We start from the raw sequence: 115,343 nt of genomic DNA, 5'->3' as shown, positions 1-115,343 counted from the left end.
GCTCCTGATGACATTGATTATGAGGTAGCTAATTTAAAATTAAAAGCTATGGATATTGAAATTGATACTTTATCTGAGCGCCAAAAAGAGTACATGTGCAGCTGGAAAGAAGGAACTTAAGTTTTCTTCTTATTTTTTTCTTTTTTTATAGATAATATGTCTTATTTCAGATATGTTGATAATGGTGAAGGTCCAACTAAGTTATTTATTGGTGGAGTTCACGGTAATGAAGGCAAAACTTCTTTAAAATTTCTTAAACGTTTGAATGCTGATGATTTTTCAGAAGGTCAGTTTTATTTTTATAATTTTGATAAAACTCCATATATTTCCACAATTAAAAAGGAATATTATAAATCAGAAATCGGATTGAAGATTTTGGATCTGATTGAGTATTTTGAACCTGATTTTTATACAGAACTTCACTGTTATGATTTAGCACATTTTGACAGGTTAACTTCTATGGAACGTTACACCAAAACAGGAATTCCTCCATTAATAGATTTGGGAAATCATGTGCTGGTAAGTTCTGTTTCTCCATTGATTCGAATGACCTATTTTTCAACAGACACTGTTTGTAAAACACTGGAATTTCCATGTGTTGAGAAGTTATCCTGTAAAAAAGAAGAAAAATATAATTTCAATAAAAAATTAGCTGTTGAAACCTATGAAAAGCTTCTTAATTTAATTATTAAGGCACCTGATAGGAAATATTTTGAAAAGGAAATGCTGAAAAATTACTATAATCAGGTTGCATTGGCTGTTGATTATGCCAAAAAAGTATTTGGTCCGGAGTTTCCTCCTTATTAGAACCAGTCTTCAAGGTTTTTCTGGCTTGAATTTAAATTTTTTAATTTGTCGCAGGCTTTTGAAACTCTGTCCTGTGAAAAACCGTGTTCTTCACATAAAAAGTCAATAATATCATTTTTAGCAGGCTTTTTCCATCTGATTTTATAGTCCTTATTTACATTATGATTTAGGAATATTTCTCTGACTTCAGATATGTCATGTGATGACTCTTCCTGAAGTTTGGCTAATTTATTTTCAAGTTCTCCTTTTTTAGCCAGTTTAAGAGCTGTTTTTGCACCTACTCCTTTTAAGCCTTCACTAAAATCAGTTCCAATCAGTATTCCCATATCAATAAGCTGTTCTCTATTTATGCCCAGTTCATCTAAAACTCTTTTTAAATTGTAATATTCCAGATCTCCCAAGTTGGAATTGATAGCCAGATTTCTTACAACCCTTTTGGCTCCGAATAACAGACAGTCATAATCCTGTGAAGCTACTGCCCACGCATCTCCATTTTCAACAAGGTATGCTGCCTGGGCTTCTCCTTCACCATATGCTTCAATGTATGGTATTCCCATCATTGTCAGCAGCTTTTTGGAGGATTCTATAATGTAGGGAGATAATTTGGAAGATCTCATTGCATATTTTCTGGCTTCCTGTGTGTCCTGTTTAGCCAGTGCTTCCTTCCATTTTTTTTCAGATTCTTCTCTTATCTGTCTTCTCTGGTCAATGGTTTCCTGTTTAAGGTAAGATGGGGTTCCGTCAAACACATAAATCGGTTTTATGTCTTTTTCAATCATTGAAGAGTTTCTATATAAAATTCCACTTAAATGGGAAGTTATATTTCCATTGCTGTCACTTAAGGGTCTTCCATCTCTTTGTCTGATTGTAGACAAAAACTGATAAAGGGTATTAAATGCATCTATAGAGATTGCTCTTCCTTTCAAATCTTTAAAATTAATCGGTTCTGGCTGGATTATGTCTTTTAATTTAACACCCATTTTATCACCCGTTTAAATGTTTGTAAATTTGCTGACTGGGAATACTTCTTTAATCCACATCAATACATTGTTTTTATGGATAATTACATATTCTCTGGCAAGCATATCTTCTTTTGTGTTAAATAAATCTTTTAACCTTTCATTAGGTTTTTCAATATAGATTTTATTTACTTCTCTTCTTGATTCAATCTGGTAATTTTTTAAAATTCTGCCTATCGGTATATCTGCTCTAACCAAATCACAACAGATTTCATCAGTAAGGCGTTCCAATGGGATGTATGACAGTGCATAAATCAGGTTTTCATCGTCTTTATGCATTATAACTTCCCTGTAATTGATTTGTGCCCCTTCATTAACATTGATTAATTTGCTGATTTCACAGTCTGCCTTGTCAAAGTGCTGTTCTAAGGTACTTAATGTAATTTTACCGTACAGCACATCTAAAATAGCTGTAATTGAGCCGTCTGTTGTCAGCAGAATTTTTTGAGTATTTGAAAAGTTTTTTGTATAATTTTCTTCTACTTTGTTTATTTTTTCAATTAGGCGTTTATTTGCCTCATTTTTTTCGATAGTCATTTTTTTCACTATAAATCTTTAGGATTTGTAATAACTCCTTCAATAGCTGAAGCAGCAACAACCTTTGAATTAGCCAGATATACTGAAGATTTAGGGTCTCCCATTCTTCCTTTGAAATTTCTGTTTGTTGTAGATACGCAGGTTTCACCTTCAGATAAAACTCCCATATGTCCTCCAAGACAAGGTCCGCATCCTGGATTGCAGATAATGGCTCCAGCATCTATAAATGTATCAATGTATCCTTTATGTATTGCCTGTTTGTAAATTTCAGCTGATGCTGGAAGAATCAGTAATCTGGTATTATTATTAATTTCATTATCTTTTAAGATTTCATAAGCATCTTTCAAATCAGATAATCTGCCGTTTGTACAGGAACCTATTAAACATTGGTCAACAGCTGTCCCTTCAACTTTGGAGATGTCTTTAACATTATCTACATCATTAGGGCAGGCTATTTGAGGTTCCATATCATTTATATCAAAGTGCATTTCTTCTGAATACTGTGCATCTTTATCAGATTTAACAATGTTCAATTCACTTTCTTTTTTTCCAGTTCTCTGGGAAACGTATTGGATAACTTCTTTATTAGGTTCCATTATTCCGTTTTTAGCTCCCATTTCAATAGCCATATTACATATTGTAGCTCTGCCTTCCACTCCCATTTTTTCGATGGTTTCTCCGCAGAATTCTGCAGTTTTATAAGTAGCTCCTGCTATTCCCACTTCTCCTATGATTTTTAAAATAATGTCTTTTGGAGCAGTATAGGAATTCAGCTCTCCGGTAACTTCCATTTTAATAGCTTCAGGAACCATAAACCATGTTTTACCTGTAGCATAGACCATAGCTAAATCAGTAGCACCCATTCCTGTGGAAAATGCTCCATATGCACCATAAGTACATGTGTGTGAGTCTGCTCCTACAATAACTTTTCCAGGTTCTACCAGTCCTTTTTCAGGAAGTACCTGGTGGCATATTCCGTCACCGTGTATGTAGTTTTTAGCAATGCCCTGTTTTTTTATAAAATCTCTGCATACTTTCTGAAATTCTGCAGATCCTATGGTATTTGCAGGAACGTTATGGTCAAATACAATTGCAATTTTTTCATTGTCCCAGACTTTGGCGGCTACTTTTTCAAAGGTTTTTATAGCTGGTGGTGATGTTCCGTCATGAGACATAGCTAAATCAACTGGAATTTCAATGATTTCTCCAGGTGTAACTTCTTTTTTTGCTTTAGCTGATAATATTTTTTCTGTAATATTCAAAACTGTCACCTATTCTTTTTTATAATTACAACTTTTTACGATCTGTTTGAATACATCATCATTAATGTAGGTTCCTTCTTCTCTGCTTTTTTTAACTTTTTTAACAATTTCAATAAGTGTATCATCACTTACATCCAGGTCACATTCATTTAATTTGGCTCTAACTGCTCTGCAGCCTGAATGTTTACCTAATACCAATTGTCTTTTTTGCCCTACTAATTCTGGAATATACGGTTCATAACATAATGGTTCTTCAATAACTGCATCAACATGGATTCCGGATTCATGTCTGAATACATTATTTCCTACAACAGGCTTGTTGTAAGGAATTGGCAGTCCGCTGGCTTTTGATACAAGTTCGGATAATTCTTTAATATGTTTGGTTTTGAATCCTAAGTCTTTACCATATAATAATTTAAGAGACATAATTAGCTCTTCAAGAGACGCATTTCCGGCACGTTCTCCAATACCGTTTACTGTTGTGGAAATTCCATTAGCTCCAGCCAATACACCGGATATGGAATTTATAACCGCCAAACCAAAATCATTGTGACAGTGTAGAGCGATATCTATGTTTACATCTTTTTTAAGTTCTTTTACTAAATAAGTAATTCCTTGTGGGGTTATAGCACCAGTAGTATCTGCTATATGTACCCTATCTGCTCCGTAGCTTTCAGCTTTGTTATATATTCTTTTTAGGAAATCCAAATCAGTTCTGGTTGCATCTTCTGCAGAAAATGCCACAAATAATCCATGATCTTTAGCATATTCAATAGCATTCATACATGTGTTCAGTGCTTCCTGACGTCCGATGTGCATTTTGTGTTCTAAATGGATGTCTGAAGTCCCCATAAATGTAATAACACCATCAACATCACAGTCAAGAGCAGCATCAATGTCTTCTTTTTTGGTTCTAGCTAAAGAAAGAATCTGTGCATTAAGGCCTTCAGAAGTGATAGATTTTACTGATTCTTGTTCTTTTTTAGATACTATTGGAAAACCTGCTTCAATCTGTTTAATTTTAATTTCATCTAATTTTTTAGCAATTTCTAACTTTTCTTCAGGACTGAAACAAACTCCGGGGGTTTGTTCACCGTCCCTTAAAGTTGTATCATAAATTGTAATTTCATCGGGGAAATTTAATTCAGGTTCTTTATTATAATGACTAATATAATATTGCAAATAATCACTTCTCATTTATATTTAATAATTATTAATTGTAGTATGTTATATTATAAATTTTCTAAAAGTTCCAGATAGGAAGTTCTTTCAAAACCATCTGTAATGCCAAGCTGTTCAAATACTTCAAAAATACTGTCTTGGGATTGTTGGTAATCATTTCCATCTTCAAGACCTATTTCAATTTCCATATATGGACTTAAACCTTCAACATCATCTAAACTTATTTCAAAGTTTTTATAAGTATAATATTCACGATTTTTACGGACAGTTCTGACTTTTTTAAATCCTATATGTTCAAATGTTTTTGCACATTTTTCACTGTCTTCAATTCCAAATTCTATTTCTTCACGTGTTTTACTTTTAGAATCAATTTTAGCTCCTTTATATGTTATGAAAATGTGTTTTTCGTTGTTTTGTTCTGTTGTTCTTATTCTTAGGGCTTCATCGGTTTTAGCAAAATCTACAATGGGGCTATTGAAATAAATATCTTCCTGAAATTCTTCTTTAGTTTTAACAGCCCCTAGATTATTTAATTTTTCCCTCATATCTTCAAAATTATCAATTTTAGCTTTTACTTCAACTTCTATCATTTCTATCAGACCTTAATAATACTTTTAAAAAATATGTTTATACTATATTTTTGATTTTAGTTTATAAATAAACATAAGTTTATATACTATTTAAATAAAATATTTAATTAGTAAAAATTTAATGATTTTAAATCTTTACTGATACTCATTTTAATAATTAATTGGAGGTTTTAAATTGACCGATGTTGATATAAAAATAGAAAACATTGTGGCTTCTGCAAGCATAGGAAAAGATATAGTTTTAACTGAAGTTTCCAAAGCTTTAGAAGGGGTTAATTTTAATCGTGAACAGTTTCCAGGATTAGTTTTTAAACTTAAAGATCCTAAAACAGCAGCATTAATTTTCAGCTCTGGTAAGCTTGTTTGTACTGGGGCAAAGTCTATAGATGACTCAAAGTTAGCTATTAAAAAGACTGTTGATTTAATGAGGACTGTTGATACTGAAATTCCTCATGAATTCGAAATTAAAATTCAAAACATTGTGGCTTCTGCAAACTTAGAATCCACATTAAACTTAGAAGCAGTAGCTTTAGAGCTTGAAGATACTGAATACGAACCTGAACAATTTCCGGGTTTAGTATACAGGTTATCTGACCCTAAAGTTGTTTTATTATTATTTGGTTCTGGTAAAGTTGTTTGTACTGGAGCTAAAACACGTAGCGACGCTAAATTAGGTGTCGAAAGAGCTTACGATAGATTAAGTGAGCTAGATTTAATATAATTGGTGGTATGATTGATTAAACTTGTAGTATTTGACTTAGATAACGTTATTATTGATGGAGAAGCAATTGATGAGATAGGGAAATTAGCAAATGTTGAAGATGAAATAGCTGAAATCACTGAAAAAGCTATGCAAGGAGAAATCGACTTTGAAACTTCTATTAAAGATAGAGTTAAACTTCTTGAAGGAACTTCTGTTGAAGATATTCAAAAAGTTGCTGATGAACTTCCATTAATGAATGGTGCTGAAGATACCATCGCACGTTTAAAAGAAGAAGGATTAGATGTAGCTATTATTAGTGGTAGTTTTGATATTGTTGCACAAACCGTAAAAGACAAACTCGGTATTGAAAATGCATACACTAATAGTTTCACTGTTGAAGACGGTAAATTGACTGGTGAAGTAACTGGACCTTTAGTATCTGGTTCTAAATTAGATATATTAAAAGAACATATTGAAGGTAATGACACTTCTTTAGAAGAAGTTGTTGCAGTTGGGGATGGAGCTAACGACATTTCCATGATCGAATCAGCAGGTATTGGAATTGCTTTCAATGCAAAAGATTCTGTTAAAGAAAAAGCTGATGTTGTAGTAGATGAAAAAGACTTAACCAAAGTCTTAGATGAAATTATTAATCAATTATCCACTGACGTTGTTGAAGATGACGAAACTGAACAAGTAGAAGAAGCAGAAGAAAAAGCTGAAGAATCTACTGAAGAAGCTGAAAAACCTAAAAAAGACGGTCTTCCTGAATCTGATTTTGTTTTAGCTGACACCATGGAAGGTGTAAGAAAACAAAAAGATGAAAAAGAAGCTGAAATAGCTAAAGTTACTGAAGAAAGAGAAGAATTCAACAGAATAGCTAAAGAACAACGTAAAATCCGTGATGAATTAAATGCATCATTAAAAGAAAACTTAAACAAAGCTATTGAATTCAGAAATGAACGTAACGAAATCAACAAACAAGTTGAAGAAGCTAAAAAAGCACGTAATGAAGCTAATAATAAAATTAGAAACTTAGAATGGTCTTCTGGTAAACGTGACAAAATTAAAATAGAAAATGAGATTAAAAAGATTGATAAAATCATTGAAACTCGTGTTTTAGATATTAAAAAAGAAAATCAGCTTGTTAAAAATGCAAATGATTTAAGAAAACAGTTAATGGAAATTCATGAAGATGAATCTGTTAAAGGTGAAGCACAAGATCTTAAAAAATTATCTGAAGAAGAACACGAAAAAGTTATTGAATTCTCTGAAAAAGCTCAAGCAGCTCATGAAGAAATGCTTAAATACTTCAGAAAAACTGATGATATCAGAACTGCAGCTGATGAAGCTCACAAAAAATTCATTGAAGCTCGTAAAAATGCTTCTGCAAAACACGAAGAATTCAAATCCATTTTAAGCGATATTCATGTTATCAATAAAAAATTAGGTTCTAACAGACCTAGAAAAAGAAGATCCAGCAGTAACAAATCTTCTTCATCTAACGGTAACAAAAATCGTGAAGAAAAAGAAAGGGCTGAAGAAATATTTGATAAATTCAAACATGGTGGAAAATTATCTACTGAAGAGCTCTTACTTTTACAAAAATACAATATTAATTAGGTAATTTGCTGGAATTACTTTAATTTTTATTTATTTTTTTTTTTAAGGTAATATCATGTCTGATGAAGAAAAAATTGAAACTTGTTTTTTATGCGGTAAGAAATTTGACATGAATAAGTCTGAACTTGCTTACTATCGTTATGATAAATATCCGATTTGTGATTACTGTGCTGAATTTTACAGTTTTTACAGAGAAGATTTATAATTATTTTTAATTTTCATATTTTTACACTGATTTTATCTTATTTTTAAAACTACTTCATATAGACTGAATTATTTCAATAGAAATATTTTTATAGGATTAATTATTTTAAATATTAAATCAGTAATTTACAAATTTTTATAATTTAAAAATTTAAAAACGGTACAGGTACAATGAATGAAGTAATAATTTGCGAAAAACCAAAATCTGCAGAAAAAATAGCTAAAGCGTTGTCTTCTAAAGCTAAAAAGAACATATATAATAAAAAAGTTAAATATTGGACATTAGAAAGAGAAGGTAAGGATATAACAGTATTGTCTGCTGTGGGACATTTATATTCTTTAACTCCCGATAATCCAAAAGAAAAAGTCTATTTTGATTTGCATTGGGCACCATTATTTGAAATTGATAAAAAAACTAAGAATTATACTAAAGATTATGTAAGAGCTATTAAAAAACATGCCAAAGGTGCTGACAGCTATATTCATGCATGCGATTATGATATTGAAGGGACTTTAATCGGATATCATGCATTGAAGTATGGATGTGGTGATGATGCTATAGCAAAATCTTCAAGAATGAAATTTTCCACTTTAACTAAAAAAGATATTGTAGAAGCATATGAAAACAGAATACCTATTGACCAGCATCAGGTAGACAGCGGTATAGCCAGACATATTTTGGACTTTTACTTTGGTGTAAACATATCAAAAGCTTTAATGAAATCTGTAAGTGCAGCTAAAAAAAGATTTTTAAAGTTATCTGCAGGAAGAGTTCAGACTCCAACTTTGTCTATTTTAGTAGACCGTGAAAAAGAGATTAAAAAATTTGTACCGGAACCTTATTGGTTAATCAAAGCTTTACTTGACGGTGAAATTGAAGCAGATCATGTAGACGGAAAAATATTTGATAAAAAAAGAGCTGAGGAAATTTTTGCAAACTGTGAAAATAAAGATGCGTCTGTTGATAAAATCAAATATTCCAATTCCACTACAAAACCACCAGTTCCATTTAATTTAGGCGGTTTGCAATCTGAAGCTTATAATGTCTTTGGATTTTCTCCGAAAAAAACTCAGACTATTGCTCAAAGCCTTTATACTGCAGGATATACTTCTTATCCACGTACTTCATCTCAAAAGTTACCTGAAAGCTTGGATTTTAAAAGCATATTTTTACAATTATCTAAAAATTCTGAGTTTAGAACACATATTTCAGCTCTTCCGGCTAAGTTAAAGCCTAATGAAGGTAAAAAAGAAGATGCTGCTCACCCTGCTATTCATCCAACGGGTATTTTACCAGATAAGTTAGATAAGGATGAATTAAAAATTTATGAACTGATTGTTTACAGATTCATTTCAGTATTTTTCGAGGCAGCTACCTTTGAAACTATGAGTACCACTTTAGATATCGGTGGGGAGAAATTCAAATTCAGACGCAGAAGAGTTACTCATAAAGGATGGCTGGAACATTATCCATTTAAAAAAATAGATAATGAAAAATTCCCGGAGGTTAAAGAAGGGGACTCTATTGTTGTTAATGAAATTGTTTCAGAAGAAAAAGAAACTAAACCTCCTGCAAGATATAATCAAGCTTCTTTAATTAAGGAGCTCGAAAAAAGGGAACTTGGAACTAAAGCTACCCGTGCAGATATTATTGATAAGTTATATGACAGAAAATACATATCTGGAAATAAAATTGAGGTTAATCAGCTTGGTGAAAACATAATTGATACTTTAAGTGAGTACTGTTCTAATTTAACAAGTGAAGAGTTAACTCGTGACTTTGAAAATAAACTTGAGGGTATAGATAATGATAAAGCTACTCGTGAAAGTGTTGTAGCTGAAGGTGAAAAAGAAGTTAAGGTTATTTTAGGTGACATTGATAAAAACAAAGTTAAAATCGGTTCTCAGATTTATGATGCTTATCAGGAAAGTAATATTGTCGGCAAATGTAAATGTGGCGGAAATTTAGTTAAAAAATACTCTCCTAAAAATAAAAGTAATTTTGTAGGGTGCTCTAATTATCCTGACTGTAAAGTAACCTATTCCATTCCTAAAGGAGTAAATTTCTTAAAGAAAACTTGTAAAACATGCGGTTTGCCTATGATTTCCTTTGATAAGCCACGTCAACATGCATGTCTTGACCCTAATTGCGGTAAAGAGAATACTAAGCCTCGTGAGATGAAAGTAGTTGGTGTGTGTCCTAGCTGTGGTAAAGAACTGATTAAAAGGTCTGGAAGGTATGGGGAATTTGTTGGTTGCAGAGGATTTCCAAAATGTCGCTTTACCTGTTCTTTAGATGAGTTAAAAGATAAAGTCCAATAGACTTTATTTTTTCTAATTTTTTTTTAAATGCATAATATTTAATAATGTTAAAAATAATAGATATAAATTAATAAAAGTATTGATGGTTTTGCCTAAAATATTTTTATTTCTTTAACATTCTTATAAATTTAAATAAGTTTTTTAAATAATAAATTCAGTTGATGTAATTGTTTTTATGTTAATTGAATAATATCGAGGATTTTGATGAATAAAAAAACAATATTAACAATAAGTAAATCAGTAATCATTATTTTGATTCTGTTAGCTGTTGTTTTTGCATTAAGAGCTCCTGCAGCGGATCTTAATATTTTGCCTACTGGTGATTTAAAGGCAGAATACGAAGATGCTTCAGGTCTTCCTTATTTTAGTGAAATGGATTCATATTATAACTTAAGGTTGACTGAAAACTTTGTTGATCATGGTGATGTGGGAGATGAAGTAGTCAATGGTTCAAGTTGGGATATGCATAGGAATTCCCCTGATGGAAATGAAATTAATTATGAGTTAGCTATTGTATGGGTAACATCGTTCTTCTACAATATAGCAAACCAATTCTTTGGTGATTATACTGTTCAGGAAGTTGCATTCTGGACAGGTGCTATTGTAGCATCTCTTGCAGTTGTTCCTGCGTTTATCTTTGCTAGACGTTTGACTAATGATTTGGGTGCAATAACAGCTACATTAATAATAGTGCTTGCACCAAACTATTTTGCACACACATTCCCTGGATTTTTTGATACAGATATGTTCTACTATATCTTTTCATTATTCTTCATACTGTTCTTTATGGAGAGTTTGAGGTCTAAGAATCTTATTGCAAAAGTTGTATTTGCAATATTGTCTATTGTATCTATAGGTCTTTTCTCCCAGTCATGGACAGGATACATCTTTTATGTAGGTCTTATGGGTATCTTTTCAGTTGTGTACTTAATATTATGTTATGTATTTAACATTGGTGATAGTGAAAGAGAATTGTACCCAAGTAAATTTGCTTGGTTTGTACATCAAAAAGATTTAATATCTATTGTTATTTTAGGTATTGTAGGATTTATAGGTCTTGCAGCATTTAAAGGTGTAGATGGTGTAATTGGAATATTTGGTAGTTTAACCAGTTTATTATCCTTGCAATCAACTTCAACAGTTGTCGGCGGATTCCCTAATGTACTTATTTCTGTTGCGGAATTGCAAATGCCAAGTATGCTTGGTGCAGGTATGGATTCATTCTTACTTGCTAATTCTAATGGTGTAATAAACGGTATTGGTGGAATTTTCGTATTCTTTGCTGGTTTAACTGTATTATTTATCTTTGCAAAAAGGATATATGATTCTAGAAATATTAAACCGGCTGGTGACACAACTAAAAAACCACCTAAATCCCAAAGATTATCATCTTCTAAAAAAATTGATAATGACCGTAAGTTTAAAATATCTTTAGGTAGTGTAAGTAAATTTGCTAAAGATAATGAAGTAACTGAAGCTAAACGTTTGAACTTAATGTTTGCTACTTTATTTATAGTATGGGTAGTAATTACAGCACTTGCAGTAAGTAGGGGTTCAAGGTTCATTACCACTATTGTATTACCGTTTGGTTTAATGGCAGGTATATTTGTAGGATATGCTTCCGATTATGTTAAAACTAAACTTGATAATGACAAAATGTTAATGGCAGTTATACTAGTAACAGGATTCTTTGCATCATACCCATTAGCAGCAGTTACAGCACCTATGTTTGGTATTATATTATTCCTATTAATTGCTATAGCTGGTGGAATAACTATTTACGGATTAAAATCCAGTAAGTCTGCATCTACTAAAGTACCTATTAAGAAGTATGTTGCTATTATAGCAATTGCTCTTGCATTGATAACACCTACTGTTTGCGGTGCTTATCAAACTGCTAATCAAGTAGTGCCTGGTACTAGTGATGCTATGTGGGATTCCATGTTATGGATTAATGAGCATACTGCTGACAATACTGTTGTTGCATCCTGGTGGGACTTCGGTTACCTCTTTGAGATTGCTGCTGATAGACAAGTAGTCTTCGATGGGGGTAGTCAAACTGGTAACAGTAGGGCATTCTGGCTAGGTCAGGCGATGACGACGGATAATATGGATTTATCTGCAGGAATATTTAGAATGTTAGGAACTTCTGGTGAAAACGCTACTAATACATTAACAGACTATACTGGCAGTCCTGGTAAAGCAACTGATATTTTAATCAATATCCTGCCGAAAAATGCACAGGATGCTAAAAATACATTAATTAATACATATGGTTTAACTACTGAGCAGGCCAATACTATTATTCCGCTTACTCACCCAGATAATCCAAGACCGGTTATCTTTGTAGCAAGTTCAGATATGCTGCAGAAAGCTGGTTGGTGGAGTTACTTTGGAGCATGGGACTTTGATAAGCAGAATTCCACAAACTTCAATTATTATGTGCCTTCCCAACAAGTAACTGTTGAACCGGGATCTACTGGTAGATTAGCTTTAATTAATGAGTCTGGTCTTGAATATGATGCAGTTATTACAAGAGGTACTGGAAACAACACTACTACTGGTCATACTGAAGCAGTATATTCAAATAATGGTTCTTTACTTAAAGTAAACGGATCAGAATTTAATCCATTGAATGTATCCCGTATCATGGTAATTGAGAATAATCAATTAGTGAAAAATGAATCAATAGCTGGAGCTCCAAGTGACTCTAACTATACATTATTCCTGATGGGTGAAAATAATGTCTACACACCTATTATTATGCATAATAAATTAGCTGATTCAATGTTTACTAGATTATATCTGTTAGGTGGTATGGGTCAGAATGTATTCTCCATGGTTCATATGGAAAATGGAGTTTCATTATGGCAAGTAAATTATAACAACACAGCCGCTGGCGGAACTAGTACACCTGCTACATCTAATGCTACTGATGGAAATATTGCTACTACTAGTCCGGACAGGGCTTAATTTTGATTAGGATATTTTAATCCTAATCTCTTTTTTTAATTATAATATGGTGATTTAATGGGAATAGAAGAGAAAATAAAAGATATTGAAGAAGAAATTCAAAAGACACCATATAACAAGGCTACTTCTCACCATATTGGTAAACTTAAAGCTAAACTTTCTAAATTAAAAGAAGAGTCTATTCAAAGAAGTAGTTCTGGAACAAAAGGTCAGGGTTTCCATGTAAAGAAATCTGGAGATGCTACTGTTGTTCTTGTTGGATTTCCTTCTGTTGGTAAATCTACTCTTTTAAATGAACTTACTAATGCTGAAAGTAAGGTGGGAGCTTATCAATTTACTACTTTAGATATTGTTCCTGGAGTTATGGAGTATAAAAATGCTAAAATACAGGTTTTTGATATTCCTGGAATTATTACTGGAGCAAGCAGTGGTAAAGGTAGGGGAAGAGAAATTTTATCTGTAGCCAGGACAGCTGAACTGATTATAGTTGTTTTAGATGTGTTAAATCCACAGCATTTGGATGTTATTTTAAAGGAATTAAGAAATATTGGTATCAGACCAAATGAAAGACCTCCTGATGTAACTGTAAACAGGAGAAGAACTGGTGGTGTCCATGTATCTTCAACAGTTCCTCTTACACATCTTGATGAAAAAACAATCAGATCTATCATAAATGAGTACGGCATGCATAATGCAGACGTACTTTTCAGGGATGATGTAACAATGGATCAATTTATTGATGTTCTTGATAGAAATAAATCATATGTTCCAATGTTGATTCTATTAAATAAGGTGGATCTTGTAGATAAAGCATACCTTGAAGAGATGAAAAAACAGCTTCCTGAATTTATACCGATTTCTGCAGATAAAAAATTAAATATTGATAATCTTAAGGAAACAATCTTTGAAAATTTAAACCTTGTTCGTGTTTATCTTAAACCGCAAGGAAGAAAAGCAGACATGAATGATCCGTTAGTTATTAAAAAAGGTTCAACAGTCATTGATGCCTGTGATAAATTACACAAGGAATTTGTGAAAAACTTCCGTCATGCTAAAATATGGGGAACATCAGTTAAATTCCCAGGTCAGAAAGTCGGACCTGATCATGTTCTGGAAGATGAGGATGTTTTAAGGATTATTCTTAAGAAATAATTGTGAGTAATATGAATCAGGTTATTTTTATAAGTGGAACTCCATGTGTTGGAAAAACTACATTAGCTAGTGAACTTTCTAAAAGATTGGGAGCTAATTTGGTTAGGATTAATGAATTGGCTATTGGCAAAGATTTAATTTTAGGGATTGATAATAAAAAAGGTTATAAAATAATTGATGTGCCTAAATTAGATGTAGCTTTGGGAGAAATTATTGATAATCTTGATTCAGATAAATTACTTATTGTAGAAGGGCATTTGTCTCATTTATGCACAGGTGCTGATAAAGTAATAATTTTAAGAGTTCATCCAAGTATTCTGGAAAAAAGACTGGCTGACAGACAATATTCTGATTCTAAAATCCGTGAAAATCTGGAGGCAGAAGCACTTGATGTATGTGGTGTTGAAGCATATGAATCATATGGCAGTGATGTCTGTGAAATAGATGTAAGTGATTTGTCTATTGATGAGACAATTAACTATGTGGCAGATGTTATTTTTGATAAAAAAGAGTTTCCATTTGGTGAGATTGATTTCATGAATTGGTTAATAAATTGTTAATGTTTAAATTTAAACTGTTTTTTTTTGAACTGTTTATAAGTTACTTATTTTTCAAATATTGTATCTATTAGGGGTAATTTATATAATGGGATACAATCTGTTTTCTATTTTTATTTTTTTGAAAATTATATCTTTTACTGTTAAATACGGGAGTTTTAAAAAATTTATGAATATTTTAATAAAGTTTTAAATATATTTTATTTAAATTTTTAATATTTTTATTTTTTAATAGGATTATTTTTAAATTTTATTTTAAAAATTAATCAAAATTAAATTTTTATGAAGTTAATGGAAGGTTAAATTTAATGTAGGTTTTTTATAGTTTATCCTATTTTTAGGCTTTAAATTACTTTATTTTTCATTTAAATTTCTATTTTTCTTTAATATTAAAATCGGGGGGGGGGAAAATTATCCTGTTTTTAAATAAGGTGCTGTAGTTTTTTATAAAAATATTTAAATAGTACATGGGGTTAAAAATATAATATGCCTATACATAAACAAGATATTTTAATATAATTTGGTTTATTCTATTTGAAAATAGTGTTGTATGGGATTTAGAGAAGTAGAACTCGTTGTTTAAAATTATTAATAAAATTTAAACATTAAATTACAATTAACACATCAATATATAGTTAGTATTTTTTATTCAACCTTTCTAAACTTCTCTAATTTTATTGATTTAAAACATATTTAGTTTTTTATAAATTATCAAATATTCCCAATTTATTTAGTTTTTAACTGTGATATTGTTCGATATCATATAAACATTCTAAAAAGAAGTATAAATACTTTTTGTTAATATGACTTTAATAAAATTAAATGTGAAACTGAAATTTTTATTTTTGTAAAAAATAGAATAGGATTTATAGAAATCCTTTAAAATAAATAATGTTCTTTTACTAGGTGCACAATTTCTTTTGCTTCTTCAGCTTGGTCTGAAGGTACTTTAAATGATAATGGTTCACTATAAGCTGCTCCGTCTACATTAACAACAGTGTTGTTGGTTACACCTATTTTAATATCTACATCAAAGTCTAAAGTTCCTGCTGTTTCAAATGAAATAGTTTTAATCGTGTCTTTCGGGAAAAATTTAACTTCTACTTTTTTGCCGCTTAATCCTTGAACATCTACTTCATAGATTCCATAATTAGTTAAAATTATCTGATCTCTTATAAACTGATATGACTGAATTACTTCTTCATCTTCAAAAAAGAATTCTGATACATAGTCTTTTTCCATATCTGAACTTACATCGCCGTAACCTATTACTTTATCTAAAAATGCCATATTTGTGACCTCACATTTATATTATTAAAATAATACTATTTATATTATAAGGTAATATTTTTGAAATAGGTTTAAAAAGCTTAAAAATAAAAATAGTCTTTGTTACCACTTTTTAAAAAATAGAATATATCTGAAAATAATAGGCAGCCAGTAAAGACAGCCTATTATTCCGATAGCTTTTGTTGTTTAAAATTTTTATTACAATTAACACAATTTTTATTGCTATCTAATTGTTATTTAGATTTTTATCATTTATATAGTTTTGTACATTTTTTAGTTATTTCGTTATATTTTTAGAGTTTGTATATTTTTTTCTAATTTTTTTATATTATTAAGTATTACTTTCATGTTTTATAGTGTTATTTAATCATTTTTTTTGAACTGTCTTTTTTTTAAAATTATTTTTATGGAAATTTTCATATACTTTAAAGTTAAAAATTATATTGATTTTAATAAAATTTCTTTTTTAACACAACCTTTATAAATATAGAAAAACAAATTTATTCCTAATATTCATATTAACCTAAGGTTATTTTAACTATGGTTTTTGTTTTAATATGCGCAAATCATTTTAATTCAATTTTTGAATATTATATCCTAATTTAATAGTTATTATTATAATTATGAGGAGGATATCTTTGAGTAGAGGAAAAAGACCAAAATGGATGATTGAAATAGCTATTGAACGTATGAATATTCTTTTTGAACGTGCTGAGATGGAATTCGAAAAGCACCCTGAAAGAAGTAATCGTTATGTTATATTAGCTAAGAAGTTATCTACCAAGTATAATACTAAAATTCCCGATAAATGGGCAAGAAGGTATTGTAAAAAGTGTAATAAGTTTCTCTACCCTGGTCACAACGCTACAGTCCGGCTAGTTAACGAAGAAGTTAACATTTTATGTGGCGAGTGTGGGCATGTTATGAAAATTCCTTATCATAAGGAGAAAAAAAATAAAAGGAGAGCTAAATATGAGTCAATCAAAAAAAGAAATGATGAATAGAGCTCTTTCCGCTATGACAATGAATATTGGTAAAGCTGGTGTTAATGACAATGTCATTGAAGAAATCAAACGCCAACTTAAAGCTAATGAAATTGTTAAACTTAAATTTGCAAAAAATATCGCTAAAAATAAAGATGATTATATAGCAGACATTGTCCAGAAAACCAGATCTAAACTTATAGATGTTAGAGGAAATGTCGCTGTCATTTATAAAAAAAAGCCTTAAAAACATTGCTTAAATTTAGAGTTACAGGCCCTATTTTTATTAGGTCTTAAATTTACAGTTGATTATGAGGACAATTATTTAAAATTAAATATTGGAGAATTAATATGACTACTGTATTTGATGTACCTGCAGATTTATTAATTAAAAAAGTCGCAGAAGAATTTAAAAACAATGATAAAATCAATTCCCCTGCATGGTCCAATTTTGTAAAAACCGGTGTTCACAAAGAAAGAAAACCTGAAGATGTCGACTGGTGGTATACCAGATGTGCATCTATCATCAGAAGAGTGTACATGGACGGACCTGTGGGAGTTATGAGCTTAAGAACTTTCTACGGTGGTAAAAAAGACCGTGGAGTAACTCCTGAAGTATTTAGAAAAGGTAGTGGAGCTATCGTAAGAAATGCACTACACCAATTAGAAGATGCAGGATATGTTGAAAAAGTTGTAGGTGGAAGAGTTGTTACTCCAGCAGGAAGATCATTCTTAGATAAAATTTCTGCTGAAATCATTAAGGATATTCCTAATCTTGCAAAATATTAATTAAATTATTTGGAGAGTTTGATATGAGTGATCTTGATGAAATTCGCCGTAAAAGAATGGCGGAATTAGAAGCCAGACAAGCTGCTGCACAAGGTCAAATGCAACAACAAGCACAACAACAAATGCAACAGCAAGAAGCACAAAGACAATTTGAGGAGCAAAAGAAAGCTTTGATAGCTCAAATTTTGACTACTGAAGCACGTTCAAGATTAGCTAACCTTAAATTGACTAAACCAGAGCTTGTTAATCAAATTGAAATTCAATTAATCCAATCTGCTCAAGCTGGCAGCTTAAGAGGTAAAGTAACTGATGAACAGTTAAAAGTACTTTTAAGACAGATAGCTGGTCAGAAAAGAGAAATTAAAATTACAAGGAAATAATATTAATGAAAGCTTGTGTATTATACAGTGGAGGAAAAGACAGCTCTTTTATGGCGGTTATGCTTAAAAGACTTGGTCTTGATGTTGAATTATGTACTGCCAATTTTGGTGTTTATGATTCTTATATTCCAGCAAGCCTTTCAGCCAAATCTCTCGGGTTTAATCACAGAGTTCTTGATTTGGATTTTGAACTTTTAGATAAAACCTGTGATATGATTATGGAAGACGGATTTCCCAATGACGGAATAAAGTTCATTCATGAAAATGTTGTTGAAGAGATTTCTGAAATGTATGATATTATAGCCGATGGAACCAGAAGGGATGATAGAACTCCTAAACTTAATATAAATCAGATTAAAAGTCTTGAAGATAGAAAAGATGTTCAGTATGTTAATTTGGATAGTTTTGGCCATAAAACAATTAAATTAATTACATCTAATTTATTTGAAATATCTCATGAAAAAAGCAATAAGGACAATAGCTCTGATTATGAGGTTGAAATAAGGACTTTAATTGATGAAAAAGGAGGAAATTCATTGGATATTTTCCCTGAGCATTATCAAACTCGTGTTACCGGGTATAAAAAATAATTATTATTATAAGGTGAGAAAATGAGTAGAAATAAACCATTAGCTAAAAAATTAAGAATGGCAAAAGCAAATAAACAAAACAGAAGAATTCCAATCTGGGCTTATGCTAAGACTAACCGTAAACTTAGATACAGACCTAAACCTAGACATTGGAGAAGAAACAGTCTTAAATTATAAGGGGGATTTTTCATGGAAAGAGTTTATACAATTCCACTTAGAAACGTAAAAAAAGTCAAAAGGACTATCAGAGCTCCTAGAGCTATCAGAGAAGTACAAAACTTCTTATTCAAACACATGAAAGCTGAAGAAGTAAAGCTCGATGAATCTATTAATCATGAAATTTGGGCAAGAGGTATTCAAAAAATACCTTCTAAAATTACTGTAAAAGCAGTTAAAGATGATGATGGCGTAGTAGAAGCTACTTTAGCAGAATAGCTATAATACTACTTCAATACTGCGTGAGGTAACAATATGTTAAGAAGAATAAACATTGTAGATAATCCTAATATAGGAGTATTTATTTTAGCAACTGATGATTTGGCTATTGTTCCTTACAATCTTCTTGATGAAAAAGTTAAGTTGATTGAGGAAACATTAGAAGTTGAGGCTGTAAAATCTTCTATTTCCGGATGTAATCTTATCGGATCTTTAGCTGTAGCTAATTCAAACGGTATTGTTGTTTCCCCACATGTATTAGATAGAGAAGTTAAACAGTTTGAGGAATTAGGTTTAAATGTAGCTACAATTCCAGGAAATTATACTGCAGTAGGTAATATTGTTGCAGCTAATGATACCGGAGCTATTGTAAGCCCATTTTTATCTGATGGGGCAGTTAAAGTCATTGAAGATACTTTAGATGTAAATGTTGAATCAACTTCCATGGTTGGAAGCGACATTATCGGTTCACTGATTACAGTTACCAACAAAGGATTTTTAATGGATAAAAATGCCACTGAAACTGAAGTAGACTTTGCTCGTGATGTATTTGGTGTTGAAGGAGATATTGGTACTGTAGGTAGAGGTATTTCTTTAGTTGGGGCATGCTCTCTTGCGAATTCAAGCGGAGCTATTGTAGCTAAAGAAAGTACAGGTCCTGAAATGGCTAGAGTTGAAGAAGCATTAGGCTTTTTAGACGATTTATAAATAATATCCTGAGGAGTTAATATGATAACAAAAATTTACAGAGTTAAAGGTACTTTTGTAATGGGCGATTCATATCATAAATTTACTAAAGAATACAAAGCTACCAATGTAGCTGATTTAGAAGAAAAAATTTATGAACGTTTTGGAAGTAAACATGGTTTAAACAGAAACCAAATTTCTATTAAAGATATTGCTGAAATCGCACCTGAAGATGTTGTAGACCCAATTTTAAAAGAAATTTTATAAGGGTGTTACTATGGAAGATCAGCAAAAATTTAATCAATTACTTAATGAAATAAATGTGTACAAACAGCAAGGAGACTTAATTCAGCAACAAATTGAATTAGTCAGAGCTTCCATTGCTGAAGTTGATGCATTAACCAACACTTTAGATGATTTGGAAGGTAAAGATTCTGTTGAAGCTTTCGTACCTGTAGGTGCTGGTTCTTTCATTAAAGGTGAACTTAAAAACACCGATGAAGTTATTGTAAGTATTGGTTCTGGAATAGCTGTTAAAAAAGATGTTGACGGAGCAAGAGAAACTATTGCAAGACAGAAAAAAGATCTGGAAGACAGTTTGGATAAAATGTTATCTAATATGCAACAGGTGTCTGACATTATCGGATCTTTATCTGCTCAGGCAGAACAGTTAGCTGCTGTTGCTCAAGGAAACATGTCAGCTACCGGATTAAACTAGATATAACTTCCTTTTTTTACTTTTTTTATTTAATTTATTTTTCCATATTTTGCTTATTTTTTAAATATTATAAAAAACATATTATTTTCTAATTAAACCATAAGGTTGTGTAAAATTTGTTTGAATCTTTGAAAAAGAAGTTTTCACGAACTAGTGATAAATTAGAAGAAGAGCTTATTGAAGAAGCACAGGAAGAAAACAATCTTGAAGAGGAATCCGGTAAAAAATTCTCCTTTTTTTCATTTGGCAGGAAAGATAAAAAAGAAGAAGATGATTCTGAAAGTGATGTAGCTGAAATTCCTCAGGAAGTTGAAAGTATTCAAGAAACTGACACTTCAGATAATGAAACCTCTGATGATAAAGATGAAAAATCTGGTTTCTGGAGTTTTGGTAAAAAATCCGGTGATAATAAGAAAGAGTCTCAGGAGGAAGAATCAGCTGAGGAGATTCAAGAGGAAGAAGAACCTAAAAAACCTCATTTCTGGAGCAGAAATAAAGATAAGGATTCTTCTGAAGAAACTGATGAAGATGAAGAACCAAGTGGAATGTTTTCATTTATTACTGCCAAAACCATTTCAGAAAAACACCTTGAAGATATTTTATGGGAACTTGAAATGGGTCTTCTGGAAGGGGACGTGGCTATGGAAGTAGCTAGTGCAGTAGTGGATTCTGTTAAAGATGATCTGGTTGGCCGTAAAATCAAAAGAAGCAATGACATTACTGAATATACCTACAATGCACTAAGAAATGCTGTAGCTGAAATTATTGATATTCCTGGCAAGTCAATGACTGAAATGATTGAAACCAAAAAAGCACAGGGCGAACCTCTTGTTGTAATGTTTGTCGGTATTAACGGAACAGGTAAAACAACAACCATCGGTAAATTAGCTAATTACTATCTTAAAAAAGGTTATACTCCTGTAATAGCTGCTGCAGATACTTTCAGAGCAGGTGCTATTGAACAGGTTAATTACCATGCAGACAAGGTTGGAGTTAAGCTTATCAAACACCAGAAAGGTTCAGATCCTGCAGCTGTTGCATTTGATGCAGTTGAACATGCAAAAGCTCAGGGTAAAGAGCTGGTTTTAATTGATACTGCAGGTAGGATGCAGACCAACACCAATCTTATGGATGAAATGAAAAAGATTAAGAGAGTTGCAAAACCTGATTTGGTTGTCTTTGTAGGGGATGCCCTAACAGGTAATGATGCAACCCAGCAGGCTTCCAAATTTAATGAAGCCATTGACCTTGACGGTGTTATTTTAACTAAAGCAGATGCGGACAGTAAAGGGGGAGCATCATTGTCTATTGGTTATGTTATCAAAAAACCTATTCTCTTTTTGGGAATGGGTCAGGGATATGATGACATTAAGGAATATGATGCTGACTGGATGCTGAATCAGCTCTTTTCTGAAAGCGGAGAAGAGGTAAACATTAATGAAGCTTAAAAAAATAACATTGATTTTAATTGTTATTTTGGCAGTGTTGACTTTGATAGCTGGTGCAGTCACATTTACCAGCAACAATTCGATAATAGAAACACCTAAGGGAAATGCTTCTGTTGTTGTAACTGGTGATGTGATGTTTGCACGTAATATGGCTGGAGTATTAAGTTTGGATGAAAGTCCTTTCAGACATGTGGAAAATGTAACCGGAAGTGCAGATTTATTATTAATCAATTTTGAAAATGCTGCAACAACTTCAGGGTATGCTGTAAAAGGGGATGTTCCGCTTAAATGCGATCCTTCCTATGTTCCATTAGCTAAGGCTAACAACAATACAGTTGCAGCACTGGCTAACAACCATTTATTTGATTACGGCACTGACGGTATGAAAGATACCTTAAAGTCTTTGGATGATGCAGGCATCACTCATATCGGTGCAGGAAATAATGAATCTCAGGCTCGCCAAACTGCAAGCAGTGATATAAATGGGAGAAATATTACTATAATCAATTATATGGATTCAAACAACTTTAAAGAATATAGTACTGATGTAATGCCTCAGGCTAACGGTTCTAATCCCGGTTATTCTGCATATGACAGTGATGTTGCAAAACATCAAATTCAGGATGCAAAGGCAAATGGTTCAGATGTTGTAATTGTTTATTTCCACTTTGGAAATGAATACTCCCGTTCACCAAATCCTGATCATGAAAAGATGGCTCATGAAGTAATAGATTATGGTGCAGATGCTGTTTTAGGTTCACATCCTCATGTAACACAGGGAATTGAAATGTATAAAGGCAAGCCTATATTCTACAGTCTGGGAAACTTCATATTTGACATGTCAAATTCAGCAACTCACATTGCATATATAGTCAAAATGGACTTTGTCAATGATACTGGAGAGTGTACAGTTTATCCTGTGATTATTTCAGGATACCTGCCTTACTTTATGGGACCTGATGAGGGAACCAGTTTACTTAATTCATTGTCTCCTCAATGTGATGATTTGGAAATAACACCGGAAGGTACCGGTAAATTGTATTTTAATTTAACTGATGATAATTATGAATCAAAACAATAAAAGCCAGTGGAACTCTTCTTTTGCATTTTTAATGTCAATGATAGGTGCTGCTGTTGGATTAGGTAATATATGGCGTTTCAGCTATGTACTGTACTCCAATGGTGGAGGATCCTTTTTCATTCCCTATTTTGTAGCTATCGGGCTTCTGGGAATTCCATTTCTTATTTTGGAATATGGTTTGGGGTTCAAATTCAAAACATCCTTTTCAAATCTGCTCCACAAAATAAGACCGAGGTTTGAAGTAATAGGGTGGATTTTAGGTCTTCTTGCATTTGGTGTTGTAACATATTATATGGTTATTCTTGCATGGGATATAGTTTATCTTGGAGCAAGTCCGTTTCTGGCATGGGGAGCTGATCCTGCAGGATTTTTCTCAAATTATGTTGGTGGGGACTCTACAATTTCTGACTGGTCCCATTTGATACTTCCGACAGTAGCGGGACTGGTTATTGTATGGGTAATGATATGGTTTATTTCAAAAAAAGAGCTGAACTCAGGAATAGGCAAAGTATCCAAAGTGCTGATTCCATTATTGTTTGTTATAATGGCAGCTATTGTAGTGTTTTCCCTGACATTGCCGGGTCATAATCTGGGAATTGAAACACTGCTGACTCCGGACTGGTCAGTGCTTTTTGATGTAAACATATGGCTTGCTGCATTTTCACAGATTATATTTTCATTAAGTTTGGGAATGGCTATTGCACTTACATATGCAAGTTATTTGCCTGAAGATTCAAATTTAATCAATAATGTGCTGATTGTAGTTAGTTCAAATTCAGGATTTGAAATATTCACTGCATTTGGAGTCTTTTCCATATTGGGTTTCATGTCAGTAACATCAGGTGTTCCGATTGAAAGCCTAATCAGACAGGGTACAGGTCTTGTATTTATTGTATTTCCGACAATCTTCAATACAATGGGTATAGCAGGTAAGATATTGGGACCTCTGTTTTTCCTGGCTATATTATTTGCAGGAATAACTTCTGCTCTGGGATTTTTGGAGCCGTTACTTAATTCTGTATGTGATAAGTTTGGATTTACCCGTAAAAAATCAGCCAGTATATTATGTGGTGTCGGATTTGTGATTTCAATGTTTTTCACATGCGGAATCTCCAGCTATCTTGTTGAAATAGTGGACGGATTTTTGAACCAGTTCGGAATATTGTTTTTAATCGCATTGCAGTGTATTATATTTGGATGGATTTTAGGAATTGGTGATTTAATTGAAGTTGTAAACAAGAATTCTATAGTGCATGTTGGAAAACTATGGGTTGCAATTATTAAATATATACTGCCATGTGTAATTTTCATAGTTTGGACATTCGGAATTATTGATCTGATTAAAACAGGAGGATTTCTGGAACTGACTGTTGATGTAATCATTACTCTCAGTATTTTAATAGTCAGTGTTATGCTGACAAAATTCGAAGATTATAAATAAGTGTTAATAACAAATAGTAAGGTGTAATATGGTTTTTTTTAAATCATATTGTAATATATCAACAAAAAAATTTATTTTTTTGATTCGTTTAAAACCTTCTCACGTGTTTAAGGGAGTGTTATGCTCCTTAAAACACACTTTTAATAAAGTTTCTTTCTTTTGGAATAGGCTTTCTGTTTCTTTTTTTCCAGACTTTTATAATCTCTGGACTTGTAGGTGTTCTGCTGTCTGTTTGTAGTGGCATTGGGCATTACCGTTACCAAATTTATTGTGTTGTTGTCACAGGCAAAAACAACCTTGATTTCAGAGTATTTCTTAGTTTTCGGAGCCGGAAAAATAACTTCATACTGGTGATTTCCGCTAGGTTCATATCTTAAAGGCTCTTCATTTAATATGGTGTCTACAATATACTCTCTTGAGATTCCGTTGTCATCAAGCCTTTGAACAAAATGAGTGTTTTCAAAGCACCAGTTAATGTTGCTGAGGTTTCCAACAATATATTCGTCAAAAATATCCATACTTTTAATTTCATATTTAGTTGCTTTTATAGCTTGTGTTTTTAATTTGTTTAGAATATTTTTAAAATCAGCTTATTTTGTTTAGAAGAATATAGGTAATTATATTAATTTCCTTTTATAAATTATTATATATTGGAGGTTTTTCATGGTTTCTAGAAAAATTTTGATTTTGGCAATGATTGCTGTTTTAGCTATTGGAATCGGTTCAGTATGTGCTGTGCAGAATGTTGAAGTTGACGGAATGAAGTTTTGCATTCCTGACGGGTATAATGAAGAAACATCTTTAGCTACTGAAGGTGTAACAAATGCAGACGGCTTTAAAATATATAATCGCACATATTTCGACAGTTCCAATAAGATGATACACATATCTGTTTTCCATGGTAAGGATACTGATAAGTTAAGTTTGGATGATTTAAAAGAACCTACTGATGTTAAAAAAACCATAAAAGGTTATGATGGTTTATTGGATCATGATAAAGATGCAGGATTATACTTTTTTACATATATTAAAAATGGAAAAGTCAGTATAGTTACTGTTGAAGATGAAAGTTTACTTGAGAAAGTTATTGTTTAAGTGGGAAGAGATTTTCTCACTTATTATTTTATTTTTGTAGTTGTTTGGTGATTTTACAATTAAAAAAGTTTAAATTTAATTGTGATTAATTAAATAATTTATCATGTGTTTATTTAGTGAACATATTCTGTTCATTTTTAAATTTAAAGTAATTTTATTCTTTTATTTTGTTTTATTCACTTTACATTGGTTTTATTTTTATTTTGTGTAGTTGTTAATTAATATTTTCTTTTTTTATAGGATTAATTTAGTAATCTTTAAATATAATATGATTTAAATTATTATTTAAAAATGAAAACAATTTTTCATAATGGAGACAATTTTTAAATTTAAGTAGGATATAAATCAAGAAATTTTTTGAAGCTTGGTTTTTTAATGGAAAAAATTAATAACGATTTTAATTTCAGTTAAAAGAAGGGTTAGTTAATGCTTTAAATGAATTTGAAAATCAAACATTGTTAATATGGTGAAAACATGGAAAATACAGTATCGTTTCAGGAATATCTTTTAAGCAAAGGATATTTATTTGATCCGAAAATAATTGAAAATTATTTATTGTCTATAAAAGTAAAACCGTTTGTAATATTTACGGGAAATTCAGGAACTGGTAAAACAAAACTTTCTCAATTGTTTGCAGAATATATTTCTGATTCCACCCAAAATTCTGGAAATAATAGTTCTTTAATTAAGGATAATGAATTTTTGTTTGTTAAAGTGCCTGTTAATAAATCATCCTTTGAAAACACTGGATGGACACTTAGTAATAAATATCTTTATGATGTTTTGCCAATTAAAGAATCACAATGTGACTGTGATATATTGGTAGACAATATTCCTGCAAAAGCATATGTTCGTGTGCAAATGCAATTAGAATATGATAAAAATAATGAAAAATTAAAAAATTATTTTAAAAATTTATTTTCTCAAGATTCTGCCAAAATTGTTGATTTAAAAATAAATATTGGGGCATTTAAAGAGATTTATGATCGTAAATCTAATAATGAAGATTTTATAATTTTGGAACAAAATTCAAACAAAACAGCATTTAATGAAAGGCAATGGTTTATGAATAATAATATTTTTAATTATTTGCCATTTAAATCAGGTTATGTTAATTGTAATATTGTAGTTAAAAATATTAAATCTGCTGCCAAAATTAGGCTGATGCCTAGGTTGTATTTTAAGAAAAATGAAGAATTACAAAACTATTTAAAAGAAAATGAAGGCAAAAAAGTTGAAGTAAAAATCAAAACAGACAATTTCAATTTTGAAAATTTCCATCCAATATGGGAAAAAGAAGAAGATTCAACAAACCATAAAAAAGATCCAAATTATAAGATCGTTCCTGTGGGTGCTAATTGGACGGAAAATAGGCATGTTTTGGGATTCTATAATGTAATTACTGGGGAATATCATGAAACACCATCTTATTCTTTAATTAAACTTGCTAAAAATGATATTGATTCACCATATTTTTTAATTTTAGATGAAATGAATTTATCTCATGTTGAAAGGTATTTTGCTGACTTTTTATCAGCTATTGAAAGTTCACAACCAATTCCATTGTATTCCAATGATGATGAAAATTATGAATTAGATATTCCAGATAATTTATTGATAGTAGGTACTGTTAATGTTGATGAAACAACTTATATGTTTTCACCTAAGGTTTTAGATAGGGCAAACACTATTGAATTCCCAACAATGTCTGCTAAAGAATATATGAACTCTGATTTTAAAGAATTTGACTTTAAAAACATAAACTATCTAATGAATCCACTTGAAGATTTGGATGTGAGAAATATGAATGTTCATGATTTAAAAGATATTTTCATGTTTATTAATTGTTCTAGAGGGAATTTGTGGGATGTTTTATCTATTGAGTTAGATTTATTCCAAAGCATTCTTAAAAAAATAAATTTTGACTTTGGTTTTAGGGTTATTAATGAAATTCTCAGGTTCATGTTTGTTTCATGGAGATATGAAGGATCTCCAAAAAATTGGGAAAATTGGGAGAGATATTTTGATGCTCAAGTCAAACAAAAAGTTCTTCCAAAATTGCACGGTTCACAAAAAGCTATTGGTCAAACTATCAATGAATTATTTAATGCATGTTTAATTGAAAGAAAAAATAATGCAGATGCAAGACTTGTTGATTTAACTAAAAAAGATTGCAGGTATTATACTTCTGCAGTTAAACTTCAAAATATGGCTAAAATATTATCTAATCAAAGATATGTATCTTTCATTAATTAAATTTAGATTCAAATGATCGAGCAGAAAGTTAGTATTGAATTGAGAAATAGTATGGGGGGAGTAGGTACTCTTTATATTAGTGCACTGAATTCCCAGATGGCTAATCATTCTAAACATATTATAAATGATTATTTAACATTAGAAAATATTGATTTAGTTGAAACTCCGGATAATTTAACTCCTATTCAATATTGTGTTGATGCATCAACTCATTTTGCAAATTTGATGCTTTTAGAAGAAACTGATTATCAAATTTTATTTGAATCAAAAGATGTAAATTCATCTTATGATATTTTATATTCATTAGTTAAAATGAATAATGATTTTTTTAATGAATTTAGGTTTTCTTTAACTGAATTTGAAAAATATAAAGTTGTTGGAACTCTAAATTTTAGAAGTTATGTTGGTAAATCATTTTTGGATGTTAAAAAGAATGGTTATTTGTCTAATAAGGTTCCAATTGAAGTTAGATCTAAAAAAATAGATTATTTTAATCAATATTCTGCCATGATAGCGGAATTATCTCAATATGCATTAGGTTTGATTTTTGAAAGTGATTCTCCTCTTTATCAGGAATTCGAAATTGATTATAAAAATAAAACAACATATTATGAAGATTTCATGTTTTTGGAATATTTGTTCAGGCCTGAGAACTTGCCGTCTATTTTTGAATACCTGTCTAAGAATTTATATTCTAGGTTGGAAGAATGTGACGATGTGGTTCCAACTTCTTTTGCATCAAATACTGGTGAAAAGGAATTGATTAATATTTTAAACAATCCTGATAAGTTGCAAAAAACAGATTCTGATATGAAATTGGCTAATTATCTTGGAGGGTTTTTACCAATTGAAGTTGAGGAAATAGACTATAATGATTCAATTGATGTTGCTGAAAATAGATTTTTTAAATATTTTTTAGAATTGGTAAGAGATTTGATTGAAAAGTTGTTAGACAATTCAAAAGAGGGTTATATTAAGGATAAATTAACTTTTTTCAATGAAGAAATTGTATATTATCTTTCCAATAAATTATTTGCAGATATTGGTACTTTAGATTACATTCCATTTAATTCACAAGTTTTACAAAAGAGGGAAGGTTATAGGGATATTTTCCAATTCTTTTTAATGTTTGAATTTTCTTTTAAATTAAGTTGGGATGAACTTAACAATCAATTCAAAGGTTTTGAAAAGAAATTAAGTGAATTATATGAATATTGGTGTTATTTCAAAATTTTAAAAGTTTTAAACGAAATGAGTGTTTCTAAAGTGGATTTTGAAGATGTTTTTGAGATTAATAAGGATAACTGGTCAATGGATATTAAAAGAGGACATAAATCAATTAAAAAATTTAAATTAAATTTATTTGATCAGGATATTTTCATTGAATTATTTTATAATAAAACATTTTCAAATAATACAAAATATAGGTCATATTCTTTAGCTTTTAGGCCAGATTACTCATTACTTATTTATTTAAATGGAGAAAGATATTTTATTCATTTTGATGCAAAATATCGCTCTGAATTGGATGTTATTAATTTTTATAACAAAATTCAAGATAAAACATTCTCTGAAGTTGAAAATGAAGTTAATAATAGGGATTCTAATGAAAATAAAGATAGAATTTTTAAAAATGGGGATATTTATAAGATGCATACTTACAAGGATTCCATTTTAAAAACTGAAGGATCATACGTTTTATACCCAGGTAATGTACATAAATTGTTTAGAGAAGATAATGATCTAATTATTCCTTCTGTTGGCGCTTTTCCCTTAGCTCCTGGAAATGGTGGCGAGGAGGAGTATAATCTATCTATTTTTATTAAAAATGTAATAAGAAGTTTAATTGTTAATTAATTAATTTATAAACTGAATTAAGAATATTTAAATACAAAGCAGCCAATATATTCAATTAATATTTTAATTCAGGTGTAAAAAACATGAAACAAATAAAAGTAGTGGCAGCTATTATTAAAAATGAAGATAAAATTTTAGCTACTAAAAGAGGATATGGTGAGTTTATAAACATGTGGGAGTTTCCTGGGGAAAAATCGAACCTGGCGAAACCAAAAAGCAGGCTCTAGTTCGTGAAATTAAAGAAGAATTAAACATTGAAATTAATGTTGATAAATTTGCCTTAGATATTGAGTATCAGTATCCTAACTTTTATTTATTCATGTCCTGTTTTATGTGTTCAATTAAGGAAGGTTCAATCGAACTTTTAGAACACAATGACGGTAAATGGATTACAAAAGAAGAATTAAACACTTTAAATTGGCTGCCGGCGGATATTGACGCAGTCAATTATCTAAAAGAAAACATGTGATTTTTATGGATAATCAGAATGATATTTTAGAAGGAGCTAAAACCGCTTTTATTAATGAAACTTATAATCCTGCAAATGATTTTAAACCTAAATTCCTTTCAAACAATTTTAATCATAAGGTTTTAAATTCCATTAAGGAGGAACTGCAGAATTGTGACGAATTTTTTATAAGCTCTGCTTTTATTACTTTAGGTGGATTAACTCCTCTTTTGCAGGATTTTTTAGAGCTTGAACAAAGGGGAATTAAAGGTAAGATTCTTACAACTGATTATCTTAATTTTACAGATCCTAAAGCTTTAAAAAAGCTTCAGTCTTTAGATAATATTGAAGTTAAGCTGTATGCTCAGGAAAAGAATGGTTTTCACACTAAAGGTTATGTTTTTAGAAAAAATAACATTTACAAAGGTATTGTAGGCAGTTCTAATTTAACTTTAAATGCTTTGACTGTTAACAAGGAGTGGAATGTTGAATTTACCTCTTTACATGACGGTGAAGTGTTGAATAATTTATTGGATGAATTTAACTCATTATGGCAGGAAGCAAGCAATCTTGATGATGTTCTTCCTGCTTATGAGAAATTATATGATTCTCAAAAGAACTTTACAAAGCTAAAAGAAAACTACAAAAAACTTCAGTCTGAAGATTTGGTTCCAAATTCTATGCAGATTGGTTTTATGGAAAGTTTAAGGTCTTTAATTCAAAGTGGTGAATCAAAGGCACTTCTGGTATCAGCAACTGGTACTGGTAAAACTTATGCTTCTGCTTTTGCTGTTCAGGATTTCAATCCTAAAAAGTTTCTTTTTGTAGTTCACAGAGAACAAATCGCCAAACAGGCTATTAATGCTTATAAAAATGTTTTTAAAAATACAAAAGATTTCGGATTGCTGACTGGTAATTCTAAAGATTATGATTCTAATTTTTTATTCTCAACAATTCAAACATTGTCTAAAGATGATGTTTACACTAAATTTGAAAAAGATGAATTTGATTATATTGTGATTGATGAAGTTCATAAAGCAGGTGCTTATTCTTATCAAAAAATCATGGATTATTTTGAACCTGAATTCTGTTTGGGGATGACTGCTTCACCTGAGCGTCCTGACGGTATTGATATTTATGAACTCTTTGACCATAATCTGGCCTGTGAAATCAGACTTAAAGACGCCTTGGAAGAGGATTTGTTGTGTCCTTTTCATTATTTTGGAATATCTGACTTGGAAATTGACGGAGAAACTGTTGATGATTCAACAGAATTCAATCAGTTGGTTTCAGATGACAGGGTAAATTATTTGCTTGAAAAATCAGCCTATTACGGATATTCTGGAGACAGAATTAAAGCTTTGGTATTTTGCAGCAGGAAAAAAGAAGCAAATGAGCTTTCAAAAGCATTTAATAAAAGAGGCCATCCGGCAACTGTCCTGACAGGTGATGATTCACAGCAGACAAGGGAAGATGCAATTTACAGACTGACTAATGATGAGGCTAAAAACAAGTTGGAATACATTTTTACAGTTGATATTTTTAATGAAGGGGTAGATATTCCTGAAATTAATCAGGTTTTACTTGTAAGGCCAACACAATCTCCAATTATATTTATTCAGCAATTGGGAAGAGGCCTTAGGAAATTTAAAAACAAAGACTATGTTGTTATTCTGGATTTTATTGGAAATTATAAAAACAATTTCATGATTCCAATAGCTCTTTCAGGGGACAGATCTTATGATAAGGATAATATTCGCCGTTATCTGATGGAGGGAAATAAAGTGATTCCTGGAGCTTCTTCAATCAGTTTTGATGAAGTTTCTAAAAAGAGAATTTATAATTCTATAAACAACACTTCATTTTCAAGAATAGCTCTTTTTAAGGAAAAATACAATAATCTGAAGTTTAAATTAGGCAGAATTCCAATGCTTTTGGATTTCTATGAAAATGGTGAAATGGATCCTTTATTAATCTTAAATCATACTGCAATGGATTGCTATTATTCATTTTTAAAAAAGGCAGATAAAGATTATGATGAATACCTTTCAGAAGAGGAAATTTCATCTTTAAAATTCATATCCAAAAACTTGGCCAGTGGAAAAAGACCTCATGAGTTGCTGATTTTAAAATCTTTAATTTATAATGGTTATTTCTCAGTTGAATCAATTGAACACTTATTAAAAGCAGAATATGATATTCAAAATGATGTAAAATCAATTGAAAATGCAATTAATGTTTTAAATCTTGAGTTCAGTAAAAAAGATAAGAAAGATTTTTCCGAATTGTCTTTCATGAATGAATTTCTAATCTCAAATGATTTTAAAGAGTATCTGTCTCATGAAACTTACAGAAAACATGTTTTGGATGTAATTGATTATGGATTGCTTAAATACAAAACAGAATACAATGCTCAAGTTGAAGGTGAAAATTTAACACTATACGCCAAGTATTCAAGAAGGGACGTTTGCAGATTACTTAATTGGCCAAATGATGACAGCTCCACATTATACGGATATAGAGTAAAACACAATACCTGCCCTATTTTTGTAACTTATGATAAAAAAGAAGACATTTCAGATAGTACTAAGTATCTAGATGAGTTTGTAAATAAGAATGTTTTCAGCTGGATGACTAGAAGTAGGCTTAAATTAGATAGTAAGGAAGTACTTGCAATTAAAAATTATCAGAAAACTAATTTGAAGATACATTTATTTATTAAGAAAAGTGATGATGAAGGTAAGGATTTCTATTATATGGGTCAGGTTGAACCATTTGATTTTATTCAGACAACTATCAGAAGCAAAGACAAGGACTTGCCGATTGTTAATATTAAATATAATCTCCATATTCCAGTTAAAGATGAGCTGTATGACTATTTTGAAGATAATATGGATTAGCTATTGCCAGTATCTGCATTATAACAATAAAATACTGATAGGTTTAAATGATAAGGAAATTTATTCCCTATCACTTAATAATTCACCAGCTACTCCGATGCTTTCTTTCGGATAAGCTTGAACAAGTACTGTTATTGCTTCTATTGGTAATCCGTAACTGTCAGCTACTATTTCACTTACTTTTTTTACCATTTCTCTTTTATCTTCAACACGGATTGTGTCATTTCCGGCTATTGTTATTACTGGCATAATTTTTTCCTCCCTGTTTTTAAAATTTATTAATCAGATATAATAAACTATCTATTAAGTGATTATTATGCTTGGTGAAAATGAACTTGTTAAACTGTTTCCGGATTTTAAAGATTTGGTTCAGCCTTCAGGAATTGATTTGGCTTTAGATAAAATTTATACTCAGGAAAGTGAAGGTTCCCTGATTGACAATGAAAAAAATCTTCCTGAAATTAAAGAATTGGAAGGCCCTGTTTACACTTTAAAACCCCACACCGCTTATCTTGCTTCAATTGACAGGAAAATCAAAATTCCGAAAGGATACTCTATGTTATACTTGCCGAGATCCACATTACTGAGGTCTTTTGTCTCAGTTCAGACAGCTGTTGGAGATCCCGGTTTTTTCGGAACTTTAATGTTCATGATTTATAATCACGGAGATTATGAATATAAAATCAAAAAAGGAGACAGAATAGCTCAGGGAGTTGTTTTTGAAGTTGAAGGCTCCGGCCAATACAGCGGATCTTATCAGGAAGAGGAATAATAATGAATGTAGCTGCTTATTTAGTTAAAATCCTTGAAGAGGAAGGTCTGGAAAATATTTTCGGACTTCCCGGAGAACAGATATTGCCGTTTTATAAAGCTCTCAAAGATTCCAAAATAAATCATGTTCTGGTAAGGCATGAACAGGCAGCTATGCATGCAGCAGATGCATATTACAAATCATCTCATAAATTAAGTGCATGTGTAGCTACTGCAGCACCGGGAGCACTTAATTTTACAATGGCTCTGGCCGGAGCATACAAAGACAATGTGCCTCTTCTGGTTTTAACAGGAGACAATCCCACTGATTTGAGAAATGAGGATGTTTTCCAGTCACTTCCGACATCAGAAATTTTTAGAAATATTGTTGATGAATCATTCAATCCCTTAAACGGAACTGAAGCAGTATATGCACTAAGGGCAGCTATTTATAAAATTAAACACGATCCCAAAGGTCCTGTTCATATAAATTTGTCAAGTGATGTTCTGTTAAGCGAGGACTTTCAGGACTTTGATTTATGTTATTTGTGTGAAAATGACCTGTCAAATGTTAAAAAAGCTCAGGAATTAATAAACAAATCTAAAAAACCTCTCTTTGTATTGGGTTCAGGAGCAATATCACAAAGGGAAGTTTTAAAACTGATAGCTGAAAGTAATGGAATTCCGGTAACAACTACCTTTAATTCAAAAGGAATCATAGATGAAAACAATCCTTTAAATCTGGGAATGATAGGTTCAAGAGGAACTCCCAGAGCAGATTATGCTCTAAAAAATTCGGACTGTATCATAGCTTTAGGTGCAAGAGCTTCTGAAAGAACATTTACATCATTGGAAGAAATTGAAGACAGATTAATTCATGTAAATATTAATAAAAAGCATCTTAAAGGAGATTATCCGATTCAGGGAAGTGTTGAAGACTTTTTATGTGAAGCTGACTTTAAAAAAGCAGACTGGTTAGATGAAATATTGGAAATTGACAATAAAATAGCTGTTGAAGGATTGGGAGATAAAACACTTCCGTTAAGACCGCAGGTAGCTATTAATGAAATTTTAAAGCAATATATGGATAATATTGTAATCGGTGATGCCGGAAGTCATATTACATGGGTAACACTGCTTAAAAAATCCTCTGACTTTGGCCAGCTGCTGTTCCAGTCAGCACTTGGACCAATGGGTTACGGAATTCCTGGAGCTATTGGAGCAGCAGTTGCAAATCCTGATAAAAAAATAATTGTAATCAACGGAGACGGAGATTTCCAGATGAATATTCAGGAGTTGGCTACAATAAAAGAGTATGGTTTGAATATTTTAATTTTCATAATAAACAACTCACAATATGGCATTATAAGACAGCATGAAGTTAATAAATATGGTATGGAACCCTATCAGACAGATTTAAAAAATCCTGACTTTGTAAAAGTAGCTGAAGCATACGGATTAAAAGCAAAAAGAGTAGAAAAGCTTGAAGATTTCCAGGATGCAGAGGATTATGACATTATGGATGTTGCTGTAAGGTTTGAAGATATTCCTCTTCCTAAATAAGGCATTCTTCAACAAATTTTTTTACAATATCTTCATACCCCTGGCAGTTGCCGTCAAATGAATAGTAATAGTATTCATCATCTGTGTTGTGGATAAATCCGAGGGGTATCAGTTCATAACTGGCTATTTTATCTTTTAAGATAACTGCTTTTGATTTATAGATAAAATAAAAGTTATCCTCTCCAACAGCTATTTTTTTAAAGGTTAGCTCTTCATCCTTTTTGAAGTATTTGTCAAGCTTTTCCTTTTGGTGTTTTGCAAATCCTGAAAAATCATCTTTCATTTTTATCACCTCTAAAAGCCTTAATCAAAATCCTGATTTCTTTTTTGGAAATTAAACTGACAACAGGCAAAATCAGCTTTAAAAGATTAATATCAACATCTAAGCATCCTTTAAAATCAATTACAGGATCTCCAAAAACAGGTTCGGCACTTACTTTAGAAACAGGATATAATGTTTTAATAAATCCGTTAATTGCCCAGATATATCCAATATATTGTGCAGTATCTGCATAGCTGGCCAGTCCAAATTTAAGATGATTTTCTAATTTTGTAACTTTAATGGATTTTGCGGTTTTTTTTAAAAAATCTGTAATGTAAGGCAGAGCATTTTTAAGGGGGTTCATTAAATTTTTAGACCCTTTTTTCTCGTCTGCTTCTTCTTCGGATTCTTTTTCTTTTGAAGAATTATAAACAGTTATTTTTTTAAAAATATTTATTTTAACAATAGCTGAAAGCTTGCTTCCAGTTTTTTCAAAGCTAAGTGATATTCTAAGACCCATATATAAAAAAATAATAATGATTAGAATGATTAAGAGTAAAATCATTCCTAGGATGTATATGGTATTCAAAATATCCCTTTTTTAAAAAATTTATTGGTCTTCTTCTTCGGTAGTTGTAAACTCAGGTTCAATATATTCTGATTCATCGTAGTCGTCTGAAGATTGTGAAAAATAATTTTTAACAAGGTCAGACACAATCAGTCCTAAATCAGACAATGCTTTGTTGGTTTCAGTTCCTTTAGTTAAGTTAACAACTTTAACTCCTTCTCCGCTTTTAGCATTTTTTGGAATAATTACCATGGAAACAGGTTCAACACCAGCACCGGCACCTACAGTATCATTTCCATCATTGCCCAGTATGTTTTCACAGGCTCCAAAACCTACTCCCATTCTCATTACCGGAATTAAAAATTGGTCTCCTGCATCAATAGGTTTTCCAACAACATTTTCAATACTGATAAGTTTACGTAATTCTTCTACACTTGTTTTAATATTTTCAGCCATATTTTGACACATCCATTTTTTTAGTTAATTATAATATTAGCTATCAAATATTAAATATTTTGTTTATTTAAAAAAATTTCAGGCTTAATAATTTAGCTATTATCAAGCCTATTTTATGAATCATTTTTATGTTTTTAGGGAAGTTATTTTGTCTAAAGTGTCTTTAGGCAGTTTTCCTTTTTGAATTAGTGTTGTTATTTCGTTTGTTATTTCTGTTTTGCCTTCTTTTATTCCTTCTTTTATTCCTTCTTTTATTCCTTCTTTTATTCCTTCTTTTATTCCTTCTTTTATTCCTTCTTTTCTGGCTTGGTCGTATAGTGTGTTTCTCATTTTTATTTCCTCCATTATTGGTTGTTGGTGTTCTTTTTTTATTACTTTGGAACATACTGCCTGTTGAATGTACTTGATGTTGTTAAGTTCGTCTATGGTTAATGTTGTTATTTTATTGGTTAATTGAGCAGTTTTCAATGTTATTTCTTCTGTTGTTTCCTTATAGCTTGTAAACGGCATTAATTTCAAAGCAAGTATTTCTGTTGGTGTTAGTTTTTCGTTGTTTTCTATTTTTTTACTTATACTATTTATTTTTTTATTTCCGTCAATGTTTTTTAAGGACATGATGTTAATTTTAAAAACATTGTCTTTACTGTACTGATGGATAATCTGGTCGTTCGGTATTGCTTGAACACAAATGATGTAGGTTTCAACAAAACAGCCGGTGTATTCATGTAGTAATGCGACATAAGCGAAGATTCTTTGCAATTCCTTTTTTGTTGGAAATCTTGCTTGAAATTCTATATGAATATAAATTTTGTCTTTTGTTTTACCTACGTAGTCCAGATGATATCTTTTATTTTTTAATTCGCTGAATTCTGTTTTGGCTGATTCTACAATTTCATAATCGATGTTCATAAATTCTAACAGTTCATTTATTGAGGTATTTGCTATTTCTTTTAATGTTATGTCCAGTATGTGATAGTTGATGATTAAAACCCCCTGTTGTTTTTATTGGATATCCAATATCTCATTGGTTTTTATAGTTTATAAATTGGTCAGTTTTTTCTAAAAACAATTTTACATTCTTAAATCAATAAAATAATGATTTTAATGTAATTTTGAAATCTTGATTTTTATCGAGTATAAAAGAAATTTCTGCTATTTTTTAAAATTTATCGAGTATAGTCGATAAAATTTTCATAGCTGTTGAAAAGTGAAGCAGTTATATTTTGATGATATGCAACTCTAAAAATAAGGATTTGATATAATATCAAATTTAAAAAAAGAAAAAAAGAAGAATCATAAGTATGATTCTGTAATGGATGCTACTCCAGCACCTGCATCTTCAATTGCACCGAGACCTTTTAAAGTCATTCCGATAGCTGCAAAGGTTTGTACTAATTCTTTGTAGGAAATGTTTCCCATATGTCCTATTCTGAATATGTTTCCTTTTAAGTGGTCTTGTCCACCAGCTAATTCTACTCCGTATTTGTCACGGACAGTTCCTCTGAAGTCTGCATCAGTTATGCCTTCAGGCATTTTAACTGCAGTTACAGTAGCTGAGGATACTTTTTCATCTGCGAATAATTCTAAACCTAATGCTTTTACAGCAGCTACACTAGCTTTAGCAGCTTTGTGGTGACGTGCAACTCTGTTTTCTAATCCTTCTTCCATAACCATTTTTAATGCTTCGTTCATAGCATAAGTTAGAGATACAGAAGGAGTGTATGGAGTTTGAGGTGGATTTTTGTCTCCACTTTTTTTAGCAGCTTGCATATCTAAGTAGAAAGTATGGGAGTCTACTTTATCTGCAGCAGCCCAAGCATCATCACTTAATGTAATAGCAGCCATTCCAGGTGGTGCTGCAATACATTTTTGGGATCCGGTAATACATACATCTATTCCGAATTTGTCTACATCAACATAGTCTCCTCCAAGGGAAGATACAGTATCTACAATGTAGAGGGCGTCGTAATCTTTCATTACTTTACCGATTGCTTCAATAGGTGCTGCTACACCAGTTGAAGTTTCATTATGAACAACAGATACAGCTTTAATATCTTCATCAGCATCAAGAGCAGCTTTAATAGCTTCAGGAGTTACTGCAGTTCCCCATTCTACTGCTAATTCTTCGGTGGTAATTCCATGAGCATTAGCTATTTTCATGAAACGTTCTCCGAATTTTCCTCCTACAACATTTAAGACTTTTTCTCCGGAATTTACTACATTACTTATAGCTGCTTCCATTGCTGCAGTTCCAGACCCGGTTAATAAATAGGATTGGTTAGAGGTTTGGAAAACATCAGACATTAATTCGCTGGTTTCAGTTAAGATTTCTCCATATTTAGCTCCTCTATGATTTACAACAGCTTGAGACATAGCATTAAGTACTCTTGGGTGTACTGTTGTTGGACCTGGAAGCATTAATAAAATTTCATCCATTTAAAATTTCCTCCGTATGTAAAAATAAATTTTATGATTTAGCTTATGATAAAGCTATATAAATGTCTTATTTTTATAGTTTTTAAATATTGTGTAGTACATATAGTATAGTATGGATTTTTTTGGAAATGACAGATTAACATTTAAAAGAGTATTTAACTATCTTCTGGGATTGTGGTTTATAACTCTGGGGATAGGTTTTTCAATAAAATCTAATTTAGGAGCAACACCTGTCAGTTCAGTTCCATACACTTTAAATTTGATTTGGGGAATTGAAATAGGTCAGGCTACAATTATATTTCATGCAATTTTAGTTTTAATAGAATTGGTATTGTTAAGAAAGGACTTTAAAGTTAAACACTTCCTGCAGGTCTTTGTTGGAATATTGTTCGGATATTTCACAAGTTTTTCAGTTGGATTAATGGGTTTTATTCCTGATTCAGCCAGTATTCTATTTGAACTGCTGCTGACATGTTTAAGCATATTCAGTGTAGCTTTGGGATTGTTTTTCTATGTTCCTGCAAACATTATTCCGGTATCTGTTGACGGGGTAACACAGGCATTAGCTATTGCATTTAACAAGCCTTTCTCAAAAACCAAGGTTGTTTATGATGTTGGCCTGCTTGTTATTTCTTTAATATTGTGTTTTGTATTTTTGGGAGTAATTGGGGGCAGTATAGGTATTGGAACAATTCTTTCAGCTGTTTTTGTTGGAATTGTATTAAAATACATTCATAAACTTAACAGCTATTTGACCGGAGAAGTAGTGGATTTTAAACAGATGTGATGATTATGAACGGAAATATGATTAAAAGGATTTCATTATATGTCCTGGGACTTTTTGTAATGACTGCAGGTATTGCATTTTCATTCAGGTCTGATTTGGGCTCTTCTCCAGTTAGCTCAATTCCCTATTCCATGATGCATGTATGGGCAATAGAAGTAGGATTTGCAACTATACTGTTTCACATTGCTCTTGTAATACTGCAGTTTTTAATTCTAAGAGAGAATTTTAAAGCTAAAATACTGCTGCAGGTTGTTGCAGGGGTTCTTTTCGGATATTTTACAACTTTGGCAGTGTATCTGGTTTCATTTGTACCGAAACCTCCAGGTCTTATTGGAGACTTTATATTTCTGGGAATCAGTATTGTGGTTCTGGCATTTGGAATATTTTTATACCTTCCGCCTCATATTGTTCAGCTTGCAGGTGAAGGTGTAATGCAGGCAATAGCTATTACATATGATTTGCCTTTTCCAAAGGTTAAAGTAGGATTTGATGCTGCAATGGTAATTATTTCTGTAGTGATGTGCTGGATATTTATTGGAAATCCTTTGGCTAGTGTTGGGATAGGAACAATTGTAGCAGCATTTTTAGTTGGAACAGTGTTGGAATATATTGTTAAAGGATTTAAAAAAATAACAGGTCGTGAAGTTGATTTAAAACAAATGTGAGGTGTTTTAATGTGGATTAAAAGAATTATATTATTTGTTGGTGGATTATTTGTAATGTCACTTGGTGTGGGTCTTTCAATAAAGTCTGGTTTGGGAGTTACGCCAATCAGCTCAATTCCATACTCTTTGACACTGGCTTCAGGTGTAAATATTGGAATTACAACAGTAATTTTCAATGTCCTTTTAGTATTTCTCCAAATACCAATTTTAAAAAAGAGATTCAATCCGAAAAGGCTTTTGCAGTTGATTAATGCATTTATGTTCGGGTATTTTACAGATCTTTCACTGTGGATTTTATCTCCGATGCCGGACCTGCCTTTGGATGTTAACTTTACACTGCTGATTGTAAGTATGTTTTTAATAGCTGCCGGTATTTTAATATACATGCCTGCAAACATTGCACCGCTTCCAGGTGAGGGAGTTGTGGAAGCTGTATCTCTGGCTTATGATAAACGATTTTCCAAAGTCAAAGTATGTTTTGATACATCAATGGTTGTATTATCTTTAATCATTTGCGGACTCTTTACATCAGATATTCTTGGAAGTGTAAATGTAGGTACAATTCTTGCAGCAATATTCATAGGAATTATTATAAGATATCTCACAGAATTGTATGAAAAAATAACAGGAAAGTCAATTACAGTAGTTAATAAAGAAAATTAGGAGCATGAAAGAATTAAAATTACAAATGAGTTAATTAAAAGAATAATATATTATATAATCGGAGTATGCATACTGTCTTTTGCTGTAGGAGTTTCAATCAAATCTGAATTGGGTGTTACTCCAATTAACTCCATTCCCTATGCAATAGCTTTAATTACAAATATCGATGTAGGTTTGTCATCAGTTTTATTTTATCTGGTAGTTATTTTTATACAAAAACCAATTTTGAAAGAGAGATATCATCCGAAAAGACTTCTTCAATTAGTCAGTGCTTTTTTATTCGGATATTTTGTTGATTTTTCATTGTGGGTACTGGCACCGATTCAGAATCTTTCACTAATGGGGAAGTTTCTGATGCTGGCTTTAAGCATAATTCTTATAGCTGTCGGAATTTTAATAATGATGCCTGCAAATATTGCACCGCTTCCTGGAGAAGGTCTTATAGAAGCAATAGCTATAGCTGCTGATAAGAAATTTTCATCAGTTAAAATATGTATTGATTCATCAATGGTGATAATAACAGTTATTTTATGCTGGATATTTTTAGGTGATGTCTTGGGAAGTGTAAGTATAGGTACAGTAATCTCAGCAGCATGTACTGGTTTTGTTGTAAGGCAGTTCCATGATTTGTATAAGTATTTTACAGGTAAGGACATTAGGGTTGTTAATAAAGAATAAAGAATATTAATAATCTGCAACTAAATTAACAATATATAAAAGGTGATTTCAATGAATTTTGGCCTTTGGGAAAATTATTATAAAAAAATATTGGAAGATTTCGGATTTAAAAGAGAAGATGATGAAAAAACTGCTCAGGTATTGGATGACCTTCTTTTTGAACAGGGCTGCTTAACACTGGAAGATTTATATGAAAAAGTAGATTTTTCCACTAAATTCATAATATTTGGAGCAGGACCATCTTTAAAAGACCATATTAAAAAAATAAAAACGGAATATGATTTGTTTGATTATGTTTTAGTAGCTGCAGACGGAGCAACAACAGCTTTAACTGAAGAAAAAATAGTTCCTGATATAATAGCCACTGATCTGGATGGGAAAATAGATGATATTTTATATGCAAATGCATATGGTGCAAATTTAGTTATTCACGGTCATGGAAATAATCTGGAAGCAATTTTAAAATACACTCCATTTTTTGACAATGTTTTAGGAACAACACAAGCTCAGGCACATGGAAATCTCTATAATTTTGGGGGATTTACAGACGGAGATAGAGCAATGTTTTTGGCTGTTGCACTTGGAGCCACTGAATTGATATTGGCTGGAATGGATTTTGGAAATGTTGTAACTAAATACTCAAGACCAAATATTGCAGAAGATACTGCTAAAGCAGATAAAATTAAAACAAAAAAATTGGAGTATGCAGAATTGTTTACAAAGTGGATTGACGATAATGAAGATGTTAAAATTATTAATTTAAAGTCATAATAATTTTTTTATAATAGTTTAAATATAAATGATAAGTATGGGAATTGAAGATATTTTAATGCATGATGAAAGTCTTTTTCAAAATATAAATGCTTTTGATCCGGATTATGTGCCTCCGAATTATAATTATAGGGATAGGCAAATGGAAGCTATGGCAATGGCAATAAGACCTGCTATAAGTGGGGGACAGCCATCAAATTCTGTTGTTTTAGGTTCATGTGCAACTGGAAAAACAACAGCTATTAGAAAAGTATTTGAATTAGTTGAAAAAAGCACAGAAAAAGTCACTTGTGTTTATATAAACTGTCAGCTTCATACAACACGTTTTGGAATATTTTCACAAATTTATAAAAAGCTATTTGGCCATATTCCTCCGGAAACAGGAGTTCCATTTTCAAGAATTTATGACCAAATCATGCATAAACTTCAATCAGATAAAAAAGCATTAATCGTTGCATTGGATGATGTTAATTATTTATTCCAAAGTAAGGCCGCCAATAAAGTATTTTATGATTTGTTAAGAGCATATGAAGAATATCCTGGTGTTAAAACTGGAATTTTTGCAATATTGTCTGATCTGGAATTCAGGTATGCCTTTGATAAAAATGTAAATACTGTTTTTATACCTCAGGACATTACATTTCAGCCATATAATTATTCAGAAATTGAAGATATCTTAAAAGACAGGGTAAATGCAGGTTTTTTTCCCGGTGTAATGGGTGATGAAATCCTTGAATTGGTAGCTATGCATACTTATGATGTCGGAGACTTAAGAGTAGGCATTAATCTTTTAAGGTCTTGCGGCAATATTGCTGAAGCTGAAGCATCTAGAGAAATTACAGAGGAACATTTCCAAAAAGCAGTTGATTCTTTAGTTTCAGTACAAATCTCAGAAACTTTAAAATCATTAAATGATACTGAAAAGGCATTATTAAAAATAATTTCAGATTCAGATAAGATTTTTACAGCCGGAGAGTTATCGGAACTGTTTAAAGAAAAAGAAAATGTAAGTTATGCTACCTTTAACAGAACCCTTGAAAAATTGGAGTTTTTAAGATTAGTTGACACAAAATTCACAGGAAAAGGGTCAAGAGGAAATTCCAGAGAAATTATTTTACGTTTTAACCCTTGTGATTTTAAATTATGAAATTCATTTCCATCTTTTAAGTTGTGGAAATGTTTCATTTAACATTTTTCTAACTGTTTTTTCATCCATGTCTGTATTTTCGACAGTTTTTGGAACACAAAAATCAATCATTTCTTCCATAGATATATCTGCTGTAAATTCACCATTTTCATAGCAGTAAATACAGTAATCTTCGTTTTTACTGCCATCTTTGTTGCTGCCATATAATTCTTCAGTCATTGGCATTGCACAGGACTGACAGAATTTCATATTTGAATCAAATTCCATATTAATCATCCTTATAACATTAGATTTTTGCATGGGTCAACCTGTTTTAATCTAATGCTTTTTCTGCGCCAAGGGTTTGGTAGCATATAATTAGAAAAAACCAATTATACTAAATTGGGATTTTGCGCAGTTACAACAGAGATTATTGATAAAAGCAATACTATCATTATAACAAGTATCACCATGCAAGCTTGAATATCATAGTTACTATATTCTATTTCATCTATTATAGAACTTTTCTTTCTTAAATCAGCTTTTATTGTAGTATCTGAATTTTTCAACATTTCTATCACATCGCTAAATTAATATTGTTTGAAAGTGTAATATAAAGAAAGAGAGACACCCCATTTGAAAAGTAATATTTTAGGAAGAAACTATGAAAAAATTTGAATTTTTTGATGTAACTGCAGATATAGGATTTTATGCTTATGGAAACAACTTAAACGAGGCTTTTGAAAATGCAGGATTGGCATTATTTAATATAATTTCTAAAACAGAATATATAGAACCCATAACTTCCAAATCATTTGAAATAACTTCAGAAGACAAAGTTTCTTTATTGTATGATTTTTTAGAGGAACTTTTATTTTTGCATGAAATAGAATTCATGTTATTTTCACAATTTAAAGTCACGATTAATAAAACAGATGACGGATATCACTTAAATGCAACAATTGAAGGTGAAGGGATTAATTGGGATAAACATTATCGCGGTGATGAAGTTAAAGCTATAACATTTCACAAAATGAATATTATTGAAAAAGATATTGTAAAACTTTCAGCAATTGTGGATTTATGAAAACATATATAATAAATTATATTTAAATAATTAAATATGCAAAGAAGAAAATCAGTTTCAAGAATATTTGAACTAATTGTAGGAGGCTTAGGGGCACTTATAAGTTTAGTTTCTAGTTCATTTATCTTATTGATTGGAAGTTTTGGATTTGGAGCAACCTCCTTTTTAGGACTTATAGCCACTATCGGATCATTTTTAGGTATTTTTGCATCTATTCATGTATTTAAAGATAGTGACGTTGGCGGATTCTTATTTATTGTTTCTGCAATATTGGTTTTATTAGGATCCACTTTCTTTGGTGTTCTTGGAGCAGTATTATTGTTGGTTGCAGGAATGTCTGCATTATTTAGAAAATAAAATTTTTTAAAGTACTTTTTTTAAGTCTTTAATGGATTTTATTTTTCTCAATTTATTAATGAGGTTTATATCCTCATTTAACTTGTTTTTTTCCCAGCTGCAAAAAATAGCGGGGATTTGTATTAATTTATTCTGTTTTTTACCAAAAAATTATTTATTATCCTTTTAATAAATATTATAAAATAGTTTGTGATTTTTATGGGTATTAAAGATAAAATTAAAAAAGTTAGAGATAACGTCTATGAGGTTCCAGGAAGTGTTAATAAAAAAATGAGGGCTTCTGGAAGATTGTATCTTGATGATGAAAGTTTTGAAGCTTTAGAAGATGGAGCTATTGATCAGATTGTAAACATTGCATGTCTTCCAGGTGTTCACAGATATGCAATAGGCTTGCCTGATATTCATTTTGGATATGGATTTCCAATAGGTGGTGTAGCAGCATTCAGTGAAAAAAACGGAATTGTATCTCCTGGAGGAGTAGGTTTTGATATTAACTGTGGAGTCAGGTTAATAAAAACCAATCTTAAACAATCTGACATTGAAGACAAACTTGATGAATTAATTGAAGCATTGTTTAAAAATATTCCGTCTGGTGTAGGAAGCAAAGGAAAAATCAAGCTTAAAGAAAATGAAATAGATGATGTTTTAAATTTTGGAGCAGAGTGGGCTGTAGAAAATGGCTATGGATGGGAAGAAGATCTTGAAGTTTTAGAAGAAAACGGAAGAATCAAAGAAGCTGACTCAACTAAGGTCAGTGACAAAGCTAAAAGAAGAGGAATACCTCAATTAGGTTCTTTAGGTTCTGGAAATCACTTTTTAGAAATTCAGGTTGTTGATGAAATCTATAATGATGAAGTAGCTGGTGTATATGGTCTTGAAAAAGGAATGGTTGTAATTATGATTCACAGCGGCTCAAGAGGTTGCGGACACCAGGTCTGTTCTGATTATTTGAGAGTAATGGATAAAGCTTATAAAAATCACCAAATTGATCTTGCAGACAGACAGTTGGCTTGTGCACCATTCGATTCAAAAGAAGCTCAGGACTATTTGAAAGCTATGTATGCAGCAGCCAATTATGCATGGGCAAACAGACAAATGATGACTCATTGGATAAGGGAAACCTTTGAAGACATTTTAGGAGAATCAGCTAAAGATATGGGAATGGATATTGTTTATGATGTAGCTCACAACATTGCTAAACAGGAAACACACAAATTCAAAGGCAATGACATGAAATTGGTAGTCCACAGAAAAGGAGCTACCCGTGCATTTGGACCGGGAAGTGAAGAGATTCCTGAAAAATACAGGAAAGTTGGTCAGCCTGTGTTAATTCCGGGAACAATGGGAACAGCATCTTATGTATTGCATGGAACACAAACAGCAATGGAAGAAACATTCGGATCCACTGCACATGGTGCCGGAAGGGTTTTATCAAGATCACAGGCTAAAAAAGACTACAAGCCTGAAGAAATCAAAAACAATTTAGCTGCAAATGGTGTTAAAATCAGAGCTACAACTGAAAATGTAATCGCTGAAGAAGCACCGGGCGCATACAAAGATGTGGACAGCGTAGTTAAAATATCTGACAGTACAGGAATAGCTAAACTTGTTGCAAAAGTAAAACCATTAGCTGTTACAAAAGGATAAGATAAGATGATTGGAATTATTGGCGGCAGTGGAGTTTACGAAATAACTCAAAAGGCAGATAATGTTGAAAAAAAAGTAGTTAAAACAGATTATGGGGATGTTGAAGTTTCTGTTTTAGATATATTTAATAAAACAGTAGTTTTTATTCCAAGGCATGCTTCAGGACATAGTATTCCTCCACATAAAATCAATTTCAGAGCTAATATTGATGCACTTAAGAATGTGGGAGTTACACAGATAATAGCTACCAATTCTGTCGGATCTATGAATCTGGAAATGCCTCCGGGGTCATTTGTAATTCCTGATGACTTTTTAGATTTTACCGAAAACAGAGACAAAACCTACTTTGAAGACCATGTTGTTCATGTAGATGTAACTGAACCTTATTGCAGCCGTTTAAGGGATATAATAGCTGATTGCGGTGAAGTTATTACTGGAGGAACATATGTCTGTACACAGGGGCCTAGATTTGAAACACCTGCTGAAATTAAAATGTTCAAACTTCTTGGAGGAGATCTGGTAGGTATGACTGGAGTTCCTGAAGTAACACTTGCCCGTGAAAGGGCAATCTGTTATAACTCAATTTGCATAGTTTCAAATTATGCATCTGGAATTTCACAGGATAATTTAACTATTGATGAAGTATTTGAAATGGTTAAAGCTAAAGAGGAAGATTTGATGGTTTTAATTTATGAAATTATTAAGCATTTGGATGATGATTTTGACTGTCCATGTCAGCATGCTTTAAACGGTGCTGAAGTTTAAATTCTTTTTTCCAAAAGATTTATTATTTGATTAACAAAATTTTATTTAGGTTGATGTTATGGCAAAAGTTATATTATTAAATTCTAGTCCACGAGCTAACAGCAACACTCAGGATGTTCTGGAAGTTTGTGCTGAAGAAATTGAGAAAAATGGTGTTGAAGCTGAAATCATATCTTTAAGAGGAAAACAGATACAGTCCTGTATTGCATGTAACGGATGTGCCGGAACTGGAAACTGTGTTTTAAATGACGGTTTAGAGGAAGTCATTGAAAAAATCAGACATGCTGACGGATTTATTCCTGCAGCACCAGTTTACTTTGGAACTGCAAGAGGAGATATAATGGCTGCTCTTCAAAGGATTGGTAAAGTTTCAAGAGGAAATGACAAATTTTTAGACTGGATGGTTGGAGGTCCGATTGCTGTTGCAAGACGCGGTGGGCAAACTTTAACCTTACAGGAAATGACAATGTTTTTCCCAATTAACAATATGATAATAGCTGGAAGCACTTACTGGAATATGGTATTTGCAGGTCCTGAAGGTACAGCTTTAGATGACAGTGAAGGAATAGACACTATTAAGTTATTTGGGCAAAATGTTGCCAATATAATTAAAAAATTAGTTGATTAAAATGAGAATTGCACTTGCATCTTCTAACGGAGATGCTGTTGATTTGCATTTGGGAAAAGCAGTATCATTAGCTATTTATGATGTAGTTGATGATAAATTTGATTTTGTTGAAACAAGAAAAGTAGCTATTGATAAGAATGCTAAACATCAGGGTGGAGATGTTATTCAAAAATGCAATGACTGTGATGTTATAATTTCTACTCAGCACGGATTCAAATCTAAAATTAAAGCAGAAGATGCAGGTATTAAACTGGTTAGTGATGAAGGTCCTGTTGAGGAGGTTTTACAAAGATATATTGATCACTATAATTTTATGAATAGCTAATTTTTCTTTTTATTTTTTTAACAAGTTTTATATATGATAATCACAATATTAGTATTATGGAAGAATTATGTACTATTATTTTAGGAGTGCTTATTGCACTAGTGATATTTTCTATTTTAGGATAATATGAAAAATAAAATAAATATTGTGATAGTAATTGGCACATTAGCTATTTATAGTTTAAATCAGTTGGTTTTAAAGAATTTGGGAATTCCGTTTTTCAATAATTATCTAAATGATTTACTAGCTGTGCCTTTATTTTTTGCTTTAATAAACAGCATTTCATTATACAGGTCAAATACCCAAGTAACGTCCTTTAAATACTTATTTGTAATTACAGTAGGTCTGTCTTTTTTAGGGGAATATCTGGCTATTTTTTTAAGACCCGGCAGTGTTTCTGATTGGTGGGATGTTTTATGTTATTTTATCGGAATGTTTGTATACTACTTAATTACAAATGTAATAATTAAGCCTATATAGTTCAGATGGTAGAACGATTGACTCGTAATCAATAGGTCTGGGGTTCGACTCCCCATATGGGCTTTTAAAAAATTAATTGGAGGTTGTTTTAATGGAATCTAAGGATTTGATTATAATAATTTGCGCAATTATTGCTGGGGCATGCATTATAGCATTTGCAATTGCTTTCGTGGATGATTTCCATGATGATGAAGACGATATGTCATATACTAACTGCACTGCTGAAAATTTAACTAATAACACAACTGCAAACAATACGAATGATAACAGTCAGCCAAAACCATCATCTGATTCAGGAGTTTATGTTGTAAGTGAAGTGGTAAAATATAATTATCAGGCAGACGACGGCAGCTATTATCGTGAAGTAACTTATTCTGATGGTGGTTTTAGACAGTATAATACTTCTAATGGAAAATTAATTGGATCCAGCTATGCTTCAGACCAAAAATATTTGCCTAGTATGGAATAAGGAGTTTTAATGCTCCTTATTTTCAGGCCCGTGTTATGAAATCATATTTTTATTTTGTTTTAATGAGTTTTTACTATTTTAAAATGATATTATAATCATTCTTTTTGTTTAAGTTTGTAATAACTGATGTTATAAGTTATATGGAATAAATTATTTAATCCTTTAACAAGCTTTATATATCATGAAGAAAAAAAGTAATAGTAACCTTTAAGGGCGGGTTTTAATAATTTAAAACTTTATAATGAATTATTCTTTAAAATAAGTGAGTAGAACTCACAGTAGTCGATTAATGGATTATAAAACTATAATCAATTATAATCTTATTTTATATTCTGTGTTGTGTTTAATTTAACAAATACAGTATTTAGTGGACTATTTTTAAATTTACTATAGCGATAGCTATATTTTTAATGATAATAGAAATTTACGGAAAAACTATAAAAGGTTGATATAATGGCAAAAGCAAAAACAAGACGTAGAGTACGTGATACATGGAAAGAAAAATCCTGGTATACTATTAAAACACCAGTAAACTTTGAAGACAAAGAAATTGGAGAAACTCCAGCAAGAGATCCTGATTACCTTATTGGTAGGGGAGTAGAAGTTACTATGAGGGAATTATCCGGTGACTTTTCCAAACAATACATCAAACTCAGATTTGAAATTGACAATGTAGCAGGAGATGTTGCAAACACCAAATTCACTGGTCACAAAACTACTACTGATTATGTAAGAAGTATGATTAGAAGAGGAACCAGTAGAATCGATGCTTCTTCTATTGTTAAAACTAAAGATGACCGTAAAGTTAAACTTCATGTACTTGCAGTAACTACCAGAAGGGCTAAATCTTCCCAACAAAAATACATGAGACAAGTTATTAATGATTTATTGGCTGAAACTGCAGCAGAAAAATCTTTCGATGAATTAATAAAACTTGTTGTAAACGGTAAATTAGCATCTGAAGTTTATCACAATGCTAAAAAAATCTACCCTCTCAAAAGAGTGGAAATTATCAAAAGTAAAGTATTAAACTAAATACTTTCACTTATTTTTTTTTCATTTCAGTATATCACATTGTTATATTTCATTATAAAAAAATAAAAATCAGAACTGCACTTTCGGTACAGCTTTTTCATCTTCAGAAATTTCAATAAAGTTCGCAGTTTTAAATCCGAACATCTGTGCAACTAAATTGCCTGGAAACTGTTCACAGCTGTTATTGTAGACTAAAACAAAATTATTGAATCTTTCTCTATAAATAGCTATTTTATCTTCACTTTCCTGTATCTGTCCCTGCAAATTTAAAAAGTTTGTATTGGCTTTTAGTTCAGGATACCTTTCAGCTATTGCGAATAAATTAACAAGACTTCTGGATAGCTGAGAATTGGATTTCTGTATATCATCAATATTTCTTGCATTCATTAATGAAGCTCTAGCCTGACTTACCTGACTGAATGTCTCTTTTTCGTGTTGGGCATAACCTTTAACAATTTCCACTAAATTCGGAATTAAATCAGTTCTTCTTTTTAACTGAACATCAATTTTACTCCAGGAACTTTTTACCTGGTTTCTTTTAGTCACTAAGTCATTGTAAATTGAAATGGTGTAGCTGATGATTCCTGCAAGGATTATTAATATAATTAAAACATAAACGGAACTTCCAGGGATAATATGTCCCATTTCAATACTTACAAATAAGATAGCCAGTACAATAATTATCTTATATAATGTTCTCATAAGATAAATTATGGTTAATATATTATATTAATTATATGGTTAAAATTAGGTAGATTTTTATATTATTCTTTAGAAATACTATTATGTTGATAATATGGTTGAAAAGTTAATAATGATTAATTGGGGTTATGTTTTAATTCTATTTTTATTAGGGTTCTTAACATACAAAAGAAAATCCTTAGATGCTCTTGGATCAGTTGTTATGATTGTTATGGGTATTATCATTATTTTTTCAGCGGGATTTAACTGGTTATTATTAATTTTGATATTCCTTATTTTAAGTTTGGTAGCTACAAAATTCTCAAAATCATATAAAAAATCTTTAGGAGAATTTGAAGGTAGAAGGACTACTAAAAATGTTATTTCAAATGGTATTGTAGCAGTTATGATGGCAGCATTTGGCGGTTACTATTTATCATTTGTCGGAGGATTTATTGGAGCAATAGCTACTGCAACAGCAGATACTTTAGCTAGTGAAATAGGAGTATTGCACCAGCCTAGATTAATTACTACTTTTAAAAAGGTCGAACCGGGAACTGATGGGGCAGTATCTGTTTTAGGAACTGTTGCAGGTATGGTTGGTGCAGCTGTTATTGGTATTTGTGCTTATTTGCTTGGAATTATTCATGATCCTGTTTTAGGTGTTATTTTAGCAGTTATTCCGGGAACATTAGGCTGTTTTATGGACAGTATCCTTGGAGCAGTCTTTGAGAGAAAAGATTTACTTACAAATGAACATGTAAATCTTATAGCTACTATTACCGGAGCTTTAATTGGTATTTTACTTGTTTAATTAATTATTTTAATAAGTTAAAACAGATAGTAAATCATGTCCATGGCAGAGTTTAATTTTGATATTGGTGTTTCAACACTTATTGCAGTAATTATTGCAGTGTATTATAAACGCAGGTATGGCGATGAGATTTTTAAGGATAAACGTACCTGGGTTAAGATACTTGTACTGTTTTCTGTTGCAAATTTAATTAAAGTTATGATTAAACCTTTAATAGGTTTCTAGACTAATAATTTTATAACTATTGAAAAATATATTTAAAAGTATTATATTAAGGTGACATTATGAAGGGAATAGTTTTAGTTATGGATGGTATGGGGGACCGTCCACTTAAAGAATTTGATAATCAAACCCCTCTCCAAGCAGCTAACACTCCAAATATGGATGAAATGGCTAAAAATGGTATAACTGGAATTATGGATTCAATAGCTCCGGGAATTATACCTGGTAGTGATACTGCTCATTTATCTATTTTAGGTTATGACCCATATGAAGTATACACCGGAAGAGGTCCTTTTGAAGCAGCTGGTGTTGGAGTGGATGTTATTCCTGGAGATATTGCATTCAGATGTAATTTCTCAACAGCTGACGAAAATGGTATAGTTACTGACAGGCGTGCAGGAAGAATCAGAGAGGGAACTCATGAAATCGTTGAAGTGTTAAATACAATGGTTCTGGAAGATTATCCTGACATTAAAATTATTTTTAAAGAATCAACTGGCCACAGAGCAGTTTTAGTATTGAGAGGTGAAGGTCTTTCAGATAAAGTAAGTGATGCTGATCCTAAAGTGGAAGGAAACAAACCTAAAGAGGTTATAGCTTTAGATGATTCTGAAGAAGCTAAAAAAACTGCAGATATCTTAAATAAATTAGTAGCTAAATCTTATGAAATGATTAAAGACCATCCGGTTAATTTGGAAAGAATAGAAAACAATGAACCTCCAGCAAATATTATTATTCCTCGTGGTGCAGGAGAAGTTCCGGTTGTAGAAGCTCTAAATGACAAATATGAAGTTAATTCTGCATGTATTGCTGAAACTGGCCTTATTATGGGAATAGGCAGATTTGCAGGTATGGATATTGTTGAGATGGATGAGGTTACTGGTGGAATTGACACCAATTTGGAAAATATCAGAGACACTATCCTTGATCAGGTTAAAAATTCAGACCATGACTTTTTCCTGATAAACATTGACGGAGCAGATGAAGCAGGTCATGACGGACAGGCTATTGAAAAACGTGACTTCATTGAAAAAGTTGACAGAGTTGTTATGAGCGAACTTAAAAAACTTGAAGATGTTTATATTTTCTTAACTGCTGATCATTCAACTCCAATTTCTGTTTTAAACCATTCAGGTGATCCAGTACCTGTTATTATCACAGGCCCTGAAGTAAGAGTAGATGATGTTTGTGAATACTCTGAAGTAGCTGTTGCAAAAGGAGGGCTTTGCAGAATTAGGGGATCTGATGTTATGAATATCATGATGGATTTAATGAACTATGCTCATAAATTTGGAGCTTAAAAGAGTTGATTTAATGGCTGTTAAAAAACTGTTTGGAACTTCAGGAATCCGGGGGAAAATAAATTCTGAAGTTACCTGTGAACTTGCATTAAATGTCGGTAAATCTTTAGCTTACTATTTAGGTAATGAAGGAACTGTAGTTTTAGGTTATGATACAAGAACTACCAATGTAATGCTTGACCAGGCTATCTGTGCAGGTTTGCTTGAAAGCGGAGTAGATGTAATTAAAATAGGTATGGTTCCGACTCCTTTAGTAGGTTATGCTACTGATAAATTAGGAGCAGATGCCGGAATAATGTTAACTGCATCACATAATCCTTCACAGTACAATGGGATTAAAATATGGAATTCTAACGGAATGGCATATACATCAGTTCAGGAAGCTGAAATTGAAGAAATCTATTCAAATAAATCCTACACTTCAGTAAGCTGGGATAAAGTTGGTAGCTTAAAAGTTAATGAAGAAATTAAAGGAAAATACATTGATGATTTAGTAAGTATGGTAAATATTAAACCAGGATTAAAAGTTGTTATTGATTGTGCTTCAGGTGCTGGAAGCGAAATATCTCCTTTGGTATTTAGAAAAGCCGGATGTGAGGTAACAGCTCTCAATTCTCAGCCTGACGGATTTTTCCCAGGAAGAAATCCAGAACCAAATGCAGAAAACCTGCAAAATTTAATGAAAACTGTAGTAGCTATCGGAGCAGATTTGGGAATTGCTCATGATGGGGATGCAGACAGAATGATTACAATTGATGAAAACGGAAATATTTCACCATTTGACTCTTTACTTGCATTGATGTCTAAAGAATTTGATGGAGATATAGTTACTACTGTAGATGCAGGTTTATGTATGGATGAATCTGTAAAAGGTAATGTTTTAAGAACTAAAGTCGGAGATGTAAATGTAGCTGAAGTTATAATAGAAAAAGATGCTGCATTTGGAGGAGAACCTTCAGGAACATGGCTGCATCCTGATTTCTGTATGTGTCCTGACGGTATTCTTTCAGGTTTGAGAATGGCTGAACTTGTATCAAACAAAGGTAAATTGTCTGAATTGCTCTTAGAGATTCCTTCTTATCCCAATATCCGTGAAAAAATAACCTGTTCTAAAGAAGCTAAAACAGCAGTTATGGAAAACATGGAAGATTTATTGAAAGACAGTTTTGATGATATTAAAGAAATTAATTCCATTGATGGTGTTAGATTAACTTTCAATGATGACAGCTGGGTTTTAGTAAGGCCTTCAGGAACTGAAGATTATATCAGAATAACTTTAGAGTCTAAAGACAGCACAAAAGCTCAGGCAATTAAAGAAACCTGTGTTAAAATCATAAAAGAAAATATTTAATTTCTTTTTCATGCAGCTATTATACTGCATGTTTTTTTCAGCCTTCTTTTTTCAATTAAAAAAATTAATTAATAAGTATAAACTTAACATATTATAATAGTTTAAAGTAATAACTTATGGGGTAATGAAATTGAAAGCTATAATTTTAAGTGCCGGCGAAGGTTCTAGAATGAGGCCGCTGACCCTTACAAAACCTAAAACAATGTTGCCGGTAGCTGGAAAACCAATTATTCAGTATAATATTGAGTCTTTAAGAGACAATGGTATAACTGATATTTTACTTATTGTACGTTATAAAGAGGAAATGGTTAGAAATTACTTTGGAGACGGAAGTGATTTTGGTGTTAATATTTCCTATAAAACTCAAAAAGACTTTTTAGGAACAGCTAATGCTATTTCATATGGTGAAGATTTTATTGATGATAGTATTATAGTTTTAAATGGAGATATTATACTTGATGATGAAATTATTCATGAAATAATTAAGAAGTATAATTATTTAACACCTGATACTTTAATGCTTTTAACTGAAGTGGAAGATCCTTCAGCATTTGGTGTTGTTGAAATTGAAAACGGAAATATTAAAAGCATTGTAGAAAAACCAAAACGTGAAGAGGCACCAAGTAATCTGGTTAATGCTGGAATTTACATATTCAATAAAGATATTTTTGACAAAATTCGTAAAACAGAAATCTCTGAAAGGGGTGAATATGAAATTACTGATTCAGTATCTTTGCAAATTAAAGATAATAAAACAGTTATCGGCCATAAAACTTCTAAAGATTGGATTGATGTTGGCAGGCCATGGGAATTAATTGAAGTAAATGAAGATTTAATCGGCAAACTTAAAACAGAAATTAAAGGAACAATTGAAGATGGTGCATTTATTCATGGTGAAGTATTTTTAGATGAGGGAAGTGTTATTAAAGCCGGTGTGTACATTGAAGGAAATGTGTACATTGGTAAAAACTGTGATATAGGTCCTAACTCTTATATTCGTGGAAACACTTACTTTGGTGACAATGTTCATGTTGGAAATGCTGTTGAGATTAAAAACTCAATTATTATGGAAAATACCAATGTCAGTCATTTAAGTTATGTAGGTGACTCTGTTATTGGTTCTAACTGTAATATAGCAGCAGGAACAAATATAGCTAATTTGCGTTTTGATAATGCAACTATTAAAACCAAAATCAAAAATCAAAAAATAGACAGTGGAAGACGTAAGTTAGGAGCTATTATTGGCGATTCTGTAAAAACAGGTATTAATTCAAGTTTTTCTCCAGGTGTAAAAGTAGGTCATAACTCTACTATAGGATCTGGTGTTTTATTATATGAGGATTTGCCTTCTGATACAAGAGTATTGGAAAAGCAAACTCACATTGTTCAAAAGAAAAAGAAAAAAAATTAACTAAATGGTGATATTATGGAAAATAAAAAAGACTCTGTTGTAATATGTCCTGGTGCACAAGTACTCGGTGATGTTGAATTAGGTGAAGATGTATCAATTTGGCATGGTGCTGTTGTTAGAGGTGATGTAGATTCTATTAAAATAGGTAACAACTCCAATGTACAGGATAACTGTGTGTTACATTGTACTGAAGATTTTCCAATAACAATTGGAGATAATGTATCTATAGGTCATGGTGCTGTTGTTCATGGCTGTACTTTAGAAGACAATGTATTAATCGGAATGAATGCAACTGTGTTAAATGGTGCACATATAGGTAAAAATTCTATTGTAGGTGCCGGAGCTGTTGTAAGTGAAGGTAAAGAATTCCCTGAAGGCAGCCTAATCTTAGGAGTTCCGGGCAAACTAATAAAAGAAGTTTCTCCTGAACAAATTGAACATATTCAGGAAAACGCAGATAATTACAAAAAACTTTCAAAACAATATAAATAAGGTTAAAAAATGAAACCAAGGGCAATAGTTAGTGAAATGGATTCTTATGTTCCAGGTAAATCTCAGGATGAGATAGCTAGCGAATTTAACTTAAATAAAGATGAAATAATTAAATTAGGATCTAATGAAAATCCATTTGGCCCATCTACTAAAGCTATTGAAGCTATTGAAAATGAATGTAAAAATATAAACAGATATCCGGAATCAGTTTTAAATGAGCTTCAACAGGAATTAGCTAATTACTCGGGGGTTAAACAATCCCAGATTATTATTGGCGGTGATGGTGCTGATGAAATCATTGATGTTTTAGCTAAAACATTTATTAATGAAGGAGATGAGTTTATTGTACCTCTGCCTTCATATATGTATTATGAATATTTATTGCAGCAATATGGTGCTCGTCCAGTTTATGCCGAATGGAATATGAATGAAAATAAATTGGATATTGATTCAGTTTTAAATTCTATAACTGACAAAACAAAAATGATTTTCTTATGCACTCCAAATAATCCTACCGGTACTTTAATTGATAAAAAGGATATTAAAGACATTGCATCTAAAAATCCTGATGTTTTAATTGTCGTAGATGAAGCTTACTTTGAGTATGCTGAAGTTACTAACAAGGATTTAATCAATGAATTTGACAATATTTTCATTATCAGAACAATGTCTAAAGTAATGGGATTAGCTGGAATGAGAACGGGTTATGGTTTGGCCTGTAGCGAGATTATTGAATATATGCACAGAATCAAACCAGTATTTTCTCTAACAAGATTGTCTTATGTAGCTGCTCTTAATACTTTAAGAGATAAGGACTACATTGAAACATCTATTGAAAAAGGAATTGAAAGTAGGGAATATCTTTATAATGAACTGTCAAAAATTGATTCATTAAATGTTTTCCCTTCAAAATCTAATTTTATGCTGATCGGCATAAAAGACACAGGATTTACAGCATCTGAATTTGCAGTGGAGCTTATGAAAAAAGGTGTCATTGTAAGAGACTGTACTTCATTTAAAGGACTGGATGAATATTGGATTAGAATAAGTATCTGTACTTTGGAAGAAGATAAAAAATTCATTGAAATTGTAAAAGAGGTATTGTCATAATGTATGTAGGGGGAACTGTAATTTCTTCTGTTGAATTTCATGGGAATATGTCTTTTGTCATTTTCATGTCAAAATGCCCTCTTGCTTGCCGTTATTGTCATAATGTTGAACTTTTAGATGATAGCACTCAGCAAAGTTTTGAAGAAATTAAAAAAGAAATAGATGATGCCAGCGATTTTATTGATGCAGTTGTAATATCTGGAGGGGAACCTCTAGTTCAAAGTGATGCAGTCATTGAAATATTGGATTATGTCCATAAAATAGGCCTTAAAACCAAATTGGATACCAGCGGAATTTATCCGGATAAGCTTGAAGAGATTTTAAAACTAAATATTTTGGATTTCATTTCTTTGGATGTTAAAGCTCCTTTTGAGAAATACAGAAAAATTACAGGATCCAATATAGGTTCTCAGGTTCACAAATCAATGAATCTTATAAACAAATATGGTGTTCATCTGGAAGCCAGAACAACTTATGTCCCAACCCTACATACTAAAAAAGATATCTATAATTTGGTAATGGATATTGAAGCTGAAGTTTACACTATTCAGCAATTTAGAAACAGAAATGTTTTGGATCCTGCATTGGAGGAGGTGGAAGTGCCAAATCCTCATGATTTAAGAAAACTTGCAGAATCTGTAAAACCTTATTTTGATGGTGTTGTAAAAGTAAAATCTGCAGAATTCGGTGAAGAAATAATATAAATTTATTTGGGGGGGGGAGAAAAATGCCAATCTTATCATTTTCAAGTCAGGACATTGATATAATCACTGGAAAAAAGACAATGACAATACGTAAGCTTTGGAAAACTCCTCTTAAAAAAGGCGACAGGCTTTATTGTTACTGGAATTTAGTTTCTAAAGAAAAAAAGAAAATTTTTGAAGCTAAAGTAGCAGATGTGCAAACAATTCCTTTTTCTGATTTGAAAAATAATGATGAATTAGCTAAAAAAGAAGGATTTGAAAGTGCTGCTGAAATGGTTAAAGATTTCAAAAAGATGTATGCTGGCAAAATTGAAGATTCTGAAATGTTTCAAATTATTTACTTTGAAAAATTAGATGTAAATGATTGGAAAGGGGATAAAATCGATGAAAAAGCTATGATAACACAAAGAGCAGATATTCTTTTTGACAGCGGTAAATTTGACAAGTCTACAATGTGTTATGATGCTGCTTTGAGAATTGATCCTGAAGATGTTTATCTGTTAAATAAGCAGGGAGACAACCTGTCAAGGCTAGGACACTTTGATCAGGCAATACTGTGTTATGATAAAGCTTTAAAAATTGAACCTCATAATGAGTATATACTGAACAATAAGGCAATAGCTTTACTTAACTCCGGAAAATTAGACGATGCGCTGAAGGTTAGTGATATTGCACTGGCTATAAATCCGAACAGTTCAATTGTTTTATATTGGAGAGGATTTATTTTAGAAGTTTTAGGTAAGTTTGATGAAGCTTTGGATGTTTATGACCATTTGATTTTAATAGATAGTGAAAATCCGGAAGTATGGAACTCAAGAGGAAATTTATTGTCTGATATGGGTAAATTAGAAGAAGCTATTAAATCTTTTGATAGGGCATTGGAAGTATGTTTTGATGATTCTGAATTGGATGCAGGTTCTATAAATCGTATGGGTAATGCTTATATTGATTTAGGTAAATTAGATGAAGCTCTAGAATGTTTCAACACAGCTATTTCTTTAGAAAAAAACAATATTGATTTTTTATTAAATAAAGGAGTAGTTTTAATGGAGCTGGGAAAATTTGAAGAAGCTGTAGAAAGCTTTAATAAAGTTTTACTTAAATCTCCAGATAATGAAGATGCATTTTTCCTAAAAGAAGAATGTTTGGAGAATTTGTAGTATGTTTAAGGATAAATTAGAATTGTTTTACAATGAAAGTATTTTAAATAAAAAATATATTTTCTTTTATTTGATTTTTATAGTGGCTGCATTTTTCTCAATGATGAGTTTAAAAAATTATGCTGCTCCTAAATTGGAAATTCTTGTTTTTGCAGTTGTAGCTATTTTGGGAATCTTTTTAATTAATTATTATAGTTTAAACAGTAAAAAGAATCTGTTTAAAGTAGTTTTTATAGCTATTTTATGTTTTGGATTAATATGTTCCTCTTTGATGCCTCTTTTTGATGCATGTGATGAGGAAGAGCATTTTGAAAGAGCATTTTTAACTTCTCAGGGAGATTTTTTCCCGAATTATCAGAATAACAGTTTTAATTCAATTCAAAGTGTTTTGGTTTTAATTGATAACAGGCCTGCAACAGTTTTTGATACAAATGTTGATACGCAGCCTATTAATTACACATCTACTCATTATCACTCTGCATTTCAGCAAAATCCGTTTTTCGGTTATTTGGCACAGGGACTGGGAATTTTACTTGCTGAAATTTTATCTTTAAATCAGATTTGGATGCTGTGGTTAGCCAGGGCTTTCAATGTTTTATTATATGCAGCTCTTGCAGCTTATGCAGTTAAAAAAACACCGATTGGAAAACATTTGTTTTTTGTAATGGCAGCTGTTCCATTAGCTATTTATCAAATATCTTCAGTAAGTATTGATGCAACTATTTTTGGTTTGGCTTTAGTAGCTGTTGCCTATCTGTTTTCACTGATTAAAAGTAGTGAAAAAGTAACTCCTAAACAAATTGCTGTTTACACGCTGCTCTGTCTGCTTTTAGGTTTATGTAAAGTTACTTATTTTGCATTTATATTTTTAGTTCTGCTTATTCCCAGAGATAACTTTGAAAGAAACAAACAGTATTTATTTGGCATTTTGGCAGTTGCTGTTTTAGCTGTTGTAGCTTTATTGTGGTCAAAATATTATGCAACTCCTGCAATATTGCATTCCTACAGAATGGATTATATGGCTCAGCACAATATTAATGCTGCTTCTCAGGTACAGTATCTGATTTCCCATCCTTCACAATTTGTAATAGCTATTAATTTTGCTTTAAATAATTTAGGTTATATTTTCAGCTCTTTATTTACGTTTTCATATCCTCATGAAGGACATATGCATAATTCAGATTTTATATCTCCGATTTATCAGCTGTTTTTAGGAGCTCTGATTTTTTTATATCCTTTAAAAGAGAAATTTTCCAGAAATTTCAGAATTGGTGCTCTGGCTGTTGCTGTTTTGGTTTATATTGGCACATTTGTAATCCAGCTGCTGACATGGACTCCTGTAGGAAGTATTTATACTGAAGGTATTCAGGCAAGGTATTTTTTACCTCTGTTTATTTTACTGCCGTTTATATTTAATTTTAATGATAATTTAGGTTTGGATACTGAAAAAATTGATAATTATATTGTAGTTTTAGTTTTAGGCTTTATAGCAGCTACTGTTTTGTGTCTTGTTTGTGGCTGTTATTAGCCGTATTTTTTTTTAATTATTTAACTAACAAGTGTTAGTTTTATATACTATTAAAACAATAGTATAACTAACGACTGTTAGTTTGGGATATTTATGAAAATACAGACAAAAGATAAAATATTTGATGTAGCATTAGATTTATTTTCTAAAAAAGGATATGATTCAGTATCTATTAGAACAATAGCTTCAGAAGTAGGGATTAAAGAAAGCTCAATTTATAATCATTATTCAAGTAAAAAAGAGATTTTAATGTCAATTTTAAAATATTTTGAAGAATATTTTCAGGGAAATCCCTTAGATGATGAAAATGTCAGAAAATTACTTGAAAAAAACCCTGAAGAGTTCTATCATCAGGGATCGGAAATGTTTAAACAGCAGATTTTCGAAGAAAAGATTTTAAAAATTCTGAAGCTGATTTTTGTTCAGATGTATCAGATAGATGAAATTAAAGAATTTTTCCTAAATGAAATACTTGGAGGGTCTGTTGCCTTCTGGAGTGATGTTTTTGAAATATTAATCCAAAAAAATGTAATAGGAAGCGACTGCAGTCCGAATAAATTGGCGGAAATGTATTTCGGATTTTCCATGTTTAAATTATGGGAAATATTTCTGAAGCATGAGGAATTTCCAGAAGCAGAAATTGAAATCATGTTTGATGAAGTTGAAGAGTATCATAAATTCCTTCTGGATAGTGTAAGGGCTGATAAAGATGATTAGTCCGGATTCACCATATGAAGTTAATGACATGTATTATGATGATGTAAAAAAATTAGCTGATGAATTTCTGGAATTTGCTCACAGCTGCTTTGATGATGATGAAAAAATTCTTGAGGGATTAATTGTAAGTGTTTACTGGAAGTTATGCTGTGATAAATTTTCTTCTTTAGCACAGATAATTGATTATTTGGAATATATTGGGGATTTTAATGATCAGCTCCCTTATTTAAGAAAATGGGAAAATACTGATTTTTCCCCATATCTTATTTTGGGAGATTGGTTTTGTAAAAATGCTTCAAAATACTTGGCACCATATACATTTAATTTAAATTATTATTTGGAAAAGTATAAGGATAAGCCTAAATCAAAACAAGAGAAAATATTTTTCAATAGTTCAAAAGAATTATACTATTTAAACATGCTTTGCTCTGAAATAATGGGGAGAATTTTCAGACCAGATTATGAATCAAGAAAAAGAAAAGCAATAGTCCTGCCAATATGTATGAAAATAAATCAGAAAAGCTGTCATGCTATTGAAAAAAAACTTGGAGAAGTCTGTCAGGAATGTAATTCGGAATGTGAAATAGCTAAAATAACTGAAGAGTATGACTGTGAAGTATATCTGGTTTCCCATAAATCCTCGGCATTTCAAAATGCAACAGATACTGATAAAAAAGAGCTGGCTATTGTTGGAGTTGCATGTCCTTTAAATTTAATTTCAGGAGGATGGAAAGCAGCAGCACTTGGAATGCCTCCGCAATGTGTACTGCTTGATAAAGTAGCATGCAGCAGACATTGGCTTAATGAGGATGTTCCATCATCAATCAATAAAAAAGAGTTAAAAAAAATATTTTAGAAGTAAATTAATACTTCTTAATCTTTGTATTTTTTAATTAAACTTAATCCCCAGTCAGTCATTGCATCTGCTTTTTCCTGAGAGTCAGATTCAGCAAAACATCTGAAGATTGGTTCAGTACCTGACGGTCTGATAATTACCCATCCATCATCTTTTAGGATTTTAACACCGTCAGTAGTGTCTAAGTCGAAATCAGTAGTGGTTTTTATTTCATTAGCTATGTTTTCCATAACTTCTTCTTTTAAATCATCACTGCATTCAATTTTTGTTTTTGTTGCATAGTAAACAGGAAGTTCTTCAACTAATTTGGATAATGGCTTTTTCTCTTTAGCTATTGTTTCAAGTATTTTAGCTACAGTCATAACTGCATCTCTTCCGTAAACAAAATCAGGGAAGATTAATCCACCGTTTTCTTCTCCACCAAATAATCCATCTTCATCTTTTAATTTACGGGCTACAAGCAAATCTCCAACAGCAGTAGCTATTACTTCACCATTGTACTCTTCAGCAATATCATAAATAGCCTGTGAGGTTGCAACAGTTGTAACTATTGTACCGCCGTTATTTTCTTTAAGCATCTGTTTTTCAACAAGTGAAAATGTTTTATCTCCAAGTACGAAGTTTCCTTTTTCATCAATACAGATGGTTCTGTCTGCATCTCCGTCATGAGCAAGTCCAATATCTGCATTTAACTGTTTTACAACATTAATTAGCTCCTGTAAATTTTCTTCAATTGGTTCTGGGTCACGACCCGGGAAAAATCCGTCAGCCTGACAGTTTAGAGTAGTTACATCACAGCCTAATTTCCTAATTAAATAAGGAGCAGTGTATGATCCGGCTCCGGAACCGCAGTCAACAACAACTTTTAAATTGGCTTTTTTAATAGCTTCAACATCTACTTTGCTGATTGCTTCATCAATGTATTCGTCAATAATTTTGTCATTGTGGTATAATTGACCAATTTCACTCCAGTGAGCTCTTTTTGGTTCTTCATCAAAATATAATTTTTCAATTTCTAATTCCATATCATCAGGAATTCCAATACCTAATTCATCTAAAAATTTGATTCCATTATATTTAGGAGGATTATGTGAAGCAGTAATCATAACTCCGCCATCATAATACTTGCGAACACCATATTGGACTCCAGGAGTAGGTAGGATTCCTAAATCTACAACATCACAACCGGAAGATAAAAGTCCAGCTTTTACAGCTTCCATTAACATGGGACTGCTTGTTCTTGTATCTCCACCAACAGCTACAGTTCCTTGAACTACTGATCCGTAACATGCTGCAAGTCTGGATGCAAATTCAGGAGTTAAAACTTCATTAGCTACTCTTCTAACTCCAAAAGTCCCGAATAATCTTTTTTTATCTGACATTATTAATTGCCTCATAATTTTTTATATTACATTTATTTTTATTTTTAATAAATAAAAAGTTAATGATATCCTGAAAATTCTTTTAAATAAGGTATTTTACTTAAAATTACAGTTACAATCCATGTTATTAAAAATACTCCAATGGTCATTAGCACTAATCTTATAACTATTCCAAATCCATTTGCTCCTGCTGTAAATATACTTAAATGATTTCTGATAAATAAAAACAGGGTTATATGACTTAAATACATTCCATAACTGGCTTTACTTATTGATAATGTTAATTTTCCTGTTGTTGTAGCAGTATTTAAGAAAAGACACCTTACAAATAAAAATACTGATGCGCCTAATCCCAAGCGGAAAATTGAGAAATCCAAATATGAATTTAAATATAAATAGGGATTGTTAAATTCATAAACTCCAATTTCAGGCATCTGGTAACTTACAAACAGTGAAATCAGAAACAGTAAAACAGTTCCTGCCATAACTTTTTTAGGGGATTTTATTTTTACATTAGCCAAATAATAACCTACAATAACATAGGACAATCCTCCAATAAAGAATCTTAAATCTAAATATGAAGTGATATTAAAGAATCTGCAGGCAGTATAGAATACTGAAGCTAAAATAAATATCATTATAAAGTATCTGACTTCATTCAATCCTCTATTTCTTATAAACTCATTGATAAATGGTATTGCAAGATAAACCCCAACAATCAAATAAAAATACCATCCCAAATTATTTAGAAATGTGTTGGCTATGTCATAGCTTAAATTACTGATTCCCGTGGTGTGCAGTGAGTAAATTCCATAAATAATAATCCAGAATATAAATGGGATGGTGATTCTGGGAAATCTCTTTTTATAAAATCCTGATACTGTCGGGTAGTTTTTATTTAGTAGAAGAGCTCCGCTAATCATTAAAAAGATAGGAACACCAATATTTCCAATTGTTGATGCAAGTTTTTGCCAGTCAACACCGACAATTGTAGATGTTACCCATAAAGAAGCAATGTGAACTAAAATAATAGCAAATATTCCAATAACTCTTAAATCGTCTAAATATTTAATTCTTTGCTGATTCATAGTTTCACCAGTTATCTATAATTTTAGTTTCAAATAATATTAAAAACTTGTGTCAAACCATTTTTATATCATCTCCACTTGATAAAATAAGCTCAAGCTGGGAATTGTACTGGGTAACTGTTCCGACAACATTAACCTTTTTACCTTTATAACTTTCAATGTCTATTCCATTGTCTTCCAGCTGGGCTAATTGGCTTTCAAAGATTATTAAAGACATCTGGCCGGTTCCGTCATTGACAGTTAAAAAATAGCTGCTTTTACTTGCTGAGGATTTAACATCACTGACAACACCTTCAATGCTAACTTCCTCATCAATCATCCCTCTGTTTATATCCTGAATTTCTACTTTTTTAACTTCAATTGATGGAGTAAATATGATTAAACCGATTAAACCTATTAATGAAGTTATCAGAGCTATTTTCAGTAATTTATCGTCTGTAATTTCCATGAATTCATCTTGGTTTTTATTTTAAAAATAGCTGATAGGTTTTTATTTTAAAATATTGTTTTGCAAAATCTTTTTTTACATCAAAGTATAATTTTAATATGTATGTTTAAAAACACTGATTTGACAAAAACAGATTTATATGCAATTCTTGTTGGAATATTCTGTGCAGGATTAATCATTTCCAACATAATTGCAAGTAAAACATTTGAATTTTTTTGGATAACTTTACCATGTGGAGTTATAATTTTTCCATTAATTTACATAGTTAATGATGTGCTTGCTGAATGTTATGGTTTTAAAAAGGCCAGAAGAGCTATTTATTTGGGATTTTTCATGAATTTAATAGCTGTAATCTGTTATAATGTAACTATGTTTTTACCTGCTCCGGCATATTTTACAGGTGATGGTGCTTTCCATACAGTTCTGGGAAGTACTTTAAGATTATTGGTAGCTAGTTTTGCAGCTTATCTGATTGGTTCACTGATAAATGCAAAACTGATGGTTTACTTAAAAGGAAAATATGAAAATAAATTGTTTTTCAGATGCATTTCATCTACATTTGCTGGTGAGGGAATGGATGCACTTATATTTATTACAATAGGATTTTTAGGAACAATGCCTGTATCTGCACTTTTAACTATGATTGTGGCACAGGCATTATTCAAAACAGCTTATGAAGTTGTTGTATATCCTTTAACAAGGCATGTAATACATAATGTAAAAGATTTGAAGGATTATTGAGTTTCATACATTGAAAGCAGCCTTTCAACTGTATCAATATCATTTATTCCTTTGTCTTTTCTAATATTTTTAACAACAGGGAAACGCAGGGAGTATCCGGTTTCATATTCAGGACTTTTAACAATTTCACTAAATGCCACTTCCAATACGATTTTAGGTTCTACAACGATTTCTCTGCCTTTTGTAGATAGTTCATATTCTTTCATTTTTTTAGTAAGGTATTCTAAGGTAGCATCATCAAGACCTGTAGCTACATAAGCAACTGTTTTTAAATTGTTGTCTTCATCACGTAGAGACACTAAATATGATCCGACAAAATCTCCTCTTTTACCGATACCGTAGGTTCCCCCAACAACAACCATATCTAATGTTTCAGGTTCTGCTTTATATTTAAGCATTTTTTTACCACGAAGTCCTGGAATATAAGGTTCTCCAGCATCTTTAATCATTATTCCTTCATGATGTTGAGCCAGGGATAATTCAAATAGATTTTCCACTTCTTTAACAGTATCTGGAGTTCCATAAACCATATTGCTTAAATTGATTTCATCAGGTGTGGTGTTGACAATTTCTTCAAGTTTTTTTCTTCTTTTAAGCAGAGGTTCATCTATCATTGGAACTATATAATATAATAAATCAAACAGGAAAACTTTTAGAGGGACCTGTTCCATAGCTTCATCGATATTGTGTTTTCTTCTGACCCTATGAAGGATATTCTGGAAAGATAGAGGTTTCCCGTCTCTTGTAGCTATTACTTCACCTTCTACAATATAGTCCTCATGAGGAAGGTATTCATTAAACAAATCTACAATTTCAGGCAGTGCATGAGTAATGTTTTCAAGTCTTCTTGTGAATATTTTTATTTCATTGTCGTGTCTGTGTACCTGAAGACGGATTCCGTCATATTTGGTTTCACAGATAGCAACGCCCATTTCACTGATGATTTCAGGAATTGGCGGTGCAAGCTGTGCAAGCATAGGTTTTACAGGAGTTCCCGGAGTTAAGTTTAACTCTTTAAGTCCGGCTTCTCCTTTTTCTTTTGCAACAACAGCTATTAAACCTAAATCATTTGTAAGCATCATAGCTCTCTCAACAACTGATTTGTCAATATTGAATGCCTGGGCTATTGCATCTCTTACAACACCTTCTCCAACACCAATTCTAAGTTCTTCAAGAATAGTTCGTGTTAAATATTTTGCTTCACTGGCTGAAGCCTGAGACAGCATTTCTAAAATTATGTCGATTTTACGTTTTGTTGATCTGGCCCCGCTTTTTTCAGAAAGCTTTCTTAAGCTTTTAAATACAAAATCTATTGTTAAAGGCTGGGAAAAAAATGTAGTTTGTGATTTTTTAGCATATAAACTAATACATGCAAGTCCAATGTCACCATGATCGCGAACTGCATCTTCAACTTTGTCCGGTGTAACTCCTACAGCTTCACCGACAGCCTGCATAACCAATTTATTTCCGATTCCTATTTCTTTATCACTCCAGGCAGGAAATACACTGCCTAATATTAGTAAACCTACCTGTTCAAGAGTAGTACTGTCTAATTTTAATAAAAAATCAGATATAATCTCTGTTTTTTCCAGTCTTTTAGTTGTATTTTCCAGAGCAGAATATACATCTACCAGTTCTTGATATTTCATTTAAAAGTCGCCTTTAGCTATTTTTACTGCACAATATTCTCCGCACATTGCACACATTTCTTCATCGTCAAGTTCACATTTGTTTCTGTAACTGCGAGGTTTGGAATGGTCAAATGCAAGTTCAAACTGTTTTTCCCAATCAAATTCTTTACGTGCTTTTCCCATTTCACGTTCTCTTTCCCATGCAGATTCAAGTCTTTTAGCAACATCAGCAGCTTCAGCAGCTATTTTAGATGCAATTACTCCTTCTTTAACATCTTCAAGAGAAGGTAAGGATAAGTGTTCTGCAGGAGTTACATAACATAAGAAGTTAGCTCCGCTACTTGCAGCTATTGCTCCTCCGATAGCTCCTGTAATATGGTCATAACCTGGTGCCAAATCAGTTACAAGAGGGCCTAAAACATAAAATGGAGCTCCATAGCAGATGGTTTTTTGTATTTCCATATTTGCTTTAATCTGGTTTAAAGGCATATGTCCGGGACCTTCAACCATTACCTGAACATTTGCATCCTGAGCCCTTTTAACAAGACCTCCTAAATTAACAAGCTCCTGAATTTGTGGAATGTCACTGGCATCACTTAAGCATCCAGGTCTTAATCCGTCACCTAATGACAATGTAATGTCGTATTCATAGGACAGCTCAAGAAGATAATCGTAATTTTCATATAACGGGTTTTCCTGACCATTATGTTTAATCCATGATGCAAGGAAAGTTCCTCCTCTGCTTACAATTCCCATCATCCTTTTAGCTTTTTCTAATTTTTCAACTAAATCTTTGGTAATTCCGCAGTGAAGGGTCATGAAATCCACTCCTTCTTTAGCCTGATTTTCAATAGCTTTAAAAAGGTCATCAGGATCCATGTCAATGATTTCTTTGTTTTTATTAAGTGTAATTACTCCTGCTTCGTAAATAGGCACTGTTCCAATAGTTATGTCTACTGCATCCATTATTTTTTTCCTGAATGTTGTCAAATCAGATCCGGTAGATAAATCCATTAATGCATCTGCACCATATTCCTGAGCTAATTTAGCTTTGTTTATTTCCAATTCAATATCATCAATTTTACTTGATGAACCGATGTTTGCATTGATTTTAGTTTTAAGGCCATCACCAATTCCGCAGGCTTTTGAATGACCGTTGATATTTTTAGGAATTACAACTTTTCCATCAGCAATTAATTTAGCTAGTTTATTAACTGGTATATTTTCATCAAGAGCAACAGCCTCCATTTCAGGAGTAATATTGCCTTTTTGAGCTTCACTTTTTTGTGTCAATGTTTCCCCTCATAATTTAGTTTATAATAATGGATCAGGTATGTCGGGATTTTCTTTTTTAGGTTTTTCTCCACCAATTTTTTCTAATCTCATTTCTAAGAATTTTTTACCATTTTCAGTTTTGGAATAAATTGGAATTGATTGGCCGACAGTTTTTAAACTTTCAGCTTCTCCGATTTCTCTAATGTATTTGGATGCACAGGCAGTTGCAACATCACATGCATCAAAAAGAATTCTGGCTTCTTTTTTAGTTCTGTTGCTTGTATGTACTACAAATATGTAAATATTCACATCGGGATGTGCTTTTTTAAGTTCTTGGATTTTAAGACAGTCCTGAGCTAATGTTATTGTTACAGCTATGTTTTTATAACCATGTTCAATAGCTAATTTGATTCCTTCAGTCTGATCAATTTTAGCAGTTTCAGGTTCTAAAATATTTTCTGCACCTAATTGGTCAAATAATTCTGGAATCGGGCTGGTTTTAACAAGTCCTGAGACTCTCCCTCCAATACCTTGAACTAATTCACTTTCAGTTACTATTAATGTTCCGCAACCTTCACAAACCATTACTGCACAGTCTATTGCATTTTCTTCAATTAATGTAGATAAAATTTCAGAAATACCAAAAGAAAGGAAATCTTTCATTCTAAGCTGTCTGTCTGGTGTGCACATTCCAAAATCATCGATTCTAAATTGCATATTGTCCCAAATAGCTTTCTTAGTTATTTTTTCCATTCCTCTGTGGTGATGAAATAATGGACAGTAATTCAGTTTAGGTTCGCTAACATCAATTACCTTTCCGTCCTTGATTGTTACCTTACTTAATCCGATTGCTTCAACAATATGTTCACTCATGATTTTTATATTAGTTAATCAATAGGTTAAAATTTACTATTTATTATGATTTTTAAAAAAAGGGGGAAGATTTGGGTAAAACTTTTATTGTATTTTTTCTTTTATAACAGCAGATATAGATTAAAATTGGGCTTGAACTATCGACAAAGTGCTGAAGATTGAAAATATCTGCATCTGATGGTAAATGGGTTAAATTGGGTTGTTTATTTCAATAAATAACTCAACTTTAATATAGCTAAAAAGAGATAATATTCTATAAAAAATAAGGAAGAAATTTAATCTTCCTTATCTAAATGTATTGAACCTGGTCTCCAGGATTGTTAGACGGTTTGACTTTTTCAAGAGCTTCTTTGAAGTATTTGTTAGGTACATTTTCAGCATCAAGGTCATTTCTTAAAGTTAACATTGCTGCTTCACGGCATACTGCTTCAATATCTGCTCCGACATATCCGTCAGTTTGTTTAGCTAATTTTTCAAGACTTACATCATCAGCTAATGGCATACCTTCAGTATGTACTTTGAAGATAGATAATCTGGCTTCTTCATTTGGTAAATCAACTTTGATATGTCTGTCAAATCTTCCTGGTCTCATTAAACCCGCATCCAATATGTCCGGTCTGTTGGTTGCCGCAATGATTGCAACGTCTTCAAGTTCTTCTAAACCGTCCATTTCAGTTAATAATTGGTTTACTACTCTTTTAGTTACTCCACTGTCACTGTCATTTGCACTACGGGTACTTGCAATTGAATCGATTTCATCGAAGAATATTACAGTAGGTGCAGTTTGTTTTGCTTTTCTAAATACTTCTCTTACACCTTGTTCAGATTCTCCCACCCATTTTGATAGCAGTTCAGGACCTTTAACTGAGATGAAATTGGCTTCACTTTCACTAGCTACTGCTTTTGCAAGTAATGTTTTTCCTGTACCTGGAACTCCGTAAAGCAGGGTTCCTTTTGGTGGTCTTACACCGAATTTTTCGAATTTTTCAGGATGTTTTAATGGCCATTCAACAGCTTCTTTTAACTCTTGTTTGACATCATCAAGTCCACCTACGTCATCCCATTTAACATCAGGAACTTGTACAAGAACTTCCCTTAATGCAGAAGGTTGAATTTCTTTTAAAGCTGATTTGAAGTCATCGCTTGTAACAACAATTTTTTTAAGAACTTCTTCTGGAATCTCTTCATCGTTTTTGATTTCGGGAATGATTCTTCTGACTACTCTCATTGCTGCTTCTTTACATAATGATTCCAAGTCTGCTCCTACGAATCCGTGAGTTGTACCGGCTATTTTATGTAAGTCTACATCCTCTGCAAGAGGCATATTCCTGGTATGAATTTCAAGGATTTCTTCCCTTTCTTCAGCATCAGGAACACCAATTTCAATTTCACGGTCGAATCTTCCAGGTCTTCTTAATGCTTGATCAAGAGAATCTGGCCTGTTAGTTGCACCGATAACAACAACTTGGCCTCTGGATTTAAGACCGTCCATTAAGGTTAAAAGTTGAGCTACTGTTCTTCTTTCAGTTTCACCTTGAGTATCTTCTCTTTTTGGAGCAATAGCATCTAATTCATCAATGAATATGATTGATGGAGCGTTTTCTTCTGCTTCTTCAAAGTATTCCCTTAAGTTTTCTTCAGATCCGCCGACATATTTGCTCATGATTTCAGGCCCATTTATTGCAATGAAATGAGCATCACTTTCACTAGCTACAGCTTTAGCCAGTAATGTTTTTCCTGTACCTGGTGGTCCGTGCATCAATACTCCTTTTGGAGGTGCAATTCCTAATTTATCAAAGAGTTCTGGTCTTTTAAGAGGAATTTCAATCATTTCTCTGACTTTTTTAACTTCTTCTTTAAGACCACCGATATCTTCATAGCTTACATCAACTAAATTAGTTACACCTTCGATGTTGGATACATCTACTGGACTTTCATGTAATTCTACTTCTGTATTTGGTCCAACTACAACGATTCCTGCAGGTTTGGTAGATACTACAGCAAATTTAATTTCTTTCATTGGTGAGAAATCCATTAAATCGTTAAATATGCTGTCAAAGCCCATTCCCATACTTGCTGGCCGGGTTCTGATTTGAGATCCTATGATATCTCCTTGAACCATTGCTTTTCCTTGGAATAATCCACGTACATCTCCTTGTACACGAATGTTATTTTCAGTTGGTGCAAGAACAACTTTTTTAGCTTCAATAGCTTGTGCTTTTTTAATAGTTACTTCCCCGCCGATGGTTGCTCCTGAGTTTTTACGAACTAATCCATCAATTCTTATTACTCCAAGACCAATGTCTGTCTGTGAAGGTAGGGCAATTGCTGCTGTTTTTTTATCACCAGTAATTTCAATAAGGTCTCTTTCATTAATTCCGAGATCATTCATAGTTTTCGGGTCTAATCTTGCGATTCCTTGACCAATATCTCTTTGTGAAAGAGCTTCAGCTACTTTTAAAGTAATTTCATTTTGTGCCATATTATCATCTCCTTTTTTAAATGGCGCATTATATAGCTTTAAAAAACTACATGCTTAGGATAAATTCCTTTAAATTCACTAAATAATAAAAATAATATAATAATTTTCTTTTTGCTTATTTTATGTTTCTTTTCTTAGAAACAATTATATATTGATATGTATTACTATATAAAGCTTTCGGTTCAAGTGTAAAACATAAAATTGATTATTGTATTTGATTTATTTAAAAAAGAAGTAATTTATTTTCAATAGTTTAATATATTTTTTTTAAAATTTTATTTTTAAAATTAACAAGTATAATATATTATTTTTAAAAAATAAGTAATTTGGAGATGTATTCGAATAATGAATTTGTTTCGTATACATTCAAACGAACTAATTTATCTTATGATTCCACCAAATCCGGTTAGCAATGATTTAACATTTTCAATGCTGTCTTTGTAAAGGCCAGTGACCTCAAAAGTTAAACTGACATCATCTTTTTTAATTTGGGGACCCTGATAAATATCCGTGATTTTTGCATCAATTATATTGTCTAAATTAGTTATTGTATCTAAAATAACATGTTTATCAACACGTATTGGGAAAACACAGCTTATTGATTCGGTTTTATTATTTAAATTCCTGACTTTCCAGTCATAAAGTTCACTGTCACTTAAAACTTCAATGTTTGCTACAACTAATTTTTTAGTTTTATTTCCATTTTTTAAGATAGCTGTATCTTTATCAACTTTTTCTAAAATTCCCACATGGATTTTTCTTGAGTAAATATGTTTTAAGCCAATTTCTTTACCGATTGATTGGTTTAGTAAGCTATGTTCATGATTTAGTGAATTAATGGCTTTATCACTTCTACCTAATGCTCCTCTGATATCTCCCATATTTTTGGTAGCTTTAATGGCTAAATCAACAAATTTTTCTTCATCACCATTATTTATAACATCTCTAAGTTCGTTAACTGCCTCTGCAAAAGTATTTCTTATTTTCGGACCGTTATTGTTCATTGATTGGATGTAATAGGTTAAATAAGGATTTTGTGCTACAATCCTTGCAATCATATCAATCATAAGATTGTAAATCGGACTTTCAAAGTCTTCAGTTTCTCCAATATCTACTTTCAGCTTTTCCATAGCTGATGCAGTTGAAATAAATGAAAAATGAGTTAAAACTTGAACAATACTCATCATGTAATCATGTTTTTTAGCAGTAGTTTCAATTATTCTCATATTTTTACTATCTAAATAACTGTAGATTCTGTCGAACCATTTTCCTTTTTTATCAGGAGTTAAAACAATTACCTGATTATCAAGTTCGGTAGTTCTCGGACCAAATATTGGATGTGTTGGAAGATATTCTACATCATCAGGTAATGATTCTTTCATAGTTTGGCTTGGAATTTCTTTAACGGATGTTACATCAACCATTAAGGATTCTTTTCTCATAAACGGAGCCACTTCACGAATAACGTCAGGAGTGAAATGAATAGGGACAGATACAATTACCACATCACACATTTCAGCTAACTGTGTGTTTGATTCAATATATTCAATACCTAATTCATTAGCTATTTTTCTTCCTTTCTTGTGATCTCTTGCACTTATGATCACGTCAAAATCATCTCTTAAAAAGTAAATGAGGGTTTTTCCCAAACCGTCACTTCCACCTATTATTCCAACTTTCATTTTAATCATTAATAATTTAAGTTATCAGATATATAAATAATTAAGATGTGAAAATATGAAAATTGTAAAACAAGATAAAAAAGAAGGAATTGTAACATTAGTTCCAGAAACCCTTGATGATTTATGGCATTTATCTCATATTGTAGAAGTTGGAGACAGCATATCCTCTAAAACTACCCGACGTATTCAGGACAATACCGGAGATAAGTTAAGAAGTGATAGGGGAGTTAAAAAAACATTCACTTTAAGAATTGATGTTGAAAATATCACTTTTCATATTTTTACTGGAAAATTAAGATTTACTGGGGTAATTACAAAAGGTCCGGAAGACCTTATTCCTTTAGGTTCACACCATACAGTTGAAGTTAAACTCAACACTCCAATAACCATTAAAAAAGAAAGATGGACGAATTGGGCACTAAAAAGACTTAATCAGGCTATTGAAGCATCTAAAAAATTAGCTGCAATTATTGTTCTTTTAGAAGATGACACAGCTACTTTAGGTCTAATGAGACAATTCGGTATTGAATATTACGGCCCGATTAAAGGTGCAGTTTCAGGAAAACGTATTGTGGATAAAAACCGCTCAAAAGCAATTGCTCAATTTTATGAAAAAGTCATTGAATCAGTTAACAAATTCAATGATATTCAAAATATTGTAGTTGCAGGACCGGGTTTTGTTAAAAATGATTTTTATGATTATATTAAAAATAAACATAAGGATCTGGCTGCTAAGGCTGTTATTGAAAGTACTGGTTCTGGAGGAAGAGTTGGAATCCATGAAGTTCTTAAAAAAGGAACAGTTGAGAAATTAACTGTGGAAAATAGGGTAGCTAGTGAAATGGTTGCTATTAACCATCTTCTTGAAGAAATTGGTAAAAATTCATCTAAGGTGGCTTATGGTGAAAAAGAAACTGTTAAAGCAATAAACCTTGGTGCAGTTAAACAATTATTAATATTGGATTCTGCAGTAGCCAATAATGACATGGGAAATTTAATGGACATGGTTGAAAATATGAATGGTGAAGTGATGGTTATCAGTAGCCAGCATGAAGGTGGGGAGCAACTTAAGGGTTTGGGAAGTATGGCGGCTATTTTAAGATATGAAATAGCTTAATTTCTTTTTTAAATAAGATTTATATAATATTAATTATTATAAGTTATAACTAGTAACAATATTAAAAATTGGCTACATTTTTAATTGAAAAACTGTGATTAACATGTTGTATACAGGTATGATTGAAGCATTTATTATTGTATTTATTTTATCAGCTGTAGGTTCGCTGGTTTTAAATATGGTATTTCGCTTTTTTGGTAAAAAAGGTTATTTGGGTAACTTATATCCAAATGTACGTGGTGGAATTCCTCGAGCTATAGGTTTAGTTCCATTTATTATACTGTGTTTCTTTTTCTTACCGAAATATAATACATTAGTTTTAATTATGGGTCTTTTTGCATTTTTTGATGATGTTTTAGGAAGAACTCCTTCTCCAATTGGTATTGAATGGGGTCAAATTTCCAGAGGCGTAGGAATGCTTTTTGTTATGATTGCAGGATTCTATTTTGGATTTGGAATATCTTCAATATTCATTGCATTATTGGTACAGCCAATTAACATTTCTGATATGCAGCCGGGATCAACCTGTATGGTTACAGTTATTATGTCTGTTGTAACTATAATCTGTATGCTGATTGCCGGATCTCCACAAGTTTCAGAATTACCGGCTATTTATACTCCATTATTATTGATAATTGTTTGTATAGCATATTCTCCATTGGATTTTGCTGGAAAAATCATGTTGGGGGAAGTTGGGAATCATTCATTTGCAATAGCATTAGGAATTTGTTTCTATTTGATTGGAGGATTCTGGTGGTTAATTGTTTTATCTTTTGTGACTGTATGTCTTACAGCATTTGTTAGAAGAAGTACCCTTAAAATATTTTTCAATCAAAGATTGGGCATTTTAAATCCAACATTTGGAGATTTTTTCATGGATGTTTTAACTGGTGGAGGATTGGGAGATTTATTTAGAAGAATTATATTAAAAACAAAACAGTATGATGTAGAAAATCCATTTTTAATAAAATTAGGATTTAGAAGACTTCTTTATAATCCTTATGCTCCAACTCATGGCAGTAATGAACAGAACAATGCATATAAAGTAAGACTTGATGGGAGTTAAAATATCATGAAAGCGTTAATTGTAATTACAGGTAGGGGACTTGGCGGCGATTCAGTTATAGCATATAATATAATTGAAGGTCTTGAAGCTAAAGGAGTTCAATGTGAAATTGCATTAGATGAGTCTGCACCAGGTTTGTTATTTAAGAAAAAAGGCAGGACATGGCATAAAATAAAAATTCCCCAAGCTGGAGGTCATGCTGCAACAAAAGCTTCTTCTATTAAAGCAGCATTTAAAATGTTAACTGCAACATTTAAAGCAAGGAGTCTTATTAAAAAACTAAATGTTGATTTTGTTGTAGGGGTTATTGGTGGAGGAGCTATTGTAGGTTCTGTTGGTGCTAAATTAGCAGGTAAACCCGGAATATCAATAATATCCACTCCTTTAGATTCTAAAATATGTCCTAAATTTAATCAATGTTATTCATTGCCGGAAATGAAATATTTCTTACCTGAACAACTTCCAAAGAATATAGAACATACTTTATATCCTTTAAGTGAAGGTGTCGGTAATGGTGATTACAAAATCGCTCTTGAAAAATTAAAAGAATCTCCAAAATTCGATGAAAATAAAAAAACAATATTGTTTTCTTCAGGATCTTCAATATTTAAAGGAATAATAAATGGAGCTAATAATTTTGCTAAAATTACTGATGAATACAATATATTATTGGTTGGTTTGCCTTTAAAAGAAGATTATCTGGATGATTTAAATGATAATGTAATTTATTTAGGTTACATTGACTGGATGAGTCATTTACTTACTTATATTGATTTAGCTGTTTTAACTGATGATGGGGTATTGCTTGAAGAAACAATAGCTTCCAAACTTCCTATTGTAACACTGACAAAAGTAAAATGGGGAAGATATCATAATATGGCAGGTGTATTTAAGGGAGCTATTATAGAATCTGACATTGATAATTTAAATGACAATATATTCAAGGCATTTGATGAGTTTGATGAACTTAAAAAGAATGCTGTTAAGTATGCTAAAGAATCTTTAGAAACTAAATCTAATTTAGCTCAAAAAATAATTGATGTGGTTAAATAAATTTACAACCACATATTTTTTATAATTTTATAATTTGCATCTGTTGAAGGATGTATTTCTAAAAAGTCTCCATATGCATCTAATGGTGAGTTTATTCTCATTAAATAAGATAAATATGCAACATCACTGACTGAAGAAGGTGATATGGAAGTTATTTTTTTAATTTTGTTTTGCTTTTTATCAAAAGATATTTTTGTATAACCTGTATCTCCACTTAATATTTTCCAAAACGCCCCAGGTCCTGCTATTCCGGGGATTCCGATATCAACTTTATTTTCATCAGAACAGTTATTTTTTTCATCTTCAACAAAACTTACTTCAGTGTTCAAACTTAAGGTTTGTGGAATCTCATGGTAAACAACTTTATTCGGGTAGTTGGCCATATTCCTTGCAGCTGTTATACCTTCCATTCTAGCTACTGGTGTTAATTGATATCCTCCAGTAACATCACCTGCTGCATATATGTGTTCCACATTAGTTTCCATCATTTCATTAACTTTTATGGTATTGTCATGATTTAACTCAACAATTTCTTTAGCTATTTCTGAATTTGGCACTCTTCCTGTTGCAAAAAAAGGAACTCCTTCCAGTTCTTCATTTTTATTGGTAATTACTTTATTTTTCTCACATTCGACAATTTTGGTGTCTTCTATAAGATTTATTTTGGAAAGCAGATTTTTAAAAATATAATCTTTGATATCACTGTCAATTTCCTTCAATGCTTCGGATCTGGCTATTATGTTAACTTCACTTCCAAGTGTTGAGTAAATATTAGCTACTTCAACAGCTATGATTCCTCCACCTATAATGTTTAATTTTTCAGGAACCTTATCTATTTTTAGAATATCTCTGTTAGTTAAACCGTATTGGCTGCCTGGAATGTCTGGGATGAAAGGACGTGCACCGGTAGCTATTAATAGGTTATCCCAGTCAAATGACTCTCCATTTACTTCAATTTGATTGCCGTTAATTTCAGCTTCACCATAAACTATATTGTTTCCAGCACTTTCATTTTCTTCTTCATTTATTTTTCTAAGTGCCTTTTGAGTTTCAGTGATTTTTTCTACTATTTTTTCATATGAAATATCTAGCTGACTTTTAATGAATCCGTAGCTGTTGAACCTGTTGTTGCTTTCAATAAATTTGGTAATGTCTGTTAATGCACATATAACCATACAACCTTCATTTAGACAGGTTCCTGCTATGTGATTTTTTTCAATTAAAGTAACTTCTTTACCTAGTTTTCCGAGTTCTAAAGACCCTAATCTTCCTGCAGGCCCAGAACCGATAACAATATTTTTCATTTATACAACCTCATAGATAATTATATATAGGTTTAATTTATTATAGATAATATATTATATTTTTGAATTAATTTTACAAGAGGGAGAAAATTATGTGTATTGCAGCACCTGCTAAGGTTGTTGAAATCAACAGAGAAAAAGAAAGTTTATTTGCAGATTTCGGAGGAGTAAGACAGGAAGCAAAAATTAATCTCTTGCCAGATGTTGAGATTGGTGATTATGTACTTATTCATGCTGGTTATGCAATAGAAAAACTATCTGAAGAAGCAGCTAAAGAATCTTTAGAAGCTTGGGAAGAACTTTTAGAAGTTCTTGAAGAAGAAGATAGAGAAATGGAAAAAGCTAGAATGGCTGATTTAAATCAATAAATTGATACTCTATTTACTCCTTTTATTTTTAAAAATTCACTTATTAAATCATTATCTATTGGATTTTCTGTAATTACTGTAAGAATTGGATTTTCTTCAAGTTCATTATCTTCAGCATAAGCCTGTCTTATGTTTATACCTTTTTTTGAAATTATTTTTGTAATTGCAGCCAGCATCCCTTCGTTTTGCGCTCCAACTTCTATTTCAATAACTCCAAGATTCAAATTTTTAGCTATGTTTTTTAAAAGAGTTCCAGCAGGTAAAACATTGTTGAAGATATTAAAGAGATCCTCATCATTTTGAATTATTTCAATTGTTGATTTAATAGCTCGTCTATCAACATCTGCAGCAATAGCTAGTGATTTATCACTTATTTTAAGATTACCACAATATATTTTCCCGTCATTGTTTAGAGATAATCCTAATTCAATCATTTTTTCAGCTACTTTCATACGTGCCGGATATTTTTTGAATTTTTCGTTAATCTTTTCCCACATTTTAATCATCATTCCAACTTTTTGTACATTGATGTAATTTTTAGTTAGAATTAGTATATAAAAATTAGTATTTTAAATTATAGGTAAAAGTTTGTTAGTAAAAATAGTTTTAAAGTAGGCTAGATGGGATTCGAACCCATGACCTCCCGGTTATCAGCCGAGCGCGCTAACCAAGCTGTGCCACTAGCCTATGATAATGTGTCGCTAGGATGTAAGCAACACTTATACTTATGATTGTTACTATATATAACCTTTTCGGTTATTCTAGTTTTTTCACTGATTATTTGTTTAACATTTCATTAATTGAGTCTGCCATAGCATGACCTTCAACTTGAACTTCAACTTTGTTGACGCCATCTACATTTTCAGCTGCAGTTTTTGCATCAGCTGCAATACGGACAATACTCATACAACCAGGGTTTGTTGGTTTGATAATTAATTTTGCTTTATCATCATTGACAATAATGTCTTGTACAATCCCCATTTCTATAATACTTACACCCATATGAGGGTCATTAATTACTGAAACAGCATTTTTAATATCATTTACTAAATCTTCTGACATATCTTTTTTCTCCTAATTTTTAGAACTTGTTAATATTATTTGGTTTTGTTATATTTATAAGTAATTATTTGGATTTATGCTTTGTTTAACAATAAAATAAGAAAATTTAAGCAGTTGATTTATATATTTTTGATATGCCTAAATTTTATAATACATTTTCAATTTTAAAAGACTTTCAATTTAAATTTTCAAAAATAAAAGTTTTTAGTTGTTTTTTACTCTGTGTTTTATTTTGACACCAATACCATTATTGCACTGTTCCATTTCACGGCCGGTTAATATTGCCTTTCCGACACCTACGACTTCATCATCTTTGACAACAACCACTTCATCATTAGGTATGATATTGTGATCGGCTTTTCTGATTCCCGGAGCAAATACTGTATTTGTTTCCAAATCAAAGTCAATGTTGACAACATTGATGTTTAAATCTTTTAATATTTCTCCACCGGCTAAATTAAGTCTGTACAATCCGGTGTCCTGATTTAATAAAGCAATCTGTTTTCCGTTGCTTATTATTTTTCTGTGATATCTTCCTTTTGTCTTAACATCCTCTGGAATAAGTTTGTTTCCCTCTTTTCCAAATTGGTAAGTAGCTATTGATTTAAGTTCATTTAAAACTTTATCTCTTCTATTGTTCCTTTTATGTTCTTTAAGTTCCATTCTTAAATTATAAATGGAATCTGGTGAAGTTGGACGTCCATCTTTACAAGTGTAAGTACATTCATCAAGATATTGTCTGCAGACTTCTTCATAGCCTCCATGAACATTAGCTATGACATTTTTGCCTTTTACATATTTTTCAAGTAGCTTTCCAGATTCATCTATTTCATCCTGGGACCATGAACCGGTTACTGCAACATCATATGACTGAATTGGAAAAGTATTTTCTAATTCTCTTGGGCAAATTCCAAAAGGTGATGTTATTATAAGCTCCTGAAATGATCTTGTCACTTTTCTAAATTTTTGGTGGGATTTGGAATTGGAGTAAGGTTTTTTCATACTGCAGGGCAATAAAACAACAGTATCTCCAAGAGGTTTCATTAACTCCATTCTTTGACGCCATCTTACTGCTTCGGGTCTGTATAATGATTCTTCGCTTGAACAAATTACTTTCATATTTAGTCATCCTCAAATGCTTTGATTAATTCATTATCTAATTCAATTAATCGTTTAATATTTTCTTCAGGTTTATCTATTTTTCTTTTCCATTTGGCAATATCAAAATCAATGTCCACATCTTTTGTTCCACTAAGCAGATTGTCGGCATGTGCAACTATCTTTTCCTCAATTGTTTGTGGAATGTATGATTTTTTAGGAAGGCCAAGTTTAACAGATTCCTCTTCAGTGATACCTGCTCCAATATGTCTTTCTACAATATTTTGAACTTCTTCAGGATAACCGTATTGTTTAACTATTTTCGCCCCTTCAACAGCATGATTTATGCCATGGGTTTTGGACCGGCCAATATCATGTAACAATGCTCCTTTTTTAATAAGATCTTTATCAGCATTTTTAAAATTAGCTGCAATCACCATCGCTTTTTTATAAACTGCTTTGGAATGTTCAATTACATTTTCAGGTGTTTCTTCTTGTTTTAAAATTTTTAATTCCATATTATCTTAAGCATCAACCTTTTTGGTAAAAGATTTGTAATTGCTTTCAACAGTTTTGATATCGTCTTTTATTTGTTTAATTAAGCCAGTATTATCGAAGAATTCTAATTCATCACCACATTCAGGGCAGATGAAATCATATTCTGTAGCAGTTTCAAAATCAAGTCTGATGTGTCCTTGAGGACATACAAAATACATTGTATCTTCTTCTTTTTCTAGTTCATTATTAAGCATTTTTAGACATTCTTCTGAATCCTTTTTAATATGATTAATTACTTCTTGTTCTTCAAATTTCCAGGAGTAAGTAAACCATTGTGTTTCCGGATCTTTACTTCTTTTGTAAGTAGCCAATCCTATATCATAAAGTTTGTAAAGGATTTTTCTAACGATATTTAATTTAATTCCGGTTTTTTCAGCAATTGCTTCATCTGTTTCAACGCCCTCAATTAATGCCTGAACAATAGCTAAATTACTTTCATCTTCTACAACACTGGTTAACAAGGTTTTTACTAAGGGATCATCTATCATTTAATTTCTCCTAAAAATGCTTTGATTTTAAAAAAATAATAATGTAATAATCAATGATTTATTTATGTAGTTTCTACTATAAATATTATTTCTTTCTTATAATTACAGCAGGGGTATGAGTTATTGAATCAAGAGCTTCTATAGTTACATTGTTTTCATCAGTTCCTAAAACAGATTTGACACTATGTATTGTTGACATTTCAGTAGCTAATGATTTTTGATAGTCTTCAGCAATATTGGCCATTTTTAAACCTTCTTCAACACTGATATTTTCACTGCAGCCTAATGGTGTTGATCCCATATTCTCACCTAACTGTCCTTTAACATAGCCGATTACACCTTTGTTTGCTTCAATACCGTCAATAGCTATTGGAAGTCCTGTGAAATATTTCCCGTTCTTTTTATATGTTGCATCAGTGTCGATAATCATTACACAAACATCTTTTCCAATTTCTCCTTTCAGTTGTTTAGCTACTTTTTGAGGATTTTCAGGAAGCAGGGATACACAAGTTCCAGGAGCATTACTTAAATCAATTCCAGCTTCGGATGCCGGTTTTAGGGCATGTTTTAAACCATATAATTGTAAAACTACTTCTTTATGAGCATAAGTTTCCTTAGGAAGTCTTCGTAAGTTTTTAATGGTTCTTTTTTTAATTCCTAAAAGAGGTCCGAAGACATATCCCCATAAATATTTGCTCCAGACCGTTGTAAGAAATTTGGCTTTAAGTGATGGTTTGTATTTGGATTCATCAACCAGTCTTCCCTGTGAAACTGAAATCGGTGTTTCAGCTATTACTAAATAATCCCCGTCTTCCATAATTTCTTTTGCAGGATTTATAATTGAATTTAAATTTTCATTAGGCTTGATATATCCGGTTTCAATAGGTATTACAAAGTAGTCTCCATTGCTTATGTGTTTAATATTTTCCAAATCCTTACTCATAAAATTCCTTCAACTATTCAATATAAATAATATATTGTATTTATTATTATTTAAGGTGATTTCAATGGAAAAATCTATAACATATTTTGAAAAAGAAGGAGAAGATTATACTGATGAATTAATTTCTCTTGTTAAACAAAGATTAGATGAATCTGATGAGATTAGATATATTCTTATTGCTTCAGCATCCGGTGCATCAGCTTTAAAATTAGCAGATGCTATTGAAGGAGATGCACAAATAATCAATGTAAGCCATCATGCAGGATTCAGCGGACCGAATGAACTTGACATAACTGATGAAATGATTGATGAACTTGAAGAAAAAGGTGTTGATACTTTTATTGGATCCCATGCATTTAGTGGAGTTGGTCGCGGAATCACTAATAAATTAGGGGGTATAAATCCTCCGGATATTATAGCTGATACTCTTCGTATGTTTTCACATGGTGTAAAAGTAGCTTGTGAAATTTCCATTATGGCTGCAGATGCGGGATTAATTCCTGTTGATGAAGAAATCATAGCTGTTGGTGGACGTGCACATGGTGTTGACACTGCACTTGTTTTAACTCCGGCTAACATGACTAATGTTTTTGATTTAAATATTCATGAAATTATAGCTATGCCTCGTCAATAGCTTCTTTTTTTTATTTTTTTTTAATGGTGATGGTTTATTGGTTAAATGGAATATAGAAAATAGGTAATTATTATTTTTTATAATAGATTATTAATTGGATGTGATTCGATAGATTCAGTATCAAGTTCTGCAGCAGCTTCTGCAATAAACATATCAGTTTGAGCAATAGCTGGGAAACAGATTGTTGCATTATCAATAGGTCCAAATAAAACAAAGTCTCCTCCAACCATTACTTGAAGAATATTTGCACCAATATCACAAACAGTAAATGCAGTTTTATTTCCGCTTTCGTTTTTGTAATCTCTTAACCAGTCCCAAGCAGATGGGATGTTGTGAATACCTGATCCGACTGGATATCCCCATTTGGATTTTTCTGCAAAAGTAGCACTACCTGCAATACCTGCACCTTGTCCTAATGGAGTTACAGCAGTATCCATCATAAATTTAGTAATACCGCAGTCTTCAGCTACTTCAAGTAAACCTTTTTCGTAAGATCCGTCATCTCCGTCTTCCCACATAGCTATTTTTCCTTGGACAGTACTGTTCATTGGGTTGAATCCTAAGATAATGGATGAGTCAATATCAGTTTCTTTAAGTGCTTCTAATTCAGATTTTTCTGCAGACATATTAATGGAATTGTAAATAGCTCTTTCAGTTAAACCAACTTCATCAGCATATCTTGCACCAGCTACTCTAGCATCTCCGGAAGTGGAGTCTATAAGAAATGGAAGTTCATAGTTGTCTCCAACAAATTCAAGATATTTTACAATAGCTTCTTCAGTTTGTCCGAAAACTTGAGCAATACAAGGGTTTCCAGTTACATCAGACATTTCAATCATGTCAGTGAGAAGTTTGTCTGCTCTGTCTTTATCGAAATCTCCTGTTAATTCATCGTTAACTATGTTGTGTCCGCCGTAGAAAATAGTACCACATAAAACTGTTGGATATTCTCCTGGTTGTCCACCCATTTTTACTCCACCAAAATCAAATACGGTTTGTTCTTTATCAAATTTAAACATTTAAATTACCTTTGTTGTTTTTGTAATCTCGAAGATACATGAATTATCAAATATTATTTAATAAAACTACATTTTTCTTTAATAAAATTATAATAAAATTTTGAACATCATTATAAATTTATAAAAATATCTTAATTTTATTAAATAATATTCATTAAATATTCTTTTTAATTAGCTTATTTTCAATATTTCTTTGAGATTATTTAATAGTATAATGTTTAGACATATATAAAACTATTGTATTTTATTCAATAATTATTTTTATTTTTTAATTAACTGTTTATTTTTATTTAATTTTTTTATTTAATTTTATTTTTAAATAATTTTATTTTTTTTCAATTTTTTAACTTAAAATAGATTTGTTTTGTCTTTTTTCAAAAATAGAAGGTATGATGTCACTATTTTCAATAAGTTAATATTTAATCATGATTAATAATAAAAAATCCAATAATTTCTTTCAATGTTTTATTTTAATTTATATTTTTTGTTATTTTACTTAATTATACATTTGTAATTAAATATTTCTTGTATTAGATGGTTATAATTAAGATATTCAAATTTAATAGTATTTGGATTGTTTTAATTTTTTGAACTTTTATTTTTTATACTTAAATTCCTTTTATTCTTTTTTGTAAATTTATTTTGATTTTAATCTTGTATTTCGGTTATATTTAAAATATTTAGATAATTATACTTCATTTCATAGCTAAATTATATGCCAAATGGATTTATTTTAGTTTTTTCTAATTAAAATTTAAAAAGTAGTGGCATTTAAATATTAGTTGTTACAAAAATAGTTAACATATTTAAAGAGTATGTGGGGTTAACTCGTGAAATTTATAGATGATGCAATCAAAGAATCCGAAGAAAGAATGGAAGAGAAAGCACCTAAAAAAATTTCCTCAGATATTGACAATGATTTAATAAAATTATTTAAACAAAATAAAACTAATATTTTTGTTGTTGGTGCTGGGGGAGCAGGTAATAATACTATTTCTAGATTAAATGAAATAGGTATTGAAGGAGCAACAACAATTACTGTAAACACTGATGCTCAAGATTTATTTTATAGCCAGTCTAGTAAAAAAATCCTCTTGGGAAAACAAACATGTGGTGGATTAGGTGCTGGTGGAGATCCTTCTGTTGGTGAAGAATGTGCTGAAGAAACAGAAGATGAACTTAGAGATGAACTTGAAGGTGCAGATATGGTATTTGTAACCTGCGGACTTGGTGGAGGAACCGGTACTGGTTCAGCACCAATCATTGCTAAATTAGCTAAAAAAGCAGGTGCATTAACTGTTGCTGTAGCTACTATGCCTTTCTCAGCTGAAGGTATTAGAAGAAGGGAAAATGCAGAAAACGGTTTGGAAAAACTTAAATCAGCAGCAGATACTGTAATTATTATTCCAAATGACAAATTATTGGAAGTAGCACCAAACCTTCCTTTAAACAAAGCATTCATGGTTTCTGATGAAATTTTAGGTAGAGCAGTTAAAGGTATTACTGAACTGATTACTAAAAGCGGTCTTGTAAGTCTGGACTTTGCTGATATTAAAAGTATTATGGGCAGTTCCGGTATGGCTATGATTGGTATGGGTGAATCTGATTCTGGCGACAGAGCATTAGAATCTGTCCATGAAGCATTAAGCAGCCCATTATTAGACATTGACATTTCCAATGCTACTGGTGCTTTAATTAACATTGCAGGTAGTTCTGACATGACTTTACATGAATCAGAAAAAATCGTACAGGTTGTTGCTGATAAATTAGATCCTGAAGCTAACATTATTTGGGGAGCTCAAATTGATGAAAGCTTGGAGAATACTATTAGAACAACTATTGTTGTTTCAGGAATTTCTGAATCTAAAGACAGCAGCTCTGTAAATGATGATGATTTTGAAGATTCTCAGGAAACTACTTCTAATGAAGATCAATTAGATGATTTCATTGATGGAATATTCTAATTCCATTTTTCTTTTTTTATTGGCTCTGTCAAGGACTTTGGTGATTTGAATTTTTAATTTTTAATTTCAAAAAATTTTTTAAATGCTTTTTTGGGTTTTATTTTTTAAAATAAGATAGTAAATTTAATATATTAAGTGGAGCTAATATATTAATATGAATAAAGACAATATAAAAGCTCCATGTTCTATATTGGAGGATAAATAACTTAAACTTTTCGATTTTTTTGAAGAATTTTCTGAATATGAATCTTATGGGGAGAAATTAAGCAATGGATGTTTAAATTCGGATGATAATTTAATTAGGCTTACTAAACATGGTAATTTTTATTTTAAATATAAATATGCATTTTGTCCTGATTGTTATTCCTCAAATGTTGTTAAAAATGGGAATTATGTTCGTAAATTGTATTTTTTAAATGTTGGAGAACAAAAATGTATTATTCAGAAATATAAATGTAAAAAATGTGGTAAAATTTTTTATACTGATATTAAATCTATTGTTGATGAAAATTGCAATATTACAAAGCCTGTAATAGAATATATCAATGAAATATACTCTGTTTCTGGAAATAGTATTTATAAAATTCAGTATATGCTCAAAAGATTCTTCAATGTAGATATTTCACATCAAAGTATTGAATCTTGCATAATATCTGATGAAAATGATGATATAAGTGTGAATGAATCTTATTCTGGATATTATTTGTTTGATAGTCTTTGGACTAAAATTAACGGTGTTTGGAACTATTTTTTAGTCTTATTTGATGTTAAATTGAATTCTGTTGTTTCTATGGATCTGGTGGAATCAGAGGATATTGGAACTATATATAAGTTTTTAGATGATTCCCTACGTAATCAGCCTAAGATTTGTATTGTATCTGATTTAAAAGATGAGTATCATCCAGCAATTGAAAAAGTTGGGGTTAGACATCAATTCTGTATGTTTCACACAAAACAAAAGATAAACAGGAACATTAGAGAGGATAAAAAAAGAAATAATTATTCTGATGAAGAATTGGAATACTTAAATTATTGTAAACAATTAGTTTTTGATGTTTTAGATGCTAATGATTTAGAATCTGCTAAAAAAGGTAGAGATTATCTTATTAGTATACAAAACAATTTGCCGAAAGTTATTTTTAATTTATTGTGGTTTTTCATCATTCCTTACTTTAAAACAATAACATTTCATCTTGAAAATAGTAATGTTCCAACTACAAGTAATAAAATTGAAAATTTCTTTCAAAAAGTTTTCCCTAAGCATATTAAAAAAACATTAAGAACTTTTGAAGGAGCTAGGACAAGATTTTCTCTCAAAACCAAATACTGGGTGCAGAGAAACTTCCGAGGCATTCATCACCAAAGTTATTGACAGTGCCTTTTTATTTCATAGAAAACTTTATTAATAAATAAAATTAAAAATTATTTCATTACTATTATTTTATTATAATTCACTACTATGGGATTAAATTCTGTAGTTTTTTATTAAAGGGTATTTAATATGAATGTTCAAGAACGTTTTGATAAAACTATTAAAGATTGTAAAAGAGTATTAAAAGTATCAAGAAAACCAGACAAAGAAGAATATTTGGAATTTTCAAAAATTGTAGCAATTGGAATTGCTATTATTGGTGCTGTTGGTTTTGTAATTGTATTAATCGGTGAATTAATAGGATTATAATTATTCATTTTTGCATAATTTAATCTCAAGAAATTATAATAAAATTTAATTTGTAATATTAATTTTATTTCAAAATTTAATTTTTTGAAAACTTTAAATACTATTATCAATATAGATATAGATATTATAAGAATCTAATTATTTCATGATTCGTTTCTTGTTTAATTATGTTTTTATAATAACTTTTAACTTAACTATATGATTTTATTAACTTAAAAATAGGTGATTTTTTCATGGAAGATGCTAATAGTTCCATATATGCTCTTAAAACCTCTGCAGGTCAGGAAAGAAATGTTGCTAGACTTTTAGCTCATAAAGCTATCAGTGTTGAAGGCATAGGTATTTCTGCAATTCTTGTCCCAGAATCTTTAAAAGGATATATATTAGTAGAATCTTCAACAAAAATAGATTTAAGGAATCCTGATCTTAAAGTACCTCATTTAAGAGGTGTTGTCGAAGGTAAACACGGAATTACTTTTGAAGAAGCTAAAAGATTCTTGAAACCTGAACCTATCATTTCCTCTATTCAAAAAGGAAGTGTTGTTGAACTTATTTCTGGTCCGTTTAAAGGAGAAAGAGCAAAAGTGGTTCGTATTGATGAATCACGTGAAGAAGTAGTTCTAGAGTTAATAGAAGCAGCAGTACCGATTCCGGTTACTGTAAAAGCTGATCAAATTAGAATTATTCAAAAGGAGGCTGACTGATGGCTAAAGATACAGTTGAAATTCTTATCGAAGGCGGAAGCGCAACTCCTGGACCTCCATTAGGTCCAGCATTAGGACCTTTCGGTATTAACATGATGCAAGTAGTTGAAGAAATTAATAATAAAAGTGCAGACTTTGCAGGAATGAAAGTGCCTGTTAAAGTTAGCATTGATAGAGATACTAAAGAATTTGAAATTGAAATTGGTACTCCTCCAACTACTTCTCTCATTATGGAAGAACTCGGCATTGAAAAAGCTTCTCATGAACCAGGTGCAGATATTGTAGCTGATTTACCTATTGACAAAGCTTTAAAAATAGCTAGAATGAAATTTGATTCATTATTAGCTAATGATTACAAAGCAGGTGTCAAAGAGGTAATGGGAACCTGTGTAAGTATGGGACTTTCTGTTGATGGTAAAGACCCAAGAGAAGCACAAAAAGATGTTGATGCTGGAAAATACGATGATGTTTTAGTTGAATAAACATTGTCTATTCAAATTTAAAATTTAAACTTATAAAACAGTGTATATGATGTTATAATTGCGATTATAATTGATATACTGTTTAATTCATGCAATCGAAGAAGAATTTTTTCTTTAATCGATTACTCATGAAACCAAATTTAAAAAAATAATCCAATGAACACTTATTTGTTCATGGGGGATAATATGACACAAGAAGTATTAGAAGCGGTGAAGGAGGCAAAAGAACAATCAAAGCCGAGAAACTTCACACAGTCTGTGGATATGATTGTTAATATTCGCGACTTAGATGTCAAAAAACCAGAAAATAGGTTTAATGAGGAAGTTACTCTTCCTAACGGCCGTGGCAAAGAAGTTAAAATCGGAGTCATAGCTGATGGGGAACTTATTGTTCAAGCTAAAGATGCTGGTGTCGCTCTTGTGATTAATAAAGCGGATTTAGAAGAGTTAGGAAAAGACAGAAAAGCAGCTAAAAAAGCAGCAAACTCTGTTGATTTCTTTATAGCTCAAGCTGATATGATGCCACTTGTTGGTAGATTTTTAGGTCCAATTCTTGGTCCTCGTAATAAAATGCCAAAACCAGTGCCAGCTAGTATCAAATTAGATCCTCTTTTAGAAAGATTACAAAGCACAGTTAAAGTTGGTATCAAACAACAACCTGCTATTCAGATTATTGTTGGAAGCCAAGATATGTCAGATGAAGATTTAGCTGAAAATATTGAAACTGTTCTTACAGTCTTAGACCGCCATTTAGATAAAGGAAGAAATCAAATTAAATCCATGTTTATTAAAACAACTATGGGTCCAATAGTGAGGGTGATCTAATGGCTCATGTTGCTGAATGGAAAAAAGAAGAAGTTAATGAGCTCAAATCTTTAATTGATAAATATGATGTTATCGGAATTGTTGATTTATTAAACATTCCAGCAAAACAGCTCCAAGAAATGAGGAAATCTCTTCATAACAAAGCTGTCATCAGAATGTCAAAAAAGAATCTTATTGATTTAGCTCTCGAAGATTGTAATGCTAGTAAAAACAACATTGTTGATTTATCAGAGCATATGGAAGGTCAAGTTGCAGTTATCGCAACTGAAATGAATCCTTTCAAATTGTATAAAATATTAGAAGACAGTAAAACTTCAGCTCCTGCTAAACCGGGCGCTATTGCTACTGATGATATTGTTATACCTGAAGGAGACACAGGTTTTGAACCAGGTCCATTCCTCGGTGAATTACAACAAGTTGGAATTCCAGCTAAAATTGATAAAGGTAAAATTGTTGTTTCTAAAGAAACAGTTCTTGTAGAAGCAGGTGAAGAAGTATCTGCTGCTGTTGCAAGTACTTTATCAAGAATGGATATTAATCCTATGGAAGTTGGGATTGATTTAAGAGCAGTATACGAAGAAGAAGCAATTTATACTTCTGAAGTACTCGCAATCGACGAAGAACAAACTTTAGCAGATGTTCAAAATGCATTTAAAAGTGCATTCAACTTGTCTGTTAATGCAGCTATTCCTACAGAGGAAACTATTTCCACAATCATTACTCTTGCTTACACCAGAGCAATCAATGTTGGTGTTGATGCAGCAATAATGACTTCTGAAACCTCAGAGCCAATAATTGGTCTCGCACAAGCTAAAATGTTAGCTTTAGCATCTGAAGTATCAGGTACTGAAGGTGCTTTAGATGATGAATTAGCTGAAAAACTTTCTAATGTAGCAGTTGCAGCAGCTCCTGCTGTTGAAGAAACTGTTGAGGAAGAAGAGGAAGAAGAAGAGGAAGAAGATGCAGAAGAAGAAGCAGCAGCTGGGTTAGGGGCTCTCTTCGGTTAAAATAATTAATTAAAATTTTTTATTATTATAAACCTTACAAATTAGATTATAAAACTAATGGTGATAACATGGAATATATATATGCGGCAATGATTTTGCACAGTGCAGATAAAGATATTAACGAAGAAAATGTTAAAAGTATTATAGAAGCAGCAGGAATTGACGCTGACGATGCTAGAATTAAAGCATTAATCGCAGCTTTAGAAGATGTTGACATTGATGAAGCAATGGAAACTACTGCTATGGCAGCAGCTCCTGCAGCAGCAGCTCCAGCAGCAGCTGAAGCAGCTGTAGAAGAAGAGGAAGAGGAAGAGGAAGAGGAAGAAGAAGCTGAAGAAGCAGCAGCAGCTGGTTTAGGAGCTTTATTCGGATAGATTTTTTCTATCTTTTTCTTTTCTTTTTTATTAACTACTATTTTTATTAATTAAAACTTATTTTCAACTTAACACTTATTTTAAGCACTTATTAATGTAATTACTTTTTCTAAAAATATATTTATTATATTAAAAACAAATAGTAAATTATAATAAATAGATTTTAAATTGATTGAAATGCTTGAAATATTCGATAAACTTGGTTATAAAAAACAAAAATGTAAAACTTGTGGACATGAATTTTACGCACAAGTTGACAGGGATACCTGTGGGGATGCTCCATGTGATGAATATGAATTTATTGGAAATCCTGCAACTGATAAACCTTATACTTTATATGAAATTCAACAAGTTTTCAGAGAATTTTTAGAAAAAGAGGGACATACTCCTATTAAGAGATATCCTATTTTAGCTAAAAGATGGAGAGATGATGTATTTTTAGTTGGAGCTTCTATATTCTGTTTCCAGCCATGGGTTACTTCCGGTATGGTTAAACCTCCAGCAAATCCTTTAGAAATTGAACAGCCTTCTGTTCGTTTAAATGATGTTGATAATGTCGGAAGAACCGGCAGACACATGACCTGTTTTACAATGGGATCCCATACTGTAATAAATACTGAAGAAAATTTTATTTACTGGGAAGATGAAACAATAAGACTTTGTCATGAGTTCTTCAAATATATCGGAATCAGCACTGAGGAAATCTGCTTTATCAAATCATGGTGGAGCGGAGGAGGTAATGAAGGACCTTGTTATGAAGTTTGTGTCCGTGGTGTAGAATTAGCTACTTTGGTTTTCATCCAATATAAAACTTTAGACAATGGTGAAAAAGAAGAAATTCCAATTAAAGTTGTAGATACCGGTTACGGTTTGGAAAGAATCGCCTGGATTTCTCAGGGAACTCCTACTGCTTATGATGCATGTTTCGCTCCGGTAGTTGATAAATTAAAAGAGTTGACTGATGTTAAAGTCAATACTGAGATTTTGGCCCGCAATGCTCAGATAGCTGGTATGATGGATATTGAGGATATTGGAGATATTAAAGAGCTTCGTCAACAGGTAGCTAATAGTTTGGGCATTACTTTAGATGAACTTTTAGAATCTGCCGAACCTATGGAAGCAATTTATATTATTGCAGACCATACCCGCTGTCTTGCTTTCATGCTGGCTGACGGTATTATTCCTTCAAATGTAAAAGAAGGTTATTTGGCCCGTTTAGTTTTAAGAAGAACTGTCCGTTTCATGAAAGAATTAAACATGAAAGAGTCTTTGGCAGAGGTTATGGGAATTCAGCTTGAATTTTTAACTAAATTTTATCCTGAAATTAAAGATTCTGAAAATCATATCATGAACATTATTTCTCTTGAAGAGGAAAGATATAAATCTACTATTAAAAAAGGAACCAGTATTGTTAAAAGATCCATTAAAAGACTTAAAAAAGAAGGTAAAACTGAAATGCCTTTGGACATGTTAATGGATTTATATGATGCTCATGGAATTCCTCCGGAAACAGTTGTTGAAATAGCTGGAGATAATTTCACTGTAAATGTTCCTGATAATTTCTTTACTCTTGTAGCAGGAGCACATGAAAAAGACACCTCCAATAAAAAGGAATCTTTTGAAATTGATTATCCTGAAACTGATTTACTGTTCTACAAAGATTTTAATCAGAAAGAATTTGAAGCAGAAGTTTTAGGAGTAGTTGAAAAAGACGGTAAAAACACACTGGTATTTGATAAAACAGTATTTTATCCTGAAGGTGGAGGTCAGCCTTCTGATACAGGTACAATTTCTGTTGACGGTAATGTAATCAATATCAATTATGCTGAAAAAGTCAACGATGTGGTATTGCATCATGTAGATGGTGACATTGATTTAGATAAATTTGTCGGTAAAAAAGTTGAAGGTAAAATTGACTGGAACAGAAGAATAACTTTAGCCCGCCATCACTCAGCAACTCACCTGATTGTAGCAGCTGCCCGTAAAATCTTGGGAGAACATATCTGGCAGGCTGGTGCTCAAAAAGGAGTATCCAGATCACGTATAGATTTATCTCATTATAAACGTATTTCTCAAGAGGAACTTAATGAAATTGAGAAATTAGCTAATGAATATGTAATGGACAACATTGAGTTGGATATTAAATTTTATACAAGAGATGAAGCAGAATCGTTATATGGATTTAAACTTTATCAGGGCGGTATTGTACCGGGCAAGTCAATTCGTGTTGTTAAAATACCAGGTATTGATGTTCAGGCCTGTGCAGGAACTCATGTTTTAAGAACTGGAGATATAGGTCCAATTAAAATCAATAAAACCGAAAGGGTTCAGGACGGTGTTGAAAGGATTGATTTCTCAGCAGGTACAGCTGCAGTTGATTCCATTCAAAATGAAAATAAACTGCTTCGTGAAAGTTCAAGAATCTTTAAGGTTGATAATGATCAGCTTCCAAAAACATGTGACAGATTCTTTTTGGAATGGAAAGCACAGAAAAATGAAATTGACAAGTTAAAGTCTGAAATAGCCAGTTTAAAAATGAATTCATTAGCTGATGATGTTAGTGAAATCAAAGGTCTTAAAGTTGTTAAACAGTTAATTGATGCTGATTTTAAAGAGCTTCAAAAAATTGCAACTGACTTTACAGACAATGACAAGGCTGATGTTGTTTTAATGGGTAACAATGACGGTAAAATCGTTGGTGCAGCTTCCCAGAGGGCTATTGATGCAGGCATTAAAGTAAATGAAATAATTAAAAAAGCTGCAAATGTTCTTGGTGGCGGCGGTGGCGGCCGTCTAACTCTTGCTCAGGGAGCAGGACCTCAATGTGAAAATATGAATGAAGCATTAGATACTGCTATTGACCTTATTTAATTAAATAGGGTCTTTAACAATAATGCTTATAAATGTTAAAATTAAAGATTTATATGAGCTGTTATATTTTTAGCAGCGGCGATATAAATCTGAATTTTTTTAAAATAATTTGATATGTATGTTTGATGTTCATTTAGTACTGTTGTTTATAGGATTTTTACTTTTAGTCTGTGTATTGTTAAGTAAATTCACAGCTAAAATCGGTGTTCCGGCATTATTGATTTTTTTAATTGTAGGTTTAATTTTAGACACTAATCAATTTATATCCTCATCAATAGCGGATTATAACCTGATTCAATCGATAAGTATATTTGCCCTGATTATTATTATGTTTTCGGGAGGTCTGGATACTGAACTTGCCAACATTAAACGGGTAACCTGGGAAGGAATCTCCTTATCTACCATAGGGGTTTTTATTACTGCAATGGTTGTAGGAATACTTGTTCATCTGTTATTCGGTTTGGGATGGCTGGATTCATTTTTAATAGGTTCAATTATATCTTCTACAGATGCAGCGGCAGTGTTTTCAATTTTCAAAACACAAAAGTTACATATTAAAGATAATTTGGACCATATGCTTGAGCTGGAAAGTGCTACAAACGATCCGATGGCGTATATACTTGTAACATCAGTAATTTATTTGATAATGCATCCTGAAACTTCCATACTGCTTTTGGTATTTAATTTCTTTAAATCATTAGCTTTAGGATTAGTAATGGGTGCAATTTTAGGTAAAGGATTTTCAAAATTACTTGCAAGAATTAAATTAAGTGTTGAAGGATTGTATCCTGTATTGCTGTTGTCAGCAGCTATTCTTTCTTTTGCAGCTACTGAAGTTGTTGGGGGAAACGGATTCCTGTCAGTATATCTTGCAGCAGTAATAATTGGTAACTGCAAAATCAAATATAAATATACGCAATTATCATTTTTCGAAGGTATTGCATGGATTATGCAAATTGTAATGTTTGTATTGCTTGGTGCATTTTCATCAATAAAGGAACTTATACCTGTTCTGATTCCGGCAATATGGATTGCAATGATACTGACATTTGTGGCAAGACCAATTGCAGTATTAATATCTTTAGCTCCATTTGATATAGACAGACCTTCAAAGGCATTTGTTTCATGGGCAGGAATTAAAGGGGCAGTGCCTATTGTATTTGCATTTTATCCGTTGGTACATGGTATTTATAATGCACAGCTGATATTTGATATTGTAATGGTTGTTACTTGTATTTCAGTACTGGTACAGGGATCCACTCTTAAATTTATGGCTGGACACCTTAAAGTATTAAAAGAGGAATAATATGAATTATGATGTAGTTATAGCACGTTATGGTGAAATTGGTTTAAAGAGTTCAAAAGTAAGGGCACGTTTTGAGCGTAAATTAGTTAAAAATATTAAAGCAGCTATTGACTGTGAAGTTGACAGAAACCAGGGAAGAATATATATCTTTCCAAAAAACTATGACGAGTGTTTAGAAAATTTAAATAAGGTATTTGGTGTTGTATCTTACTCTCCGGCTGTTTCAACATATGGGAACTATGAAGATATTGAAAAAACATTAGGTGAATATGTGGACGGTCTTCTTCGTGAAGGATTTATAGGTGAAGATACCAGATTTGCCATAAAATGCAGAAGGGTTGGAACCCATGATTTCACATCTCAGGAAATGGCTGCATTTTGCGGTTCTGTAGTTGTTAAAAAAGTGGGATGTCCTGTTGATTTAACAAATCCTGAACTTAAAATATATGTTGAAGTAAGGGATGATGAAGCTTTTATTTACCATGAAAAAATTGAAGGTCCAGGAGGCCTTCCACTGGGAACACAGGGAAAGGTAGTTGTTTTGGTTTCCAGCGGTATTGATTCTCCGGTGGCTGCTTATCTTATGATGAAAAGAGGCTGTGAGGTTATAGCACTTCACTGTGACAATGCTCCATTTACAGGTCCTAAAGTTCATGAAAACTTTGATAAAATAATTGATCAGCTTCAAAGCTATGCAAAAGGAGTTCCCATTACAAAAAAAGTTGTTAAATATGGTGAGTATTTGCAGCAGGCTAAGGATTGCGCTCCTGAGAAAATGACCTGTGTTTTATGCAAATCAGGAATGTATCAGATAGCTGAGAAATTAGCTCATAAATACGGTGCACTTGCTATTGTAGACGGAAGCAGTGTAGGCCAGGTTGCTTCACAGACACTGTCTAATATATTAGCTACCCGTCATGGTGTTGGCATGCCTATTTTAAGTCCGTTAATAGGTCTGGATAAATTGGAGATTACCAGAATAGCTGAAGATATCGGAACTTTTGAAATTTCTAAATTGGATGATGGGGGATGTCATGCAGTTCCAAGATATCCTGAAACAAAAGCAGATGTTGACAGGGTTGAAGAGGCTTGCAGGGCAATGAATCAAAAAGAAGCTATTGAAAAAGCCTTTAATTCTATTGTTTAATCTTTTTTCTTCTTTTTTTTAAATTCTGATGTAACTTATTTTTTACTTTTCAAAAATATTTGATAAATCTTAAATATGTCCTTATAATATAAATATAAATCATATTCAAAATTTGTTTAGTTTTGATAAATTTATTTTGAATTTATTGATGTGTGTTGTACTGGTTTTAATCCGGTTTAACTTATTGGGGGTTATAATTGATATTTTGGCGGTGTTTAATAATATAAAGACTTTAAAAATTTAAAATTTTCAAAATAAAATAAAAAGGAGGATACTCATGGATAAGAAAATTTTAATAATCTTTCTCATAGCTATTGTGGCATTTTCAATATCTTGTGTAAGTGCAGCAGATAGTAATGAGATAGTTATGAATTCATCTGATGCTGTCAGTATTAGTGAAGATGTTTCTGTCGATGATGGTGCATTTGCTAATCCGGTAACTTCAGAGGATTCTCAGGTAGTTGGTGATCCTTCATCTGAAGGTGTGTGGGTAGCAACTACTGGTGATGATACAAATGATGGTAGTCAGGCTAATCCTGTAGCTAGTGTCAGCAAAGCTGTAGACTTAGCTCAAAGCGGATCTACTATTCATATTAAAGAAGGAACTTATAATCAGGGAAAAATAGGTCTTAATAAATCTTTATCCTTTATTGGTGAAGGTAAGGTTATATTAAATAGTAATGGTGCAAATGTATTTGAATGTCTTGAAAATGATTGTACATTAGAATTCACTAATCTTGTTTTCACAGGGGTTTCATCTGTTAGTGGCAGTTCCTGTGGTTTAAGAGTAGGTGGTAATGGAAATCTTAAAGTAATTAATTGTACTTTTACGGATATTAGTGCTAAATATGGTGCAATGCAATTATACACAACAGGTGTTGCAGATATTATTAATTCTACAATAAAAGATGTGACCTGTGGAGTAACTAGGGGATCTATTGTTTATAATTCAGGCACTGGTAAATATAATTTTGATAATATATCTATTATTAATCCTAAATTATCTGATTCTGTAACTGGTGCTGCGGTACATTTAAGAACTGTGTTTTATTTAGATAACAAAGATGCAACTGTAACTTTAACTAATTCTCGTATAACTGGAGCTAGTGGACCTATGATGTCTCTTATAGAAAATAAGGGTACTTTAACTATTTCCAATACTGTAATTTCCAATAATGTAATTGGAAAAACAGAAAGTGGAATTAATGGTCAATATTTGTTATATTTGGGCTATTCTAATTTTGTAACTGCATTAAATATGACTAACTGTATAATTGAAAACAATACTTTTGGTAATGCAGATACTAGTGCATTAGCTTATATTTTTAAAAATTCCATTGTTAATTTAACTTATTCTTCTATTATGAATAATGGATTCAGTAAAAATTTAAATATTGCATCTGGAATTGCTCCAACTGTTAATTTAGATTACAACTGGTGGGGAACTAATACTTACACTGGTGACAATGTAAATAAATGGGTAGTTATGAGTACTCCTGAAACTACTATTAATGCTGAAAGTGGTAAAGCTATTGATGTAAGTGTTAACTTCAATCATTACACTGATGCTTCTGGTAGTATTCAAGATTTAGCTCAATCTATTTCTGGAATTAATGTTGACTTTAGTGCTGTTAGTGGTACTTTAAGTAAAAATAATGTAGCTAGTGTAGATGGTATAGCTACTGTAACATACACTACTACAACTAATGATAAAATCACTGCTAAGTCAGGTAGTCAAAGTTTAACTATTGATGTTGTTGCAAAACAAGCAGCAGCTGATATTTGGGTAGCAACTACTGGTAGTGATGATAATGACGGTAGCCAAGCTAGTCCTGTAGCTACTATTGCAAAAGCTATTGAACTTGCTGGTGATGGTTATATTATTCATATTGCTGATGGTAATTATGTAATTGATAAAACTTTAAGCATTTCTAAAAGTTTAACTTTAGAAGGTAGTGCTAATACAGTAATTGATGGTAATGCTTCAAAAATTATGGAAGTAACTGCTGATGCAACTGTTGTTTTAACTAATTTGTCTTTCACAAATGGTAATGCTGCTCTTGTAGGTGCTATTTCAAATGAAGGTAAGTTAACCATTTCTAATTCTAACTTTTATTCAAATAAGGCCACTGGTAATTCTGGAACTATAATTACTAATAAAAATAAATTAAATATTAATAATTCTAAATTTTATCAAAATTCTGCAGGCAAAGGTGTTGTAAACAATCAAAATGATGCATTATTAGTTATTGATAATTCTGAGTTTTATAATAATGATATGACTTCATTTTCTAATTCTTATGGTATAGTTTATACAACTTCAGCAAATGCAACTATCTCCAATACTGTATTTAGAAATAATGCTGTTAAATATGGTGGAGCTATTTATGCAACTAAATCATCTGATGCAACTATAGGTATTGTTAATATAATTAATTCTACATTTGAAAGTAATAGTGCAAATACTGGTCAGGGAGGAGCATTATTTGTTTCTGGTGGAGAATGTATTGTAAAAGAATCTATGTTTATTAATAACAAAGCTAATCCTGGAAAATACACTGGTGGTCAGGGAGGAGCAATATACACTTCATTAAACGGTAATGTCAGTGTTACAGATTCTGTTTTCAAAAACAATCAGGCTAAATTAGGTGCTGCATTATACTTAAACGGTGGCAGTAATTCAACCATTTCATATTCAGTTTTATTAAATAACACTGCTGAAGGAGACTATGCAATATCTAATGCTGAATCTGCATCTGGTGTGGCTACAGTTAATTACAACTGGTGGGGAACTAATTCTCCTAAAAATTTAGTGCCTTCAACAGTAACATTAAACAATTGGGTAATCATGAGTGCAGATCCAACTACTGTAACAGATGCTGAAATAGGTGATGTAAAAACAATATCTGTTAATTTCAACAAATATTCAAGTTTTGGTTCTATAAAAGACTTGTCAAAACCTCTTCCAGCTATTGATGTAAAATTTAGTGCTGTTAATGGTACTTTAACAAGTAACCTTGTTTCTACTGTTGATGGTGTTGCTGCTGTTTCATATACTGTAAATGGCAATGATCAAATTACTGTTAAATCAGGTAGTCAAACTTTAACTATTGAAGTTGTTGCAAAACTTCCAGTAACTGATGTTTGGGTATCTGCTAGTGGTAGTGATGCAAATGACGGTAGTCAGGATAGTCCTGTAGCTACTATTGCAAAAGCAATTGAGTTAGTTGCTGAAGGTCACACAATACATGTAGGTGAAGGTACTTATATTGCTAATTCTTTAACAATAGCTAAATCATTTGCAATGATCGGTTCAGGGAAAGTTATCATTGATGGTAATGCTTCTAAAATCATGACTATAAATGAGAATACAATTGTTAACTTCACCAATGTTGCATTTACCAATGCATTAAATAATTACGGTGGAGTTATGCAAAATCTTAAAGGAACTGTAAACTTAAATAATGTAAGCATTTACAAAAACACTCAAAAATCAGGAAGTACTCCTACTGTAAGTTCAATATACAATACTGGTGTAATGACTATTGCTAATTCAAATATTTATGAAAATGACGGTTACGGATTAATATTTAATTCAGGTAATCTTGATATTATCAATACAACTATTTCCAGTAATAATGTTGCTAAAGGAACTACTTATGCATTTTTATATATTGATGATGGTGCTGTAAATGTAATTAACTCTACACTATCTGATAATACTGCTAGATTAGCTGGTATTTGGCTTAATAAAGGAACTTTAAATGTTAATAATGCAACATTTGAAAATAATGTAGTTACTGTAGGAAATGGTGGAGCAATTCACATTGAATATGATTCAAGTACTGCAACCATTAAAGATTCCAAATTCATTGGAAACAAAGCTAATAAAGATGGTGGAGCTATTTATAATAAAGGTAAATTAAATATTGAAACTTCCATTTTTGATGCTAATGCTGCTTCCAATGGAAATACTGGTTATCATGGTGATGATATTTACAATTCAGGTATCTTAACTCTACATTACTCTGCATTACTTGGAAAAGGAACAAATAAATTAATTTACAACGAAGGCCGTGAACCAAGTGCTAATGCCCAATACAACTGGTGGGGAACTAACAGCAATCCTTCAACTTTAGTTGGTGCTGGTTTAGATTATGATGATGAACCATGCGATGATGTTGATGTTTCTAACTGGGTTGTTATGAGTGTTGATCCTGCAAGTATTGAAAATGCCAATGTTGGTGATAAAAAAACCTTAACAGTTAACTTCAATCATTATAATGCAAATGGTGTAATTAAAGAATTAACTAAAGCTATTCCATCTGTTGCTGTTAGTTTTGAAGCTGTTAATGGTACTTTAGCAGGTAATATAATTTCTACTGTTGATGGTGTAGCTAGTGTTACTTACACTGTAAACGGCAATGATCAGATTACTGTTACATCCGGTAGTCAGACTTTAACTATTGATGTTAGTGCAAAACAGATTGTAACTGATGTTTGGGTATCAGCTAGTGGTAGTGATGCAAATGACGGTAGTCAGGCTAATCCTGTAGCTACTATTGCAAAAGCTGTTGAACTTGTTAAACCGGGTTATACTATTCATGTGATGGATGGTACTTACACTGTTTCTGATTTAGCTATTAATTTCAATGTAGCTATTATTGGTGAAAATGAAGTTACCTTTACAGGGGACACTAAAACTATGTTCACTGTAGCTAATGGAATTGCTTTTAATTTAACTAATTTAAATATTACTGGAATTAATCGTGGAACCAGCAATTATGGTGTAATCTATAACAAAGGCGGTTCTGTTTACTTAAATAAAATCAATGCTTATTCAAATACTGCAAATCAAGGTGCTGTTGTTTATTCTGATAAAGGTTCAGTAAATATTGTTGATTCTGAATTTAGAGCAAACAGTGGTACTGTAGGTGTTATCTATGCTAATGCTGCTAATGTAGTCATGAATAATTCTAAAATTTATGATTCTACTTTTAGCGGTAATGGTGTTATTTATGGTTCAGGCAGTTCTGTAATCGATTTATCTAATGTAGATATTTCCAATAATAAAATGACTGGTAATGCTTTAATTGGTCTTGCAGGTACTGAATTAACTATAAGTGACTCTTATGTTCATAATAATACTTTAAGTTCTGGTGCAATATTCTATGGTGCATCTTCTGATAATGTCCTTAATATACGTTATTCTATATTTGGTGATAATACTGTCAATAAAGGATTTGCTTATTGCTTATTGGGTACATTTAAAGCAGATATTTCTGATTCTATTATAATTAGTAATGAAGGCACAACATTTGATGCATTGATAGGAACTATTTCAGGTACTATTGATAACAACTGGTGGGGAACTAACTCTCCGAAAACCGGTAAATTAACTCCATCCAAATGGGTTGTTTTAACTGCTACTTCTAATTTCACTGAAAGCCTTAAAGCAGGTGAAGTCATTGGTATAACTGCTGGATTAAACACTCTTCGTGATGCTGCAGGCAATAATTATACTCTTGGCGATACTGACATCTTTGATGGATGGAATGTTGAAATTAATGGTGAAAAAGCTACTGTTAAAGATGGAAAAGCAACTGTGTTATATACTTTAACTTCTGGAGAAAATGTTATTCCGGTTAAAGCAGATAGTGAAACTCTTACTTTAACTTATAATGTCGGATCTTCAACTACCAATATAGTAACTAATGACACATTCTTTAACTTCTTTGATAATGCCGGTACCTTATTGGAGAGTATTACTTTTGATACTTTAATCTTCAAAGGCGAATTCTCAGATCTTGGTGTAAATGTTGTTTACGTTCCAAGAGCTATTACTATTAATGGTGATAATGCAGTATTAAGAAATATTGCAATAATGTGTGAACAAGGAACTGTTTTAAATAACTTAACTTTAAATGCTACTGAATATGTTGCTGATACTGATGGCGCTCTTATATATGCTATCGGTAGTGATGTCACAGTAAATAATATTACTATTGATTATAATGCTACTGACGGATCTAAGAATGCAATTGCAGTTTATGCTAGTGGTGCAGATAACTTTAAATTAGTAAACAGTACAATTACTTTTACTGGAAACAATGTTAACGGTAAAGTATTTGCTCAAGGTATAAAAATAGCAAAAAGTAACAATGCTGTTGTTGATTCAAACATAATTACTACTTCCTGTCCGTTAGTGGATGTTGATTACAGCCATGGGGGAAGTATCGACACTGATTTGGTATTTGCAATTGGTGTGGAAAAATCAGAAAATGTTAAAATTATTAATAATGTAGTGGATAATTCTGCTTGGACTAAAGGAAATGGTGCTAATTTCCCTACTTTCGATGCATTTATTGCTCATACTGCTAATAATTTGTTAATTAAAAACAATACTATTTCCCATACTGATTTAATAACTCCAAAAGGAACTTCAAGTTATATTTATGCACTTGATTTTTATGAATCCAATAGTGTAACTGTAGAAGATAATCGTGTATTGCTTAATACTACTGGTGGTAAAGAAGGTGCAGGTGCTGCTTATGCTGTACAGGTTACCGGTCCTTATAATAATTTTGTAGTCAGAGGAAATAATTTAACCACTGTATCTAACGGTCCTAATTTAGCTGTGTACTCACAAAATTATTATGGTACTACTGAGATTACTGTTGAGAACAATTGGATTAATGTAACTGGTTTTGCTGGACCTGCTGACTTTGCATTAGTTTCAGGTATGGAATTCCAGGATACTGTAGCTAAAGCATATAATAACACTATCTATGTTCAAAATGTAAACGAATATAATGATAATAATAATATTGCAGGAATTACTTATGTACAATCAACCAGCGGAAACCACAAATTTGATATTCAGAATAATACCATTTATTCTGAAGGAAAATATGCAGTATTAATTAAATCTGCTGAAAACTCTCAAATAATTGGCAATACATTATATGCACATGAATTAAAAGGTGATGATGCAGCAATATTCAAATCTGGAACTAATAATATTATTAAAGATAATAAACCAATGACTTTTGTTTCTGATATTATAATTGATGTAAATAATGTATGGATAGGTAAGGAAGCAGTTATAGGTGTAACTCTTAACTCTACTGCTACTGGTAGTGTAAATATCACTGTAGGTGGTAAAACTTACACTGTTAGCTTAACTGATGGTAAAGCTACTTTAAAAGTATCTGATTTAGTTGCAGGAGTTAATACCGTTGTTGTAAATTATTATGGTGATGATAACTTTAAACCTTCAACTAACTCTACAATATTCAAAGTATTTGACGGTGTTGTAACTAATGAAACATTCTTTGATTACTTTATTAACGGTACTTTAGCAGATTATGTTCCTGAAGGTGCAACTTTAGACTTCAGAGGTAAATTCTATAGTCATGATGATGTTAAATTTGATTTGGCTATTAATAAACCAATTAATATGATTTCATCTACTAAAGATGCATTCATTGATTTAAACACTACTGCAGGTAGTTTACTTGGTGAAAATCCTGGTTCTTGTTTCACTATCAATAATGGTGGTTCAGGATCCAATGTGTCTGACATTATATTCCATAACTCTCAGGTTTGGATTTATGATGCTCATAATGTAGTTTTAGATAATATTAGTGTAATTGTTGAAAATAAAAGAGTTGGTTCTGGTGTTGGAACTACTGCTATACGTCACGGATCTACTAATGTAACCCTTAAAAACAGTTATATTTACACCAGTAACAATGGTGGTTCAAGCAGTATTGTTTTAACTCACGTTCAAAATTGTACTATTGAAAATAACACTATTGTCGGTGAAGGTAATGTCGGTAATTTACTTTACTTGAATACCTTTAATGATGCAGGCTGTGATTTAAGTAATGATTACAATAAAATCATTAATAATAAAATAACCGGTCCAAGTCCGACTTCTGCATTTTGTTACGGTATTGGAATTACTGGTAACAATAATTTAATTGCCGGAAATGTAATTAATTATGCTGGTGCTGGTATTGTTAATGCAGTTGGTGGTGTTCCTAACAACATCACTTACTGCGACAATGTTTTAATTGGTGGAGCTAGTATGACTATTGCAGCTAATTCTATTGCTTACAACAACACTGTTTCAGGTGCTTTAAATGTTGGATCAGGTTCAGTTGCTTATAACAACACTGCAAAATCCATATCTGCCAGTTCTAATTCTGTTGTATCTGATAGTATTGTAACTGCAACTTTAACAGTTCAGGCAGGAGTTAAAGTAGCTAATGTAACTGCTGCTTCTTTATCTGTAAACGGTAAAAATGCAGTTATTGAAAATGTAACTGTTAGTGGTGCTGGAATTATTAGATCCGCTGCAGGTAATACTACATTAATTAACTCCACATTTGGAGGTATGCTTACTGTTCAAAGTAATGATAACACAATAAAATACAATAACATTGTACTTGCTACTGGTAATACAACTATTCTTGTAACTGGTGGAAATAATGTAATTACTGATAATTATTTAGTTGCTGGAGATAAAATAGGTGATAATGCAGTTAATTCTACTGTCGATACAAACATTATAAAAGACAATCTTCCAAACGGACTTATCAATGTTACAATTACTGCAAAAGATGTATTTGAAGGCAGTGATGTAATAATTGATGTAGTTGTCGGAACTGTTTCTGATTTAACTGGAAAATTCACCCTTAAAATCAATAATAATGAATATGATCTTGTTTTCTCAGATTCAAAAGCTAGTGTAGTTATTTCCAATTTAACTGCAGGTAAATATGATATAACTGTAACTTATAGTAATTCATCATACGCTTTAAGTAATGCTACTTCCAGTGTTAATGTTTATGGAAATGTTGTAATTAATGAAACATTCTTTGTCTACTTTGATGAAGACGGATTATTAAGAAAAGAAGTTCCTTTCGATGAATTAGTATTTAAAGGTGAATTCTCAAATCTTGTAAATCTTATTTCAATTGAAAAACCTCTTAAAATAACCAGTGATAATGCAGTATTAAGAAACATAGCATTTGCTGTGCTTTCAGATAATGTAGTATTAAACGGATTAACTTTAGTCTCTAATGTTTCATGTGATGATAACGGTGGAACTCTCATATTGGTAGCTGGAAATAATGTGAATATTACTGATATGAACATTAGCTATATTATTAAAGAAAGTGTCGATGCTGTTGCAATTAATGCAAATGGTGTTTCAAACTTAAATGTTGTTAACAGCAATATTTTCTTTGAAGCATGTCCTAAAGATGATACATTAACTGCATGTGCTATTAATATGGAAGGCGTTTCCAATTCATTTATTGATGGAAATAATATTACTGCAGTCTTACCTTATTTATTTGCATCTAATTATGATTATACATACTTTATGATGGGTGTAAATACTGTAAATCCAATTAGAATGAGGGAATGTACTAATGTGACATTTTCCAAAAACAATGTAAACACTACTGCAAATGATGGAAGTGCTAGCTTCCCTACTTTACAATGTATGTTTATTGTCGGATCTAAAGACTGTGTAATTGATGGTAATAATTTCTCAATGATTGATACAGTTATTCCTGCAGGTACAAGCAATTACCTCTATGGAATTAACATTGGATACAATAAAAACTTAATGATTTCCAATAATGACTTTAAAATGTCTACTGCTGGAGGTAAAGATGCTGCAGGTACTGCATATGCAATACAAGGTGTAGAATGTGAAGTATCTATGATTGGAAACAATATTACAAGTGTAAGTAACGGTCCAAACTTAGGTATTTACTTTGCAAGTATGACTGGTGGAACATCTGAACTTTACATTGCCAATAACTTAATTAATGTTACTGGTTTAGCTTCTGCTAGTGGTAGCTGGGCTTTAGTATCTGGTATTGAAGTACAAAACGGTAATGCAAAAATATACAACAACACAATTTACACTTATAATGTAGGAGCTTACAATTCTGGAAATTATATGTATGGTATCAGTTATGCTCAATACATGTACGGTGACCGTTCATTTGATGTACGTAACAACACAGTATATGTTGATGGTCATTATGCAGTGTCATTCTTAAATGCAAATAATTGTAATGTAACTGATAACTTTTTAATCACTCGTGATTTAGCAGGAGATGCAGCTGTTGAAATTAAAGCAGGTAAAAATAATGTAGTTGAAAACAACTATCCTAGAAGTTCTGATTTAATATTCAACATTACTTCTGAAGAACCTGGAAAAATTTTAATCAATGTAACTATTGATAAAAAAGCTACTGGAAATATGACTATTAAAGTAAATGGTGAAGAATACACTGTAACTATTGTGGATGGTTCTGCTAGTTTGACTTTGGATAATTTAGATAATGGAACTTATTTCATTGAAACTGCATATGGTGGAAATACTTTTATTACTGAAAGTTCTAACAGTACTTTCTTTAACTTAGGTTTAATTGAATCTTCAATTGTTCTTAATGTAAGTGATATTAAAGTAGGTCAGGATGCAATTATCACTGCAAATATTACGGATGGTGCAACCGGAACTGTAACATTCTTTGTAAATGGTAACTCTTACCTTGTATTTATTGAAAATGGTACAGCTACTTTAAAAGTTAGTGATTTAACACCTGGTGATTACTCTGTATTTGCCCAATACAATGGTGATAAACAATATACTATATCAAGTAATTCTACAGTATTTAATGTAGCTAAATTGTCTTCAAAAGTAGCAATTAATGTAAATAATATTAAAGTAGGTCAAGATGCAACTATCAGATTAACTCTTCCAAATGTTAATTCTGGAGTTGTAAGTGTAATTGTTAATGGAAAAACATACAATGTAAACATAGTCAATACTAAAGGTACATTAACAGTATCTAATTTAGCAAATGGAACATACACAGTGATTGCTAAATTTGAAGGTAATGATATGTATGCAGCAAGTGAAGCTAATACAACATTTACCGTGTCTAAAATTGCTTCAACTACAACTGTAAGTGTTAGTGATATTAATGCAACACAAGATGCAGTTATTAACATAGCTGTTCCGGGTATTGCTTCTGGTGTAGTTAGTGTTACTGTTGGTGATGCAATTTATAGTGTTGCTGTTGTTGACGGTAAAGGATCTTTAACTGTTTCTGGTTTAGCTGCTGGTTCTTATGATGTTGTTGCTAAGTTTGCTGAAACTGATATGTATTTAGCTAGTGAGGCTAATGCTACATTTAAAGTATCTAAATTAGCTTCCACTACTGCTGTTAGTGTGGATGACATTAAAGTTGGTGAAAATGCAGTTATTGGTATTGCTGTTCCTAATGTTGATTTAGGAGTAGTTACTGTTACTGTTGGTGGTAAATCTTACACTGTTGCTGTTGTTGATGGTAAAGGATCTTTAACTGTTTCTGGTTTAGCTAGTGGTTCTTATGATGTTGTTGCTAAGTTTGCTGAAACTGATATGTATTTAGCTAGTATGGCTAATGCTACATTTAGTGTATCTAAATTAGCTTCCACTACTGCTGTTAGTGTGGATGACATTAAAGTTGGTGAAAATGCAGTTATTGGTATTGCTGTTCCTGAAATAACTTCTGGTGTAGCTACTGTTACTGTCGGTAATGCAATTTATAATGTTGCTATTGTTGACGGTAAAGGTACTTTAACTGTTTCTGGTTTAGCTGCTGGTTCTTATGATGTTGTTGCTAAGTTTGCTGAAACTGATATGTATTTAGCTAGCCAAGCTAATGCTACATTTGCTGTTTCCAAATTAGTTATTTCATCTATGGATGTTGATGTTAAAGACATTAAAGTTGGTGATGATGCTGTTATTGGTATTGCTGTTCCTAATGTTGATTTAGGAGTAGTTAGTGTTACTGTTGGTGATGCAATTTATAGTGTTGCTGTTGTTGATGGTAAAGGATCTTTAACTGTTTCTGGTTTAGCTAGTGGTTCTTATGATGTTGTTGCTAAGTTTGCTGAAACTGATGTGTATTTAGCTAGTATGGCTAATGCTACATTTAGTGTATCTAAATTAGCTTCTGCAGTTGATGTTAGTGTGGATGACATTAAAGTTGGTGAAAATGCAGTTATTAACATAGCTGTTCCGGGTATTGCTTCTGGTGTAGTTAGTGTTACTGTTGGTGATGCAATTTATAGTGTTGCTGTTGTTGATGGTAAAGGTATTTTAACTGTTTCTGGTTTAGCTAGTGGTTCTTATGATGTTGTTGCTAAGTTTGCTGAAACTGATATGTATTTAGCTAGCCAAGCTAATGCTACATTTAGTGTATCTAAATTAGCTTCTGCAACTGTTGTCACTGTTAGTGATATTAATGCTGGTGATGATGCTGTTATTGGTATTGCTGTTCCTAATGTTGATTTAGGAGTAGTTACTGTTACTGTTGGTGGTAAATCTTACACTGTTGCTGTTGTTGATGGTAAAGGATATTTAACTGTTTCTGGTTTAGCTAGTGGTTCTTATGATGTTGTTGCTAAGTTTGCTGAAACTGATATGTATTTAGCTAGTATGGCTAATGCTACATTTAGTGTATCTAAATTAGCTTCCACTACTGCTGTTAGTGTGGATGACATTAAAGTTGGTGAAAATGCAGTTATTGGTATTGCTGTTCCTGAAATAACTTCTGGTGTAGCTACTGTTACTGTCGGTAATGCAATTTATAATGTTGCTATTGTTGACGGTAAAGGTACTTTAACTGTTTATAATTTAGCTGCTGGTTCTTATGATGTTGTTGCTAAATTTAATGGCAATGATAAATACTTAGCTAGCCAAGCTAATGCAACATTTGCTGTTTCCAAATTAGTTATTTCATCTATGGATGTTGATGTTAAAGACATTAAAGTAGGTGATGATGCTGTAATTAGTGTTGCATTGCCTGAAGATGCTACTGGAAATGTAACTGTAAACGTTAATGGTAAAAATTACACTGCTATAGTTAAATATGGTGTAGCTAGTGTAACTGTCCCTAATTTAGCTAATGGAACTTACAGTGTAAGTGTATTCTACAATGGTGATGATACATACATGCCTATGGAGAATTCTACTAAATTTACTGTTTCTAAAGTGTCTGATTATAATATGACTGTTGATATTGCAGATATTATTAAAGGTGAAAATGCTACAATTACTGTTACTGTTCCTAAAGACGGAATCGGTAGTGTAGTTGTAACAATAAACGGTACAGATTACAAAGGAACAGTCACTAACGGCACTGCTAAAGTTATTATTCCTGGTTTAGATGAAGGAACCTACAAAGTAGTAACCTTCTACACAGGAGATGCTAAATACGACTCCATGATAGTTAACGGAACAATAACAGTTAATAAAAACACTAAAACCACCTTAACAATGGAGGATGTTGTAAAATACTTCAGCGGTTCTCAAAATCTCACAGCTAAACTTGTTGACGCATTTGGAAACCCAATAGCTAACGCAACTGTTTACTTCACAGTAAACGGCAAAGTTTATGCTAAAACAACTGATAAAAACGGTACAGCTTCCATGGGTATCGGATTAGTTCCTAACGAATACAAAGTAAATGCTGTATTTAACGGAACCAAAGATTATGATAAAGCAACAGCTAATGCAACAGTAACAGTTAAAAACACTGTATTAGGAAATGACACTACATTATACTTCTGTAACGGAACAAAATATGTAGCTAAATTCTTAGACAGTAACGGAAAAGCATTAGCAAACACAACTGTAAAATTCAACATTAATGGTGTGTTCTACACTCGCGTAACTGATGAAAACGGTACAGCTAGTTTAGGCATCAGATTAGATCCAAAATCATATGTTATAACAGCTTACAACCCGGCAACCGGTGAAGAAAGAGCTAACAACATAACTGTTTTACCAAGATTAACTGCACAAGATCTCTCCATGAAGTATCTTGACGGCAGCACATTTAATGCTACTCTTGTTGATGGTCAAGGTAAAGCTTTAGCTGGTGCAAACATAACCTTTAATGTAAACGGTGTTTTCTATCATAAAACAACCAATGCTAATGGTGTAGCTAGCTTAAACATCAGATTAATGGCTGGTGAATATATCATAACATCAACGTATGATAACTGCTGGGCATCAAATAAAATAACAATTTCAGCTTAAGAAGTTAAAATCTAACTTCTTAACTTTTTTTCTTTTTTTAACTCGTTTTGAAACATAATTATTAAATAGTATACAATCTAAAAATATGAATGTATATTAAATAATTTTTTAAGCTAGTTGCTTAACTTTTTATTTTCTACTAAACTTTAGAATATACAATTTTGAGGTGTTTAAATGAAAACAACTGTTAGTGTAATTAAAGCTGATATTGGAAGTGTGTCTGGACATTGTGTTGCACACCCAGATTTAATGGATATTTGTGATGAAGTTTTAGCAGAAGCTTTGGATACAGGTATTTTAACTGATTATTATATCTCCCGTTGTGGAGACGACATTGACTTAATTATGACTCATAGAAATGGGGAAGAAAACGAAGAAGTTCACAAAACTGCTTACAATGCTTTTATGAAAGCTACTGAAAGAGCACGTGAATTAAAATTATATGGTGCAGGTCAGGATTTATTGTCTGATACTTTTTCTGGAAATATTAAAGGTATGGGTCCAGGTGTTGCTGAAATGGAATTTAAAGAAAGGCCAAGTGACCCTGTTTTAGTATACTGCTGTGACAAAACCGAACCTGGTGCATTTAACTTACCTATTTTTAAAATGTTTGCAGATCCATTTAATACTGCAGGTCTTGTTATTGACCCAAGTTTACACGACGGATTCAAATTTGAAGTATTTGATGTAATTGAACACAGAAAAGTTATCTTAAACTGTCCTGAAGAAATGTACGATTTACTTGCATTAATTGGTTCCACTGGAAGATACGTAATTAAAAGAGTATGGAAGAAAAATGGAGAAATCGCAGCAGCTATCAGTACTGAAAGATTAAACTTAATGGCTGGTGAATATGTTGGTAAAGATGACCCTGCAGCTATTGTAAGAGCACAATCAGGTTTCCCAGCTAATGGTGAATGTGTAGAACCATTTGCATTCCCTCACATGGTAAGTGGATGGATGAGAGGTTCCCACAACGGTCCTATGATGCCTGTATCTGAACAAGATGCAAACCCAATTAGATTTGACGGACCACCTAGAGTAATTGGTTTAGGTTTCCAAGTATCAGATGCTAAATTAATCGGTCCTGTTGACTTATTTGATGACCCTGCATTTGATCCTACTAGGGAAGAATCTGCAAGAATTGCTACCTACATCAGAAGACACGGTCCATTTGAACCTCACAGATTACCTGCTGAAGAAATGGAATATACTTCATTACCTGGTGTAATGGCAAAACTCGAAGACAGATTCGAAGATATGGAATAAATTTAAGAGATTTTAATTAATCTCTGCTTTTTTTACTTTTTTTTATAGCTATTGTATTTTGCATTATGTATTGTATTTTGCATTACATATTGTTGGGCATTGTATTTTGCATTATGTATTGTATTTTGCATTACATATTGTTGGATATTGTATTTTCATACTCTTGAAGTTAAATGTGTATTTCCATTTAGAACTATATGAACTTATATTCAATTAGCTACTTTAAAAATACAACCATAATATGCTTTTCAAAATAATTGTTAATTCTGTTTATTTAAATCAGTTTTGGAGAAATACTTTTAAATTAAACCATGAATCATCCGAAGAGCATCTAATAATCCGTGACTATATTCAATACATCCAAATGCTGTACGCATATCTTTTTTCTTTTCAAGATAATATTTTGAATCGTTCATATAATCAACAGCTCGGTCATAAACTTCTTTTTCCTTTCCTTCAAAGTTTATGTCTTCAACCTGTTTCAGATTGCGTTCTAATTTCTTGATGTCAATACTTATTTTTTCTGCACTTTCCAAATCATTCATTTAAGCTGCCTCCATACGTGATATATTCTTTGTCCTACTGTAATGTAAGATAATATTACTAAAATCATTATTGTGTATGTAAAGTAAATTGGGCTTGTTAAATATCCGATAATCGCTCCAATCATTAGTATTATCATACGAACTGCTCTTTCAGCTATTCCAACTTTACATTCAACTCCCTGAGACTCTGCTCTAGCTCTAACATAACTGACTGTAATAGCTGAATGTATAGCTAAGGCACCAATAAACCAATCGCAATAACCTCCGAAGATTATTCCAATGTAAATTATTGCATCTGCAAATCTGTCCATTGTTGAATCAAGAAATGCTCCAAATTTAGAGGTTCTGTTGTGATATCTGGCTACTGCACCATCTACAACATCTAAAAATCCACTTAGTAAAATAGCCAATGTTCCAATAATCAGTAAATGATTGGCAAATCCGTAAGCAGCAATTATTGCAATAAATGGGGAAATTACTGTTACGACATTCGGATTTATATTTAAATGTTTAGCTAGTGGATTTAATATTTTTGTTAAAAAAGGACGTAGACTTTCAAGCATAATTTATATATAAAGATTTTACTCATATATAATTGTTCATAAAATATTAAGGTAATCTAATGAAAATATTAAAAACTAATCAGAATGAAGTAGATAAAAAGGTTATTGATGAAGCTGTAAAAGTTTTAGCTGACGGTGGGGTTATTTTATATCCTACAGATACTGTTTACGGTTTGGGAGCTAATATTTTCAATAGAAAAGCGGTTAAAAAAGTTTATAATATTAAAAAAAGAAGCTATTTAAAACCAGTTTCTCTTTTAGTTTCTTCTAAAGATGCAATTCCTTTAGTTTCTAAGGCTTCTCTGAATCAGCTTAATTTTATAGATAAATACTTGCCTGGACCTTATACATTTATTTTAAAAAAGTCAAAAATTGTTCCAAGACATTTAACCAGCGGGTCTGTTAATGTTGGCGTTCGTGTTCCTAAAAGTGAGATTGCATGTAGCTTAGCTAAAATTTTTCCGATAACGACTACCAGCGCTAATCTGTCAAATAAAGATACATTAGACACTCCTGAAGAAATATTAAAACAATTGGGCTGTGAGGTTGATTTGATTATTGATGTTGGTCCTTTAAAATCTGGAAATCCATCAACAATTATTGATTTGACTGGTGAGGAACCTGTTTTTGTTAAAAGGTAAGCTTAAAAATATATACTTTGTATAACCAAATAATATATTATGAAAGTCTTAGCTAATTTTGAGGATAATCATAAAATCCCAACTAATTCTGCCATTGATAATTTATTAAATGGTGGTGTGGAAAAAGGAACTATTACTCAAATATTCGGACCACCAGGATCTGGTAAAAGTAATATTGCTTTAGTATTGGCAGTTAATGTAGCTAAACAGGGTAAAAAAGTTGTTTATGTTGATACTGAAGGTGGAATTTCAATTAACAGGATTAAACAAATAGCTGGGGAAGATTTTTCCAAAATAGTTAATAATATTATTGTTTTTGAACCGACTTCATTTTTA

At 31.7% G+C, this 115,343-nt stretch carries 110 protein-coding genes, 2 tRNA genes and 1 pseudogene (2 of these 113 running past the window's edge); 78 read left to right on the top strand and 35 right to left on the bottom strand.

Features of this window, described 5'->3' with window-relative positions; genetic code table 11:
- Together K4897_RS04185 and K4897_RS04180 are read left to right on the top strand one after the other, a co-directional pair.
- Positions 1–120 carry the 3' end of an adenosylhomocysteinase gene (locus K4897_RS04185; protein WP_250416868.1) on the top strand. 1,131 nt of this gene lie to the left of the window's left edge, so only the last 120 of its 1,251 coding nucleotides appear in the window; the start codon falls outside the window, past its left edge; it ends in the stop codon at positions 118–120.
- A 36-nt stretch (positions 121–156) separates the two neighbouring features.
- On the top strand, positions 157–807 hold the full coding sequence (locus K4897_RS04180; protein WP_250416866.1) for a DUF2119 domain-containing protein: 651 nt from the start codon (positions 157–159) through the stop codon (positions 805–807).
- On the opposite strand, the gene fen is transcribed toward K4897_RS04180, so the two are convergent.
- The 5 genes from fen to cyaB are packed head-to-tail and all read right to left on the bottom strand — an operon-like array spanning position 804 to position 5,397.
- Positions 804–1,787, bottom strand: a complete 984-nt coding sequence (fen, locus tag K4897_RS04175) for a flap endonuclease-1 (protein ID WP_250416863.1) — start codon at positions 1,785–1,787, stop codon at positions 804–806. The two genes, K4897_RS04180 and fen, sit on opposite strands and share 4 nt — an antisense overlap.
- Before the next feature lie 12 nt (positions 1,788–1,799).
- On the bottom strand, positions 1,800–2,363 hold the full coding sequence (locus K4897_RS04170; protein ID WP_250416861.1) for a chorismate lyase: 564 nt from the start codon (positions 2,361–2,363) through the stop codon (positions 1,800–1,802).
- Between the two features lie 8 nt (positions 2,364–2,371).
- Positions 2,372–3,625 carry a homoaconitase large subunit gene (gene hacA / locus K4897_RS04165; protein ID WP_250416858.1) on the bottom strand — a complete coding sequence of 418 codons (1,254 nt, stop codon included), beginning with the start codon at positions 3,623–3,625 and terminating at the stop codon, positions 2,372–2,374.
- 9 nt (positions 3,626–3,634) lie between these two features.
- Complete coding sequence (locus K4897_RS04160; protein ID WP_019264606.1) at positions 3,635–4,807, bottom strand: homocitrate synthase family protein; 1,173 nt, start codon at positions 4,805–4,807, stop codon at positions 3,635–3,637.
- Between the two features lie 50 nt (positions 4,808–4,857).
- Complete coding sequence (cyaB, locus tag K4897_RS04155; protein WP_250416854.1) at positions 4,858–5,397, bottom strand: class IV adenylate cyclase; 540 nt, start codon at positions 5,395–5,397, stop codon at positions 4,858–4,860.
- Positions 5,398–5,572: 175 nt separating this feature from the next.
- Here cyaB and K4897_RS04150 point away from each other — a divergent pair, with 175 nt between their 5' ends.
- From K4897_RS04150 to K4897_RS04120, 7 genes are all read left to right on the top strand, one after another.
- Positions 5,573–6,118 (top strand): TATA-box-binding protein, encoded by a 546-nt coding sequence (locus K4897_RS04150; protein ID WP_250416852.1) that lies wholly within the window; start codon positions 5,573–5,575, stop codon positions 6,116–6,118.
- Between the two features lie 12 nt (positions 6,119–6,130).
- Complete coding sequence (gene serB, locus K4897_RS04145) at positions 6,131–7,723, top strand: phosphoserine phosphatase SerB (protein WP_019264603.1); 1,593 nt, start codon at positions 6,131–6,133, stop codon at positions 7,721–7,723.
- 55 nt (positions 7,724–7,778) lie between these two features.
- A complete protein-coding gene (locus tag K4897_RS04140) occupies positions 7,779–7,928 on the top strand; it encodes a hypothetical protein (protein WP_019264602.1) in 150 nt (49 codons plus the stop codon).
- A gap of 170 nt (positions 7,929–8,098) precedes the next feature.
- The gene (gene topA / locus K4897_RS04135; protein WP_250416849.1) at positions 8,099–10,249 is read left to right on the top strand and encodes a DNA topoisomerase I; all 2,151 of its coding nucleotides are present in this window, start codon (positions 8,099–8,101) and stop codon (positions 10,247–10,249) included.
- Positions 10,250–10,453: 204 nt separating this feature from the next.
- The gene (locus K4897_RS04130; protein WP_250416846.1) at positions 10,454–13,222 is read left to right on the top strand and encodes a dolichyl-diphosphooligosaccharide--protein glycosyltransferase subunit STT3; all 2,769 of its coding nucleotides are present in this window, start codon (positions 10,454–10,456) and stop codon (positions 13,220–13,222) included.
- 57 nt (positions 13,223–13,279) lie between these two features.
- A complete protein-coding gene (locus tag K4897_RS04125; protein ID WP_019264599.1) occupies positions 13,280–14,374 on the top strand; it encodes a GTP-binding protein in 1,095 nt (364 codons plus the stop codon).
- An 11-nt stretch (positions 14,375–14,385) separates the two neighbouring features.
- Positions 14,386–14,934: an adenylate kinase family protein gene (locus K4897_RS04120; RefSeq protein WP_019264598.1), complete on the top strand. Its 549-nt coding sequence runs from the start codon at positions 14,386–14,388 to the stop codon at positions 14,932–14,934.
- 876 nt (positions 14,935–15,810) lie between these two features.
- On the opposite strand, the gene K4897_RS04115 is transcribed toward K4897_RS04120, so the two are convergent.
- A complete protein-coding gene (locus K4897_RS04115; RefSeq protein WP_250416843.1) occupies positions 15,811–16,221 on the bottom strand; it encodes a PH domain-containing protein in 411 nt (136 codons plus the stop codon).
- Positions 16,222–16,859: 638 nt separating this feature from the next.
- On the opposite strand from K4897_RS04115, the gene K4897_RS04110 reads away from it, so the two are divergent.
- From K4897_RS04110 to K4897_RS04050, 13 genes are all read left to right on the top strand, one after another.
- A complete protein-coding gene (locus K4897_RS04110; protein ID WP_019267780.1) occupies positions 16,860–17,225 on the top strand; it encodes a ribonuclease P protein component 4 in 366 nt (121 codons plus the stop codon).
- Positions 17,194–17,451: a YhbY family RNA-binding protein gene (locus K4897_RS04105; RefSeq protein WP_004032467.1), complete on the top strand. Its 258-nt coding sequence runs from the start codon at positions 17,194–17,196 to the stop codon at positions 17,449–17,451. The genes K4897_RS04110 and K4897_RS04105 overlap by 32 nt, the downstream gene beginning before the upstream one ends.
- A gap of 104 nt (positions 17,452–17,555) precedes the next feature.
- Complete coding sequence (locus K4897_RS04100; RefSeq protein ID WP_004032466.1) at positions 17,556–17,993, top strand: 30S ribosomal protein S19e; 438 nt, start codon at positions 17,556–17,558, stop codon at positions 17,991–17,993.
- Positions 17,994–18,016: 23 nt separating this feature from the next.
- Entirely contained in the window at positions 18,017–18,373 is a 357-nt protein-coding gene (locus tag K4897_RS04095; RefSeq protein WP_004032465.1) for a DNA-binding protein, read from the top strand.
- A 5-nt stretch (positions 18,374–18,378) separates the two neighbouring features.
- Positions 18,379–18,963, top strand: a complete 585-nt coding sequence (locus K4897_RS04090; RefSeq protein WP_019264596.1) for a hypothetical protein — start codon at positions 18,379–18,381, stop codon at positions 18,961–18,963.
- 21 nt (positions 18,964–18,984) lie between these two features.
- Positions 18,985–19,140: a 50S ribosomal protein L39e gene (locus tag K4897_RS04085; protein ID WP_004032463.1), complete on the top strand. Its 156-nt coding sequence runs from the start codon at positions 18,985–18,987 to the stop codon at positions 19,138–19,140.
- 12 nt (positions 19,141–19,152) lie between these two features.
- Positions 19,153–19,398: a 50S ribosomal protein L31e gene (locus tag K4897_RS04080; RefSeq protein WP_019264595.1), complete on the top strand. Its 246-nt coding sequence runs from the start codon at positions 19,153–19,155 to the stop codon at positions 19,396–19,398.
- 36 nt (positions 19,399–19,434) lie between these two features.
- A complete protein-coding gene (locus K4897_RS04075) occupies positions 19,435–20,106 on the top strand; it encodes a translation initiation factor IF-6 (RefSeq protein ID WP_019264594.1) in 672 nt (223 codons plus the stop codon).
- 21 nt (positions 20,107–20,127) lie between these two features.
- Positions 20,128–20,352, top strand: a complete 225-nt coding sequence (gene rpl18a / locus K4897_RS04070) for a 50S ribosomal protein L18Ae (RefSeq protein ID WP_004032460.1) — start codon at positions 20,128–20,130, stop codon at positions 20,350–20,352.
- Positions 20,353–20,362: 10 nt separating this feature from the next.
- Entirely contained in the window at positions 20,363–20,803 is a 441-nt protein-coding gene (pfdA, locus tag K4897_RS04065; protein ID WP_250416841.1) for a prefoldin subunit alpha, read from the top strand.
- A gap of 116 nt (positions 20,804–20,919) precedes the next feature.
- Positions 20,920–22,251: a signal recognition particle-docking protein FtsY gene (gene ftsY, locus K4897_RS04060; RefSeq protein ID WP_250416839.1), complete on the top strand. Its 1,332-nt coding sequence runs from the start codon at positions 20,920–20,922 to the stop codon at positions 22,249–22,251.
- A complete protein-coding gene (locus K4897_RS04055; RefSeq protein WP_250416836.1) occupies positions 22,241–23,332 on the top strand; it encodes a CapA family protein in 1,092 nt (363 codons plus the stop codon). Before ftsY ends, K4897_RS04055 begins: the two co-directional genes overlap by 11 nt.
- Complete coding sequence (locus K4897_RS04050; RefSeq protein ID WP_250416835.1) at positions 23,316–24,773, top strand: sodium-dependent transporter; 1,458 nt, start codon at positions 23,316–23,318, stop codon at positions 24,771–24,773. Before K4897_RS04055 ends, K4897_RS04050 begins: the two co-directional genes overlap by 17 nt.
- A gap of 140 nt (positions 24,774–24,913) precedes the next feature.
- On the opposite strand, the gene K4897_RS04045 is transcribed toward K4897_RS04050, so the two are convergent.
- Positions 24,914–25,291 carry a DUF4258 domain-containing protein gene (locus K4897_RS04045; RefSeq protein WP_019266501.1) on the bottom strand — a complete coding sequence of 126 codons (378 nt, stop codon included), beginning with the start codon at positions 25,289–25,291 and terminating at the stop codon, positions 24,914–24,916.
- A 145-nt stretch (positions 25,292–25,436) separates the two neighbouring features.
- On the opposite strand from K4897_RS04045, the gene K4897_RS04040 reads away from it, so the two are divergent.
- From K4897_RS04040 to K4897_RS04020, 5 genes and pseudogenes are all read left to right on the top strand, one after another.
- On the top strand, positions 25,437–25,868 hold the full coding sequence (locus K4897_RS04040) for a hypothetical protein (RefSeq protein WP_250416832.1): 432 nt from the start codon (positions 25,437–25,439) through the stop codon (positions 25,866–25,868).
- A gap of 474 nt (positions 25,869–26,342) precedes the next feature.
- Entirely contained in the window at positions 26,343–28,124 is a 1,782-nt protein-coding gene (locus K4897_RS04035) for an McrB family protein (RefSeq protein ID WP_250416829.1), read from the top strand.
- A 12-nt stretch (positions 28,125–28,136) separates the two neighbouring features.
- Entirely contained in the window at positions 28,137–29,981 is a 1,845-nt protein-coding gene (locus K4897_RS04030; protein ID WP_250416826.1) for a DUF2357 domain-containing protein, read from the top strand.
- Positions 29,982–30,064: 83 nt separating this feature from the next.
- Positions 30,065–30,450: pseudogene (locus K4897_RS04025) on the top strand ((deoxy)nucleoside triphosphate pyrophosphohydrolase).
- A 5-nt stretch (positions 30,451–30,455) separates the two neighbouring features.
- Entirely contained in the window at positions 30,456–33,329 is a 2,874-nt protein-coding gene (locus K4897_RS04020; protein ID WP_250416823.1) for a DUF3427 domain-containing protein, read from the top strand.
- 60 nt (positions 33,330–33,389) lie between these two features.
- Here K4897_RS04020 and dmpI read toward each other — a convergent pair whose 3' ends face one another.
- The gene (dmpI, locus tag K4897_RS04015) at positions 33,390–33,578 is read right to left on the bottom strand and encodes a 4-oxalocrotonate tautomerase DmpI (RefSeq protein WP_019264583.1); all 189 of its coding nucleotides are present in this window, start codon (positions 33,576–33,578) and stop codon (positions 33,390–33,392) included.
- A 67-nt stretch (positions 33,579–33,645) separates the two neighbouring features.
- Here dmpI and K4897_RS04010 point away from each other — a divergent pair, with 67 nt between their 5' ends.
- Together K4897_RS04010 and K4897_RS04005 are read left to right on the top strand one after the other, a co-directional pair.
- Positions 33,646–34,101 (top strand): deoxyuridine 5'-triphosphate nucleotidohydrolase, encoded by a 456-nt coding sequence (locus K4897_RS04010; RefSeq protein WP_019267770.1) that lies wholly within the window; start codon positions 33,646–33,648, stop codon positions 34,099–34,101.
- Positions 34,102–34,103: 2 nt separating this feature from the next.
- Positions 34,104–35,642 (top strand): thiamine pyrophosphate-binding protein, encoded by a 1,539-nt coding sequence (locus K4897_RS04005; RefSeq protein ID WP_250416822.1) that lies wholly within the window; start codon positions 34,104–34,106, stop codon positions 35,640–35,642.
- Here K4897_RS04005 and K4897_RS04000 read toward each other — a convergent pair.
- The 5 genes from K4897_RS04000 to K4897_RS03980 all read right to left on the bottom strand — a co-directional run bounded on the left by K4897_RS04000 (position 35,635) and on the right by K4897_RS03980 (position 39,364).
- Entirely contained in the window at positions 35,635–35,925 is a 291-nt protein-coding gene (locus K4897_RS04000) for a hypothetical protein (RefSeq protein ID WP_250416819.1), read from the bottom strand. The two genes, K4897_RS04005 and K4897_RS04000, sit on opposite strands and share 8 nt — an antisense overlap.
- A complete protein-coding gene (locus K4897_RS03995; protein WP_250416816.1) occupies positions 35,915–36,424 on the bottom strand; it encodes a DUF2953 domain-containing protein in 510 nt (169 codons plus the stop codon). The genes K4897_RS04000 and K4897_RS03995 overlap by 11 nt, the downstream gene beginning before the upstream one ends.
- A 90-nt stretch (positions 36,425–36,514) precedes the next feature.
- Positions 36,515–36,928 (bottom strand): GerW family sporulation protein, encoded by a 414-nt coding sequence (locus K4897_RS03990; protein ID WP_094516252.1) that lies wholly within the window; start codon positions 36,926–36,928, stop codon positions 36,515–36,517.
- A gap of 126 nt (positions 36,929–37,054) precedes the next feature.
- Complete coding sequence (locus K4897_RS03985) at positions 37,055–37,837, bottom strand: hypothetical protein (protein WP_250416813.1); 783 nt, start codon at positions 37,835–37,837, stop codon at positions 37,055–37,057.
- Between the two features lie 384 nt (positions 37,838–38,221).
- Complete coding sequence (locus K4897_RS03980; protein ID WP_019264576.1) at positions 38,222–39,364, bottom strand: alanine--glyoxylate aminotransferase family protein; 1,143 nt, start codon at positions 39,362–39,364, stop codon at positions 38,222–38,224.
- 112 nt (positions 39,365–39,476) lie between these two features.
- Here K4897_RS03980 and K4897_RS03975 point away from each other — a divergent pair, with 112 nt between their 5' ends.
- Genes K4897_RS03975 through K4897_RS03950 form a run of 6 tightly spaced genes read left to right on the top strand, consistent with a single transcriptional unit; the run spans position 39,477 to position 44,075 of the window.
- Positions 39,477–40,151 carry a YitT family protein gene (locus K4897_RS03975; RefSeq protein ID WP_250416811.1) on the top strand — a complete coding sequence of 225 codons (675 nt, stop codon included), beginning with the start codon at positions 39,477–39,479 and terminating at the stop codon, positions 40,149–40,151.
- On the top strand, positions 40,151–40,816 hold the full coding sequence (locus tag K4897_RS03970; protein ID WP_371921667.1) for a YitT family protein: 666 nt from the start codon (positions 40,151–40,153) through the stop codon (positions 40,814–40,816). The genes K4897_RS03975 and K4897_RS03970 overlap by 1 nt, the downstream gene beginning before the upstream one ends.
- A 9-nt stretch (positions 40,817–40,825) precedes the next feature.
- Positions 40,826–41,479: a YitT family protein gene (locus K4897_RS03965; protein WP_019266489.1), complete on the top strand. Its 654-nt coding sequence runs from the start codon at positions 40,826–40,828 to the stop codon at positions 41,477–41,479.
- Positions 41,480–41,533: 54 nt separating this feature from the next.
- The gene (locus K4897_RS03960; RefSeq protein ID WP_256468728.1) at positions 41,534–42,157 is read left to right on the top strand and encodes a YitT family protein; all 624 of its coding nucleotides are present in this window, start codon (positions 41,534–41,536) and stop codon (positions 42,155–42,157) included.
- Between the two features lie 51 nt (positions 42,158–42,208).
- The gene (locus K4897_RS03955; protein WP_250416806.1) at positions 42,209–42,928 is read left to right on the top strand and encodes a 6-hydroxymethylpterin diphosphokinase MptE-like protein; all 720 of its coding nucleotides are present in this window, start codon (positions 42,209–42,211) and stop codon (positions 42,926–42,928) included.
- 28 nt (positions 42,929–42,956) lie between these two features.
- Entirely contained in the window at positions 42,957–44,075 is a 1,119-nt protein-coding gene (locus K4897_RS03950) for an ORC1-type DNA replication protein (RefSeq protein WP_019264570.1), read from the top strand.
- 3 nt (positions 44,076–44,078) lie between these two features.
- On the opposite strand, the gene K4897_RS03945 is transcribed toward K4897_RS03950, so the two are convergent.
- Together K4897_RS03945 and K4897_RS03940 are read right to left on the bottom strand one after the other, a co-directional pair.
- Positions 44,079–44,375, bottom strand: coding sequence for a zinc ribbon domain-containing protein (locus tag K4897_RS03945; RefSeq protein ID WP_019264569.1), 297 nt, complete (start codon positions 44,373–44,375; stop codon positions 44,079–44,081).
- A 71-nt stretch (positions 44,376–44,446) separates the two neighbouring features.
- Positions 44,447–44,626: a hypothetical protein gene (locus tag K4897_RS03940; RefSeq protein WP_250416946.1), complete on the bottom strand. Its 180-nt coding sequence runs from the start codon at positions 44,624–44,626 to the stop codon at positions 44,447–44,449.
- A gap of 92 nt (positions 44,627–44,718) precedes the next feature.
- Here K4897_RS03940 and K4897_RS03935 point away from each other — a divergent pair, with 92 nt between their 5' ends.
- The 10 genes from K4897_RS03935 (at position 44,719) to K4897_RS03890 (ending at position 50,847) form a co-directional block, all read left to right on the top strand.
- The gene (locus K4897_RS03935) at positions 44,719–45,141 is read left to right on the top strand and encodes an archease (RefSeq protein WP_019266486.1); all 423 of its coding nucleotides are present in this window, start codon (positions 44,719–44,721) and stop codon (positions 45,139–45,141) included.
- A gap of 36 nt (positions 45,142–45,177) precedes the next feature.
- Positions 45,178–45,498 (top strand): hypothetical protein, encoded by a 321-nt coding sequence (locus K4897_RS03930; protein WP_019264566.1) that lies wholly within the window; start codon positions 45,178–45,180, stop codon positions 45,496–45,498.
- A 198-nt stretch (positions 45,499–45,696) separates the two neighbouring features.
- Positions 45,697–47,145, top strand: coding sequence for an RtcB family protein (locus K4897_RS03925; protein WP_250416805.1), 1,449 nt, complete (start codon positions 45,697–45,699; stop codon positions 47,143–47,145).
- Between the two features lie 6 nt (positions 47,146–47,151).
- Entirely contained in the window at positions 47,152–47,910 is a 759-nt protein-coding gene (mtnP, locus tag K4897_RS03920; RefSeq protein ID WP_019264564.1) for an S-methyl-5'-thioadenosine phosphorylase, read from the top strand.
- 58 nt (positions 47,911–47,968) lie between these two features.
- Positions 47,969–48,538 (top strand): flavodoxin family protein, encoded by a 570-nt coding sequence (locus tag K4897_RS03915; protein ID WP_019264563.1) that lies wholly within the window; start codon positions 47,969–47,971, stop codon positions 48,536–48,538.
- Between the two features lies 1 nt (position 48,539).
- Positions 48,540–48,863 carry a NifB/NifX family molybdenum-iron cluster-binding protein gene (locus K4897_RS03910; RefSeq protein WP_019266482.1) on the top strand — a complete coding sequence of 108 codons (324 nt, stop codon included), beginning with the start codon at positions 48,540–48,542 and terminating at the stop codon, positions 48,861–48,863.
- Positions 48,864–48,989: 126 nt separating this feature from the next.
- Complete coding sequence (locus K4897_RS03905) at positions 48,990–49,343, top strand: hypothetical protein (protein WP_250416802.1); 354 nt, start codon at positions 48,990–48,992, stop codon at positions 49,341–49,343.
- Positions 49,334–49,406, top strand: a tRNA-Thr gene (locus K4897_RS03900). The genes K4897_RS03905 and K4897_RS03900 overlap by 10 nt, the downstream gene beginning before the upstream one ends.
- Positions 49,407–49,434: 28 nt before the next feature.
- Positions 49,435–49,812: a hypothetical protein gene (locus K4897_RS03895; RefSeq protein ID WP_019264561.1), complete on the top strand. Its 378-nt coding sequence runs from the start codon at positions 49,435–49,437 to the stop codon at positions 49,810–49,812.
- 453 nt (positions 49,813–50,265) lie between these two features.
- Positions 50,266–50,847, top strand: coding sequence for a 30S ribosomal protein S3ae (locus K4897_RS03890; RefSeq protein WP_019264560.1), 582 nt, complete (start codon positions 50,266–50,268; stop codon positions 50,845–50,847).
- Between the two features lie 69 nt (positions 50,848–50,916).
- Here the strand turns inward: K4897_RS03890 and K4897_RS03885 are convergent, their stop codons facing one another.
- Complete coding sequence (locus K4897_RS03885) at positions 50,917–51,492, bottom strand: LemA family protein (RefSeq protein ID WP_019266481.1); 576 nt, start codon at positions 51,490–51,492, stop codon at positions 50,917–50,919.
- A 151-nt stretch (positions 51,493–51,643) separates the two neighbouring features.
- On the opposite strand from K4897_RS03885, the gene K4897_RS03880 reads away from it, so the two are divergent.
- The 12 genes from K4897_RS03880 (at position 51,644) to K4897_RS03825 (ending at position 63,194) form a co-directional block, all read left to right on the top strand.
- The gene (locus tag K4897_RS03880; RefSeq protein ID WP_019264558.1) at positions 51,644–52,342 is read left to right on the top strand and encodes a TIGR00297 family protein; all 699 of its coding nucleotides are present in this window, start codon (positions 51,644–51,646) and stop codon (positions 52,340–52,342) included.
- 36 nt (positions 52,343–52,378) lie between these two features.
- Positions 52,379–52,567, top strand: a complete 189-nt coding sequence (locus tag K4897_RS03875) for a hypothetical protein (RefSeq protein WP_250416800.1) — start codon at positions 52,379–52,381, stop codon at positions 52,565–52,567.
- Positions 52,568–52,626: 59 nt separating this feature from the next.
- Positions 52,627–53,865, top strand: a complete 1,239-nt coding sequence (locus tag K4897_RS03870; protein WP_250416797.1) for a 2,3-bisphosphoglycerate-independent phosphoglycerate mutase — start codon at positions 52,627–52,629, stop codon at positions 53,863–53,865.
- Entirely contained in the window at positions 53,843–55,216 is a 1,374-nt protein-coding gene (glmM, locus tag K4897_RS03865; protein ID WP_250416795.1) for a phosphoglucosamine mutase, read from the top strand. Before K4897_RS03870 ends, glmM (K4897_RS03865) begins: the two co-directional genes overlap by 23 nt.
- Positions 55,217–55,340: 124 nt before the next feature.
- On the top strand, positions 55,341–56,627 hold the full coding sequence (gene glmU / locus K4897_RS03860; RefSeq protein WP_019266478.1) for a bifunctional sugar-1-phosphate nucleotidylyltransferase/acetyltransferase: 1,287 nt from the start codon (positions 55,341–55,343) through the stop codon (positions 56,625–56,627).
- Between the two features lie 15 nt (positions 56,628–56,642).
- Positions 56,643–57,119 carry a gamma carbonic anhydrase family protein gene (locus K4897_RS03855; RefSeq protein WP_019264553.1) on the top strand — a complete coding sequence of 159 codons (477 nt, stop codon included), beginning with the start codon at positions 56,643–56,645 and terminating at the stop codon, positions 57,117–57,119.
- Between the two features lie 9 nt (positions 57,120–57,128).
- A complete protein-coding gene (hisC, locus tag K4897_RS03850; RefSeq protein WP_250416793.1) occupies positions 57,129–58,229 on the top strand; it encodes a histidinol-phosphate transaminase in 1,101 nt (366 codons plus the stop codon).
- Entirely contained in the window at positions 58,229–58,933 is a 705-nt protein-coding gene (locus K4897_RS03845) for an anaerobic ribonucleoside-triphosphate reductase activating protein (protein ID WP_019266476.1), read from the top strand. Before hisC ends, K4897_RS03845 begins: the two co-directional genes overlap by 1 nt.
- Before the next feature lie 23 nt (positions 58,934–58,956).
- Complete coding sequence (locus K4897_RS03840) at positions 58,957–60,093, top strand: tetratricopeptide repeat protein (protein ID WP_019266475.1); 1,137 nt, start codon at positions 58,957–58,959, stop codon at positions 60,091–60,093.
- Position 60,094: 1 nt separating this feature from the next.
- On the top strand, positions 60,095–61,621 hold the full coding sequence (locus K4897_RS03835; RefSeq protein WP_250416791.1) for a DUF2142 domain-containing protein: 1,527 nt from the start codon (positions 60,095–60,097) through the stop codon (positions 61,619–61,621).
- Between the two features lie 93 nt (positions 61,622–61,714).
- Complete coding sequence (locus K4897_RS03830; protein ID WP_250416788.1) at positions 61,715–62,338, top strand: TetR/AcrR family transcriptional regulator; 624 nt, start codon at positions 61,715–61,717, stop codon at positions 62,336–62,338.
- On the top strand, positions 62,331–63,194 hold the full coding sequence (locus K4897_RS03825) for a DUF116 domain-containing protein (protein WP_250416786.1): 864 nt from the start codon (positions 62,331–62,333) through the stop codon (positions 63,192–63,194). The genes K4897_RS03830 and K4897_RS03825 overlap by 8 nt, the downstream gene beginning before the upstream one ends.
- A gap of 17 nt (positions 63,195–63,211) precedes the next feature.
- Here K4897_RS03825 and glmM (K4897_RS03820) read toward each other — a convergent pair whose 3' ends face one another.
- The 3 genes from glmM (K4897_RS03820) to K4897_RS03810 are packed head-to-tail and all read right to left on the bottom strand — an operon-like array spanning position 63,212 to position 66,112.
- Positions 63,212–64,591 carry a phosphoglucosamine mutase gene (gene glmM, locus K4897_RS03820; protein WP_019264545.1) on the bottom strand — a complete coding sequence of 460 codons (1,380 nt, stop codon included), beginning with the start codon at positions 64,589–64,591 and terminating at the stop codon, positions 63,212–63,214.
- Positions 64,592–64,635: 44 nt separating this feature from the next.
- Positions 64,636–65,664: an acyltransferase gene (locus tag K4897_RS03815; protein WP_250416783.1), complete on the bottom strand. Its 1,029-nt coding sequence runs from the start codon at positions 65,662–65,664 to the stop codon at positions 64,636–64,638.
- 52 nt (positions 65,665–65,716) lie between these two features.
- Positions 65,717–66,112: an exodeoxyribonuclease VII large subunit gene (locus tag K4897_RS03810; RefSeq protein WP_250416781.1), complete on the bottom strand. Its 396-nt coding sequence runs from the start codon at positions 66,110–66,112 to the stop codon at positions 65,717–65,719.
- A 102-nt stretch (positions 66,113–66,214) separates the two neighbouring features.
- Between K4897_RS03810 and K4897_RS03805 the strand changes: the two genes are divergently transcribed.
- Positions 66,215–66,853: a queuosine precursor transporter gene (locus K4897_RS03805; RefSeq protein WP_019266469.1), complete on the top strand. Its 639-nt coding sequence runs from the start codon at positions 66,215–66,217 to the stop codon at positions 66,851–66,853.
- Here the strand turns inward: K4897_RS03805 and K4897_RS03800 are convergent.
- From K4897_RS03800 to K4897_RS03780, 5 genes are all read right to left on the bottom strand, one after another.
- The gene (locus K4897_RS03800; protein ID WP_250416779.1) at positions 66,847–68,502 is read right to left on the bottom strand and encodes an ATP-dependent DNA ligase; all 1,656 of its coding nucleotides are present in this window, start codon (positions 68,500–68,502) and stop codon (positions 66,847–66,849) included. The genes K4897_RS03805 and K4897_RS03800 overlap by 7 nt on opposite strands.
- Entirely contained in the window at positions 68,503–69,777 is a 1,275-nt protein-coding gene (thiC, locus tag K4897_RS03795; protein WP_250416777.1) for a phosphomethylpyrimidine synthase, read from the bottom strand. It lies immediately after the preceding gene.
- A 21-nt stretch (positions 69,778–69,798) separates the two neighbouring features.
- A complete protein-coding gene (locus tag K4897_RS03790) occupies positions 69,799–70,632 on the bottom strand; it encodes a methanogenesis marker 8 protein (RefSeq protein ID WP_250416775.1) in 834 nt (277 codons plus the stop codon).
- 289 nt (positions 70,633–70,921) lie between these two features.
- Entirely contained in the window at positions 70,922–73,114 is a 2,193-nt protein-coding gene (locus tag K4897_RS03785; RefSeq protein ID WP_250416772.1) for a CDC48 family AAA ATPase, read from the bottom strand.
- 380 nt (positions 73,115–73,494) lie between these two features.
- The gene (locus tag K4897_RS03780) at positions 73,495–74,805 is read right to left on the bottom strand and encodes a prephenate dehydrogenase (protein WP_250416769.1); all 1,311 of its coding nucleotides are present in this window, start codon (positions 74,803–74,805) and stop codon (positions 73,495–73,497) included.
- Between the two features lie 46 nt (positions 74,806–74,851).
- Here K4897_RS03780 and K4897_RS03775 point away from each other — a divergent pair, with 46 nt between their 5' ends.
- The 3 genes from K4897_RS03775 (at position 74,852) to K4897_RS03765 (ending at position 78,032) form a co-directional block, all read left to right on the top strand.
- The gene (locus tag K4897_RS03775; RefSeq protein ID WP_250416767.1) at positions 74,852–75,913 is read left to right on the top strand and encodes an mRNA surveillance protein pelota; all 1,062 of its coding nucleotides are present in this window, start codon (positions 74,852–74,854) and stop codon (positions 75,911–75,913) included.
- A 103-nt stretch (positions 75,914–76,016) separates the two neighbouring features.
- Positions 76,017–76,979: a hypothetical protein gene (locus tag K4897_RS03770; protein WP_019264535.1), complete on the top strand. Its 963-nt coding sequence runs from the start codon at positions 76,017–76,019 to the stop codon at positions 76,977–76,979.
- A gap of 6 nt (positions 76,980–76,985) precedes the next feature.
- Positions 76,986–78,032 (top strand): glycosyltransferase, encoded by a 1,047-nt coding sequence (locus K4897_RS03765; protein ID WP_019264534.1) that lies wholly within the window; start codon positions 76,986–76,988, stop codon positions 78,030–78,032.
- Positions 78,033–78,034: 2 nt separating this feature from the next.
- On the opposite strand, the gene K4897_RS03760 is transcribed toward K4897_RS03765, so the two are convergent.
- Entirely contained in the window at positions 78,035–79,336 is a 1,302-nt protein-coding gene (locus K4897_RS03760) for an NAD(P)/FAD-dependent oxidoreductase (protein WP_250416766.1), read from the bottom strand.
- 92 nt (positions 79,337–79,428) lie between these two features.
- Between K4897_RS03760 and K4897_RS03755 the strand changes: the two genes are divergently transcribed.
- Positions 79,429–79,704 carry a HypC/HybG/HupF family hydrogenase formation chaperone gene (locus K4897_RS03755; RefSeq protein ID WP_004032388.1) on the top strand — a complete coding sequence of 92 codons (276 nt, stop codon included), beginning with the start codon at positions 79,429–79,431 and terminating at the stop codon, positions 79,702–79,704.
- Here K4897_RS03755 and K4897_RS03750 read toward each other — a convergent pair.
- The 7 genes from K4897_RS03750 to K4897_RS03720 all read right to left on the bottom strand — a co-directional run bounded on the left by K4897_RS03750 (position 79,698) and on the right by K4897_RS03720 (position 83,853).
- A complete protein-coding gene (locus K4897_RS03750) occupies positions 79,698–80,213 on the bottom strand; it encodes a hypothetical protein (protein WP_019264532.1) in 516 nt (171 codons plus the stop codon). The genes K4897_RS03755 and K4897_RS03750 overlap by 7 nt on opposite strands.
- Positions 80,214–80,316: 103 nt before the next feature.
- Positions 80,317–80,391: transfer RNA gene (locus K4897_RS03745), tRNA-Ile, on the bottom strand.
- A gap of 90 nt (positions 80,392–80,481) precedes the next feature.
- On the bottom strand, positions 80,482–80,766 hold the full coding sequence (locus tag K4897_RS03740; RefSeq protein ID WP_019266462.1) for an iron-sulfur cluster assembly protein: 285 nt from the start codon (positions 80,764–80,766) through the stop codon (positions 80,482–80,484).
- Positions 80,767–80,970: 204 nt separating this feature from the next.
- Complete coding sequence (locus K4897_RS03735; RefSeq protein ID WP_250416763.1) at positions 80,971–81,885, bottom strand: DUF5591 domain-containing protein; 915 nt, start codon at positions 81,883–81,885, stop codon at positions 80,971–80,973.
- A 2-nt stretch (positions 81,886–81,887) separates the two neighbouring features.
- Complete coding sequence (locus tag K4897_RS03730) at positions 81,888–82,382, bottom strand: TIGR00295 family protein (protein ID WP_250416761.1); 495 nt, start codon at positions 82,380–82,382, stop codon at positions 81,888–81,890.
- A gap of 6 nt (positions 82,383–82,388) precedes the next feature.
- Entirely contained in the window at positions 82,389–82,910 is a 522-nt protein-coding gene (gene tfe / locus K4897_RS03725; RefSeq protein ID WP_019264528.1) for a transcription factor E, read from the bottom strand.
- Between the two features lie 85 nt (positions 82,911–82,995).
- The gene (locus K4897_RS03720) at positions 82,996–83,853 is read right to left on the bottom strand and encodes a coenzyme F420-0:L-glutamate ligase (protein ID WP_250416759.1); all 858 of its coding nucleotides are present in this window, start codon (positions 83,851–83,853) and stop codon (positions 82,996–82,998) included.
- A gap of 64 nt (positions 83,854–83,917) precedes the next feature.
- Between K4897_RS03720 and K4897_RS03715 the strand changes: the two genes are divergently transcribed.
- Complete coding sequence (locus K4897_RS03715; RefSeq protein ID WP_019266459.1) at positions 83,918–84,487, top strand: pyruvate kinase alpha/beta domain-containing protein; 570 nt, start codon at positions 83,918–83,920, stop codon at positions 84,485–84,487.
- Positions 84,488–84,564: 77 nt separating this feature from the next.
- Here K4897_RS03715 and mtrH read toward each other — a convergent pair whose 3' ends face one another.
- Complete coding sequence (gene mtrH / locus K4897_RS03710) at positions 84,565–85,506, bottom strand: tetrahydromethanopterin S-methyltransferase subunit H (RefSeq protein ID WP_019264525.1); 942 nt, start codon at positions 85,504–85,506, stop codon at positions 84,565–84,567.
- A gap of 830 nt (positions 85,507–86,336) precedes the next feature.
- On the opposite strand from mtrH, the gene ftsZ reads away from it, so the two are divergent.
- The 13 genes from ftsZ (at position 86,337) to fbp (ending at position 113,258) form a co-directional block, all read left to right on the top strand.
- Positions 86,337–87,470: a cell division protein FtsZ gene (ftsZ, locus tag K4897_RS03705; protein ID WP_019264524.1), complete on the top strand. Its 1,134-nt coding sequence runs from the start codon at positions 86,337–86,339 to the stop codon at positions 87,468–87,470.
- Between the two features lie 403 nt (positions 87,471–87,873).
- Positions 87,874–88,842, top strand: coding sequence for a hypothetical protein (locus tag K4897_RS03700; protein ID WP_019266187.1), 969 nt, complete (start codon positions 87,874–87,876; stop codon positions 88,840–88,842).
- A gap of 129 nt (positions 88,843–88,971) precedes the next feature.
- Positions 88,972–89,151: a protein translocase SEC61 complex subunit gamma gene (locus tag K4897_RS03695; RefSeq protein ID WP_019266457.1), complete on the top strand. Its 180-nt coding sequence runs from the start codon at positions 88,972–88,974 to the stop codon at positions 89,149–89,151.
- A gap of 233 nt (positions 89,152–89,384) precedes the next feature.
- Positions 89,385–89,855, top strand: coding sequence for a transcription elongation factor Spt5 (locus tag K4897_RS03690; RefSeq protein ID WP_004032377.1), 471 nt, complete (start codon positions 89,385–89,387; stop codon positions 89,853–89,855).
- The gene (locus K4897_RS03685; protein ID WP_004032376.1) at positions 89,855–90,337 is read left to right on the top strand and encodes a 50S ribosomal protein L11; all 483 of its coding nucleotides are present in this window, start codon (positions 89,855–89,857) and stop codon (positions 90,335–90,337) included. The genes K4897_RS03690 and K4897_RS03685 overlap by 1 nt, the downstream gene beginning before the upstream one ends.
- Positions 90,338–90,493: 156 nt before the next feature.
- Positions 90,494–91,162, top strand: a complete 669-nt coding sequence (locus K4897_RS03680) for a 50S ribosomal protein L1 (RefSeq protein WP_011954010.1) — start codon at positions 90,494–90,496, stop codon at positions 91,160–91,162.
- Positions 91,162–92,169, top strand: a complete 1,008-nt coding sequence (locus K4897_RS03675) for a 50S ribosomal protein L10 (protein WP_019264522.1) — start codon at positions 91,162–91,164, stop codon at positions 92,167–92,169. Before K4897_RS03680 ends, K4897_RS03675 begins: the two co-directional genes overlap by 1 nt.
- A 68-nt stretch (positions 92,170–92,237) precedes the next feature.
- Positions 92,238–92,543 (top strand): 50S ribosomal protein P1, encoded by a 306-nt coding sequence (gene rpl12p, locus K4897_RS03670; RefSeq protein WP_019264521.1) that lies wholly within the window; start codon positions 92,238–92,240, stop codon positions 92,541–92,543.
- Between the two features lie 177 nt (positions 92,544–92,720).
- Positions 92,721–95,414 carry an alanine--tRNA ligase gene (gene alaS / locus K4897_RS03665; protein ID WP_250416757.1) on the top strand — a complete coding sequence of 898 codons (2,694 nt, stop codon included), beginning with the start codon at positions 92,721–92,723 and terminating at the stop codon, positions 95,412–95,414.
- 118 nt (positions 95,415–95,532) lie between these two features.
- Positions 95,533–96,720 (top strand): potassium/proton antiporter, encoded by a 1,188-nt coding sequence (locus tag K4897_RS03660; protein WP_019264519.1) that lies wholly within the window; start codon positions 95,533–95,535, stop codon positions 96,718–96,720.
- 1 nt (position 96,721) lies between these two features.
- Positions 96,722–97,867 (top strand): tRNA uracil 4-sulfurtransferase ThiI, encoded by a 1,146-nt coding sequence (thiI, locus tag K4897_RS03655; RefSeq protein ID WP_250416755.1) that lies wholly within the window; start codon positions 96,722–96,724, stop codon positions 97,865–97,867.
- A 277-nt stretch (positions 97,868–98,144) separates the two neighbouring features.
- Positions 98,145–111,989, top strand: a complete 13,845-nt coding sequence (locus tag K4897_RS03650) for an Ig-like domain repeat protein (protein ID WP_250416753.1) — start codon at positions 98,145–98,147, stop codon at positions 111,987–111,989.
- 174 nt (positions 111,990–112,163) lie between these two features.
- On the top strand, positions 112,164–113,258 hold the full coding sequence (fbp, locus tag K4897_RS03645; protein ID WP_019265680.1) for a fructose-1,6-bisphosphate aldolase/phosphatase: 1,095 nt from the start codon (positions 112,164–112,166) through the stop codon (positions 113,256–113,258).
- 299 nt (positions 113,259–113,557) lie between these two features.
- Here the strand turns inward: fbp and K4897_RS03640 are convergent, their stop codons facing one another.
- Together K4897_RS03640 and pgsA are read right to left on the bottom strand one after the other, a co-directional pair.
- Entirely contained in the window at positions 113,558–113,803 is a 246-nt protein-coding gene (locus K4897_RS03640; protein ID WP_004032367.1) for a DUF357 domain-containing protein, read from the bottom strand.
- On the bottom strand, positions 113,800–114,366 hold the full coding sequence (gene pgsA, locus K4897_RS03635) for an archaetidylinositol phosphate synthase (RefSeq protein WP_019265678.1): 567 nt from the start codon (positions 114,364–114,366) through the stop codon (positions 113,800–113,802). The genes K4897_RS03640 and pgsA overlap by 4 nt, the downstream gene beginning before the upstream one ends.
- A 59-nt stretch (positions 114,367–114,425) precedes the next feature.
- Between pgsA and K4897_RS03630 the strand changes: the two genes are divergently transcribed.
- Both K4897_RS03630 and radB read left to right on the top strand, forming a co-directional pair.
- The gene (locus tag K4897_RS03630; RefSeq protein WP_019265677.1) at positions 114,426–115,007 is read left to right on the top strand and encodes an L-threonylcarbamoyladenylate synthase; all 582 of its coding nucleotides are present in this window, start codon (positions 114,426–114,428) and stop codon (positions 115,005–115,007) included.
- A 39-nt stretch (positions 115,008–115,046) separates the two neighbouring features.
- Positions 115,047–115,343, top strand: partial view of a DNA repair and recombination protein RadB gene (gene radB / locus K4897_RS03625; RefSeq protein ID WP_019265676.1) — the start only. 408 nt of this gene lie beyond the right edge of the window; 297 of the gene's 705 nt are visible here — the first part of the coding sequence; the start codon lies at positions 115,047–115,049; its stop codon lies beyond the right edge, outside the window.

The sequence above is a fragment of the Methanobrevibacter sp. TLL-48-HuF1 genome, assembly GCF_023617305.1.
Lineage (GTDB): Archaea > Methanobacteriota > Methanobacteria > Methanobacteriales > Methanobacteriaceae > Methanocatella > Methanocatella intestini.
The sequence above is the reverse complement of the archived record's forward strand: the minus strand, read 5'-3'. Positions and strand labels throughout refer to the sequence as shown.

Bases quoted from the DNA above. Each gene is read 5' to 3' on its own strand.
- K4897_RS04085 (WP_004032463.1), top strand. From the start codon at position 18,985: ATGAGTAGAAATAAACCATTAGCTAAAAAATTAAGAATGGCAAAAGCA.
- K4897_RS04140 (WP_019264602.1), top strand. From the start codon at position 7,779: ATGTCTGATGAAGAAAAAATTGAAACTTGTTTTTTATGCGGTAAGAAA.
- alaS (WP_250416757.1), top strand. From the start codon at position 92,721: ATGCTTGAAATATTCGATAAACTTGGTTATAAAAAACAAAAATGTAAA.
- K4897_RS03740 (WP_019266462.1), bottom strand. From the start codon at position 80,766: ATGTCAGAAGATTTAGTAAATGATATTAAAAATGCTGTTTCAGTAATT.
- K4897_RS03675 (WP_019264522.1), top strand. From the start codon at position 91,162: ATGGCTCATGTTGCTGAATGGAAAAAAGAAGAAGTTAATGAGCTCAAA.
- K4897_RS03995 (WP_250416816.1), bottom strand. From the start codon at position 36,424: ATGGGTCTTAGAATATCACTTAGCTTTGAAAAAACTGGAAGCAAGCTT.
- K4897_RS04005 (WP_250416822.1), top strand. From the start codon at position 34,104: ATGAATGTAGCTGCTTATTTAGTTAAAATCCTTGAAGAGGAAGGTCTG.
- K4897_RS04095 (WP_004032465.1), top strand. From the start codon at position 18,017: ATGAGTGATCTTGATGAAATTCGCCGTAAAAGAATGGCGGAATTAGAA.
- K4897_RS03855 (WP_019264553.1), top strand. From the start codon at position 56,643: ATGGAAAATAAAAAAGACTCTGTTGTAATATGTCCTGGTGCACAAGTA.
- K4897_RS03980 (WP_019264576.1), bottom strand. From the start codon at position 39,364: ATGGATGAAATTTTATTAATGCTTCCAGGTCCAACAACAGTACACCCA.
- K4897_RS03660 (WP_019264519.1), top strand. From the start codon at position 95,533: ATGTTTGATGTTCATTTAGTACTGTTGTTTATAGGATTTTTACTTTTA.
- K4897_RS03800 (WP_250416779.1), bottom strand. From the start codon at position 68,502: ATGAAATATCAAGAACTGGTAGATGTATATTCTGCTCTGGAAAATACA.
- K4897_RS04105 (WP_004032467.1), top strand. From the start codon at position 17,194: ATGAGTCAATCAAAAAAAGAAATGATGAATAGAGCTCTTTCCGCTATG.
- K4897_RS03985 (WP_250416813.1), bottom strand. From the start codon at position 37,837: ATGAACATCGATTATGAAATTGTAGAATCAGCCAAAACAGAATTCAGC.
- K4897_RS03945 (WP_019264569.1), bottom strand. From the start codon at position 44,375: ATGCAAAAATCTAATGTTATAAGGATGATTAATATGGAATTTGATTCA.
- K4897_RS03720 (WP_250416759.1), bottom strand. From the start codon at position 83,853: ATGAGTAAGGATTTGGAAAATATTAAACACATAAGCAATGGAGACTAC.
- pfdA (WP_250416841.1), top strand. From the start codon at position 20,363: ATGGAAGATCAGCAAAAATTTAATCAATTACTTAATGAAATAAATGTG.
- K4897_RS03805 (WP_019266469.1), top strand. From the start codon at position 66,215: ATGTTTAAAAACACTGATTTGACAAAAACAGATTTATATGCAATTCTT.
- glmM (WP_019264545.1), bottom strand. From the start codon at position 64,591: ATGAGGCAATTAATAATGTCAGATAAAAAAAGATTATTCGGGACTTTT.
- K4897_RS04100 (WP_004032466.1), top strand. From the start codon at position 17,556: ATGACTACTGTATTTGATGTACCTGCAGATTTATTAATTAAAAAAGTC.
- K4897_RS04075 (WP_019264594.1), top strand. From the start codon at position 19,435: ATGTTAAGAAGAATAAACATTGTAGATAATCCTAATATAGGAGTATTT.
- cyaB (WP_250416854.1), bottom strand. From the start codon at position 5,397: ATGATAGAAGTTGAAGTAAAAGCTAAAATTGATAATTTTGAAGATATG.
- K4897_RS03680 (WP_011954010.1), top strand. From the start codon at position 90,494: ATGAACACTTATTTGTTCATGGGGGATAATATGACACAAGAAGTATTA.
- K4897_RS03825 (WP_250416786.1), top strand. From the start codon at position 62,331: ATGATTAGTCCGGATTCACCATATGAAGTTAATGACATGTATTATGAT.
- K4897_RS03750 (WP_019264532.1), bottom strand. From the start codon at position 80,213: ATGATGATTAAAATGTGGGAAAAGATTAACGAAAAATTCAAAAAATAT.
- rpl18a (WP_004032460.1), top strand. From the start codon at position 20,128: ATGATAACAAAAATTTACAGAGTTAAAGGTACTTTTGTAATGGGCGAT.
- fen (WP_250416863.1), bottom strand. From the start codon at position 1,787: ATGGGTGTTAAATTAAAAGACATAATCCAGCCAGAACCGATTAATTTT.
- K4897_RS04010 (WP_019267770.1), top strand. From the start codon at position 33,646: ATGCTTGGTGAAAATGAACTTGTTAAACTGTTTCCGGATTTTAAAGAT.
- mtnP (WP_019264564.1), top strand. From the start codon at position 47,152: ATGATTGGAATTATTGGCGGCAGTGGAGTTTACGAAATAACTCAAAAG.
- K4897_RS04020 (WP_250416823.1), top strand. From the start codon at position 30,456: ATGGATAATCAGAATGATATTTTAGAAGGAGCTAAAACCGCTTTTATT.
- rpl12p (WP_019264521.1), top strand. From the start codon at position 92,238: ATGGAATATATATATGCGGCAATGATTTTGCACAGTGCAGATAAAGAT.
- K4897_RS03810 (WP_250416781.1), bottom strand. From the start codon at position 66,112: ATGGAAATTACAGACGATAAATTACTGAAAATAGCTCTGATAACTTCA.
- K4897_RS03925 (WP_250416805.1), top strand. From the start codon at position 45,697: ATGGGTATTAAAGATAAAATTAAAAAAGTTAGAGATAACGTCTATGAG.
- K4897_RS04080 (WP_019264595.1), top strand. From the start codon at position 19,153: ATGGAAAGAGTTTATACAATTCCACTTAGAAACGTAAAAAAAGTCAAA.
- K4897_RS03785 (WP_250416772.1), bottom strand. From the start codon at position 73,114: ATGGCACAAAATGAAATTACTTTAAAAGTAGCTGAAGCTCTTTCACAA.
- K4897_RS04115 (WP_250416843.1), bottom strand. From the start codon at position 16,221: ATGGCATTTTTAGATAAAGTAATAGGTTACGGCGATGTAAGTTCAGAT.
- K4897_RS03830 (WP_250416788.1), top strand. From the start codon at position 61,715: ATGAAAATACAGACAAAAGATAAAATATTTGATGTAGCATTAGATTTA.
- K4897_RS03895 (WP_019264561.1), top strand. From the start codon at position 49,435: ATGGAATCTAAGGATTTGATTATAATAATTTGCGCAATTATTGCTGGG.
- K4897_RS04040 (WP_250416832.1), top strand. From the start codon at position 25,437: ATGGTTTCTAGAAAAATTTTGATTTTGGCAATGATTGCTGTTTTAGCT.
- K4897_RS04180 (WP_250416866.1), top strand. From the start codon at position 157: ATGTCTTATTTCAGATATGTTGATAATGGTGAAGGTCCAACTAAGTTA.
- pgsA (WP_019265678.1), bottom strand. From the start codon at position 114,366: ATGCTTGAAAGTCTACGTCCTTTTTTAACAAAAATATTAAATCCACTA.
- K4897_RS03765 (WP_019264534.1), top strand. From the start codon at position 76,986: ATGAAAGCGTTAATTGTAATTACAGGTAGGGGACTTGGCGGCGATTCA.
- K4897_RS04130 (WP_250416846.1), top strand. From the start codon at position 10,454: ATGAATAAAAAAACAATATTAACAATAAGTAAATCAGTAATCATTATT.
- K4897_RS03770 (WP_019264535.1), top strand. From the start codon at position 76,017: ATGTTGTATACAGGTATGATTGAAGCATTTATTATTGTATTTATTTTA.
- K4897_RS03715 (WP_019266459.1), top strand. From the start codon at position 83,918: ATGGAAAAATCTATAACATATTTTGAAAAAGAAGGAGAAGATTATACT.
- K4897_RS03840 (WP_019266475.1), top strand. From the start codon at position 58,957: ATGCCAATCTTATCATTTTCAAGTCAGGACATTGATATAATCACTGGA.
- K4897_RS03730 (WP_250416761.1), bottom strand. From the start codon at position 82,382: ATGGAATTAAAAATTTTAAAACAAGAAGAAACACCTGAAAATGTAATT.
- tfe (WP_019264528.1), bottom strand. From the start codon at position 82,910: ATGATAGATGATCCCTTAGTAAAAACCTTGTTAACCAGTGTTGTAGAA.
- K4897_RS03685 (WP_004032376.1), top strand. From the start codon at position 89,855: ATGGCTAAAGATACAGTTGAAATTCTTATCGAAGGCGGAAGCGCAACT.
- K4897_RS03905 (WP_250416802.1), top strand. From the start codon at position 48,990: ATGAAAAATAAAATAAATATTGTGATAGTAATTGGCACATTAGCTATT.
- K4897_RS04125 (WP_019264599.1), top strand. From the start codon at position 13,280: ATGGGAATAGAAGAGAAAATAAAAGATATTGAAGAAGAAATTCAAAAG.
- K4897_RS03910 (WP_019266482.1), top strand. From the start codon at position 48,540: ATGAGAATTGCACTTGCATCTTCTAACGGAGATGCTGTTGATTTGCAT.
- hisC (WP_250416793.1), top strand. From the start codon at position 57,129: ATGAAACCAAGGGCAATAGTTAGTGAAATGGATTCTTATGTTCCAGGT.
- K4897_RS03955 (WP_250416806.1), top strand. From the start codon at position 42,209: ATGAATTTTGGCCTTTGGGAAAATTATTATAAAAAAATATTGGAAGAT.
- K4897_RS03695 (WP_019266457.1), top strand. From the start codon at position 88,972: ATGAATGTTCAAGAACGTTTTGATAAAACTATTAAAGATTGTAAAAGA.
- K4897_RS03815 (WP_250416783.1), bottom strand. From the start codon at position 65,664: ATGAATCAGCAAAGAATTAAATATTTAGACGATTTAAGAGTTATTGGA.
- K4897_RS04055 (WP_250416836.1), top strand. From the start codon at position 22,241: ATGAAGCTTAAAAAAATAACATTGATTTTAATTGTTATTTTGGCAGTG.
- K4897_RS03935 (WP_019266486.1), top strand. From the start codon at position 44,719: ATGAAAAAATTTGAATTTTTTGATGTAACTGCAGATATAGGATTTTAT.
- K4897_RS03630 (WP_019265677.1), top strand. From the start codon at position 114,426: ATGAAAATATTAAAAACTAATCAGAATGAAGTAGATAAAAAGGTTATT.
- K4897_RS03640 (WP_004032367.1), bottom strand. From the start codon at position 113,803: ATGAATGATTTGGAAAGTGCAGAAAAAATAAGTATTGACATCAAGAAA.
- K4897_RS03890 (WP_019264560.1), top strand. From the start codon at position 50,266: ATGGCAAAAGCAAAAACAAGACGTAGAGTACGTGATACATGGAAAGAA.
- K4897_RS03965 (WP_019266489.1), top strand. From the start codon at position 40,826: ATGTGGATTAAAAGAATTATATTATTTGTTGGTGGATTATTTGTAATG.
- K4897_RS03650 (WP_250416753.1), top strand. From the start codon at position 98,145: ATGGATAAGAAAATTTTAATAATCTTTCTCATAGCTATTGTGGCATTT.
- K4897_RS03775 (WP_250416767.1), top strand. From the start codon at position 74,852: ATGAAAATTGTAAAACAAGATAAAAAAGAAGGAATTGTAACATTAGTT.
- K4897_RS03760 (WP_250416766.1), bottom strand. From the start codon at position 79,336: ATGAAAAATATTGTTATCGGTTCTGGGCCTGCAGGAAGATTAGGGTCT.
- K4897_RS03845 (WP_019266476.1), top strand. From the start codon at position 58,229: ATGTATGTAGGGGGAACTGTAATTTCTTCTGTTGAATTTCATGGGAAT.
- K4897_RS04120 (WP_019264598.1), top strand. From the start codon at position 14,386: ATGAATCAGGTTATTTTTATAAGTGGAACTCCATGTGTTGGAAAAACT.
- K4897_RS03835 (WP_250416791.1), top strand. From the start codon at position 60,095: ATGTTTAAGGATAAATTAGAATTGTTTTACAATGAAAGTATTTTAAAT.
- K4897_RS04050 (WP_250416835.1), top strand. From the start codon at position 23,316: ATGAATCAAAACAATAAAAGCCAGTGGAACTCTTCTTTTGCATTTTTA.
- K4897_RS03790 (WP_250416775.1), bottom strand. From the start codon at position 70,632: ATGAGTGAACATATTGTTGAAGCAATCGGATTAAGTAAGGTAACAATC.
- topA (WP_250416849.1), top strand. From the start codon at position 8,099: ATGAATGAAGTAATAATTTGCGAAAAACCAAAATCTGCAGAAAAAATA.
- fbp (WP_019265680.1), top strand. From the start codon at position 112,164: ATGAAAACAACTGTTAGTGTAATTAAAGCTGATATTGGAAGTGTGTCT.
- K4897_RS03870 (WP_250416797.1), top strand. From the start codon at position 52,627: ATGAAGGGAATAGTTTTAGTTATGGATGGTATGGGGGACCGTCCACTT.
- K4897_RS04170 (WP_250416861.1), bottom strand. From the start codon at position 2,363: ATGACTATCGAAAAAAATGAGGCAAATAAACGCCTAATTGAAAAAATA.
- thiI (WP_250416755.1), top strand. From the start codon at position 96,722: ATGAATTATGATGTAGTTATAGCACGTTATGGTGAAATTGGTTTAAAG.
- K4897_RS03990 (WP_094516252.1), bottom strand. From the start codon at position 36,928: ATGGCTGAAAATATTAAAACAAGTGTAGAAGAATTACGTAAACTTATC.
- glmU (WP_019266478.1), top strand. From the start codon at position 55,341: ATGAAATTGAAAGCTATAATTTTAAGTGCCGGCGAAGGTTCTAGAATG.
- K4897_RS04090 (WP_019264596.1), top strand. From the start codon at position 18,379: ATGAAAGCTTGTGTATTATACAGTGGAGGAAAAGACAGCTCTTTTATG.
- K4897_RS03950 (WP_019264570.1), top strand. From the start codon at position 42,957: ATGATAAGTATGGGAATTGAAGATATTTTAATGCATGATGAAAGTCTT.
- dmpI (WP_019264583.1), bottom strand. From the start codon at position 33,578: ATGCCAGTAATAACAATAGCCGGAAATGACACAATCCGTGTTGAAGAT.
- K4897_RS03915 (WP_019264563.1), top strand. From the start codon at position 47,969: ATGGCAAAAGTTATATTATTAAATTCTAGTCCACGAGCTAACAGCAAC.
- K4897_RS03975 (WP_250416811.1), top strand. From the start codon at position 39,477: ATGGATTTTTTTGGAAATGACAGATTAACATTTAAAAGAGTATTTAAC.
- K4897_RS03970 (WP_371921667.1), top strand. From the start codon at position 40,151: ATGATTATGAACGGAAATATGATTAAAAGGATTTCATTATATGTCCTG.
- K4897_RS04030 (WP_250416826.1), top strand. From the start codon at position 28,137: ATGATCGAGCAGAAAGTTAGTATTGAATTGAGAAATAGTATGGGGGGA.
- K4897_RS04035 (WP_250416829.1), top strand. From the start codon at position 26,343: ATGGAAAATACAGTATCGTTTCAGGAATATCTTTTAAGCAAAGGATAT.
- K4897_RS03930 (WP_019264566.1), top strand. From the start codon at position 45,178: ATGCAAAGAAGAAAATCAGTTTCAAGAATATTTGAACTAATTGTAGGA.
- K4897_RS03755 (WP_004032388.1), top strand. From the start codon at position 79,429: ATGTGTATTGCAGCACCTGCTAAGGTTGTTGAAATCAACAGAGAAAAA.
- K4897_RS03780 (WP_250416769.1), bottom strand. From the start codon at position 74,805: ATGATTAAAATGAAAGTTGGAATAATAGGTGGAAGTGACGGTTTGGGA.
- K4897_RS03875 (WP_250416800.1), top strand. From the start codon at position 52,379: ATGTCCATGGCAGAGTTTAATTTTGATATTGGTGTTTCAACACTTATT.
- K4897_RS03940 (WP_250416946.1), bottom strand. From the start codon at position 44,626: ATGTTGAAAAATTCAGATACTACAATAAAAGCTGATTTAAGAAAGAAA.
- K4897_RS03885 (WP_019266481.1), bottom strand. From the start codon at position 51,492: ATGGGACATATTATCCCTGGAAGTTCCGTTTATGTTTTAATTATATTA.
- K4897_RS04000 (WP_250416819.1), bottom strand. From the start codon at position 35,925: ATGAAAGATGATTTTTCAGGATTTGCAAAACACCAAAAGGAAAAGCTT.
- K4897_RS03735 (WP_250416763.1), bottom strand. From the start codon at position 81,885: ATGAAAGTAATTTGTTCAAGCGAAGAATCATTATACAGACCCGAAGCA.
- mtrH (WP_019264525.1), bottom strand. From the start codon at position 85,506: ATGTTTAAATTTGATAAAGAACAAACCGTATTTGATTTTGGTGGAGTA.
- glmM (WP_250416795.1), top strand. From the start codon at position 53,843: ATGCTCATAAATTTGGAGCTTAAAAGAGTTGATTTAATGGCTGTTAAA.
- K4897_RS03690 (WP_004032377.1), top strand. From the start codon at position 89,385: ATGGAAGATGCTAATAGTTCCATATATGCTCTTAAAACCTCTGCAGGT.
- K4897_RS03880 (WP_019264558.1), top strand. From the start codon at position 51,644: ATGGTTGAAAAGTTAATAATGATTAATTGGGGTTATGTTTTAATTCTA.
- K4897_RS04045 (WP_019266501.1), bottom strand. From the start codon at position 25,291: ATGGATATTTTTGACGAATATATTGTTGGAAACCTCAGCAACATTAAC.